The 113,640-nt window shown below is 68.8% G+C and carries 107 protein-coding genes, 2 tRNA genes and 1 pseudogene (2 of these 110 only partly in view); 56 read left to right on the top strand and 54 right to left on the bottom strand.

Annotated elements, in window-relative coordinates:
- Positions 1-652, top strand: the 3' portion of a protein-coding gene (locus G361_RS0122920; protein WP_020647646.1) for a hypothetical protein. It extends 722 nt beyond the left edge of the window; 652 of the gene's 1,374 nt are visible here — the last part of the coding sequence; the start codon falls outside the window, past its left edge; the stop codon is at positions 650-652.
- A 740-nt stretch (positions 653-1,392) separates the two neighbouring features.
- Here the strand turns inward: G361_RS0122920 and G361_RS0122910 are convergent.
- Positions 1,393-2,277 carry a chlorophyllase/cutinase-like alpha/beta fold protein gene (locus G361_RS0122910; RefSeq protein ID WP_026343389.1) on the bottom strand — a complete coding sequence of 295 codons (885 nt, stop codon included), beginning with the start codon at positions 2,275-2,277 and terminating at the stop codon, positions 1,393-1,395.
- Between the two features lie 84 nt (positions 2,278-2,361).
- Here G361_RS0122910 and glmS point away from each other — a divergent pair, with 84 nt between their 5' ends.
- The 3 genes from glmS (at position 2,362) to pth (ending at position 5,855) form a co-directional block, all read left to right on the top strand.
- Complete coding sequence (gene glmS / locus G361_RS0122905; RefSeq protein WP_019929454.1) at positions 2,362-4,224, top strand: glutamine--fructose-6-phosphate transaminase (isomerizing); 1,863 nt, start codon at positions 2,362-2,364, stop codon at positions 4,222-4,224.
- 409 nt (positions 4,225-4,633) lie between these two features.
- Positions 4,634-5,248: a 50S ribosomal protein L25/general stress protein Ctc gene (locus tag G361_RS0122895; protein ID WP_019929452.1), complete on the top strand. Its 615-nt coding sequence runs from the start codon at positions 4,634-4,636 to the stop codon at positions 5,246-5,248.
- A gap of 22 nt (positions 5,249-5,270) precedes the next feature.
- Positions 5,271-5,855: an aminoacyl-tRNA hydrolase gene (gene pth / locus G361_RS0122890; protein ID WP_019929451.1), complete on the top strand. Its 585-nt coding sequence runs from the start codon at positions 5,271-5,273 to the stop codon at positions 5,853-5,855.
- A gap of 5 nt (positions 5,856-5,860) precedes the next feature.
- On the opposite strand, the gene G361_RS0122885 is transcribed toward pth, so the two are convergent.
- From G361_RS0122885 to G361_RS0122870, 3 genes are all read right to left on the bottom strand, one after another.
- Positions 5,861-6,388, bottom strand: coding sequence for a pyridoxamine 5'-phosphate oxidase family protein (locus G361_RS0122885; RefSeq protein WP_019929450.1), 528 nt, complete (start codon positions 6,386-6,388; stop codon positions 5,861-5,863).
- 170 nt (positions 6,389-6,558) lie between these two features.
- Positions 6,559-7,755, bottom strand: coding sequence for an aminotransferase class V-fold PLP-dependent enzyme (locus tag G361_RS0122875; RefSeq protein ID WP_019929449.1), 1,197 nt, complete (start codon positions 7,753-7,755; stop codon positions 6,559-6,561).
- Positions 7,756-7,799: 44 nt separating this feature from the next.
- A complete protein-coding gene (locus G361_RS0122870; RefSeq protein WP_019929448.1) occupies positions 7,800-8,351 on the bottom strand; it encodes a TetR/AcrR family transcriptional regulator in 552 nt (183 codons plus the stop codon).
- A 146-nt stretch (positions 8,352-8,497) separates the two neighbouring features.
- Here G361_RS0122870 and G361_RS0122865 point away from each other — a divergent pair, with 146 nt between their 5' ends.
- From G361_RS0122865 to egtD, 6 genes and pseudogenes are all read left to right on the top strand, one after another.
- A complete protein-coding gene (locus tag G361_RS0122865) occupies positions 8,498-9,469 on the top strand; it encodes a zinc-binding dehydrogenase (protein ID WP_019929447.1) in 972 nt (323 codons plus the stop codon).
- A gap of 227 nt (positions 9,470-9,696) precedes the next feature.
- Entirely contained in the window at positions 9,697-10,971 is a 1,275-nt protein-coding gene (egtA, locus tag G361_RS0122860) for an ergothioneine biosynthesis glutamate--cysteine ligase EgtA (RefSeq protein ID WP_026343388.1), read from the top strand.
- 91 nt (positions 10,972-11,062) lie between these two features.
- Positions 11,063-12,403 (top strand): ergothioneine biosynthesis protein EgtB, encoded by a 1,341-nt coding sequence (egtB, locus tag G361_RS0122855; protein WP_019929445.1) that lies wholly within the window; start codon positions 11,063-11,065, stop codon positions 12,401-12,403.
- Positions 12,403-12,555 (top strand): annotated as a pseudogene (locus G361_RS51870) (ergothioneine biosynthesis protein EgtC); the annotation flags it as partial. The gene egtB and the pseudogene G361_RS51870, both read left to right, overlap by 1 nt.
- 75 nt (positions 12,556-12,630) lie before the next feature.
- Positions 12,631-13,488, top strand: a complete 858-nt coding sequence (locus G361_RS0122850; RefSeq protein WP_369797918.1) for an ergothioneine biosynthesis protein EgtC — start codon at positions 12,631-12,633, stop codon at positions 13,486-13,488.
- A gap of 59 nt (positions 13,489-13,547) precedes the next feature.
- Positions 13,548-14,519, top strand: coding sequence for an L-histidine N(alpha)-methyltransferase (gene egtD, locus G361_RS0122845; RefSeq protein WP_019929443.1), 972 nt, complete (start codon positions 13,548-13,550; stop codon positions 14,517-14,519).
- 21 nt (positions 14,520-14,540) lie between these two features.
- On the opposite strand, the gene G361_RS0122840 is transcribed toward egtD, so the two are convergent.
- From G361_RS0122840 to G361_RS0122820, 5 genes are all read right to left on the bottom strand, one after another.
- Positions 14,541-15,182, bottom strand: a complete 642-nt coding sequence (locus G361_RS0122840; protein ID WP_019929442.1) for a DUF2461 domain-containing protein — start codon at positions 15,180-15,182, stop codon at positions 14,541-14,543.
- A gap of 6 nt (positions 15,183-15,188) precedes the next feature.
- Positions 15,189-15,518: a hypothetical protein gene (locus G361_RS0122835; RefSeq protein ID WP_019929441.1), complete on the bottom strand. Its 330-nt coding sequence runs from the start codon at positions 15,516-15,518 to the stop codon at positions 15,189-15,191.
- Between the two features lie 127 nt (positions 15,519-15,645).
- Positions 15,646-16,626 carry a ribose-phosphate diphosphokinase gene (locus tag G361_RS0122830; protein WP_019929440.1) on the bottom strand — a complete coding sequence of 327 codons (981 nt, stop codon included), beginning with the start codon at positions 16,624-16,626 and terminating at the stop codon, positions 15,646-15,648.
- Positions 16,623-18,113 (bottom strand): bifunctional UDP-N-acetylglucosamine diphosphorylase/glucosamine-1-phosphate N-acetyltransferase GlmU, encoded by a 1,491-nt coding sequence (gene glmU, locus G361_RS0122825; protein WP_019929439.1) that lies wholly within the window; start codon positions 18,111-18,113, stop codon positions 16,623-16,625. The genes G361_RS0122830 and glmU overlap by 4 nt, the downstream gene beginning before the upstream one ends.
- 52 nt (positions 18,114-18,165) lie before the next feature.
- A tRNA-Gln gene (locus G361_RS0122820) sits at positions 18,166-18,236 on the bottom strand.
- 314 nt (positions 18,237-18,550) lie between these two features.
- On the opposite strand from G361_RS0122820, the gene G361_RS0122815 reads away from it, so the two are divergent.
- The 4 genes from G361_RS0122815 (at position 18,551) to G361_RS0122800 (ending at position 24,983) form a co-directional block, all read left to right on the top strand.
- Positions 18,551-19,165, top strand: coding sequence for a TetR/AcrR family transcriptional regulator (locus G361_RS0122815; RefSeq protein WP_019929438.1), 615 nt, complete (start codon positions 18,551-18,553; stop codon positions 19,163-19,165).
- Positions 19,166-19,410: 245 nt separating this feature from the next.
- On the top strand, positions 19,411-20,058 hold the full coding sequence (locus G361_RS0122810; RefSeq protein ID WP_026343387.1) for a TetR/AcrR family transcriptional regulator: 648 nt from the start codon (positions 19,411-19,413) through the stop codon (positions 20,056-20,058).
- Positions 20,059-20,517: 459 nt separating this feature from the next.
- The gene (gene mfd, locus G361_RS0122805; protein ID WP_026343386.1) at positions 20,518-24,177 is read left to right on the top strand and encodes a transcription-repair coupling factor; all 3,660 of its coding nucleotides are present in this window, start codon (positions 20,518-20,520) and stop codon (positions 24,175-24,177) included.
- 119 nt (positions 24,178-24,296) lie between these two features.
- Positions 24,297-24,983: a MazG nucleotide pyrophosphohydrolase domain-containing protein gene (locus G361_RS0122800; protein WP_036495384.1), complete on the top strand. Its 687-nt coding sequence runs from the start codon at positions 24,297-24,299 to the stop codon at positions 24,981-24,983.
- 31 nt (positions 24,984-25,014) lie between these two features.
- Here the strand turns inward: G361_RS0122800 and G361_RS0122795 are convergent, their stop codons facing one another.
- A complete protein-coding gene (locus G361_RS0122795) occupies positions 25,015-27,366 on the bottom strand; it encodes a hypothetical protein (RefSeq protein ID WP_155981556.1) in 2,352 nt (783 codons plus the stop codon).
- Positions 27,367-27,835: 469 nt separating this feature from the next.
- On the bottom strand, positions 27,836-29,233 hold the full coding sequence (locus G361_RS0122790; RefSeq protein WP_019929434.1) for an MFS transporter: 1,398 nt from the start codon (positions 29,231-29,233) through the stop codon (positions 27,836-27,838).
- A gap of 119 nt (positions 29,234-29,352) precedes the next feature.
- On the opposite strand from G361_RS0122790, the gene G361_RS0122785 reads away from it, so the two are divergent.
- Complete coding sequence (locus G361_RS0122785) at positions 29,353-30,402, top strand: RNA polymerase subunit sigma-70 (protein ID WP_036495382.1); 1,050 nt, start codon at positions 29,353-29,355, stop codon at positions 30,400-30,402.
- Between the two features lie 18 nt (positions 30,403-30,420).
- Here G361_RS0122785 and G361_RS0122780 read toward each other — a convergent pair whose 3' ends face one another.
- Both G361_RS0122780 and G361_RS0122775 read right to left on the bottom strand, forming a co-directional pair.
- Positions 30,421-30,717 (bottom strand): MTH1187 family thiamine-binding protein, encoded by a 297-nt coding sequence (locus G361_RS0122780; protein WP_019929432.1) that lies wholly within the window; start codon positions 30,715-30,717, stop codon positions 30,421-30,423.
- 4 nt (positions 30,718-30,721) lie between these two features.
- Positions 30,722-31,198, bottom strand: a complete 477-nt coding sequence (locus G361_RS0122775) for a hypothetical protein (protein WP_026343383.1) — start codon at positions 31,196-31,198, stop codon at positions 30,722-30,724.
- A gap of 639 nt (positions 31,199-31,837) precedes the next feature.
- Here G361_RS0122775 and G361_RS0122770 point away from each other — a divergent pair.
- The gene (locus G361_RS0122770) at positions 31,838-33,277 is read left to right on the top strand and encodes a stealth conserved region 3 domain-containing protein (RefSeq protein ID WP_019929430.1); all 1,440 of its coding nucleotides are present in this window, start codon (positions 31,838-31,840) and stop codon (positions 33,275-33,277) included.
- Between the two features lie 10 nt (positions 33,278-33,287).
- Here G361_RS0122770 and G361_RS0122765 read toward each other — a convergent pair whose 3' ends face one another.
- From G361_RS0122765 to G361_RS0122740, 6 genes are all read right to left on the bottom strand, one after another.
- The gene (locus G361_RS0122765) at positions 33,288-34,235 is read right to left on the bottom strand and encodes a metallophosphoesterase (protein ID WP_026343382.1); all 948 of its coding nucleotides are present in this window, start codon (positions 34,233-34,235) and stop codon (positions 33,288-33,290) included.
- A gap of 134 nt (positions 34,236-34,369) precedes the next feature.
- On the bottom strand, positions 34,370-35,830 hold the full coding sequence (locus tag G361_RS0122760; RefSeq protein ID WP_019929428.1) for an MATE family efflux transporter: 1,461 nt from the start codon (positions 35,828-35,830) through the stop codon (positions 34,370-34,372).
- A 28-nt stretch (positions 35,831-35,858) separates the two neighbouring features.
- Positions 35,859-36,887 (bottom strand): PLP-dependent cysteine synthase family protein, encoded by a 1,029-nt coding sequence (locus tag G361_RS0122755; RefSeq protein WP_019929427.1) that lies wholly within the window; start codon positions 36,885-36,887, stop codon positions 35,859-35,861.
- 67 nt (positions 36,888-36,954) lie between these two features.
- Entirely contained in the window at positions 36,955-38,820 is a 1,866-nt protein-coding gene (locus tag G361_RS44520) for an alanine racemase (protein ID WP_019929426.1), read from the bottom strand.
- Positions 38,811-39,773, bottom strand: a complete 963-nt coding sequence (locus tag G361_RS0122745; protein WP_019929425.1) for an ornithine cyclodeaminase — start codon at positions 39,771-39,773, stop codon at positions 38,811-38,813. The genes G361_RS44520 and G361_RS0122745 overlap by 10 nt, the downstream gene beginning before the upstream one ends.
- 40 nt (positions 39,774-39,813) lie before the next feature.
- Positions 39,814-40,779, bottom strand: coding sequence for a TauD/TfdA family dioxygenase (locus tag G361_RS0122740; RefSeq protein WP_231386968.1), 966 nt, complete (start codon positions 40,777-40,779; stop codon positions 39,814-39,816).
- 295 nt (positions 40,780-41,074) lie between these two features.
- Here G361_RS0122740 and G361_RS0122735 point away from each other — a divergent pair, with 295 nt between their 5' ends.
- The 9 genes from G361_RS0122735 (at position 41,075) to G361_RS0122695 (ending at position 49,014) form a co-directional block, all read left to right on the top strand.
- On the top strand, positions 41,075-41,875 hold the full coding sequence (locus G361_RS0122735) for a lytic murein transglycosylase (RefSeq protein ID WP_019929423.1): 801 nt from the start codon (positions 41,075-41,077) through the stop codon (positions 41,873-41,875).
- A 194-nt stretch (positions 41,876-42,069) separates the two neighbouring features.
- Positions 42,070-43,359: a phosphopyruvate hydratase gene (gene eno / locus G361_RS0122730; protein ID WP_019929422.1), complete on the top strand. Its 1,290-nt coding sequence runs from the start codon at positions 42,070-42,072 to the stop codon at positions 43,357-43,359.
- 65 nt (positions 43,360-43,424) lie between these two features.
- Positions 43,425-44,063 carry a septum formation initiator family protein gene (locus G361_RS0122725; RefSeq protein ID WP_019929421.1) on the top strand — a complete coding sequence of 213 codons (639 nt, stop codon included), beginning with the start codon at positions 43,425-43,427 and terminating at the stop codon, positions 44,061-44,063.
- Positions 44,060-44,623, top strand: coding sequence for a DUF501 domain-containing protein (locus G361_RS0122720; RefSeq protein WP_019929420.1), 564 nt, complete (start codon positions 44,060-44,062; stop codon positions 44,621-44,623). The genes G361_RS0122725 and G361_RS0122720 overlap by 4 nt, the downstream gene beginning before the upstream one ends.
- The gene (locus tag G361_RS0122715) at positions 44,616-45,566 is read left to right on the top strand and encodes a Ppx/GppA phosphatase family protein (protein WP_019929419.1); all 951 of its coding nucleotides are present in this window, start codon (positions 44,616-44,618) and stop codon (positions 45,564-45,566) included. Before G361_RS0122720 ends, G361_RS0122715 begins: the two co-directional genes overlap by 8 nt.
- An 81-nt stretch (positions 45,567-45,647) precedes the next feature.
- On the top strand, positions 45,648-47,111 hold the full coding sequence (locus G361_RS0122710) for a peptide MFS transporter (protein WP_052172698.1): 1,464 nt from the start codon (positions 45,648-45,650) through the stop codon (positions 47,109-47,111).
- A gap of 56 nt (positions 47,112-47,167) precedes the next feature.
- Positions 47,168-47,244: transfer RNA gene (locus tag G361_RS0122705), tRNA-Leu, on the top strand.
- A gap of 141 nt (positions 47,245-47,385) precedes the next feature.
- Positions 47,386-48,063: an MspA family porin gene (locus G361_RS0122700; protein WP_081635453.1), complete on the top strand. Its 678-nt coding sequence runs from the start codon at positions 47,386-47,388 to the stop codon at positions 48,061-48,063.
- 234 nt (positions 48,064-48,297) lie between these two features.
- On the top strand, positions 48,298-49,014 hold the full coding sequence (locus G361_RS0122695; RefSeq protein ID WP_019929416.1) for an LGFP repeat-containing protein: 717 nt from the start codon (positions 48,298-48,300) through the stop codon (positions 49,012-49,014).
- 7 nt (positions 49,015-49,021) lie between these two features.
- Here G361_RS0122695 and G361_RS44510 read toward each other — a convergent pair whose 3' ends face one another.
- Positions 49,022-50,290, bottom strand: a complete 1,269-nt coding sequence (locus G361_RS44510) for a glycosyltransferase 87 family protein (protein ID WP_081635542.1) — start codon at positions 50,288-50,290, stop codon at positions 49,022-49,024.
- 53 nt (positions 50,291-50,343) lie between these two features.
- Between G361_RS44510 and G361_RS0122685 the strand changes: the two genes are divergently transcribed.
- Together G361_RS0122685 and G361_RS0122680 are read left to right on the top strand one after the other, a co-directional pair.
- Positions 50,344-51,720 (top strand): cytosine permease, encoded by a 1,377-nt coding sequence (locus G361_RS0122685; protein ID WP_196814531.1) that lies wholly within the window; start codon positions 50,344-50,346, stop codon positions 51,718-51,720.
- A 210-nt stretch (positions 51,721-51,930) separates the two neighbouring features.
- Complete coding sequence (locus G361_RS0122680) at positions 51,931-53,406, top strand: amino acid permease (RefSeq protein WP_052172862.1); 1,476 nt, start codon at positions 51,931-51,933, stop codon at positions 53,404-53,406.
- On the opposite strand, the gene G361_RS0122675 is transcribed toward G361_RS0122680, so the two are convergent.
- On the bottom strand, positions 53,378-53,938 hold the full coding sequence (locus G361_RS0122675) for a hypothetical protein (RefSeq protein WP_155981554.1): 561 nt from the start codon (positions 53,936-53,938) through the stop codon (positions 53,378-53,380). The genes G361_RS0122680 and G361_RS0122675 overlap by 29 nt on opposite strands.
- 108 nt (positions 53,939-54,046) lie before the next feature.
- Positions 54,047-54,691, bottom strand: a complete 645-nt coding sequence (locus tag G361_RS0122670) for a TMEM175 family protein (RefSeq protein ID WP_019929411.1) — start codon at positions 54,689-54,691, stop codon at positions 54,047-54,049.
- Between the two features lie 88 nt (positions 54,692-54,779).
- Between G361_RS0122670 and G361_RS0122665 the strand changes: the two genes are divergently transcribed.
- Entirely contained in the window at positions 54,780-55,436 is a 657-nt protein-coding gene (locus tag G361_RS0122665) for a TetR/AcrR family transcriptional regulator (protein WP_019929410.1), read from the top strand.
- 6 nt (positions 55,437-55,442) lie between these two features.
- Here the strand turns inward: G361_RS0122665 and G361_RS44505 are convergent, their stop codons facing one another.
- Both G361_RS44505 and G361_RS0122655 read right to left on the bottom strand, forming a co-directional pair.
- Complete coding sequence (locus tag G361_RS44505) at positions 55,443-56,681, bottom strand: CdaR family transcriptional regulator (RefSeq protein ID WP_019929409.1); 1,239 nt, start codon at positions 56,679-56,681, stop codon at positions 55,443-55,445.
- A 150-nt stretch (positions 56,682-56,831) separates the two neighbouring features.
- A complete protein-coding gene (locus G361_RS0122655) occupies positions 56,832-57,293 on the bottom strand; it encodes a helix-turn-helix domain-containing protein (RefSeq protein ID WP_019929408.1) in 462 nt (153 codons plus the stop codon).
- A 65-nt stretch (positions 57,294-57,358) separates the two neighbouring features.
- Between G361_RS0122655 and G361_RS0122650 the strand changes: the two genes are divergently transcribed.
- Positions 57,359-58,261: an NADP-dependent oxidoreductase gene (locus G361_RS0122650; RefSeq protein WP_019929407.1), complete on the top strand. Its 903-nt coding sequence runs from the start codon at positions 57,359-57,361 to the stop codon at positions 58,259-58,261.
- A 3-nt stretch (positions 58,262-58,264) separates the two neighbouring features.
- Here G361_RS0122650 and G361_RS0122645 read toward each other — a convergent pair whose 3' ends face one another.
- Together G361_RS0122645 and G361_RS0122640 are read right to left on the bottom strand one after the other, a co-directional pair.
- A complete protein-coding gene (locus tag G361_RS0122645; protein ID WP_155981553.1) occupies positions 58,265-59,701 on the bottom strand; it encodes a hypothetical protein in 1,437 nt (478 codons plus the stop codon).
- Between the two features lie 20 nt (positions 59,702-59,721).
- Complete coding sequence (locus tag G361_RS0122640; RefSeq protein WP_081635452.1) at positions 59,722-62,001, bottom strand: serine/threonine-protein kinase; 2,280 nt, start codon at positions 61,999-62,001, stop codon at positions 59,722-59,724.
- A 311-nt stretch (positions 62,002-62,312) separates the two neighbouring features.
- Between G361_RS0122640 and G361_RS0122630 the strand changes: the two genes are divergently transcribed.
- The 3 genes from G361_RS0122630 (at position 62,313) to G361_RS0122620 (ending at position 64,928) form a co-directional block, all read left to right on the top strand.
- Positions 62,313-62,603, top strand: a complete 291-nt coding sequence (locus tag G361_RS0122630) for a hypothetical protein (protein WP_019929403.1) — start codon at positions 62,313-62,315, stop codon at positions 62,601-62,603.
- 135 nt (positions 62,604-62,738) lie between these two features.
- Entirely contained in the window at positions 62,739-63,596 is an 858-nt protein-coding gene (locus G361_RS0122625) for an SGNH/GDSL hydrolase family protein (protein ID WP_019929402.1), read from the top strand.
- Positions 63,597-63,707: 111 nt separating this feature from the next.
- Positions 63,708-64,928: an acetyl-CoA C-acetyltransferase gene (locus tag G361_RS0122620; RefSeq protein WP_019929401.1), complete on the top strand. Its 1,221-nt coding sequence runs from the start codon at positions 63,708-63,710 to the stop codon at positions 64,926-64,928.
- Positions 64,929-65,001: 73 nt separating this feature from the next.
- Here G361_RS0122620 and G361_RS0122615 read toward each other — a convergent pair whose 3' ends face one another.
- Both G361_RS0122615 and G361_RS44500 read right to left on the bottom strand, forming a co-directional pair.
- Positions 65,002-65,850, bottom strand: coding sequence for a Bax inhibitor-1/YccA family protein (locus G361_RS0122615; protein WP_019929400.1), 849 nt, complete (start codon positions 65,848-65,850; stop codon positions 65,002-65,004).
- A gap of 113 nt (positions 65,851-65,963) precedes the next feature.
- Complete coding sequence (locus G361_RS44500) at positions 65,964-67,133, bottom strand: class I SAM-dependent methyltransferase (protein ID WP_019929399.1); 1,170 nt, start codon at positions 67,131-67,133, stop codon at positions 65,964-65,966.
- A 71-nt stretch (positions 67,134-67,204) separates the two neighbouring features.
- Between G361_RS44500 and G361_RS0122605 the strand changes: the two genes are divergently transcribed.
- A complete protein-coding gene (locus tag G361_RS0122605) occupies positions 67,205-67,768 on the top strand; it encodes a hypothetical protein (RefSeq protein WP_019929398.1) in 564 nt (187 codons plus the stop codon).
- Positions 67,769-67,890: 122 nt separating this feature from the next.
- Here G361_RS0122605 and G361_RS44495 read toward each other — a convergent pair whose 3' ends face one another.
- Complete coding sequence (locus tag G361_RS44495; protein ID WP_019929397.1) at positions 67,891-68,505, bottom strand: hypothetical protein; 615 nt, start codon at positions 68,503-68,505, stop codon at positions 67,891-67,893.
- Positions 68,506-68,644: 139 nt separating this feature from the next.
- Here G361_RS44495 and G361_RS0122595 point away from each other — a divergent pair, with 139 nt between their 5' ends.
- The 3 genes from G361_RS0122595 (at position 68,645) to G361_RS0122585 (ending at position 72,495) form a co-directional block, all read left to right on the top strand.
- Entirely contained in the window at positions 68,645-70,024 is a 1,380-nt protein-coding gene (locus G361_RS0122595; RefSeq protein ID WP_026343378.1) for a cystathionine beta-synthase, read from the top strand.
- An 809-nt stretch (positions 70,025-70,833) separates the two neighbouring features.
- The gene (locus G361_RS0122590; protein ID WP_019929395.1) at positions 70,834-71,466 is read left to right on the top strand and encodes a transglycosylase SLT domain-containing protein; all 633 of its coding nucleotides are present in this window, start codon (positions 70,834-70,836) and stop codon (positions 71,464-71,466) included.
- A gap of 210 nt (positions 71,467-71,676) precedes the next feature.
- The gene (locus tag G361_RS0122585; RefSeq protein ID WP_231386964.1) at positions 71,677-72,495 is read left to right on the top strand and encodes a mechanosensitive ion channel family protein; all 819 of its coding nucleotides are present in this window, start codon (positions 71,677-71,679) and stop codon (positions 72,493-72,495) included.
- A 57-nt stretch (positions 72,496-72,552) separates the two neighbouring features.
- Here G361_RS0122585 and G361_RS0122580 read toward each other — a convergent pair whose 3' ends face one another.
- Positions 72,553-72,900: a DUF6401 family natural product biosynthesis protein gene (locus G361_RS0122580; RefSeq protein WP_036494221.1), complete on the bottom strand. Its 348-nt coding sequence runs from the start codon at positions 72,898-72,900 to the stop codon at positions 72,553-72,555.
- A 173-nt stretch (positions 72,901-73,073) separates the two neighbouring features.
- On the opposite strand from G361_RS0122580, the gene G361_RS0122575 reads away from it, so the two are divergent.
- Complete coding sequence (locus G361_RS0122575; RefSeq protein ID WP_019929392.1) at positions 73,074-74,222, top strand: cystathionine gamma-synthase; 1,149 nt, start codon at positions 73,074-73,076, stop codon at positions 74,220-74,222.
- 84 nt (positions 74,223-74,306) lie between these two features.
- Here the strand turns inward: G361_RS0122575 and greA are convergent, their stop codons facing one another.
- Complete coding sequence (greA, locus tag G361_RS0122570) at positions 74,307-74,801, bottom strand: transcription elongation factor GreA (RefSeq protein ID WP_019929391.1); 495 nt, start codon at positions 74,799-74,801, stop codon at positions 74,307-74,309.
- 356 nt (positions 74,802-75,157) lie between these two features.
- On the bottom strand, positions 75,158-75,637 hold the full coding sequence (locus tag G361_RS0122565) for a DUF4307 domain-containing protein (RefSeq protein ID WP_019929390.1): 480 nt from the start codon (positions 75,635-75,637) through the stop codon (positions 75,158-75,160).
- A 195-nt stretch (positions 75,638-75,832) separates the two neighbouring features.
- On the opposite strand from G361_RS0122565, the gene mca reads away from it, so the two are divergent.
- Positions 75,833-76,747, top strand: a complete 915-nt coding sequence (gene mca, locus G361_RS0122560) for a mycothiol conjugate amidase Mca (RefSeq protein ID WP_036494220.1) — start codon at positions 75,833-75,835, stop codon at positions 76,745-76,747.
- Positions 76,747-77,004, top strand: coding sequence for a hypothetical protein (locus G361_RS0122555; RefSeq protein ID WP_019929388.1), 258 nt, complete (start codon positions 76,747-76,749; stop codon positions 77,002-77,004). The genes mca and G361_RS0122555 overlap by 1 nt, the downstream gene beginning before the upstream one ends.
- A 22-nt stretch (positions 77,005-77,026) precedes the next feature.
- Here G361_RS0122555 and G361_RS49660 read toward each other — a convergent pair whose 3' ends face one another.
- Complete coding sequence (locus G361_RS49660; RefSeq protein WP_155981552.1) at positions 77,027-77,191, bottom strand: hypothetical protein; 165 nt, start codon at positions 77,189-77,191, stop codon at positions 77,027-77,029.
- Between the two features lie 261 nt (positions 77,192-77,452).
- Between G361_RS49660 and G361_RS0122545 the strand changes: the two genes are divergently transcribed.
- A complete protein-coding gene (locus tag G361_RS0122545; protein ID WP_196814530.1) occupies positions 77,453-78,706 on the top strand; it encodes an MFS transporter in 1,254 nt (417 codons plus the stop codon).
- An 83-nt stretch (positions 78,707-78,789) separates the two neighbouring features.
- On the opposite strand, the gene G361_RS44490 is transcribed toward G361_RS0122545, so the two are convergent.
- A complete protein-coding gene (locus tag G361_RS44490) occupies positions 78,790-79,176 on the bottom strand; it encodes an effector-associated constant component EACC1 (RefSeq protein ID WP_063711873.1) in 387 nt (128 codons plus the stop codon).
- Between the two features lie 357 nt (positions 79,177-79,533).
- Here G361_RS44490 and G361_RS49650 point away from each other — a divergent pair, with 357 nt between their 5' ends.
- From G361_RS49650 to infA, 6 genes are all read left to right on the top strand, one after another.
- The gene (locus tag G361_RS49650) at positions 79,534-79,704 is read left to right on the top strand and encodes a hypothetical protein (RefSeq protein ID WP_019929384.1); all 171 of its coding nucleotides are present in this window, start codon (positions 79,534-79,536) and stop codon (positions 79,702-79,704) included.
- Between the two features lie 134 nt (positions 79,705-79,838).
- Positions 79,839-80,150, top strand: coding sequence for a hypothetical protein (locus G361_RS0122530; RefSeq protein ID WP_019929383.1), 312 nt, complete (start codon positions 79,839-79,841; stop codon positions 80,148-80,150).
- Positions 80,126-80,542 carry a DNA-binding protein gene (locus G361_RS0122525; protein ID WP_036494219.1) on the top strand — a complete coding sequence of 139 codons (417 nt, stop codon included), beginning with the start codon at positions 80,126-80,128 and terminating at the stop codon, positions 80,540-80,542. Before G361_RS0122530 ends, G361_RS0122525 begins: the two co-directional genes overlap by 25 nt.
- A gap of 371 nt (positions 80,543-80,913) precedes the next feature.
- Positions 80,914-82,968, top strand: a complete 2,055-nt coding sequence (locus tag G361_RS0122520; protein ID WP_019929381.1) for a thioredoxin domain-containing protein — start codon at positions 80,914-80,916, stop codon at positions 82,966-82,968.
- A gap of 373 nt (positions 82,969-83,341) precedes the next feature.
- Positions 83,342-84,043 carry an N-acetyltransferase gene (locus G361_RS0122515; protein WP_019929380.1) on the top strand — a complete coding sequence of 234 codons (702 nt, stop codon included), beginning with the start codon at positions 83,342-83,344 and terminating at the stop codon, positions 84,041-84,043.
- Positions 84,044-84,051: 8 nt separating this feature from the next.
- Positions 84,052-84,273, top strand: a complete 222-nt coding sequence (infA, locus tag G361_RS0122510) for a translation initiation factor IF-1 (RefSeq protein WP_026343373.1) — start codon at positions 84,052-84,054, stop codon at positions 84,271-84,273.
- A gap of 19 nt (positions 84,274-84,292) precedes the next feature.
- Here the strand turns inward: infA and G361_RS44485 are convergent, their stop codons facing one another.
- The gene (locus tag G361_RS44485; protein ID WP_019929378.1) at positions 84,293-85,942 is read right to left on the bottom strand and encodes an adenylate/guanylate cyclase domain-containing protein; all 1,650 of its coding nucleotides are present in this window, start codon (positions 85,940-85,942) and stop codon (positions 84,293-84,295) included.
- 6 nt (positions 85,943-85,948) lie between these two features.
- Positions 85,949-86,569 carry a hemolysin III family protein gene (locus tag G361_RS0122500; protein ID WP_052172861.1) on the bottom strand — a complete coding sequence of 207 codons (621 nt, stop codon included), beginning with the start codon at positions 86,567-86,569 and terminating at the stop codon, positions 85,949-85,951.
- A 426-nt stretch (positions 86,570-86,995) separates the two neighbouring features.
- Between G361_RS0122500 and G361_RS0122495 the strand changes: the two genes are divergently transcribed.
- On the top strand, positions 86,996-87,769 hold the full coding sequence (locus G361_RS0122495; protein ID WP_019929376.1) for an isoprenyl transferase: 774 nt from the start codon (positions 86,996-86,998) through the stop codon (positions 87,767-87,769).
- A gap of 8 nt (positions 87,770-87,777) precedes the next feature.
- Here G361_RS0122495 and coaA read toward each other — a convergent pair whose 3' ends face one another.
- Positions 87,778-88,710, bottom strand: a complete 933-nt coding sequence (gene coaA / locus G361_RS0122490) for a type I pantothenate kinase (RefSeq protein WP_019929375.1) — start codon at positions 88,708-88,710, stop codon at positions 87,778-87,780.
- 242 nt (positions 88,711-88,952) lie between these two features.
- On the opposite strand from coaA, the gene G361_RS0122485 reads away from it, so the two are divergent.
- Positions 88,953-90,152, top strand: a complete 1,200-nt coding sequence (locus G361_RS0122485) for a hypothetical protein (RefSeq protein WP_019929374.1) — start codon at positions 88,953-88,955, stop codon at positions 90,150-90,152.
- Position 90,153: 1 nt separating this feature from the next.
- On the opposite strand, the gene G361_RS51480 is transcribed toward G361_RS0122485, so the two are convergent.
- Positions 90,154-90,282 carry a hypothetical protein gene (locus tag G361_RS51480; protein ID WP_255359829.1) on the bottom strand — a complete coding sequence of 43 codons (129 nt, stop codon included), beginning with the start codon at positions 90,280-90,282 and terminating at the stop codon, positions 90,154-90,156.
- 158 nt (positions 90,283-90,440) lie between these two features.
- Here G361_RS51480 and glyA point away from each other — a divergent pair, with 158 nt between their 5' ends.
- On the top strand, positions 90,441-91,736 hold the full coding sequence (glyA, locus tag G361_RS0122475; protein WP_019929372.1) for a serine hydroxymethyltransferase: 1,296 nt from the start codon (positions 90,441-90,443) through the stop codon (positions 91,734-91,736).
- Positions 91,737-91,842: 106 nt separating this feature from the next.
- Here glyA and G361_RS0122470 read toward each other — a convergent pair whose 3' ends face one another.
- Entirely contained in the window at positions 91,843-92,808 is a 966-nt protein-coding gene (locus G361_RS0122470; RefSeq protein ID WP_019929371.1) for an LLM class F420-dependent oxidoreductase, read from the bottom strand.
- Positions 92,809-92,970: 162 nt separating this feature from the next.
- On the opposite strand from G361_RS0122470, the gene G361_RS0122465 reads away from it, so the two are divergent.
- Positions 92,971-94,377 carry a class II fumarate hydratase gene (locus G361_RS0122465; protein WP_026343371.1) on the top strand — a complete coding sequence of 469 codons (1,407 nt, stop codon included), beginning with the start codon at positions 92,971-92,973 and terminating at the stop codon, positions 94,375-94,377.
- Between the two features lie 30 nt (positions 94,378-94,407).
- Here G361_RS0122465 and G361_RS0122460 read toward each other — a convergent pair whose 3' ends face one another.
- From G361_RS0122460 to G361_RS0122440, 5 genes are all read right to left on the bottom strand, one after another.
- Positions 94,408-95,289 (bottom strand): immunity 49 family protein, encoded by an 882-nt coding sequence (locus tag G361_RS0122460; protein WP_019929369.1) that lies wholly within the window; start codon positions 95,287-95,289, stop codon positions 94,408-94,410.
- Positions 95,290-95,294: 5 nt separating this feature from the next.
- A complete protein-coding gene (locus G361_RS0122455; protein ID WP_019929368.1) occupies positions 95,295-96,557 on the bottom strand; it encodes a hypothetical protein in 1,263 nt (420 codons plus the stop codon).
- Positions 96,539-96,958: a hypothetical protein gene (locus G361_RS0122450; RefSeq protein ID WP_155981549.1), complete on the bottom strand. Its 420-nt coding sequence runs from the start codon at positions 96,956-96,958 to the stop codon at positions 96,539-96,541. Before G361_RS0122450 ends, G361_RS0122455 begins: the two co-directional genes overlap by 19 nt.
- Positions 96,959-96,991: 33 nt before the next feature.
- Positions 96,992-97,441 (bottom strand): hypothetical protein, encoded by a 450-nt coding sequence (locus G361_RS0122445; protein ID WP_196814529.1) that lies wholly within the window; start codon positions 97,439-97,441, stop codon positions 96,992-96,994.
- A 131-nt stretch (positions 97,442-97,572) separates the two neighbouring features.
- Positions 97,573-98,754, bottom strand: a complete 1,182-nt coding sequence (locus G361_RS0122440; protein ID WP_026343370.1) for an FAD-dependent monooxygenase — start codon at positions 98,752-98,754, stop codon at positions 97,573-97,575.
- Positions 98,755-98,847: 93 nt separating this feature from the next.
- On the opposite strand from G361_RS0122440, the gene G361_RS0122435 reads away from it, so the two are divergent.
- Positions 98,848-99,591 (top strand): TetR/AcrR family transcriptional regulator C-terminal domain-containing protein, encoded by a 744-nt coding sequence (locus G361_RS0122435; RefSeq protein ID WP_019929364.1) that lies wholly within the window; start codon positions 98,848-98,850, stop codon positions 99,589-99,591.
- On the opposite strand, the gene G361_RS0122430 is transcribed toward G361_RS0122435, so the two are convergent.
- The 3 genes from G361_RS0122430 to G361_RS0122420 form a co-directional block, all read right to left on the bottom strand.
- Complete coding sequence (locus G361_RS0122430) at positions 99,588-100,445, bottom strand: acyl-ACP desaturase (protein WP_036494217.1); 858 nt, start codon at positions 100,443-100,445, stop codon at positions 99,588-99,590. The two genes, G361_RS0122435 and G361_RS0122430, sit on opposite strands and share 4 nt — an antisense overlap.
- Positions 100,446-100,656: 211 nt before the next feature.
- Entirely contained in the window at positions 100,657-101,967 is a 1,311-nt protein-coding gene (locus G361_RS0122425; RefSeq protein ID WP_019929362.1) for a PhoH family protein, read from the bottom strand.
- A gap of 267 nt (positions 101,968-102,234) precedes the next feature.
- Positions 102,235-102,624 carry a DUF488 domain-containing protein gene (locus G361_RS0122420; protein ID WP_019929361.1) on the bottom strand — a complete coding sequence of 130 codons (390 nt, stop codon included), beginning with the start codon at positions 102,622-102,624 and terminating at the stop codon, positions 102,235-102,237.
- Between the two features lie 69 nt (positions 102,625-102,693).
- Between G361_RS0122420 and G361_RS0122415 the strand changes: the two genes are divergently transcribed.
- On the top strand, positions 102,694-102,966 hold the full coding sequence (locus G361_RS0122415) for a hypothetical protein (RefSeq protein WP_019929360.1): 273 nt from the start codon (positions 102,694-102,696) through the stop codon (positions 102,964-102,966).
- A 14-nt stretch (positions 102,967-102,980) separates the two neighbouring features.
- Here G361_RS0122415 and glpX read toward each other — a convergent pair whose 3' ends face one another.
- Positions 102,981-104,024 (bottom strand): class II fructose-bisphosphatase, encoded by a 1,044-nt coding sequence (glpX, locus tag G361_RS0122410; RefSeq protein ID WP_019929359.1) that lies wholly within the window; start codon positions 104,022-104,024, stop codon positions 102,981-102,983.
- 155 nt (positions 104,025-104,179) lie between these two features.
- On the opposite strand from glpX, the gene G361_RS0122405 reads away from it, so the two are divergent.
- A complete protein-coding gene (locus G361_RS0122405) occupies positions 104,180-104,749 on the top strand; it encodes a DUF4245 domain-containing protein (protein ID WP_019929358.1) in 570 nt (189 codons plus the stop codon).
- 5 nt (positions 104,750-104,754) lie between these two features.
- Here G361_RS0122405 and G361_RS44480 read toward each other — a convergent pair whose 3' ends face one another.
- Positions 104,755-106,146, bottom strand: coding sequence for an MFS transporter (locus tag G361_RS44480; protein ID WP_196814528.1), 1,392 nt, complete (start codon positions 106,144-106,146; stop codon positions 104,755-104,757).
- A gap of 77 nt (positions 106,147-106,223) precedes the next feature.
- Between G361_RS44480 and G361_RS0122395 the strand changes: the two genes are divergently transcribed.
- Together G361_RS0122395 and G361_RS0122390 are read left to right on the top strand one after the other, a co-directional pair.
- Positions 106,224-107,126 carry a LysR family transcriptional regulator gene (locus G361_RS0122395; protein WP_019929356.1) on the top strand — a complete coding sequence of 301 codons (903 nt, stop codon included), beginning with the start codon at positions 106,224-106,226 and terminating at the stop codon, positions 107,124-107,126.
- Between the two features lie 131 nt (positions 107,127-107,257).
- A complete protein-coding gene (locus tag G361_RS0122390) occupies positions 107,258-108,145 on the top strand; it encodes a phosphotransferase enzyme family protein (protein WP_196814527.1) in 888 nt (295 codons plus the stop codon).
- 14 nt (positions 108,146-108,159) lie between these two features.
- Here G361_RS0122390 and G361_RS0122385 read toward each other — a convergent pair whose 3' ends face one another.
- The 3 genes from G361_RS0122385 to G361_RS0122375 are packed head-to-tail and all read right to left on the bottom strand — an operon-like array spanning position 108,160 to position 110,349.
- The gene (locus tag G361_RS0122385) at positions 108,160-108,387 is read right to left on the bottom strand and encodes an exodeoxyribonuclease VII small subunit (protein WP_019929354.1); all 228 of its coding nucleotides are present in this window, start codon (positions 108,385-108,387) and stop codon (positions 108,160-108,162) included.
- Positions 108,374-109,699 (bottom strand): exodeoxyribonuclease VII large subunit, encoded by a 1,326-nt coding sequence (gene xseA / locus G361_RS0122380; protein ID WP_019929353.1) that lies wholly within the window; start codon positions 109,697-109,699, stop codon positions 108,374-108,376. Before xseA ends, G361_RS0122385 begins: the two co-directional genes overlap by 14 nt.
- Positions 109,696-110,349 (bottom strand): lipid droplet-associated protein, encoded by a 654-nt coding sequence (locus G361_RS0122375; protein WP_019929352.1) that lies wholly within the window; start codon positions 110,347-110,349, stop codon positions 109,696-109,698. Before G361_RS0122375 ends, xseA begins: the two co-directional genes overlap by 4 nt.
- 138 nt (positions 110,350-110,487) lie before the next feature.
- Between G361_RS0122375 and G361_RS0122370 the strand changes: the two genes are divergently transcribed.
- On the top strand, positions 110,488-111,492 hold the full coding sequence (locus G361_RS0122370) for a 4-hydroxy-3-methylbut-2-enyl diphosphate reductase (RefSeq protein ID WP_026343366.1): 1,005 nt from the start codon (positions 110,488-110,490) through the stop codon (positions 111,490-111,492).
- A gap of 135 nt (positions 111,493-111,627) precedes the next feature.
- Here G361_RS0122370 and G361_RS0122365 read toward each other — a convergent pair whose 3' ends face one another.
- Together G361_RS0122365 and G361_RS0122360 are read right to left on the bottom strand one after the other, a co-directional pair.
- Positions 111,628-112,470, bottom strand: coding sequence for a DUF6542 domain-containing protein (locus tag G361_RS0122365; protein WP_026343365.1), 843 nt, complete (start codon positions 112,468-112,470; stop codon positions 111,628-111,630).
- Between the two features lie 16 nt (positions 112,471-112,486).
- Positions 112,487-113,640 carry the 3' portion of a DNA recombination protein RmuC gene (locus tag G361_RS0122360; RefSeq protein WP_019929349.1) on the bottom strand. Its footprint extends 25 nt past the window's final position, so 1,154 of the gene's 1,179 nt are visible here — the last part of the coding sequence; its start codon lies off the right edge, out of view — the gene reads right to left on this strand; the stop codon is at positions 112,487-112,489.

Below are 113,640 nucleotides of genomic sequence, written 5' to 3'. Positions count from 1 at the left end.
TCCGACTCACCCGCCGAGCGCGGACCGCCGGGAGTACTCCCGTCCCGGTACTCCGCATATCCCGGACATCGTGAACGGCCTCGCCGCACTGAGCCCGCTCGCGAATGCCGCAGAGTCCCTGCTCTCGGGCCTGGGCACGGCGATCGGCCAAGGCGCCGGTGAACTGCCGGACCTGCTCCGGCACGGAGCCGATCAATTCACGACGGTCCTGGACCAGTTCCTCGGCGCGCACCCGATACCCGCCGATCCGGGCGCGCCCGCAACAGAATTCGACATCGCGGGCCGCCACCTGAAGCTCGCCGTCGCCGACGGCACACTGCACGTGGATCTCACCGACGGTGACGATCACAAGATCTACACCGTCACGCTGGACGACCACGGCAACCCGGTGATCACCACAGAAAACCACGCCACCGCCGCACCGGAACCACCGCCCGACACCCCCGGCCCGCAGGACCGACAGTCTCCCACCGACCGGAAACCGCAGGCGAACAACGATTCCCCGAACCCAGCCGATCCCCGACAACCTCCTCCACAGCGACAGCCACAGCCACAGCCACAGCCGGATTCACCTCCGGCCGACGGTCATTCGCCGACGAGCGCGAGCCCCTTCGACAGTGGCGCAGATCTGTCCGAGGCCGGACCCCTCTGACCGCTCGACCGCGAGAGAATCACTCGTATGGACTACGCGGCCGAAATAGAACGCCACGCGGCCGAACACGCTCACCGAATGAGCCTGCTGCACGACGAACTGGACGAGATCAAGCACCGGACAGCCGCGAACGACCGAGCTGCCGCGCGGCGAGCAGGATCCGCCCGGCCGGACAGCGCCGACCCCGCCGAGACGCCAACAGATCCGGCGCAAGGGCACCGAGCGTCAGATCCGGAGCAAGAGCACCGGGTGTCTGATCCGGCGCGAGAGCACGCCGAACACACTCGCGATTCCACAGCGCCGCAGAGCGAACCGCGCTCATGGCCGGAGACCGGGTCGACTGTAGGCGCGACCGTCACCGGGAACCCGAATCCGCTTGCGGCCGTGGACCGACCGATCACGGACGGACGGCCCGAGCACCGGGAACAGTCCGCCGAACCATCGCCGATCTCCGACCGCAGTACCGGCCCGGATCTGCTCGCGAACCCACCCGCGTTCGAGGATGCACCGCGCGAACAATCGCAGCCACCCGCGGAACCCATCGATACCACGGCCCAGGAAAGCGAACAATCAAGGCGCCGAGCCGAATTGCGCGCCGCGGTCGCCCGATCAGCTGCTGCCCGCCGGGCCAACGACGTGGTGGGACCGTCCGATCCGGAGGAACCATACTACCGCCCGCGCTGGACCTGACCGGCGCTGTTCCGGAGCTGGCCGAGCGCTGTAGCTGGAGCCGACCGCCGTTATTTGCGCAGCAACTGCACCAGTTCCACGACCTGCCGCCCGGACAGCCGCCGGCTCTCCTCCTCGATCTCCTCGAGTTCGGCATCGGCCGGTTCCGGGTCCACCACCGACGTGTGCGACAGCTTCGCCTCGGGATCGGCGAAGGCCGCATAAGCCTTGTCGCCGAGCAATTGATACGTCAGATAACCCACCAGCAGGGCCCGGGTATAGCGCTCGGTCCGCGGCTCGTGCTTGCCCGCGCCGAGGGTGGCGAGGAGGCGGCGGCCCGCGACCATGCCGTTGTGCGAGGCGTTGTCGACCGTGCGCAGCACCACCGGTCCGGCCCAGGCCCGGGCCAGCGGGATCGCATTGCCGTCGACCGAGGCGATATCGCTCTCCCCGGCCAGGATCAGCGCGGGCGCCTCGATGCCGGCGGCGAGCGACTCGGCCGCCGGGGCAGTGGGCGCCGGATACAGGGCCGCGACCGCGCCGACCGGCCGTTGCGCCGCGGCGATCACCGCCGCACCCGCACCCATGCCGTGCCCGGCCAGCGCCACCCGCTCCGGATGTACGGTCACATTGCCGTCGCCGAGGCGCACTCCGGTCACGATATCCAGCGTGGTGAGCAGATCGCCGGCCAGGTTCAGATGCGAGGGCACCGGCCCGCGCTCGGAGTCCGGGGCGGCGGCCACGAAGCCCCACGACGCCAGATGCTGCAACAGCCGCACGTAATTACCCGCGCCGGCCAGCCAGCCGTGCCCGAAGGCCACGGCCGGGAGGTTGGTGCCCTGCTCGGGCGTGAACACCACACCGGGTTGCCCCGCGACGGCCAGATTGCCGCCGAGCACCCGGTGCGGCCCGGGGCTCGTGAGGAGTTTCAGGAGCGATTTCACAGACGCCGACACATCCGAAACCTTACCGGCCGGTCAGAGTGAAGCGATGCCGTCGGACACGGCAATCGAACGCCGCTCCCAGTAGGGTGGTCAACCATGTGCGGAATCGTTGGATACGTCGGGTATCGGGACGCTCTCGGCGTCGTCGTTGACGCGCTGCGCCGCATGGAGTACCGCGGATACGACTCCGCCGGTGTCGCGATTCTGGACGGTGCGGGAACCGTCAACGTCGAGCGCCGGGCCGGTCGCCTGGCGAATCTGGAGGCCGCACTCGCCGAGGCGGGTGCGGCCTTCGCGGGCACCACGGGTATGGGCCACACCCGCTGGGCCACCCACGGCGCACCCACCGATCGCAACGCGCACCCGCACCGCGACGTCACCGGGAAGGTGGCCGTGGTGCACAACGGCATCATCGAGAATTTCGTCCCGCTGCGCCGGGAGCTCGAGGACGCGGGCGTGGAACTGCTCAGCGACACCGATACCGAGGTCGCGGTCCACCTGGTCGCGAACGCCTACGAATCGGGCCCGACCGCGGGCGATTTCGTCGGCAGCACGCTGACCGTCCTGCGCCGCCTGGAGGGCGCGTTCACGCTGGTCTTCACCCACGCCGACCATCCGGGCACGATCGTGGCGGCCCGGCGATCCACCCCGCTGGTGGTGGGTGTCGGCCACAACGAGATGTTCATCGCCTCGGATGTCACCGCGTTCATCGAGCACACCCGCGAGGCGGTGGAACTCGGCCAGGACCAGGCGGTGGTGATCACCGCCGACGGCTACACGGTCACCGATTTCTCCGGTGCCACCGGCGTGCCGATCCGGCCGTTCACCATCGACTGGGATCTCGCCGCCGCCGAGAAGGGCGGCCACGACTACTTCATGCTGAAGGAGATCGAGGAGCAGCCGGCCGGCGTCGCCGACACTCTGATCGGGCATTTCGCCGGCGGGCGGATCGTGCTGGACGAGCAGCGGCTCGCCGATCAGGAGTTGCGCGAGTTCGACAAGGTCTTCGTGGTCGCCTGCGGCAGTTCGTATCACGCGGGCCTGCTGGCCAAGTACGCGATCGAGCACTGGACCCGGCTGCCGGTCGAGGTGGAGCTGGCCAGCGAGTTCCGTTATCGCGATCCGGTGCTGGACCGATCCACGCTGGTGGTGGCGATCTCGCAGTCGGGGGAGACCGCCGACACGCTGGAGGCGGTGCGGCACGCCAAGGAGCAGAAGGCCCGCGTGCTGGCGATCTGCAACACCAACGGCGCTCAGATTCCCCGCGAGTCCGATGCGGTCCTCTATACCCGTACGGGTCCCGAGATCGGCGTGGCGTCGACGAAGGCGTTCCTGGCCCAGATCACTGCCAACTATCTGGTCGGGCTGGCGCTGGCCCAGGCCCGCGGTACCAAATATCCGGACGAGGTGGCCCGCGAGTTCGGCGAGCTGGAGGCGATGCCGAGGCTGGTCGAGCGGGTGCTGGATTCGGCGGAGGATGTGCGGGCCATCGCCCGGCAGTTCGCGCACGAGCGGACGGTGCTGTTCCTCGGCCGGCACGTCGGCTATCCGGTGGCGCTGGAGGGTGCGCTCAAGCTCAAGGAGCTGGCGTACATGCACGCCGAGGGTTTCGCCGCCGGTGAACTGAAGCACGGCCCGATCGCGCTGATCGAGGACGGCCTGCCGGTGATCGTGGTGATGCCGTCGCCGAAGGGTCGCGCGGTACTGCATTCGAAGCTGCTGTCCAACATCCGGGAGATCCAGGCGCGCGGCGCGCGCACGATCGTGATCGCGGAGGAGGGCGACGACACCGTGCGCCCGTTCGCCGATCATCTGATCGAGATCCCGGTGGCGCCGACCCTGTACCAGCCGTTGCTGTCGACGGTGCCGTTGCAGATCTTCGCCGCCGAGGTGGCCCAGGCCCGCGGCTACGACATCGACAAGCCGCGCAACCTGGCCAAATCCGTCACGGTCGAATAGGCAGGCGCCGGTCGGGGTGCGCACCGCCGCCGATCGGCTGATGCGCGATCTCGCCGCCCGTTCGGGACGGCACCAGGTCGACCGGTACGCTGCCACCTTCCGTACGGCTGTGTGAGATGTCTCGCAGTGACCGGCCGCCCATCCCACTGCGCGAACCGGACAGCGGGGGGTAGGTTGAAAAAAGCACACGCCATCGGGCGGGGGCCGTTCATAGGCGTCCCGGTTGGCGTGTTATTGTTCCCAGGTTGTCTCGGCGAGGGTGAGGCACACTCAGTGTCCTCACCGTGATCGACGTGGCTCGGCTTACCGGTCGTCCCATCGGTCCTTTCGTCGGACGAGTAGACCCTTTGCCAGGGCAGACCCTGGCCAGCAGCAGACCGCCCGGATAGCCGTAGGAGTAGATCTAGCCATGTCCGACGCCAGCCTTCTCGAAGCCACCGTACGCACCGAGTTCGGCAAGGGTGCTGCCCGCCGCACTCGTCGTGACGGCAACGTCCCCGCCGTGCTGTACGGCCACGGCGAGGCCCCCAAGCATCTGTCGCTGAACGCGCAGGCGTTCGCCGCGATCCTGCGTGAGCACGGCACCAACGCCGTGCTGAACCTGGAGATCGACGGCACCAAGCAGCTCGCCCTCACCAAGTCGGTGGTGGTACACCCCATCCGCCGCTACATCGAGCACGCCGACCTGCTGATCGTCCGCCGGGGCGAGAAGGTCGCCGCCGACGTGAACATCACCCTGACCGGTGAGGCCGCCTCGGGCACCCTGGTCACCCAGGAGACCACCACCGTCAGTATCGAGGCCGACGCGCTGAACATCCCGACCTCGCTGGAGGTCTCGATCGAGGGCATCGCCGCCGGCACCCAGATCACCGCCGGTGAGATCGTGCTGCCGCGGGGCGTCCAGCTCGCGGTCGCCGCGGAGACGCTGGTCGTCAACATCATCGCCGCGCCGACCGCCGAGGCGATGGAGGCCGAGGGTGGCGAGGCTCCGGCCGCCGAGTCGGCCGAGGGCGAAGCCGAGTAATTCCGGCACACAACGGTTTTCGATGACCGAATCCACGGCGTCCGGGCCGGCGCTCGTGGTCGGCCTGGGTAATCCCGGGTCCGAATACGAGCGCACCCGGCACAATGTCGGTTTCATGGTCGCCGACGTGCTCGCCGAGCGCGTCGGCGGTCGTTTCACCGTGCACAAGAAGTCGGGCGCCGATCTGATCGAGGCCCGGCTGGACGGGCGCAGAGTGCTGCTGGCCAAGCCGCGCTCGTTCATGAACGTATCCGGGCGCCCGGTGGCGGCGCTGGCCAAATTCTTCTCGGTGCCGCCGACCGAGGTGATCGTCGTGCACGACGAACTCGACCTCCCGTTCGGCACCATCCGGCTCAAGCGCGGTGGCGGCGAGGGCGGCCACAACGGATTGCGCTCGCTGTCCAGCGCACTCGCCACCAAGGACTATCTGCGGGTGCGCTTCGGCATCGGCCGGCCGCCGGGCCGCCAGGATCCGGCCGATTTCGTGCTGAAGCCGTTCGCCACCGTGGAACGCAAGGATCTGCCGGTATTCGTCGAACAGGCCGCCGACGCCGTCGAGCTGCTGTTGCGGGCGGGCCTAGAACCCGCCCAGAACCAGCTGCACTGAACGCGTCAGTCCGGGAACGTGAACCGGGTCTGGGTGTAGGGATTCTTCCCGAACGCCAGCACCTTCCGCGGCGCGACCGCGAACACCAGGCCGGTACGGTCCCCGGCATCGCGGAAGGCGTCGTCGCCCACCTCGAAATCCCAGTCCAGCTTCGTTTTCCACAGCCGGGCCAGCTGCGCGAGGACCTCCCGGTCGGTGACCCGGATCGCCTCGCCCTCCACGATCACGTCCAGACCCGCGCGCAGCGTGTTGGTGCCGGTGGTCAGCACACAGCGCGGGTCCGCCGCCAGATTGCGCGCCTTCTGCTCCTGATCGCCGGTGCAGATGTGCAGTCGGCCGCCGTGCCAGATCGCCGGGATCGGCGTCACGTGCGGGCGGCCGTCGGCGCGCACGGTGGACAGCCAGAACATCTCCGATCCGGCCAGTACGTCCCGCACTGCGGACCACGGCGGCGGAGTGGAATCGGGTTCGCTGAAGCGGGCGTCGAAATTCGCTACGGGCTCGGCTGCGAGCGCGGGTTCGGCTGCGGGCATGATGCCGCCTTCCTGTCCGGGATCGGCTGTCGCAGTTAGGACGGCGCCGGGGGCTCCGACTCATCGGTGCCGGGTAGGTCACCCGAGAGGTCTTCGGACAGGAGTGCGGTGTGGATCATCGGCAATTGATCGATCGGGCGGTGGTGATCAGCGACCCGTCGCCGTGGTGATCAGCGACCCGTTGCTGTCGCCGCGAGTTCGTCCGTGAAGCGGTCCAGATCCTCGAAGGTCACGAAGCAGTGCGGGGAGGCGCGGAGCACCGAGTCCAGTCCGCGCGCCGTCATATCCAGCAGGGTCGAGCCGCGGTGGCTGACGGTGACGGTGATGTTCCGTTCGAGCAGACGGTCGCGGACGTCGACCGGGGCGATACCGTCGACGGTGAACGAGACTATGCCGGAACGCTTCTCACCCAGATCGCGCACGGTGACGCCGGGAATCTCCGGAAGGGCCGCGCGCAGGTGGGCGGCGCGGTCCGCGATCGCCGCGTAGACCCGGTCGGGGCCCAGCTCGAGCAGGTAGCGGACGGCGGCGCCGAGGCCGAGCCGGGCGGCCACATCGTGTTCCCAGAACTCGAAACGGCTGGCGTCGGGGGCGAGCACGTACTTGTCCCGCTCCACCCACTCCGCACTGTGCAGATCCAGCCGGCCGGGCTCCATGGTCGCGGCCAATTCCGGCCGCACATAGAGGAATCCGGTGCCGCGCGGTCCGCGCAGCCATTTCCGGCCGGTGGCCGACAGCGCGTCGACCCCGAGCGCGGCGACATCGATCGGCAGTTGGCCGGTGGACTGGCAGGCGTCCAGCAGCACCAGCGCACCCACGCCGTGTGCGAGCCGGGACACCTCGGTGACCGGGTTGATCAGTCCGCCGTTGGTCGGGACATGCACCAGCGACACCAGTTTCACGCGCTCGTCCAGCATGGCGGCGAACGCCTCGACGTCGAGCCGGCCGTCGGCGGCGGCGGGCACCGCCTCCACCACCGCGCCGGTGGCCCGGACGCGTTGCAGGGTGGCGATGGCGTTGCTGGCATAGTCGGCCTGCGACACCAGGATTCGGTCACCCGCCGCGAGCGGCACCGAATAGAAGAAATCGGACCAGGCCCGGGATGCGCTGTCGCTCAGCGCGATACTCGCCGCGTCGGCGTTGATCAGCGTCGCGACGGCGGTTTTCACCGCGGCCAGATCGTCGAGCCGTTCGTTCGCCGCGCGATAGCCACCGATCTCGGCCTCCCGCCGCAGATGCCCGATCACGGTGTCCAGCACCACCCGCGGCGGCAGTGACGAGCCGGCGCTGTCGAGGAATACCGGTGCGGGCCGCGCGGTGTCGGCGTAGGCGGGGATGTCGGCGCGCAGCCGCTGCGGATCGAGCACCTCATCGACAATAGAAGACCGCGGACCGGCCGTGCGGTCGCAGCTCAGGTGTCGCTCTCGATCACGGCGCGGATCAGGCGGGCCGAGCGCGCCGCGATCTCCTCCGGCGGGCAGGGGCGTTCCTGTTCCAGCCACCACACGATCGATTGCACGAACATCCCGGCCAGCACCGTCGGCACCAGGCCGTCGGCGGAGTCGCCGGGAAAGTGCCCGGTCGTCATGTCGGCCAGGGCGACGCGCATCCGGTCGGCGAACCACGGACTGCCCTTGCGGCCCAGCAGCGCTCGATACATCCGGTGATACGAGTCGATGTGGCGGAAGAATCCGGCCCAGCGTTCACCCGGCGTCCGATCGTCGGTGTGGTCGCCGATCATCTCCGCCATCGCCTCGTCGAAGATCTGCTCGACCAGTGCGTATTTGTCGCGGTAGTTGCGGTAGAACGCGGCCCGGCTCACCATCGCCCGGGTCGTCAGGTCGCCGACGGTGACACGGTCGAGGCCGCGTTCCTCGATCAGGTCCACCAGCGCCTCGCGCAGCAGGGCCCGGGTGCGGCGGATCCGGACGTTCGATGCCGGAACCGATTGCGGCCGAGACATTTCCGCCTCCTCGTCTCGTTCGGGACAGTCCGGTCGATTCGGCCCTTGTCCACCCCGGAGCCGCCGATCGACACTGGACGTGCCGTTCTCGATGAGACAACTTGTCTCGATTCGGCCGATCTGTCAAATTCTCGGAGGAGTGTGCAATGCGTGCTGTGCTGGTACGGCAATTCGGGGCCCCGGAGGTGCTGACCGTGGCCGAGGCCCCCGATCCGGAACCAGGTCCGGACCAGGTGCTGGTGGAGGTGCGACTCGCCGGGGTCGGCTTCGGGGACACCATCGTCCGGTCGGGCCGGTACCCGTTCCCGCTGCCGTGGATTCCGGGCGTCGAGGTGGCGGGGCGGGTGGTGGCGGTCGGCGCCGGCGTCGGCGCCGCGCTGCTGGGGCGGACCGTGGTCGCGACGACGGCCGGGCAGTCCGGTGGGTACGCCGAGCGGGCCGTGGCGCCCGCCGCCTACACCTTCCCGGTGCCGGACGGACTGGATCTCGCGGTGGCGCTCACCGTGTTCCAGGCCGGCGCGGTGGCCCGCGGACTGCTGGCCACGATGCGACTCGACCCGTCCGACACCGTGCTGATCACGGCGGCGGCCGGGCGGATCGGGTCGCTGCTGGTGCAGTCGGCGAAGGCCGCGGGTGCGACCGTCCTGGGCGCGGCGAGCGGCGCGAAGCTCACGGCCGCCGCCGAATTCGGCGCGGACGCGGTGGTCGACTACACCACCGGTGACTGGACCGAGCGGGCCCGCGCGCTGACCGGCGGACGCGGAGTGGATCTGGTCCTCGACTCCGTCGGCGGCGCGGTGGCGGAGGCGGCGTTCACGCTCGTCGCCGACACGGGGCGGATCGGGCTGTACGGATTCGCTTCCGGGCGATGGCCGGTGGTGGATCTCGCGACGCTGCAACTTGGGCAGCGCGGCCTCACGTTGACCGGTCCATTGGGCGTGGTGTTCCGCACATCGCAAGCCCGGCAACGCGACGACGCCGAGCAGGCGCTGGCCGCGGCCGCCGGATCCCGCCTGACGCCGCGCATCCACGCGACCCTGCCGCTGAACAGGGCGGACGAGGCCCATCGAGCGCTGGCGGACCGCCGGAACATCGGCGCGATCGTGCTCTCCGTGTGACCGCCGCGTATCCGGACGGTAACCGCGGCGAAAGGTCAAGGTCACGGATCGATCAGATTTTTTGTCGGTGGGCGCGGTTAGCCTGGTTGGACACGTATGACGGATAGTCCGGGTGGAAGAAGCTCACCTTCCGGTCCGTTACACGCGACACAGCTCGACCAAGCAGGGCAGTACCAGGAAGGCGGGCTGTTGCCGCCGGTTCGGCGGCCACAGAGCGGAGGTTGGCGATGGCAGTCACAGCAATACGGTCGGTGGCCGAGACCGGTACGGACATCTCGTCTCGGGCCGCGGCCGAGGCGTACGTGGGCGGGGTGTGTTTCAAACAGGGTCCACCGCAACTGGTCGGCGCCGAACTCGAGTGGCTCACCGCGGTCGGTGATCCGTCGGCGCCGAGGCCACAGCCCGCACTGCTGGCCACAGCGCTGGGGCAGTACGCCCCCACCTCCATCGCTCCACAATCACCCGCTCTTCCCTTGCCCGGGGGTAGTCGCGTCACCGTCGAGCCCGGCGGGCAGGTCGAACTGTCCAGTGCTCCGTACGCCGACCCGGTCGAACTCTGCGACCGGCTCCGCGCCGATACCCGGATGCTGCAGGAACTTCTCGAACCCCATTCCGTCCGCATGTACGCCGTCGCCGCCGACGCGGTGCGGCAACCGCAGCGGGTGCTGCGACTGCCGCGCTATGCCGCGATGGAGAGCACTTTCGGCCGGTTGGGTCCGTTCGGCGCACTGATGATGTGCAATACCGCGGCCGCGCAGGTCAGCATCGACGCCGGCACCGACGCGGCCGAGATCGCCGCCCGCTGGAACGCGCTGTACGCGATCGGCCCCGCGCTGGCGGCCGCATTCGCCTGTTCCCCGTCCCTGAGCGGCGCGCCGGAGGGCACCTGGGCCTCGCAACGGATGCGGGCCTGGCTGCGGCTGGACACCACGCGGGTGCGCCCGCCCGGCCCGCACTGGGCCGAACCCGCCGCCGAATACGCCCGCTGGGCCCTGGACGTACCGCTGCTGTGTGTGCGGGGCGCCGAGAGCGCCGAATGCGATTGGGCCGCACCGCCCGGCGCCACCTTCGCCGACTGGCTGTGCGGCGCGCTCGACGACGAGATCGGCCGCCGGCCGGGCCGGGAGGATCTCGACTACCACCTCACCACGCTGTTCCCCCTGGTCCGGGCATCCGGCCACCTCGAGGTGCGCTACCTCGATGCCCAGCCCGGCGACGACTGGGTGGTGCCGGTGTACGCGGTCACCGCGCTGATGACCGATCCCGCGACCGTGGCCGAGGCCATCCGCCTCGCCGCCGCCACCGCCGACCGCTGGGTGGAGTCGGCCCGGGTGGGCCTGGCCGATCCGGAGATCCGCACGGCCGCGGTCGAATTGCTGACCCTGGCCGCCGATACCGCCACCGCACCCGTTGCCCGCGCCGGACTGCACGCGGCCGCGCGCCGCTGTTCCCACCGCCGCACCCCCACCGGCGACCGGGTGCCGTCCGGAAGTTGGGCATGAGCGTTGCCGGACCGGCGGCGAGTCATCGTCACCACACCGGTCCGATTCGGGTGCGCGCGTGCTCACTTCATCACGGATACGGAGTTCGTTCATGACTGTTGGATTCACGGGGAGCGACCGGGCCGGGACCGAGCGGCTGCGGAGTGAGATCGCCGAAGTACTGACCCGGGCGCGGGCACGCACCGCGGGCCTGACCGACTGTGTCGACGAGGCCGATCTCGTGGCACAGCATTCGCGGTTGATGAGCCCGCTGGTGTGGGATCTCGCCCATATCGGCAACCAGGAAGAGCTGTGGCTGGTGCGGGATGTGGGCTCCCGGCAGCCGGTGCGCGCCGATATCGACCAGCTGTACGACGCCTTCCGGCACCCGCGGGCCGATCGGCCGGCGCTACCGCTGCTGGATCCCGCCGAGGCCCGCGGCTACGTCGCGACCGTGCGGGACAAGGTGTGGGATGTGCTGTCCGACAGCCCGTTACGGGGTTCGCGGCTGATCAGCGACGGGTTCGCGTTCGGGATGATCGCGCAGCACGAACAGCAGCACGACGAGACCATGCTCGCGACCCATCAACTGCGGACGGGCGAGCCGGTGCTGTCCGCGCCGCCCCCGCCGGTGGCCCTGACCCCGCTCACCGGCGAAGTGGTCGTTCCCGCGGGCGAATTCGAGATGGGCACCTCGACCGAGCCCTGGGCACTGGACAACGAGCGTCCCGCACACCCGGTATCGGTGCCCGGCTTCGCGATCGACGTCGCGCCGATCACCAACGCGCAGTACGAGGACTTCATCGCCGACGGCGGCTACCGGCGCCGGGAGTTGTGGTCCGAGCGGGGCTGGGCGCATCGCAGCGAGGCCGGGCTCGAGGCGCCGCAGTTCTGGCGGCTCGACAGTGACAACCGGTGGTGGCGGCGGGTTTTCGGCGCCATGACCCCGATCCGGCCGAATCAGCCGGTGGTGCACGTGTGCTGGTTCGAGGCCGAGGCGTACGCCACCTGGGCGGGTAAGCGGCTGCCCACCGAGGCCGAATGGGAGAAGGCAGCCCGCTTCGATCCCGCGACCGGCCGTTCGCGCCGCTACCCTTGGGGCGACGAGGCGCCCGACGAGACCCGCGCCAATCTCGGCCAGCGCCACCTGGAACCGGCCGATGTCGGCGCCTATCCGGCCGGGGTGTCCGCACTCGGGGTGCATCAGCTGATCGGCGACGTCTGGGAGTGGACATCCTCCGGTTTCCACGATTACCCGGGCTTCGCGGCCTTCCCGTACCGCGAGTACTCCGAGGTGTTCTTCGGCGGCGACTACCGGATCCTGCGCGGCGGCTCGTTCGGCGCCGACCCCGTCGCGGTCCGCAGCACCTTCCGTAACTGGGACCATCCCATCCGCCGCCAGATCTTCGCCGGGTTCCGCCTGGCCCGGGACCTGCGAGCGGACGAACGCTGATGTGCCGTCACCTCGGCTACCTCGGCCCCCGGGTCGCGGTCGGCTCCCTGCTGACCCGTGGCCCGCACTCCCTCTACACCCAGTCCTGGCAACCTCGCGACATGCGCGGCGGCGGCACCATCAACGCCGACGGCTTCGGCGTCGCCTGGTGGGTACCGGCGGAGATCACATACTCCGGCGACATCGGGGATTCCGCGACATCGACCGGCAGCCGGCCCGACCGAGCCGTGCGGTCGCCGCATCTCGGCGCGGTGGTGTCCGGTTATTCCGGGCCGGGCACCACGTCCGGCGACACCGCCACCGATGCGGGAGGTCCAGAGCCACCGGCCGATGCTTCAACGCCCGGTCGGCCGATGGCGAGCCGCTACCGCAACGCCGCACCGATCTGGACCGATCCGGCCGTGAGCGAGGTACTGCCGCAACTGCATTCGACGGCGGTGCTGGCCGCGGTGCGGTCGGCGACGGTCGGCATGCCGGTCGAGCGCGCCGCCTGCGCACCCTTCACCGCCGGTCGCTGGGCCTTCAGCCACAACGGGAAGATCGCGGACTGGCAGCGGGTGCTCACCGAGGTGGCCGCCGAATTCGGTTCTCCCCCACTGCTGGCGGCCGAGGCCCGCACGGATTCCGCCGCACTGTGGGTGATCCTGCACGGACTGCTCGAAAACAGCCTAATGCCGGTCGAATCCGCGTCGGCGACTGCCGGGCTGTCGCAACCGACTGAGTCCGAGGACACCACCACCGCGTGGCGCCGGAGCGAATCATCCACTCGGCCGGACGCTCTCGCGGCGGGTTCCGGCGGCACCGAGGGCCCAGATCCGGCGGAGGCCCTGCGGCGGCTGCTGCTCGCGGTCCTGGACCGGGATCCGGCGGCCCGGTTGAATCTGCTGCTCGGCGACGGCGAGACGCTCTGGGCCACCACCCGGCACCACTCGTTGTCGGTGCTGGTCACCGACGAGTTCGCGGTGGCGTCCTCCGAACCCTACGACGACGATCCACGCTGGCGGGCGGTGCCGGACCGGCAGTTGGTCACGCTGCGGCCCGGCCTCCTGTCCGTCGTCCCGCTGGATCCGGATGCCACCGGATGACCGGGCCGATACTTCGCGACCACATCAGTCACGACCCCGAACGAAAGGCGTGTCCCTCCATGACCGCACCCACGCTGGATATCCACCTGACCGACGACGACCTCACCGCCGCCCTGCGGTCGGATGCCCGGCGCGGGCTCTCCTCGGATCCGAAATGGTTGCCGCCCAAGTGGTTCTACGACGCGCGCGGCAGCGAACTGTTCGAGGCGATCACCGCACTGCCCGAGTACTACCCGACCCGCACCGAGCGGGCCCTGCTCGAGCGGGTGGTCGGCGATATCGCCCGCATCTCGCGCGCGGAGGTGCTGGTGGAACTCGGCGCCGGTTCCGCCGCCAAGACCCGGCTGCTGCTCCGGGCGCTCGGTGCCGAAGGGCCGTTGAAAACCTATGTTCCGCAGGATGTTTCGGTGGCCGCCCTGCGCGGTGCGACCGACGAGATCAGCGCCGAGTTCCCCGAGCTGGCGGTGCACGGCGTGGTCAGCGATTTCACCGATACGCTGCGCAACCTGCCGCGCGGCGGCCGCCGGCTGATCGCCTTCCTCGGCGGCACGATCGGCAATCTGGTTCCGGCGGAACGGGCGGCGTTCCTCGCCGGGGTGCACGAGGTGCTGGAGCCGGGGGAGCAGTTGCTGCTCGGCGCCGGTCTGGTGATCGATCCGTCGATCCTGGTGCCCGCCTACGACGATGCCGCGGGGGTCACCGCCGAATTCAACCGCAACGTCCTGTACGTGCTGAATTCCCGGCTGCGGGCCGATTTCGATCCGGAGGCGTTCGAACACGTCGCGCTGTGGGACGCGGAGAACGAATGGATCGAGATGCGCCTGGAGGCGACCCGTGATCTGACCGTCACGGTCACCGATCTGGAGCTGGTGCTGGAATTCACCCGCGGTGAGCAGCTGCGCACCGAGATCTCGGCGAAGTTCCGCGTGGACGGCATGTCGGCCGAACTCGCGGCCGCGGGCTTCGCCACCGAGCAGGTGTGGACCGATCCGGATCGGCGCTTCGCGCTGTTCCTGGCCGAACGCCGCTGAGCCGGGGACCGGCCGCGCCGCTCAGTCGTGCATGCCCACGACCGCGGTGAGCCATTCGACCAGTGGCCGCATCGCCTGCCAGGACTTGCGAACCTCGGTGGCGGCGCGGGCGGTCTCCAGCCAGTCGGGTGCGCCGAACTCCTTGCCGACCGTGATCGCCTTGCGGCGCAACAGATCGATGCGGGGATGGTCGGCCTCGTAACCCTTCGGCCGGGTCTTCAACTGCTCGCCGCCGACCGTGTACCCGGACTTCACGGCCTTCGCCAGGATCTTCTCCAGTTCCGGACCGCGCACCTCGTCATCGATGGTGGTGCGCAACCGGGCCAGCTGGGCGGGGGTGGTCGCGTACACGCCGCCGGCGACGAACAGTCCGGGTGCACCGAGCTGCACATACCAGCCGACGCTCGGCCCGGTGCTGACGAAGGCGCCCTGATGATTCTTGTAGGGCACCTTGTCCTTGGCGAACCGCACATCGCGATAGGGCCGGAAGATCTTGGCGGTACCGAAATCCGGTTCCAGATCCGCGATCAGCGCGGCCATGGGCTCGCGCACCGCGGTGTCGTAGACATGCTTGTGGGCCGTCCAGAACGACTTCGAGTTGTCCGCTTCCAGATCCTCGTAGAAATCGAGGCCGGCCAGCGGGAATCCGGTGAAACGGCTCACGGGCGCTCAGTCCCGGGGCTCGTCGACGACCTCCATCGCGGCCAGTTCGGCCGGGCGATCGTCGCCGGCACGCTCCTCGGCCCGATGGCGGCGCGCGGTCCACTCCTCGGCGAGTTCGCGATCGATGCCGAGCCGGCCCTCGTCGTCGTTCTCGTGATAACGGATGACCAGATCCTCCGGCGGATCGACGATGTACCGCTCGTAGGCACGTACCTCGTCGGCCTGATCGTCGTCACCCAGATCGTCGTCGAGATCCTGCTCGTCGTCCTCGTCGTCCATGTCGAGCACCTCATCGATCAAGGACTCGTCGTCCTCGCGCTGGTCCGTCACCGCCACTCACCACCTCTCGGGCGTACCAAGCTGACCTGCAGAAACCGCTGCGAATACGTTTCACGCTACGCCTGCACCGCGCCGGAACGCCAAAAAACAACGCCCCCGCAACGATGTCGCGGGGGCGGGACCGTCAAGCGTTGCCGTTGAAGAGGCCGGTGACCGAGCCGTTCTCGAAGACCTCGCGAATCGTGCGGGCCAGCAGTGGCGCGATCGACAGCACCGTCAGCGACGGGAACTTCTTGTCCTCGGTGATCGGCAACGTATTGGTCACGATCACCTCGCGGGCGCCGCACGCCGACAGCCGCTCGGCGGCCGGAGAGGACAGCACGCCGTGGGTGGCGGCGATGACCACGTCACCGGCGCCCGCCTCGCGCAGCACGCGGACGGCCTCGGCGATGGTGCCGCCGGTGTCGATCATGTCGTCGATCAGGATGCAGGTGCGGCCGTCGACGTCGCCGACCGGGCGGTGCGACTTCACCTGGTTCGGCACCAGCGGATCGCGGGTCTTGTGGATGAAGGCCACCGGGGCGCCGCCGAGCGAATCGGCCCACTTCTCCGCCACCTTCACGCGGCCCGCGTCCGGCGAGACGACCGTGATGTGGTCGAGGGTGTAGTGGTTGCGGACGTATTCGGAGAGCTGGATCAGCGCGTGCATGTGATCGACCGGGCCGTCGAAGAAGCCCTGGATCTGGTCGGTGTGCAGATCGACCGTGATGATGCGGTCGGCGCCGGCCGTCTTGAGCAGATCGGCCACCAGGCGAGCGGAGATGGGCTCCCGGCCGCGGTGCTTCTTGTCCTGGCGAGCGTAGGGGTAGAACGGCAGCACCGCGGTGATGCGCTTGGCCGAACCGCGCTTGAGCGCGTCGATCATGATCAGATGTTCCATCAGCCACTGGTTCAGCGGCGCCGGGAAGCTCTGCATGACGAACGCGTCACTGCCGCGGACCGACTCCTCGAAGCGAACGAAGATCTCGCCGTTGGCGAAGTCACGAGCGGTTTGCGGCGTGATGTGGACGTCGAGTTCCTTCGCGACCTGTTCCGCCAGCTCCGGGTGAGCGCGACCCGAGAACAGCATCAGGTTCTTCTGGTTATCGGTCGAGAACGCGGTCACTCTGTGTTGCCATCCTTCTGCTCGGTTGCCTGACTCGCCGTGTCGTTCGCCGCGAGCGCCTTTGCTGCGGCCATTGCTGCCGCGGTTCCGGGACGGCTCCGCTGCACCCAGCCCTCGAGGTTGCGCTGTGCCCCGCCCGACACGGCCAGCGCGCCCGGGGGAACATCTCTGCGCAGCACAGTACCCGCCGCCGAATAGGCCCCGTCGCCCACGGTCACCGGAGCCACGAACATGGTGTCGCTGCCCGTTCGGACGTGCGAGCCCACGGTCGTGTGATGTTTGCGTACCCCGTCGTAGTTGACGAACACGCTCGAAGCGCCGATGTTGCTGTGCTCACCGATGGTGGCGTCGCCGACGTAGGTCAGGTGCGGCACCTTGGAATGCGCGCCGATCGTGGCGTTCTTGGTCTCGACGAATGCCCCGAGCTTGCCGGCCTGCCCGAGGACGGTGCCAGGACGTAGATAGGAGAACGGGCCGACGGTGGCGCCGGGCCCGACGGCCGCGCCGGTCCCGTGGGTGCGCACCACGCTGGCGCCGTCGCCGACGATCACATCGGTGAGGGTGGAATCGGGACCGATCTCCGCGTCCTCGCCGATCACGGTGTTGCCCAGCAACTGGACGCCCGGTCGCAGCACGGCGTCGCGGCCGATGCGGACCTCGGCGTCCACCCAGGTGGTGGCCGGATCGACGACCGTGACCCCGGCGCGCATGTGCCGCTCCAGGATGTACCGGTTCAGGGTGCGAGCGGCCTCGGCCATCTGCACCCGGTCGTTGACCCCGGTGACCTTCGCCGCGTCCAGCAGTCGCGCGCCGTGCACGGGATGCCCGGCCTCACGGGCCAGCTTCAGCACATCGGTCAGATACAGCTCGTGCTGCGCGTTGGCGGTGGTCAGGCGGCCGACCATGGTGCGCAGCACGGTGACGTCGAAGACGTACACGCCCGAGTTGACCTCGCCGATGGCCGCCTGTTCCGGGGTGGCGTCGGCGTGCTCGACGATCTCCTGCACCTGGCCGTCGGCGTCGCGGACGATCCGGCCGTAGCCGTTGGCGTCCTCGGGCACGAAGGTGAGCACGGTGACCGCCGAACGCTCCTGATAACTGCGGTGCTCGGTGAGCAGTGCGGCGAGCGTGTCCCCGTCCAGCAGTGGCACATCCGCGGAGGTCACGATCAGATCGCCGGTGAAATCCGCGGGTAACGAGGTGAACGCGCACTGCACCGCGTGGCCGGTGCCCAGTTGCTGTTCCTGGACCGCCTGGGTGATGCCGCGGCCGAGTTCGGTGCCGACGGCCCGGACGGCGGCGCCGACCTGTTCCCGGTCGTGGCCGACCACGGTGATCAGATGGGCGGGGTCGATCTCGCTCGCGGCATGCAACGCGTGCGCGAGCATGCTGCGGCCGGCCAGGGAATGCAACACCTTGGGAGTTTTGGACCGCATTCGTGTGCCGGCACCGGCGGCGAGAACGACGACGGCGGTCTGCTGTGGCATGGATCTCCCTCGGCTGCCTGTCATCGTTGCGGGTGGGCTGTGTCGGGTGTTGCTCCGCCGCCAGGACTCGAACCTGGACTAACTGAACCAAAATCAGTGGTGCTGCCATTACACTACGGCGGATCACCGCACCGGCGGACCTCGATCTGCCGGTGCGTCACGGCATGCGGGAATGATCCTCGCACGAAGTTGTCCGTACGTCGAACCGCTGTCGACGTGTCGATGACCCGCCGGTCTGCTCGGCGTGGCGCCACGGTCCGGCGTGCCCGTCGTGACCAGCGTGTGGCGGGTCGGCACCGGAGTGGACGAGACCCCCGCCCCGGGGGGCCGGGGTACCTGCCGGAGATGTCTGGAAGAGTTGTCGGTGCAGTCGGACGATTTCGCGGGAGGCGCAAGCGGTGACTTCGGGCGAGGTGAGCCGGACCCCGCGTCCGCGCATGACCGGAACACAACGGCGGCAACAGTTGATCGAGATCGGCCGGGCGCTGTTCGCCGAGCGCGGATACGACGCCACCTCCATCGAGGAGATCGCCCAGCGGGCCCAGGTGTCCAAACCCGTTGTGTACGAACACTTCGGCGGCAAGGAGGGACTGTACGCGGTCGTCGTCGACCGCGAGATGTCCACGCTGCTCAACATGATCACCTCCTCACTCACGCGCAATCGTTCCCGAGTGCGTCTGGAGCAGGTGGCACTGGCGTTGCTGACCTATATCGAGGAACGCTCCGACGGATTCCGTATTCTCATGCGCGATCAGCCGACTTCCGCTGCGGACGGCACCTATTCGAGTCTGCTGAACGAAGCGGTGAACCAGGTCGCGCACATCCTGGCCGGCGACTTCGACCGCCGCGACTTCGATACCGGGCTCGCCACGTTGTACGCACAGGCACTGGTCGGAATGGTCGCGACGGCGGCCGCATGGTGGCTGGACGAGCGGCAGCCCCCCAAGGAAGTGGTGGCGGCGCACCTGGTGAATTTGTGCTGGAACGGCCTCACCCACCTCGAGGCGGACCCCCAGCTCGCCTCCGAATGGCCCAGCGGCACAACGCACTGAGCCGCGCGGGACACGCCCTCCGAGATGGCGTGTCGAGCGTCGATGGAGGGCGTTAGGGGGGTGGAACTGGACAGTTAACCCATAATTAGCGATAAAGGCTGGTCCGAATGCTCGATTCCGTTGGTGCGGCCCGGTCGGGTGGTACGGTTCACCCATCCTTCGAGTGCTGTTCGAGCTGTGATGTCGGTCTACTTCGGGATGTCGGTCTACTTCAGGATGGCTGGTTGTGATGACAGGCGGATCTGATGGCTAGGCAAGCGCGTGCGGAGATCACTCGCGATTCCGTCCTCGCGGGTGCAGCCGATGTCTTTCTGCGACTGGGTTATGCCAACGCGAGTCTCAGCGAGATCATCGCGCAGTCGAATGTGACCAAGGGCGCCTTGTACTTTCACTTCGGCTCCAAGGAGGAGCTGGCGCGCGCCGTGGTCGACCAGGGCAACGAACGGCTGATCAGCGCCTGCCAGGGCTTCTTCGATCCGCGGGTGCCCGCGCTCGAGGCCTGCATCGGAATCACCTATGTCGTAGCCGATCTCACCATGAACGACCCCATGGTCGGCGCGATGCTGAAATTGACCCACCAGATCGGCGACTACCGGGGCGCGCAGGGGGAGAACATCGCGAAGACCTGGGGCGAAACGCATCGGGTGCTGGCGGAGCGAGCGATTCAGCAGGGGGATCTCAAATCGGATCTGGATCCGGAGACCATCGGCCTGATCCTCCAGGAGATGACCGCGGGCGTGCACATCACCGCCGTCGGTACCGAGTCGATCGACCAGATGGCCCTGCGGATGGAACGGGTCTGGTACTTCCTGCTGCCGTCCATCGTCCCCGACGAGAAGGTCGCGTACTTCCGCGAGTTCGCAGCCCGCCGCCTCCGCCGCTACGTGCCGTAATTTTGGCTGTGTCTTTTGGCCTCGCTTCGCTCGGCGTGTTCGCGGCCCTGAAGGCTCGTCGTTCAGCGGCCGATCGCTTGCTCCTTCGTCGCATTGCGATCGGCCGCTGAACGACGAGCCGGCCGCGAACGGTGCTCGTAAGACTCGCACCCTGGGGGTCCGGAACGCCGGTACGGTCGGGACTGCCGGTTCGGCCTAGGGGGAGTTGCTTGCTTGGGGGACGTGGTGGTTGTGGGGGTGCCGTCGACTCGGGCGGTGTGGGGGTTCGATCTGGGATTTCGTGGCCGTGGCCGGGGCCGGGGCCGGGCGGTTGTGGTTTCGGCTGTTCGGGTGGGGTTCGGTGGGAGACGTCTTGCCTGTTCGGGGGGTCGTCAGTGGCGCGGTGACGGGGCTGTCCTGGGTGCGCACTAGACTCGTTCTGCCGTCCGAATCGCTCATCGCGCGTCCAGGAGTCTGCTGATGCCCACCCCTCGTCCATCGTTGGCGGGACTGGCTGTGGTGGCCGGTGCCGATACCTCGCTGCAACAGGTCAAGGGTCTGATCGGGCGGTCGCATGTGCAGTTGGTGGCGCCTTCGGCCATTCGGCCGTTCGTGGCCACGGCCATCGCGGGGGTTTCGGGCGAGGAGGACGGCTCGCCGCGGCGGCCGGTGGTGGTGGTCACCGCTACCGGGCGGGAGGCCGACGATCTGACCGTCGAACTGTCGGAGATCCTCGGGGACGGGGTGGCGTTGTTCCCGTCCTGGGAGACGCTGCCGCACGAGCGGCTGTCGCCGGGGGCCGATACGGTCGGGCGGCGGATGCAGGTGTTGCGGCGGCTGGCGCATCCGGAGGATCCGGTCTTCCCGGAGCCGCTGCGGGTGGTGGTGACCACGGTGCGGTCGCTGATGCAGCCGATGGCCGCGGGGCTCGGTGACATCGAGCCGATCGTGTTGCGGCGCGGCGCCGAATTCGACTTCGACGAATTGCTGGAGCGGCTGGTCGAATTCGCGTACGAGCGGGTCGACATGGTCGGTAAGCGTGGCGAATTCGCCGTGCGCGGCGGCATTCTCGATCTGTTCCCGCCCACCGCGGATCATCCGGTGCGCGTGGAGTTCCTGGGGGACGAGGTCGGTGAGCTGCGGGCGTTCTCGGTGGCCGATCAGCGGTCGCTGATCGAGGTCCCGGTGGAAAGTGTTGTCGCGCAACCCTGCCGGGAGTTGCTGCTGACCGCCGAGCTGCGGGAGCGGGCCGCGGCGGTGGCCGCGGACAATCCGGCGGACGCGGCACTGGTCGAGATGCTGGAGAAGTTGGCGCAGGGCATCCCGGTCGAGGGGATGGAGGCCTTGCTGCCGGTGCTGCGGCCGGGCCGGCTGCCGCTGCTGACCGATGTGCTGCCCGCGGAAACCCATGTGCTGCTGTGTGATCCGGAGAAGGTGCGGACCCGTGCCGCGGATCTGGTGCGGACCGGGCAGGAATTCCTGGAGGCGTCGTGGACCGCGGCCTCGTTCGGCGCGGCCGCGCCGCTGGGGGCGCACGGGCTCGATCTGGCGGCCTCCGCCTACCAGGGTCTGGACATCGTGCACGCCGATGCCGAGTCGCGGGGACTGCCGTGGTGGACGCTGAGTCCGCTGGCCGCCGACGACCCGGCCGAGGTGGTGCTGCCGGTGCTGCCCGCGCCCGCCGCGCGCGGCTCGCAGGAGCTGGTGGCGACCGTGTTCGCGTCGTTGCGGGCCCATGTGGCCGCGGATGCGCCCGGTGGCAGTGGCCGTGCGGTCATCGTGGTGGCCGGGCACGGCACCGCGCAGCGCATCCTGGAGCGGCTCGGGGACGCGGAGGTGCCCGCCGCGCCGCTGGCGCCCGGTGCGGAACCCGAACCCGGGCGGGTCGGGGTGCTGTGCGGTTCGCTGCACGACGGCATCGTCTTCGACGACGCGCGCCTGGTCGTCATCGCCGAATCCGATCTCACCGGCAACCGGGTCACCGCACCCGCCGAGGGTAAGAAGCTGCCGGCCCGCCGCCGCAACCAGGTCGATCCGCTCGCGCTGTCCGCGGGCGATATGGTCGTGCACGATCAGCACGGCATCGGGCGGTTCGTCGAGATGATCGAGCGCACCGTCGGCGGCGCGCGCCGGGAGTATCTGGTCATCGAGTACGCGCCGAGCAAGCGCGGTCAGCCGGGCGACCGGTTGTTCGTGCCGATGGATTCGCTGGATCAGCTGTCCCGTTATGTCGGCGGCGAGATGCCCAGCCTGTCCAAACTCGGCGGCTCCGACTGGGCGAATACGAAACGCAAGGCGCGCAAGGCGGTTCGTGAGATCGCGACCGAACTCGTGCAGTTGTACGCGGCCCGGCAGGCCGCGCCCGGGCACGCGTTCGGCCCGGACACCCCGTGGCAGCGGGAGATGGAGGACGCCTTCGCGTTCACCGAGACCGTCGACCAGCTCACCGCCATCGCCGAGGTCAAGTCCGATATGGAACGGGCCGTCCCGATGGACCGGGTGATCTGCGGTGACGTCGGCTACGGCAAGACCGAGATCGCGGTGCGGGCGGCGTTCAAGGCGGTTCAGGACGGTAAGCAGGTCGCGGTGCTGGTGCCGACCACCCTGCTCGCGCAGCAGCATCTGCAGACCTTCGCCGAACGGACCGCGGGCTTCCCGGTCAACGTGAAGGGCCTGTCCCGCTTCACCGATCCGGCCGATTCGCGGGTGGTGCTGGACGGCATGACGACCGGCGAGGTCGACATCGTCGTCGGCACCCACCGCCTGTTGCAGACCGGGATCCGGTGGAAGGATCTGGGCCTGGTGATCATCGACGAGGAGCAGCGCTTCGGTGTCGAGCACAAGGAGCACATCAAGGCGCTGCGCACCCACGTCGACGTGCTCACCATGTCCGCCACGCCGATTCCGCGCACCCTGGAGATGAGCCTGGCCGGCATCCGCGAGATGTCGACCATCCTCACCCCGCCGGAGGAACGGCATCCGGTGCTCACCTATGTCGGCTCCTTCAACGACAAACAGGTCGCCGCCGCCGTCCGCCGCGAGCTGCTGCGCGACGGCCAGGTGTTCTACGTGCACAACCGGGTGAACTCGATCGACAAGGCCGCCAAGGGGATTCGCGATCTGGTGCCGGAGGCGCGGGTCGCCGTCGCGCACGGCCAGATGCACGAGGACATGCTGGAGAAGACCGTCCAGGGCTTCTGGGAGCGCGAATACGACGTGCTGGTCTGCACCACCATCATCGAAACCGGTCTGGACATCTCGAATGCCAACACCCTGATCGTGGAACGCGCCGACGCCCTCGGCCTTTCGCAGCTGCACCAGCTGCGCGGGCGCGTCGGGCGCAGTCGCGAGCGCGGGTACGCGTACTTCCTGTACCCGCCGGACAAGCCGCTCACCGAGACCGCCTACGACCGGCTGGCCACGATCTCGCAGAATTCGGATCTGGGCGCGGGTATGGCAGTCGCGATGAAGGATCTGGAGATCCGCGGCGCCGGTAACGTGCTCGGCGCGGAACAGTCCGGACATGTGGCCGGGGTCGGCTTCGACCTGTACGTGCGGCTGGTCGGCGAGGCGGTGGAGGCGTACCGCGCCGCCGCCGACGGCCGGCCGATCACCACCGACGAGGAGGTGAAGGAGGTGCGCATCGATCTGCCGGTGGACGCGCACATCCCGCCGGACTACATCGCCAGCGACCGGCTGCGCCTGGAGGCCTACCGCAAACTCGCTGCGGCCGTGGACGATTCGGCCCTCGCCGCCGTGGTGGAGGAACTCGTCGACCGGTACGGGCCGCTGCCGGTGGAGGTCGGCCGGTTGGTCTCGGTGGCCCGGCTGCGGCTGCTGTGCCGCGAGTACGGTCTCGCCGAGGTCGGCGTCACCGGCACCGCCCTGAAGATCTCGCCGATGCAGTTGCCGGACTCGAAACAGTTGCGGCTCAAGCGAATCTATCCGTCGGCGAGCTACCGGCCGACCACCGGCATCGTGCAGGTGCCGCTGCCGCGGGTGGAGGACAGCGTCGGCGCCGCCCGGGTGCGCGATGTCCAGGTCCTGCAGTTCGTCGCCGACCTGCTGCTGGCCTTGGACGGAAAGGCCCAGGGCTCGGTGGATCTCGCCGTCGCGACCGACATCTCGGCCGCGCGATGACCGGAGCCGAGCACGGACCGGGCGCCGGTCCGCGCTGCCGCGCGCCGGGTGATGTGGCCCGGCCGGCGCCGAGCCCCGTCCCGTTGCCGATGGCGGCGGCCGAGGACTACCGGGTCGCGATGGATTCGGCGTCGATGGCCCGCAGCCTCGCCGAGGCGGTCGACGTGATGGACCGGCTGTGGCAGTTCGGCGGCTGGGAGGTCACCCAGACCCACGACTCGCTGCGGCCGTATCTGCTCGAGGAGACCTACGAACTGCTCGACGCCATCCAGGACGGCGACGCCGACGCCATCCGCGAGGAACTCGGCGACCTGTTGCTACAGGTACTGTTCCACTCCCGGATCGCCGAGGCCGCAGGCGAATTCACCGTCGACGACGTGGCCACGACCCTGGTCGCGAAGCTGGTGCACCGCAGCCCGCACCTGGACGGCGGACCGGTGGATCCCGAGGCCGACGTCGAGACGAAGATCGCCGCCCAGGAACGTGCCTGGGAGGAGCGCAAATCCGCCGAGAAGGCCCGGCGTTCCTGCCTGGACGGTATCGCGATGGCCCAGCCGGCCCTGGCGCTCGCGGAGAAGATCCGCTCCCGCGCCACCGCCGCCGGGCTGCCCGAGGATCTGATCCCCGACGATCTGCGGGTGATCCGGCTCGGTGGTCCCGGCAGCGCGGAGGAACGGCTGCGCAAGGCCACCCTCGATGTCGCCGCGCGGATCCGGGTTGCGGAGGACGCCGCGGAGGCGGCGCGGGGTGAGCGTGCGGCGCTGACCGCTGCCGACTGGCGAGCCCATTGGCCCGCCGCCCGGTGAGTGATCCGCCGGGAGCCGACCGTCCGGGCCGCTAACCGCCGTTCAGGGCGGCGGTCACCGGTACGTGCGCGGCGGCCCACGCACCCATCACGGCCGGATCGCCCGACCAATGTTCGCCCGGCGGCACCAGCGCGTTCCACGGCGTCCGCTTGGTGCCGGTCGCCCACAGATCGGTGTTGGTGGCCGCGGAGATGGACCGTCTGGCTTCTCGCAACAGCTGCGGGTCCTCCGGATTCGCGACGTACTTGTTCACGGATGCCAGGATCTCGTCCGCGTGCCGGGTGCCGATCGCGTCCATCATGCGGGTGGCGTTGACCTGACTGATACCGGCCAGGGAGGGGTCCGAACTGGTTTTGCCGCTGGCGACCAGCCCGAGTTCGGTGATCTTCGCCTCGGTCGGGGTGGCGAAGTAGTCGTTCACCCACGCGCTCTGCGGGCCGTGCGGGTTCCCGTGGTCGAGTGTGACGCCGCCGCGATACGTCCGATGGAAACGGAAGGCCGTGGCCTGCAGGGTGCCGATCGCCGCCGCGGCGTCGGGCGCCTCTCCGACACCGGCGACCATGTCCAGCGCGGTGGCATTGACGCGGTGCACCGCGGAGACCACATGCCCGAGGTTCTTGTTGGACAGTGTCCAGCCGCTGGCGTCGGATTCGACGATCTGCCATGCGCGGATCGCCCGGTGGATGGTCTCGTCGTCGTAACCGGCCTTCATCAGCGCGGCTCGGGCATCCGAGGTCTTGCCGCCGACGTCCATCAGACCCTGCAACGACACGGCCGCGCCGAGCAACGACTTGCGGTCGGCGCCGCCCCCGAGAACCGCCCGGCCGCCACGCCCCTCGACCGCGGCGAGCGCGGCCTTCCAGTACAGCGGGCGATGCATGTACGACTGGGCGTAATCGCCGTCGGGCCCACCGACCCCGTCGGCGCCCCAGAATCCCCACTGCCCGATCTGGGCCCGCTTCTCCATCCGGGCGTTCGGCCGCAACGGGTTTCGGGTCCGGCCCCACATGAATTCGGTGATGGGTGAATTGCCGAAGGTGGAGGCCGCGGCGAAGATCGGCAGCATACTCGCGGCGAGCGAATGGTTCGCGCCGATCGTACCCATGCCGATCGCTCGCGCGCTGCCGCTGCCGCCCGCGCCACCCTTGCTGTTCGCGCCCTGGACGGCCAGCGCGAACCGGTTCGCGATCCACTCGTTACCGCTGTGCAGACTCTTGTTGAGTCGTTTCAACTGGAAGATCGCGATGATCTCCAGGATCGCGCCGATGACGAATACGACCATCACCTGGTCGCCGGCCGCGTCGAACAGGTCGCGCAGGATCAGGACGTAGACGCCGAGGAAGATGGTGAAGGCCGTCATCCGGGCGGCGGCCACGAAGCCGTCGACCACGTTGCGGATGAGGAACGTCTGCGTCGGCCCGTAGACGAAACCGCCTGCGGCGAAACCGAATATCGACATCAGGCCGTGATAGATGGTGTCCAGCGCGGCCCAGATCACCTTGATCGCCAGCGTCGCCCCGAACAGCAGCAGAATCGTTCCGGAGAGTAGTAGCAGAACTCCCGTGGCGATCTGCTCGAAACCGGGATTGTCCATGGTGTCGCGGGCAGAGGTGTCCCCGCAACTGCCGATACCCTGTTTCACCCGGTTCTCGCTGGCGGCCGCCACGGCCGCCGACCACGCTGCGCGGCAACCGCTTTCGTTGTCGATCACATGGCCGAAGTTCCACACCTGCAACGGCCTGCGGGCGAAGTTGTCGGTCAGGGTGGCCTGCATGGTCGCGACCATATGGGTCGGATCGACACTGTTGTTGCCGTTCAGCCCGGCCGCCACCTCGATGCCGAGATCGCGGCCCTGGGCCACCAAACCGTGGGAGGACAGCACATCCGCGAGCGGCTCGGACAGGAACAGCGGCCCCAGGATGCCCACGATCACCATCGTGGCGGCCTGGATGGTGGCCTTGGCGACATAGCCGCGGATGACGAACCAGGCCACGAAGAAGGCGCCGATCGTGGCCGCCGTGATGAGCATCGCGGGTGTGGCGATCTGCCCGGTGAGGCTGTGGCCCACCTCCAGCAGCGCTTTCGAGATCAGGTTCAGCCACGCGAAACTCAGCGCGTATCCGATCAGCCAGATCGCGGTGATGACGATGATCTTCCAGCCCGCGAACTCCAGGCCCAGCACGATCGACAGCGCCGTATTACCCGGATGCAGAATGCTGCCGTGATCGGTGGCGAAGAGGTAATTCGCGGCCGGTACGCCGGCGGAATCGGCGACCTGGGTCCAGGACAGGGCGCTGCCGACCGAGGAACCCGGGGTCCGATCGCTGGTATCGGCGGCGGCCGCCGTCCCCAGCAGACCGGGGAATACGAACAATACGAACAAGCCGGCCGACAATCCGGCCGTCCACCGCCGTCGCCGCGTTGCCAGTATCCAGGCGCGGACGCGCCGTAGCATTCCGGGCAATCGCAGGCACGCCGGATCCCAGGGATCCGATTTCCTGTTGTTCACCGCTGCAACCTGATTCGTTTCCGCCCGTACCGGACCAGGACATGACACCGGCAAGTACGCGCTCGAAGCGGGTATTCCTCAGGGCTGCTCAACAGTCCCCGGAATGACGCTTCAACGCTACGGGCGCGGTATGAACGGGCGGGCTCCGGTCAGTGAACTCCATACAGCGAAAAATACGGAACCAGTTGGTATTTCGGCCCCGATGCGCCCGTTCGTGTTCACCTGCGGTTCGTTGTCGTCTGCGTGCCGGACGTCTGCGGCGAATGCCGGTGCGGGGCAGCGGAAACGGACGGCCGCCGGATCGTCGCTGGTCGATCCGGCGGCCGCCGTCATCGGGGCCGGTTCACACCGGCGTAACCTCTGCCACCGGCTCCGCGGGCACGACGGCCGCCGCCCGGCGCCGCACCGCCAGTCCCGCCACCGCGCCGGCCGCGGACAGGGCGGCCGAGACGGCGATCGCGGCGCGGAACCCGTCGGTCACCGTCGCCGGTGTCGCGTAACCGCCGTAGGCGGTGAAAACGACGGATACGACGGCGATTCCGAGGGCGCCACCGAGTTGCCGGCCCGTGTTGTACAGGCCGGAGGCCGTGCCGATGGCCTGCGGGTCGACCGCGCCGAGTATCGCGCTCTGCGCGGCCGGCATCGCGGCCGAGACGCCGACCCCGGCCAGCACCATCGGTGCGATCAGGGCCGGATAGCCCGACCCGGCGGCGAGCGCGATCCAGCCGAATCCGATTGCCTGGGCGAGCAATCCGGCGACGATCAGCGGACGTTCCCCGATCCGGTTGATCCGGGCGCCCGCGATCGGAGCGACGACGAACAGCGTGGCCGTCCAGGGCAGCAGCCGCAGACCGGAGGCCAGCGGCCCCTCGTGCAGACCCGCCTGCAGGTACTGCGCGAAGAAGAAGGCGGTGCCGAAGATCGACGCCGTCTGCAACAGGCTCGCCAGATTGGCCGCGCTGAACACCCGATTCGTGAAGATGTGGATCGGGACCATCGGTGCCGGTGCGCGCCGTTCCCAGCCCGCGAACAGCGCCAGCAGCAGTCCGCCACCGACCAGGGTGGACACGGTTTCGACCGTGGCCCAGCCGATTTCGCCGCCGCGGACCAGACCCCAGACCACCGCGAGCACGCCGCCGCCGGACAGCAGCAGGCCGGGTAGGTCGGGCCGGGTCACCGGGCCGTGACTCTCGGTGACCCGGCTCAGTACCGCGGGGATCAGCAGCACCCCGATCGGGACATTGAGCCAGAAGATCCACTGCCAGGTGGCGGCCTGGACGACGGCGCCGCCGAGGACCGGCCCGCCGAGGATGGCCAGTCCGGTGATGCCGCCGAAGATACCCATCGCCGCGCCGCGTTGCCGGGCATCGAAGGCCGCGCCGATCAGCGCCATCGCGGCGGGCATCACCATCGCCGCGCCGACACCCTGGGCCGCGCGGGCGGTGATCAGGGTAGCGACGTCCGGCGCCAGCGCGCAGGCCGCCGAGGCCGCGGTGAAAACGAGGAGTCCGGCGGCGAGCATCCGTCGCCGGCCGACGCGATCGCTGATCACCGCGGCCGTGAGCAGCAGCATCGCGAAGGCGAGGGTGTAGGCGTTCACGGTCCATTCCAGTTCGGCGATGCCCGCGTGCAAGCCGGTGCGAATGGTGTTGAGCGCGGTGGCGACCACCAGCGCGTCCAGCCCCACCATCAGGGAGGCCAGTGAGGTCAGCGCGAGGGTCCAGCGCTGTCGGGGAGTCATCGGGAAGGAGCCCTTCCGGTCGGGAGCAACTATCACCGGTACGTACTCACCCCGCCCCGGAAATTCATCGCGTGCGGTGGATTTCCCCGGTCGCGGACGCGCCGTGGCACCATGGCTGCATGACCGTGACGGTCGAGGAGGTGGTGTCCGCCACCGACTCCCATCGAGCCGAACTGCTCGCCTACTGCTACCGGATGACCGGATCGCTGCACGATGCCGAGGATCTCGTGCAGGAGATCTCGCTGCGGGCGTGGCGTGCCGCGAGCAGTTACGATCCGCGGCGCGCGTCGGTGCGCACCTGGCTGTACCGGATCGCGACCAACGTGTGCCTGACCGAACTGAAACACGCGCACAGGCGGGCCCTGCCGGAGGATCTGTCCGAGTCGAGCCCGGCCGTCGACGTGAGCCGGCTCTCCCCGCAACCGGAACTGCCCTGGCTGGAACCGTTTCCGGACGCGCTGCTCGGCGACGGCGATCCGGCCGCGGTCGTGGCGGCGCGGGACGGCATCCGGCTGGCCTTCGTCGCGGCGTTGCAACATCTGCCGCCGCTGCAGCGCGCGGTGCTGATCCTGCGCGACGTACTCGTGCTGCGCGCCGACGAGGTCGCGGCGCTGCTGGAGACCAGTCCCGCCGCGGTGAACAGCGCGCTGCAGCGGGCGCGGGTGCGGGTGGCGGCGATCGAAGGGCCCGATGTCGCGCCGGTGGGTACCGTGCCGGCGGCGCTTGCGGGTACCGTGCCGGGGGCGCGTTCGGGTACCGCGCCGGGGGCGCGCTCGGGTGCCACGTCGGCGGTGCTCTCGGATCCCGAACAGCGCGAACTGCTCGAGCGGTACGTGCGCGCGTTCGAGCGGCTGGACATCGGCGCTCTCGAGCAGGTGCTGCGCGACGATGTGCACCTGCAGATGCCGCCCTACGCCGCCTGGTTCCGCGGACGGACCGCCGTGCTGGAGTTCCTGGCCTCGGTATTCGCCCTGGAGGGCGATTTCCGGTTGCTGCCCACCCGCGCGAACGGCCGTCCGGCCCTGGCAACCTACCGGCGGCGCGGCACGCCGGAACTGCGGGCCGCCAACCTGCACGTACTGACCCTGGACCGGGGCGGCATCGCGCGCATGGACCTGTTCCACGCGCCGCAGCTGTTCCCGGCCTTCGGGCTGCCGTCCGTGCTGTGAGCCGGCGGAGGCGGTGGCCTAGCCCTCGGCCAGGTACCGTTCCACGCTCTCCACCTTGCTGACCAGTCCGTCGGTGACGCCGGGGCGGATATCGGCCTTGATCACCAGGCTGCACCGCGGTGCGACGGCCATCACCGCGTCGGTGGCCCGCTTGATCACCGCCATGACCTCGTCCCATTCGCCCTCGACGGAGGTGAACATGGCGTTGGTCTCGTTGGGCAGGCCACTGGCCCGGACGACCCGGACCGCCTCGGCGACGGCCCGGCCGACATCCTCGCCCGCGCCGAGCGGGGTCACGGAGAAAGCTGCGATCATTCGGTCAATTATCGTCGTCGGCGATCCGGTGCAGGGTGTCGACGCGCGCCTGCAGGTAACGCAATTCCGCATCGTCGAGCACCGTGCGCTGGATGCCGCCGACGACCTGGAAGGCCGACTGCCGGTGGTCGTCGATGACATCCACATCGATGGCGACGGCCACGTAGTCGTCCGCGCCGGGCATCGGATCGGCCACGATGTGGGCCGGGCCACGGGCGCACAGCGCCACGTTACCGTCCGCGAGCAGCAGCAGTGCCACGTCCGGGCGCTTGCGCAATCGGGCCAGCGATCCGCGATCGTACTTGAGGCTCAACAGAATTCGCCGATCCCCGGCGCGCACGGGCCAGGACACGGGGATCGCGTGCGGGCCGGGATCGGTGGTGATCAGCACTCCGATCGTGTCCAGCGGCCAGTGCGGTAGGGCATCCAGCTCGGGGTGCGCTGTCGAGGGCTGTTGACGTTCCTGGGCTTGGGCTACCATGCGTCACCTCACGGTCGGCTCACGCGGCGGGCTGGGCCACGTGTAAGTGCAGTGTAAGCCGTTGTGTCACATGCCCGCTCGAGGTATGGGGTGCGAGACGGAGAATCGCCGATGAATCGCGTATGCGCGAGAGTGGCCGAGATGATATCAGCATTGGTGAGCCTAACCTCGGTCGGGGGTCGCCGACCGGGAGTTCGCGACGGTTCGGCACGCAATTGTCACCGTCATGAAAAAGACGTGTGACCTGCGTTGGTTCGGGTTGACGAACCGGTATGGATGGTTGCATCATTCGTAACAGTTCCCCGACCGATCGTGGTCGGGCAGGTAGCCGGCCGATGGCCGTCCGGTGAACTGAGTCGTCCATACTGTCGTGTGCGTATCCGCACCGAACGCTGGTGGTGCGGCAGCGCAGCAGCTTGATCCGTCGACGCATGCGCGCGTCCGGCCGTGGGTGAGGTGAGAACTGATGGAGCCCCGATTCGATCGGCGACCGTCCGGCGTGCAGCCGCTCGGCGAGCAACGCCTGTGGGCGGCGTTTCCGAACAGTCGCACCACGCGGCCACACCGGTCGCACTGAACCCGGTATTCCCGGCCCGCCGTCACCCCGGCGGCGGGTGCCCCCACGCGTATGCAGGAGAGATGGTGATGATGGATTTCGATGCGATGAGCGCGATCGGACCGGCGGCGACGGTGACCGCCTCGGCGGCGGTACTCGACGACCTGCACTGGCTGCGGGCCGAGCTGGTCGCCGCGGAGGTGCCGTTCCTGCTGGTCCGGGACGCCGATGCGCGGCCGGTGCTGGCCGTCGACGCCGCACAGCGACCGGCGCTGCGCCGGGTGCTGGGAGCGGCCATCACCTCCGGATTCAGCTGTAACGAGCTGCGCCACAACGTTTTCCGGTTGGGTCGCGATGCCGATCCGGCGCACCACGTGGAACTCGAGCTCTGGCGGTACCACGGCGACACGGTCGAGTGCCCGCGCCCGAATGCCTTGACCCGCAGCGTCTTCGACCTCGCCGACGTCGAGTACACGACGGTGCTGGCGTTCGACGCGGGCTGGCCGACCCTGGTCGGCATGTTCGATCCGCATCCCGCCGATGTCGGATTCGACATCGACATCGTCTACTCGTGGGTGGACGGCTCCGACCCCGAATTCCGTGCTCGCCGTGCGGGAATGATGGCACAGGTGGTGGTCGGCGAGGGCGACGCGGCCGAGGCCCGCATCCGCCAGATCGACGAGCTGAGGTACGCGCTGCGTTCGGTGCACAAGAACGCGCCGTGGATCCGGCGCATCTTCATCGCCACCGATTCGCGGGTGCCGCACTGGCTGGCCGACGACCCGAAGGTCACCATCGTCCGTGCGGCGGAACACTTCTCGGATATCGGCGTGCTGCCGGTCTTCAATTCGCATGCCGTCGAGAGCCAGCTGCACCACATCGAGGGACTGTCGGAGCACTTCCTGTACTCCAACGACGACATGTTCTTCGCCCGTCCGGTGCGGCCGTCGATGTTCTTCACCCCGGCCGGCATCAGCCGGTTCGTCGAGGCGGGCACCCGCATCGGCCCGGGCCCGAATCACGAGCGGCGCAGCGGTTTCGAGAACGCGGCCCGGGTGAATCGGGAGCTGCTGGCGCGGCGGTTCGGGCAGGTGCTCACCCGGCATCTGGAACATACGCCGGTGCCGTTGCGGCGCAGCGTACTGCTCGAGATGGAGCAGGCGTTCCCGGAGGATTTCGCCCGCACCCGGGCCAGCCGTTTCCGGTCCGCCACCGATATCTCGGTCACGAACAGCCTGTACCACTACTACGCACTGTTCACCGGTCGCGCGGTCCCGCAGGAGGCCGCGAAGATGCGCTACGTCGACACCACCGGTCATGCCGGACTGGCGCTGCTCGACCATCTGGGCCGCCGCCGCAACGTCGACTTCTTCTGCCTCAACGACGGCAGTTTCCCGGAGGTCGCGGAGGCAGACCGGGTGCGCATCGTGTCCGAATTCCTCGAGGGCTACTTCCCGGATCCGGCGCCGTGGGAGCGCGGCGCCGACCGGCGGCAGCCGGCCGTGGAACAGGGCGCCGCGTGACCTCGGCGGGCTAGGAGACGGTCTCGCCGTCGGCCTCGCGCGTGCGTCGCCGCACCACGTGCGGGATACCGGCGGCGGGCGGGATCACGATGCCCGCCTCGGTGAGGCGTTCGGCCGTCTGGGCCGCGGTGGCCGGGCGGCCGACCGTCGGACCCTCCTCGACCGGCACCACCGAATGCACCACGGTGTCCGGATAGATGTGCACGTAGTTGAAGCCCTGGGCGCCGTCGCGGCCGCGCTGGCCACCGGATTCGACCGCCAGATCCTGGCTGTAGCAGGCCGAGGAGGCCACCGACACCGGGATACCGGCGAAGGTCGCCGTGGTGGAGAAGTGCAGGTGCCCGGAAAGGATGCTGCGCACGTCGGAGCCGTCCAGCACATCGGCCAGCGACCGTTGCTCGCGCAGCTCCACCGTCACCGCCAGATCCTGGATGTACGGGATCGGCGGATGGTGCATGGCCAGGATCGTCCCGAACGGCGCCGGTTCGGCCAGCACCGAACGCAGCCACTCCAGCTGGTCCGCGGAGATCTCGCCGTGGTGCTCACCCGGGACCGTGGTGTCCAGCGTGACGATCCGCAGTCCGTCGAACTGGTACACCCGGTCCAGGGGTTCGGCCGAGCGCCGCTCGTCGAGCAGCTGCTCGCGGAAGGTGGCGCGGTCGTCGTGGTTGCCGTTCTGCCAGACCACGGGCGCGTCCACGGCCGTCGCGAACGGCTCCACGAGCGCGCGCAGCTTCTCGTACGCACCGGCCTCGCCGCGATCGGTGAGATCGCCGGTGAAGACGATCGCCGTCGGAGTGATCCGGCTGGCGAGGGCTCGCTCGAGCAGTCGGCGCAGCCGCTGCTCCGAGTCGACGGCGCCGTACAGTTCGCCGTCTCCGGCGATGAAGTGGGTATCGCTGAAATGGAACAGCACGTGATTCGGTCGCGGGTATTCTGCGACTCTGTTGATGTGCACCGGACTCCTCCCGGAGCGGGTATTCGTCGTGGCGTCGGGCTCCGGGCCAGGATAGCGAAGCCGATTTTCGCGCAGTGCCGACGGCCGGTGACGGGTTGCTTACACGCCGATGAGAGTTTCGTGCCGGTCGGTGTTCACGTCCCCGCGCTCGAGCTACCGGCCAGCACCCGCGGTGTCTCCCGCTCCCGGTGCTGGAGCAGGGCGAAGTAGCGGCGCAGCATCAGCGCGGCGGTCGCCGCGAGGCCCGCGGTGAGGCCCCACCAGACACCCGCGGCGCCCAGCCCGACCGGCAGCGCGAGTATCAACGCTGTGGGCAAGCCCACAACCCAGTACCCGACCAGTGACAGCCGGAATCCGGCGCGGGTGTCCTGCATCCCGCGCAGCAGGCCGTTGCCGATGTTCTGGGCCGCGTCGAAGAACTGCAACACGATCGCGATCAGCAGCAGCCGGTGCGCGAGTGCCACCGTCTCGTGGTCGTCACCGGTCAGGAACGGGCGCAGCACCACATCGGGCACCGTCGCGTACAGCACGCCGACCAGGGCCGCGACCACCGCGGCCTGCCGCAGCGCCAGCCGGGCCAGCCCGTGCGCGCGCTGATGTTCCGCGCGGGCCACCGCCCGGCTGACCAGGATCGACACTCCGTGCGACAACCCGATCGCCACCTGGAAGACGATGTACACGAGCTGATAGACCACGTTGTGGGCGGCCAGGGCCGCCGGGCCCAGCGAACCCATCACCAGCGCCAGCACGGAGAACATGCCCGCCTCGGAGCCGTAGGTGAGCGCGATCGGCAGGCCCAGCCGCACCTCGGCGCCGACGGTCCCGAGGTGCACGGGCCACATCCGCAGCGGCAGGGTGGCGCTGAGGATCGGGTCGCGGCGGACCATCACCCAGAACACCAGGCAGGTGATCAGGAAGACCAGCGAGCTCGCGACCCCGATCCCGGTCAGGCCGAGTTCCGGCAGGCCGCCCCAGCCGTGCATGAGTCCCAGCGCGAGCGCGGCGTTCAGCGCGACCGAACCCAGCGTCACCAGCAGCAGCGCCTGCGGGCGTTGCATGCCGACGGTGTACTGCCGGATCACCTGGAACCACAGGCACGGCAGCAGGCCGGGCGCCAGCGCCATCAGCATCGGCCGGGCCGTGGCGAGTACGGCCGCGTCCTGGCCGAGCCATTGCAGTGCCCAGCCGAGCCCGGCCAGGATCAGCGCGCCGAGCACCCCCGCGACGGTGGCGATCAGGAATCCGGCGCGCACCACATCGCGGATCTCGTCACCGGCCGGGTCGGCCACGGTGCCGCCGGGCGCGTGCGGTGCCCGGCCGGCCGTGGTGTGCTGTCCCGACTCCTGCTCGGCCCGGCTCGCGGCGGTCGCGACCTGGTTGCCGGTGGCGGTGACGAGTCCGACGCACATCGTCCGGATCTGGTTGAACAGCGTCAGCGCCAGGCCGCCCGCGGCGACCTGGGTGATGCCGAGCGAACCCATCAGCGCGATATTCGTGGTGGACACCGCCACCTGGGCCAGCTGGGTCAGCGCGATCGGGGTGGCCAGCGCGGTCAGGCGCCGCCCGTCCGGCCGGTCGTCCCGGTCGGCGGTCATCGGAGTTGCCTCCTGTCGTGGGTCGAATTCACAGTGCGCACACCAGGTTTCGGGTGGCCGGTGCGTAACGGTCCAGCAGTGCGGTCACCTCGCGTTCGGTGGCCTCGTCCAGCAGGTCGCGGTCGTTCATCCAGTCGTCGTCGAAGACGGTGTCGAGGTACTTCTCGCCGCCGTCGCAGACGATGGTGACCACCGTGGACCCGGGTGGGAAGTCCGCCAGCCGGGTGAGCGCGGCATACACCGAGCCGCCGGCCGAGCCGCCGATCAGCAACCCCAGTTTCCGTGCCACCGCGCGGGTGGTCGCGAAGGCCGCCACATCGGTCACCGTCAGCCCCTCGTCGAGCAGCGTGTAGTCGACAGCGGTGCCGACGGTCGCGCCCGGCGGCGTGCCGGTGCCGGACTGCCAGTACGGGCCACCCGGGCCGCCGAAGGCGATCGAGCCGACCGGTTCGACGCCGATCACGCGCGGCTGACAGCCCATTTCGCGCAACCGCCGGGCCGTCCCGAACAGCGAACCGCCGGTGCCGACGGCCGACAGCAGGATGTCCACCCGACCGAGATCCTTCAGCAACTCTTCGGCGACCGCGTAGTAACCGACTGCGTTGGCATCGTTGTTGTGCTGTTCGGTGAAGTAGCCGTCGGTCTCGGCGGCGGCCATGTCCGCGGCCAGATCCTCGCGGGCCGAGGTGGCCAGCGTATCGTCGCCGTCGTCGGCGACAAAGACGAGTTCGGTGCCCATGGCTCGCATCGCGCGCAGTTTGTCCTTGCAGGCGTGGTGGTCGACTACGGCGGTGAACCGGTAGCCGCGCTCGGCCGCGACGACCGCCAGTCCCAGCCCGGTGTTGCCGGACGTGGATTCGATGATATGCCCGCCAACCCCGAGCAAACCACGGCGCTCGGCATCGAGCACCATTTCTCGGGCCATTCGGATCTTGGCCGTCCCGGTCGGGTTGAACTGTTCGAGCTTGAGCAACAGCCGGGTTCCGGTGTCGGTCGTCGCGAGTTCGAACAGGGGGGTCTCGCCGATCAGGTCCGTCACGCGCGTGACGAGCGGCATTGCGGGTCTCCTCGGTTTTCGGATCGTGTGTCGGAAGGTTCGGGGGAAATACCCCCGGGCCGGTGGGTTACCCGGCGTCGAGCGTCCAGCGCAGCCGCCCGCCGGGTGCGTCGGACAGCACCACCTTGGGCGGGAGCGGTAACTCGTGGAATGCCGATTCGTTCGAATCCATCTGGTAGCCCGCGGTATTCGGATACACCAGCAGATCGCCGGCCGTGGCGGGCCGGGGCAGCGGGATACGCCGCCAACTGAGCATGTCGGACTCCAGGCAGGTCGCCGCGCCGACACTGGCCCCGGTCACGGTGCCCGGCCGGGTCGGCCACAGCACCGGATCGGGCAGATATTCACTGTCGAACCACTGCTCCGACAGGCTCAGACTGGTGCCGTCGACGGTGAGCAGTTGATACGAGACATCCTGCACGGAACGCGCTTTTGCGCCCTGCACCCGGAAGACGGTACTGCCCGCTCGATCCAGCAGCGCGCGGCCGGGTTCGATCGCGGGGCGAATATCGTTGTCGCGCATCCGCTTCGCCAGATCGTCGTGTGCCAGTACGGCGGCGAGCATCGCCGCGCCCGGGGTCGCGCAGTGGTACGGATAGTAGGAATCGAACCGCTTGCCGCCGTGGAACCAGTGCGGTCCGGTTCCGGCGGTGAACCGGGCCCATTCCTCGGCCGGCACATAGTCGACGCCGAAGCCGCCACCGAGGGAGATCGTCGACGCTCGATGCCCGTGGTCGCGGGCCCGCAGGCAGCGTTCGATCAGGGCCGCGGCGAGTTCGGAGCGCGGTAGCGGTTCGTAGCCGGACAGGTGAAAACTGAACCCCTCCAGCCGGATCGGTCCCAGGTCGGTCCCGGTCACCGCGTGGTCCAGTTCGGTATCGGTCATGCCGAACCGGCTCTGCGAATTCGGTGGCCGCACCCGCAGCAGCACTCGGGCCGCGATCCCGTTGGCCGCCAGCCGATTCAGCTCGTCCGGGGCGTCCACCGCGATCAGCGCGTCGTGGCGGGCCGCGAGCCACAGCAGGCGGTCGGACTTCGCGGGTCCGGTCACCATCAGGTCCTCGCCCCGAATGCCCTGTGCCAGGGCCGAAGTCAGCTCCCCGATGCTGGCCACGTCGACTCCGGCCCCGTGCTCCGCGCAGGCCCGCACCACACAGCCGGCCTTGTTCGCCTTCTTGCCGTAGTAGATCGACCCCTCGACCCCCGCCGCCGCGAATGCCGCCCGGAACGCCTCGATATTGCTGCCCACTCGCGCGGGATACATCACGTGGAAGGGTCCGCCGATCGCGAAGGCGATATCGCTCAGCAGATCCGGATCGGCCAGCAGCCGCCGCTCCCATTCGTCGGCATGCGCGGGCAGTGGCGTGGCGATCCGGCCGGGCGGGGTCGCCGGTTCGACGATCGCCGGCGCATCGGAGTTCGCTGCGGCAGTGTGGCTTTCGAGCTCGTCGCGCGTGACGTCTGCGGCGCTTCCGGTTTCGGTGGTTCCGCCCGCGATCGGTGGTGCGCCGGGCTCGGCCGATGACGTGTCCATGATCTCCGGTGCGAGAGCGGCGGTCGGCGCTTCCGGGGATTGCTGGGTGCCCACCGCGGCGGCCGCGGTGACGTCCGAGGTGACCGCGTCCTCGTCGGCGGCCGAATCGGTCCGAGCCGCGGCAGTATCCGACTCGTCGGTGCGCGTCTCGGCCACGGCGCCTTCGCCGCTCGCGTCCGTCGGCGCGGGGTCTGCGCTGGTGCCGGGTGCGGTCGAATCGACCTGCGGGGCAGCGACTTCCGTCGGCACCCGCGCATCCGGCGCGGAGGTGGACCGGCGGCGGGACCGGGGGCGGTGGGGTGCGGGCACTTTCGGGGACGGGGTGGTTTCGGGGAGGGGTGCGGGATCCGTGTCCTCGGTTTCCCACAGGGAGAACTGGGCGGTGGCGCTCAGTCCCACAGGGGTACCTCCGTTCCCCGTCCCTCGGCGATGGCGCGCTCGGCCAGGGCGTGGGCGACCGCGATATCGGTGAGGACCAGGCCGCTGTTGTAGACGAAGATCCGGTCCTCGTCGGAGTTGCGGCCGATGGCCCGGCGGCCCAGGATCTGCGGCAACTCGGCGTCGACCGGACGCAACCGGCCGTCCGCGTCCACCAGGTCGGTGCCGGTCAGGGCCATCTGCTCGGCGCTGGTGGCGACGACCCGGTCCGCCCCGGACAGCGCCGAGGGCGCCAGCCCGTAGCCGACCAGTACGGCCACGGAACCCGGTGCGAGATCATCGGTTTCGACTGCGACCTTGGTGCCGGGGCCGGCGGTGGCCAGTACCACGTCGGCGGAGCGGGCGGCCTCGTACGGGTCGGTGACGGTCTCGAGCTCGAGGTGCGGATGGTGGACGGCGAGGTGCTCGTACACCGCCTTCAGGCCGTCGGGATGGGTTCCGTACACCATCAGCCGGTTCAGCTGGGGGTTGGCGGCCAGCAGATGCGGCAGCGCGTTGCGGCCCTGGGTGCCCGTGCCGATCAGCAGGACGCTGCGCGCGCCGGAGCGAATCGTCTCGCGCACCAGCAGCGCCGACACCGCGGGGGTGCGCAGCGCGCCGACACGGGCACAGTCCATCATCGCGATCGGCATACCGGTGGTGTCGTCGTAGAGCGTGATGGTGGTGTAGTAGCGCTTGGTGCTGCGATCGTGCGCCGGATCGAATTTGTACGAGGTCTTCATCGCGACCACCCGGCGGCGTCCGTCGCGGCCGAGCATGGCGTACGCGACCGACCAGCCGTCCGGATGGGCCACGCTGAGTTTGCGCGGATTATCCGAATCTCCGGACGCCAGTGCGAGATACGCGTCCTCGACGGCCCGGTTCACATCGCCGGGGGTGATGGGGACGTCGGCGAGATCGCTGCGGGACAGCACGCGTAACGGGGTCGGTCGAGTGCTCACTGGATTCCTCGGTTCACTGGTGCGGGACGGCTTGCGGTACAGCGGCTTCGGTGCGGAACGGTGCGACTGTGCGCTGTCCGTAACCGCTTTCGCCGGATTCGGCCCGGCTTCGTTGCGGCAGGCGGATGTTCACCCGCTTCAGCCAGCGATCCGTGCCGTCGTAACGCGGCGCGAACGGCACCCGGCCGTGTACCACCACGTCGTTGTCGACCAGGAGCAGCTGACCCGGCTCCAGCACCGCCGCATGGGCCACCCGCTCCAGTTCCGCGCTCAATTGTGCATAGGCGCCGCGGAATTCGGCATCGGCGCGGTCCAGCGGGGTGTAGGCCGGGTCGTAGCGCAGGGTGGGACCGGCGGCGAGCGTCGCGATCGGGGTCGCGGGGTGATCGTCGAAACCCTCGCCGTAGGACACGTCCGGGAGGATGGGCAGCGCCGTCTCGGCCAGCCGGCGGCGGTGTGCGGAGCTCAGTCGCGCCTCGCACACCGAGGACACCGTGGTACCCACCGCATCCGGATTGCGCAGGCAGCCCAGCAGCAGCAGGTGCGCGCGATCGGGATGGAAGGCGTCCTCGGTGTGCGGGGACAGCAGCGTCACGCTGCTCGCGCCGGACTGTTCGTGCTCGTGACCGGGAGAGGGGACGATGTTGTTCACCAGCCGCCCGCTCTGCTGTCCCTGCCACCCGAACGGCTCACCGGCGCAACGGGCCAGCAGCAGCATCGTGACATCCAGCCGGAACGACACCGTGCGCCGATCCGGATCGGCGCTCCAGGCGGCGGCCTCCCGCCAGTCCCGGGGCGTGGGGCCCAGTTCCGTATCCTGCAGCGGCAATCGGTCGATGATCGCCACGCCGGTCGCGGTGGCCGGCGGGCGCAACGCCGCGCGGACACGCTCGGGCACCGCGCACACGTGCGCGTCGATGAGGCCGAGCAGGTGCGGGTCGGCGAGTGTCGCGGCGGTCCGCTCGCGCGTTCCTGCCATATCGTCGATTGTGACGGCGATCTCGTCGGCGATGTCGCGAACGGCGATGGCGTCCGCGGTTGATAATATTCGACGTTCCAGTTCGGCCGGTGCTTCTCGGTGGTGGTTCTCACGTTCGCGGAGAACGTTTTTCACCCATCGATCCCTTCTTCGCGAGAGTGGTGAAGCAGGCGGTGGAGCTCGGTGGGGGAGGAGATCCCCTCCGGATAGCTTAAGCAAGCCTAACCTAATACATGGGCCGGCAAATAGCCACATGGTATCGACGACGGACGGTGCGTCGCGTGGCTCGCCACCCGTGCGTGCCGCCGACGCGCCGACCACGCAAGATGAAGGGGTGCGTTCCGTCCTGGCCCGGCGCCGGGCTCCGCTGTCCTTCCCGCGCAGTGCCGGGTGCGCCGCCGTGCTCGTGGCGCTGAGTCTTGCGGTGTTCGGTTGCGGCACTTCGAATCTGCCACCGATCCCGGACGGCATCCCACCCGGGCCCGGCGTCGCCGTCCCCTCGATCGATCTCGACGCGCCGGGCCGCAGCGCTGTGCAGTTGGTCCACTGGGCCGAAACGCAGTCCGGCCCACTGGGAATCCCGGTGGTGGCGATGGAGTCCTACGGCTACGCGGCCGCGGTGCTGGCCCGCTCCCGGCCGGAGTGCGGGATCGGCTGGACCACCCTCGCCGGTATCGCCGCGGTGGAGAGCAAACACGGCAGCCACGGCGGTTCGCACCTGGATGCCGACGGCACCGTGCGGCCGCCGATTCGTGGTGTGCCACTGGACGGTTCACCCGGCGTGGCGCGGATCGTGGACGAGGACGCCACGGCCCGGGCGGGCAGTCCGGTGTACGTACGGGCGATGGGCCCGTTCCAGTTCCTCCCGGAGACGTGGCAGCACTGGGGTGTGGACGCCAACGGCGACGGCATCGCCGACCCGGACAACATCGACGACGCCGCGCTGACCGCCGCGCGCTATCTGTGCGCCAGCGGTGGCGATCTCACCACCGCCGACGGCTGGCAGCGGGCGCTGCTCACCTACAACCAGTCCGGCGCCTACATGGCCAAGGTCCGTACTCGCGCGGCCGCTTACAGCGTCGGCCGCCGGGCATGACGGCGAGCGGACCCGTTCGCACCCCGTTCGGGTGGTGAGCGGGGTGCGGTTTCCGGCACGGGGTGCGACAACCAAGTGCCAGGCGTACGGGCGGTCCGGCCTGCGTTAGGCTCGACGCGCACGGAGACCCGTGCTACCTGCTCATGAACGGCGGTGGGCGGGGACCGGTCTGCAGCCGAAGGAGTGTCGTTTTCGTGGCCATCATCGAACAGGTCGGAGCGCGCGAGATCCTGGATTCGCGCGGAAACCCCACCGTCGAGGTCGAGATCGCTCTCGACGACGGCACGCTGACCCGCGCGGCGGTGCCGTCGGGCGCCTCCACCGGCGAACACGAGGCCGTGGAACTGCGCGACGGCGGTGACCGCTACGGCGGCAAGGGAGTTCAGAAGGCCGTGGAGGGCGTGCTCGACGAGATCGCCCCGGCCGTGATCGGGCTCGACGCGGTGGAACAGCGCACCGTCGACCAGGTGCTGCTGGATCTCGACGGCACCCCCGACAAGTCCCGGCTGGGCGCCAACGCCCTGCTCGGCGTATCGCTGGCGGTGGCCCGGGCGGCCGCCGAATCCTCGGGCCTGGAGCTGTTCCGCTACCTCGGCGGCCCGAACGCGCATGTGCTGCCGGTGCCGATGATGAACATCCTCAACGGTGGCGCCCACGCCGACACCAGTGTCGACGTACAGGAATTCATGATCGCCCCGATCGGCGCGCCGACCTTCAAGGAGGCGCTGCGCTGGGGTGCGGAGGTCTACCACGCGCTGAAGAGCGAGCTGAAGAGCAAGGGCCTGGCCACCGGCCTCGGCGACGAGGGCGGTTTCGCCCCCGATCTGGCCGGCGGCACCCGCGAGGCGCTGGATCTGATCGCCGCCGCCGTCGCCAAGACGGGCTACCGGCTCGGCACCGATGTGGCGCTGGCGCTCGATGTGGCGGCCACCGAGTTCTACACCGCGGGCCAGGGTTACAAGTTCGAGGGCTCGGTCCGCAGCGCCGACGAGATGGCCAAGTTCTATGCCGAACTGCTGACCGGCTACCCGCTGGTCTCCATCGAGGATCCACTGGCGGAAGACGATTGGGACGGCTGGGTCTCGCTCACCGACCAGATCGGCGAGAAGGTCCAGCTGGTCGGCGACGATCTGTTCGTCACCAACCCGGAGCGGCTCGAGGACGGTATCGCCAAGGGCGCCGCCAACGCGCTGCTGGTGAAGGTGAACCAGATCGGCACGCTCACCGAGACACTCGACGCGGTCGAGCTGGCCCATCGCAACGGTTACAAAACCATGATGAGCCACCGTTCCGGCGAGACCGAGGACACCACCATCGCCGATCTCGCGGTGGCGGTGGGCAGCGGCCAGATCAAGACCGGCGCCCCGGCGCGCAGCGAGCGGGTCGCCAAGTACAACCAGCTGCTCCGCATCGAGGACGCACTGGGTGATTCCGCCCGGTACGCCGGGGACGTCGCGTTCCCCCGGTTCAGCTTCGGGGAGTAGTACCGTCGGAACCTGTTGTGTCGGGCTGACTTCGGCGTGTCACGAACGATGGAGCGGTGGGTGAGATGACAGAGCGACGGGCACGCGGTACCAGTCCGGCCGGACGCGGTGACCGCGGCTCGTCGCGGTCGGCCCGGCCACGGCAGGAGCGCACGGGTGCGGCGGCGGCGCGGACCGCGGCGGGTAATCGTGCGGCACAGCGCCGCACGGCCGCGGGTAAGGCCGCCGGCGCGGCCCGGGCGGGCGGCCGCGGCAGAACGGCGAGACAACGCGGCGACCGAACCATTCTCGGCCTGTCCACGGGCCGCGCGGTGATCCTGGCCGCGGTGTTCTGCGCGCTGGCGCTCACGCTGGCGGTGCCGATGCGCACCTATTTCAGCCAGCGCGCCGAGGCCACCCAGCTGAAACAGCAGCGCGTCGACCTCGAGCAGGATGTCGCCCGCTTGCGGGATCGCCGTGCGCAGCAACAGGATCCGGCCTACATCCGCTCCGAGGCGCGCGATCGGCTGCGGCTGGTCCTGCCGGGCGATACCGCCTATGTGGTGCAGGTACCCGGTATCGAGCAGCCGGCCGTGCCCACCCCGACGGCCCCGCCCCGCCCACCCGACCCCTGGTACACCCAGCTGTGGCGCAGTATGTCCACGCCACAACCCGTTTCGGCGGCGCCCGCGCCTGCCCCGACCCCCGAAGGAGCGCCCCGGTGACCGGCGGTACGAGCGCGGTTCAGCCCAGCGAAGCCGATCTGGAGGTCGTCGCGCGGCAACTGGGCCGCCCGCCGCGGGGAGTGCTCGCCATCGCCTACCGCACACCGGACGGCAACCCCGCCGTGGTGAAGACCGCGCCGCGGTTGCCCGACGGCACTCCCTTCCCCACCCTCTACTACCTGACCGACCCACGGCTGACCGCCGAGGCGAGCCGGCAGGAGGCCGCCGGCCTGATGCGCGGTATGACCGAACGACTACAGCGCGATCCGGCGCTGGCCGCCGCGTATCGTGCGGCGCACGAGAGTTATCTGGCCGAGCGCGATGCGGTCGAGGTGCTGGGCACCGACTTCAGCGGCGGCGGTATGCCCGAGCGGGTGAAATGCCTGCACGTGCTCATCGCGCACGCACTGGCCAAGGGGCCGGGGGTCAATCCGCTCGGCGACGAGGCGGTCGCCCTGGCCGCCGACAGCGGCCTGCGCGGCACCGCGGTGCCCGCCGACTGGCCGTCCTACGCGCAGTACCACCCGGATTCGGGGGAGAGAGGTTCCACTGATGAGTGACCGGGTGGCCGCGGTCGACTGCGGCACGAATTCGATCAGGCTGCTCGTCGCGGATATCGGCCGCGACGGACGGCTCACCGATCTGCATCGCGAGATGCGTATCGTCCGGCTCGGCAAGGGGGTCGACGCCACCGGCGAACTGAATCCGGAGGCGATCGAACGCACCCGGGTCGCCCTGCACGACTACGTCGAGTTGATGCGCGACGCCGGCGTCGCCCGGGTCCGCATGGCCGCCACCTCGGCCACCCGCGACGCGCGCAACCGCGAGGACTTCTTCACCATGGCCGCGGCCGAATTGGGCCGGGTGGTACCGGGTGCGCAGGCGGAGGTGATCACCGGCGACGAAGAGGCGCGGCTGTCCTTCGCCGGCGCGGTCGGCGAGCTGAATCCCGACGAGGGCCCGTTCGTGGTGGTCGACCTCGGCGGCGGTTCCACCGAGGTGGTCCTCGGCGACGAGAGCGGCGGCGTACAGGCCGCGTATTCCGCCGACATCGGCTGCGTACGCATCACCGAGCGGTATCTGCACGCGGATCCGCCCACCGGTGAGGAGGTGGCCTCGGCGCGGTTCTTCGCGGCCGAGCGCCTGGCGCAGGCCTTCGGCGTGGTGCCGGTCGAACGCGCGCACACCTGGGTCGGGGTGGCCGGCACGATGACCACCCTGGCGGCGGTCGCTCTCGATTTGCCCGAATACGATTCGGAGCGCGTCCATCTCACCAGGCTGGGCCTGGACCAGGTGCGCGATGTCTGCCGGCGATTGGTCGGCATGACCCACGACGAGCGCGCGGCGCTGGGCCCGATGCATCCCGGCCGGGTCGACGTGATCGGCGGTGGCGCGGTGATCACGCAGGTCCTCGCCGACGAATTGGCCCGCCGCGCAGGGGTTTCCGAGTTGATCGTCAGCGAGCACGACATCCTCGACGGAATTGCGCTGTCCATTGCCTGATCCCGGATAGTCTGCGATATCGGCATCTACTAGGGGTAACTGCCGAATTGCCTGAAATGCCTGACGGGAGGGGTCTCGGTCATGACAGGAGCAGTGACACAGGGCTTCCGGCCCGCTCGGACGTTCTTCGGGCATCCGATCGGGCTGGTGAACCTGTTCGGTGTGGAGCTGTGGGAACGGTTCTCGTTCTACGGCATGCTCACGATTCTGGGCTACTACCTGTACTACTCGGTCGCCGACGGCGGCCTGGGCCTGTCCCGGTCGACCGCGACCGGTGTGGTCGGGGCCTACGGCGGCCTGGTGTACCTGTCGACCGTGCTGGGCGGCTGGGTCTCCGACCGGCTGCTCGGCACCGAACAGACGCTGTTCTACGGTGGCGTCGTCGTGATGCTCGGCCACCTCGCACTGGCCCTGATCGCCGGCCTGACCGGCGTCGGCATCGGCCTGACCTTGATCGCACTCGGTAGCGGCGGCGTGAAGGCCAACGCCTCCACCCTGCTGGGCACGCTCTACCCGCCGGGCGACACCCGTGCCGACGGCGGTTTCACACTCTTCTACCTCGGTATCAACCTGGGCGCCTTCGTGGGCCCGCTGGTCACCGGCCTGCTGCAATCGAAGGCCGGCTTCCACTACGGTTTCGGCGCGGCGGCAGTCGGCATGGCCTGCGGCCTGGTGCAATACGCGCTGCTGCGCTCGAATCTCGCCGGGCACGGTCGCGAGATACCGAACCCACTGCCACACCGCGCGATCGGCCGGGTACTGGCCGTCACCGTCGCCGCGATCCTCCTGGTCGCCCTCGCCGCGAAGGCGGGCGCGGTACGCCTGGAGAACCTCTCCCCGGTCACCACCGCCGTCATCACCGTCGTCTCGATCGCCTATTTCACGATCCTGCTGACCAGCCCCCGGGTGACCCCGATCGAACGCACCCGGGTCCGCGCCTTCATCCCGCTGTTCGTCGCCAACGCTCTGTTCTGGTCGTTGTTCCAGCAGATCTTCACCGTCCTGACCGTGTACTCCGATCAGCGGATGAACTGGAATCTGTTCGGCTGGACCGCCCCCGCGAACTGGATCGGCTCCGCCGAGCCGATCTGGGTCATCGCCCTGTCCCCACTGTTCGCCGTCCTGTGGACCAGGCTGGCCGACCGAGCCCCGAGCACTCCCCGCAAATTCGCCTACGGCGTCATCGGTATGGGCACGGCCTTCCTGCTTTTCGTCCCGCTCGCCGCCTTCACGGGCAGGACCGTCCCGGCCTGGCTGGTCTTCCCGATCCTCGGCGGCTTCGCGATCTCGGAACTCCTGCTGTCCCCGATCGGCCTGGCGGTGACCACCCACCTCGCCCCCGAAGCCTTCCGCGCCCAGATGATGGCCCTCTACTTCTTCTCGGTGGGCATCGGCACCTCGATGTCAGGGGTCCTGGCAAACTACTACTCCCGCGAGCACGAGATCGCCTACTTCGGCCTGACCGGAACGCTCACGATCGCAGTAGGTATCGTCGTCTACTTCCTCGCCCCGCGAGTGACCAGCCTGATGAAGGGGGTTCATTGAGCAAACAATCGGACAATTCCGAGACGGACGTACGACTTAGGTAGGCTGACCGGCACGCCCCCGTAGCCCAATTGGCAGAGGCAGCGGACTTAAAATCCGTCAAGTCTGGGTTCGAGTCCCAGCGGGGGCACCACGAAATGGTGATCGGTCGACACGCCTTGTCGGCGTGGCACCGGCCGGGTGGGTCCCCGGCTATCGTTGCCAGTCGACAGTTGTATGGGTCTGTGCGTGCCGGGTCGAGTGATGAACCTCTGCTTCGTGAACGGGATTCAGTATGCGACGTCCACTCGTGTCCGTCGCGGCGGGTATGGCCGCGGTGTGTTCGGTTGTCCTGGGGTTGTGGGCCGGTACCGAAACCGGTCGTGCCCAGCCGCTCAGTGCGGATATCTCCGCATGGGGGATTCATCTGACGGCGTCGATCGGCAACATCGGAGTGAATCCGCCCGGTGACCGGACTCCGAACATGATGGCGTTCTCGCATGCCGTGCAGATGTCCGGGGATTACTCGGTCAACGTGGAGGGCGAGCCGATCACGTCGGGGCAGGCCGTTGCGGGGTACATCCTCGGGTGCGGGATCAATCTGGTCAACGGCTTTCCCGTCGGCATCCAGCCCAACGAGGGTTTGAGCGTCGGTATCGCGCCGTCGTTCACCCCGCCGAGCGGGACGAACCCGCCGAGTGCCAGCCTCGGGCCCGCTGTCGCCGGGTTGCTGGGCGTGACGGAGATCCTCGCCGCGACCCTGGCTCCGGGCCAGGTCACCGTGGCGACGACGGCGACGGCGAATCTGGACGACCAGACCAGGTTTCCGTACCACATCACGTTCAACAACGCCGCGGTGAACGTCTCCCAGTGTCTTTCGCCGGTTTCGGCCGTGCCGTTCGTCACCACCACGGTGGGTAATGCCCAGGGGACCGTGCAGACCACGGCCTATGGGGACCAGTTCGTCTTCTGAGAGCGGGCAGGGCGATCGGGTTCCGGTCCCGCGGCGGCACCGGATAGGGTGTGGCGCGGTGGGTCAGGGGACCGGAGTCGCCGGTGATCGGGGTGGGGCGGTGGTTGCGGACTGTGAGCAAACTTACGGACAATTCCGGGCGGTTGACCAGATGGGTAGTCTGGCGCGCAGGTTCGCCTTGTCGCACCGCAGTTCAGTAGACCTCATATTGCAGTAGTCGATAGGAAGTGCCCTATGCATCGTCACCGTCTGGCCGTCGTCGCAGGCCTCGTCAGCACCGTCCTGATTGCCGGCACCGCCGCCACCGCCTCGGCTCGGCAGATCGGCGGATTCGACGTCGGTGGCGCGATCGAGACCGAATACGACCAGTCCGGCGGATTCGATCTATTGGGGAATCCGACCGGGGCGGACAGCCTGGGGGCCAACGGCGGTCACTTCCAGGTGTTCGAGCACGGGTCGATCTACTGGTCGCAGGATACGGGCGCGCACGAGATCGGCGGGCTGATCCGGGATCGGTGGGGTGCGCTGGGCTGGGAGAAGGGCGTGCTCGGGTATCCGACCACGCGGGAGTCCGATGCCACCGACGGGAAGTACAACAACTTCCAGAACGGGTCGATCTACTGGTCGCAGGACACGGGTGCGCATCAGATCGGCGGGGCCATCTACGTGAAGTGGGCGGCGCACGATTACGAGCGTGGGCCGCTGGGCTTCCCGACCAGTGACGAATTCGCGACCAAGGGTGGCGGACGGGCCAATCTGTTCTCCGGTGGCGCGATCTACTGGACCAAGGCGACCACCGCGCACATTCTCGGCAACGGCCCGATCCTGGATCAGTGGACCGTGGCCGGTGGCGATTCCGGCCGTTACGGATTCCCGACCAGTGACGAGTACGACGTGCCGGGCGGGAAGGCGCAGAACTTCCAGCACGGCACCATCACCGTGCGGACCTGACCGAGAATCAGGCGGGAACCGCGGCCGGCTTGCGGGTGCCGGTGGTGACCAGATACAGCACCACCAGCACCACGCTCAGCCAGACGTAGGTGTCGCCGACGACGTGTTGCCACGGCGTCCAGGACAACTCGCGGTTCTCCTCGCCGGGCTCCCAGTTCTGCGGGCCGATCACGAACACCACGGCGGTGGCCAGCAGGATCGCGTACCAGGCCAGGGCCTGCCGCAGTGGCACCCGGCTCGCGGCGCCCACCCCGGCCAGCAGCGCGGGCGCGACCCACACCCAGTGGTGCGACCACGAGATCGGGGAGGCCAGCAGGGTGAACACCGCGTTGAAGGCCAGCGCCAGCGGCGGATTGTCCGCGGCCCGCCGCATCGCCGGCACCACCAGCGCCAGCAGGACCACGCTGAGCAGCAGCCAGAGTGCGGTGAATTCCGGGCGCGGCACCTGCAGCCGCGACAGCACGCCCTGGATGGATTGATTGGTGCGGAAGGCGGACCCGCTCAGGCCGGACACGTTGCCCATGCCGCCGAACCAGTATCGGGTGGATTCGCGTGGCAGCACGGCGTAGGCCAGTGCGGTGGCGACCGCGCCGGTGATCGCGGCCGTGGCCGCGGCCCGATAGTCGCGGCGCACCAGGAAATACAGCACGAACGCGGCCGGGGTCAGCTTGATCGCGGCGGCCAGTCCGACCAGTACGCCGCGCGGCCACTTCGAGCGCGCGGCCGGATCCTCGCCGGTGGTCCGCCCGGCCAGGCAGTCGATCGCGACCAGCACCATGAGCAGCAGATTCACCTGACCGAAGTCCAGCGTCGAATGAATCGGCTCGAGCAGCAGGCCCAGGGGCAGCGCGCACGCGGTGACCAGGAGGGCGAGTTCGACTCCGCCGGACCAGATCCGGCGGGCGCACAGGTAGAGGGTCACGGCCAGCGCCAGCACGGTCACCACGAAGAACGCGGTCGCCGCGGCATGCCAGGGCAGCATCGCGAACGGACTCAGCGCCAGCGCGGCGAACGGCGGGTAGATGAACGGCAGGCTGATGCCCATCGTCGTCTTCGGCAGGCTGCCGTACATGTCGGCGCCGTGCCACATGGCCTGAACACCGAGGCGATAGACCTGAAGGTCGATGTATTCGCGCTTGATCGGCGTCAACGGCCCGCTGGGGTGCAGCAGCCACCAGACGCAGAACGCGACCAGCAACGCCGGTAGCGCCCACACAATCCGCGGGAAGCGGCGGGTCGCGGCCGTCGGTCGACTGGAGGTAGTGACGCTAACCATCCAGGACGAGGTTACCGGCAGCGACATTCGGACAACCGGACGGGTGTGACACCATGACACCCGCTATGACGATGACCAGCGGCGAGCGCTCGGCCGCCGAAGCGCCGCTCACCTTGACCACCGAACCGCCCCGCAGCCTGACGTTCGGCGACCAGACCGCGTTCTGGGCCAACCTCGGGGTGACCCTGATCGGTTTCACCGCGGCGCTCTATGTCCTGCACCCCACCGGGCATCCGCAGTTGCCGCTGGCCGGCGCGCTGCTGGCCACCGCGGTCGGCACCGTGATCGGTGCCGCGATGGTGGCCGCGGCCGGCGCGGTGGGCGAGCGCACCGGAGCGCCCGCGATGGCGAACTTCCGTGGCCTGTTCGGTACCCGGCTGTCCTATCTGCCGACGATCGCCAACATCGTGCAGTGCGTCGGCTGGGGTGTGTACGAACTGACGGTGATCGCCGGTGGCGTGCAGGCGCTGACCCATCACCGGCTGCCGCACGTGCCCGTGATCATCGCCGCCGGCGGATTGTGCACGGTGATGGCGATCTGGCCGCTGCGGGTGCTGCGCCTGCTGCGCAAGTACGTGACGGTCGCGGTGGCCGTGGCGATGCTGTATTTCACCGTGCAGTTGCTGCACCGGCCGTTGCCCGTGGTGCCGGACACCTCGTGGAGCGGATTCTTCCCCGCGGTGGACACCGCGCTGGCGGTGGCGGTGTCGTTCGTCCCGCTGGCGGCCGACTACACCCGGCACGCGCGGTCCGTGGGCGCCGCCTCGGGGGCCACGCTGCTCGGCTTCTCGGTCGCACAGACCTGGTGTTATCTGCTGGGCATCATCGCGCTGATCCAGGTCGGTGGCGACGGGGACCGCATCTTCGACACCTTCCTCGGGGTGAGCGCGGGCTGGTTGTTCTTCGCGGTGCTGGTGCTGCGCGAATCCGATCAGTCGTTCGCGAACGTGTACTCCACGGCGATGTCGATCCAGAACCTGTTGCCGCGGGTGGATCGCCGCATCCTCGCCGCCGCGGTCGGCGTGCTGGCCACGGTGCTCGCGCTGGGAGTGCACGATTTCACCGGCTTCGCCAACTTCCTGCTGCTGATCGGCTCGGTGTTCGTGCCGCTGGCCGCCGTGCTGGTGGTCGACTTCTTCCTGGGCCGGGGACGGGCCGCGGGCGGCGGGCACGGCTGGGATCTGTCCGAACGCGCTCCGGCGCGGCCGATGATGCTGGTGCCGTGGGTGCTGGGATTCGTGGTCTACCAACTCTGCAATCCCGGTTCGGTGGACGGCTGGGCCCGCTGGTGGGGGCACGCGCAGGACGCGCTCGGCATGCATCCCGGCTGGTGGTCCTCGGCCTCGCTGCTGTCGTTCCTGACCGCGGCGCTGGTCACCGCGATCATCGTGCTGGTCGAACGCCGCCGGGCCCGGCCGGCCGCCGCCTGATCGGATCAGCCGGCCCGAATTCCCGCACATGATCGGCCCGGGGCCGGGGTACTGCCGACTCGGGATCCGCGGCGGGCCCGTTCGCGGTGTGATGGCTGTTACATTCGCCTGACCGTGCGGGTTCGCACGCGGTGCTTTCCGTTCAGGGAGGAGACCGAGGTGACCGATCCGGGGCAGGCGCGGCGGCAGGCCGGTACGACGCGGCGGGGGATGTTCCGTGTCAAATCCGTCGAACAGTCCATCCGGGACACCGACGATCCCGAGGCGAAACTGCGCCGGGAGCTGTCCGCCTGGGATCTGACCATCTTCGGTGTGGCCGTGGTGGTCGGCGCCGGCATCTTCACCCTCACCGCGCGCACCGCCGGGACCGTGGCCGGGCCGTCGGTCTCGCTGGCGTTCGTGCTCGCGGCGATCGCCTGTGCGCTGGCTGCCCTGTGCTACGCCGAATTCGCCTCGACGCTACCGGTGGCCGGCAGCGCCTACACCTTCTCCTACGCCACCTTCGGCGAGATCGTCGCGTGGATCATCGGCTGGGATCTGTTGCTCGAATTCGCCCTGGGCACTTCGGTTGTCGCCAAGGGCTGGTCGCAGTACCTGGGTGAGCTGAGCGGAAGTCGCAGTCCGATCGTGCATCTGGGTTCGGTCAGCTTCGATTGGGGTGCGGTGCTGCTGGTTTCGGTGCTGGGGGTGTTGCTGGCGCTGGGGACCAAACTGTCGTCGCGGGTTTCGGCGGTGGCGGTCGCGATCAAACTGGCGATCATCGCGATGGTGGTGGTCGTCGGGCTGCGGTACTTCTCGGGATCGAATCTGTCGCCGTACGTTCCGCCGTCGCAGCCGGGCAATGCCGGTGGCGGCCTGCGGCAGTCGCTGTTCTCCTGGCTGACCGGCGCGGGCAACAGCAGTTTCGGCTGGTACGGACTGCTCGCGGCGGCGAGCATGGTGTTCTTCGCGTTCATCGGATTCGACGTGGTCGCCACCACCGCGGAGGAGACCCGCAACCCGCAACGCGACGTGCCGCGCGGCATCCTCGGCTCGCTGGCGATCGTGACGGTGCTGTACGTGGCGGTCTCGCTGGTGCTGACCGGTATGGTCCCCTACACCGCGCTGTCGGGTGAGAACGCCACCCTCGCCACCGCATTCGCGTTGCACGGGGCCGACTGGGCGAAGAACGTCATCTCCGTCGGCGCGCTCGCCGGGCTGACCACGGTGGTGATGGTGCTGTTCCTGGGGCAGACCCGGGTGATGTTCGCGATGGCCCGCGACGGATTGATCCCACGTACGTTGGCGCACACCGGAACTCGCGGCACCCCGGTGCGGATCACGGTGCTCGTCGGGGTGGTGTGCGCGGTACTGGCCGGATTCGTCGACTTCGGCACGCTCGCGGAGATGGTGAACATCGGCACGCTGTTCGCCTTCGCCCTGGTGTCGATCGGTGTGGTGGTGCTGCGGCGGACCCGGCCCGATCTGCCGCGCGGATTCCGGGTGCCGTGGGTGCCGGTGGTCCCGGCCCTCGCGGTGCTGGCCTGCCTGTGGCTGATGCTGAACCTGTCGGTGGAGACCTGGCTGCGGTTCGTGGTCTGGATGGCGGTGGGCCTGGTGCTGTATTTCGGCTACGGCATCCGGCATGCCAGGCTCGGGGCGGCCGGCGACGCCGAGGTCAGAGATCCGCGCTCGCCACAGCCGTGACGATGCGCACCTGCGGGGTGGTCTCGGCGGCGGCGTGCGCGGCGCGGGCCAGGGCGCGGGCGCGGTCGAGCTGGGTCAGGACGGCCTCCCAGCCCGGATGCCCGATGGCCGGACCACTACCCAGGGCGAGATCGCGCTGGATGCGGAGCAGGGCCCGGGTGGCCTCGGCGGTGCAGGCGGCGGCGGCCAGCGGCGGCGTCCGGTCGGCATCGGAATACAGTTCGGCGATCCGGTCGGTGAGCCAGTACGCCTCGAAATGTGCCTGATCGTAGAGGTCTTCGTCGCCGAGGACGACCGCGCTCGGGGTGGCGGCACGCGCGCGATGCTCGAAGCTGGCGAGGTCGGGAGCGGCGGTCAGGGTGCGCCGGAGATCCGCGCCGATCAACCGGTACAGCAGCCCGGCCAGCATGGCGTGCTGTACGCCCGCGTGGTCGGATCCGGGCGCCTCCCGATCCCGGACCTGCTGTGCGACATCGTCGATCTCGGCGCGCAGGACCGCCAGCGCCGCTCTCAACTGCCCAATAGTGGCCATCGGTGCTCGCTTCGGTGCCGTCCGGACGCCCCGCAGGAAACGGGACGGACGAGGGCAGCCGACCGCCCCCTTCGGTCCGCAAGGCTACCTTGTGGCAAACGGTTTTGGTCAGGATCCGGCCGGGAAATTCGAGGGTGTGTCGCCTGCGGACCGCTCGTCGGCGCGGGGTTCCGGCAGATGTTCGAAGGCGTAGTAGAGCGACAGCAGGCCGAACAGGATCAGCGACAGCAGTGGTTCCCGCAGCGAGAGCGCGGCGCCGATCAGATAGCCCACGGCGCCGACGCTGAAACGGAAGTTGGCCCGCCGCAACCACTTCCGGCTCAACGTGGCATCGATCACGCCCGGCCGCAACACCGCGTACCACCAGACCAGGCTGAAACCCGCCGCCATCGCGATCATGACCAGGCTGTAGACGAAGGTCACCGTCGCGGTGTCGCCGCCGTGCAACTCGTGGGCCAGCTGCCGACCGAGCAAATCGGTGGGGAACGGCACCGCGACGATGACCAGGAGCAGCACCAGATTGGCCAGTTGCAGTGCCCGATCGACCCGGACGACGTGGCGGAACACGGCGTGGTGATTCATCCACATGATGCCGATGTTGAGGAAGCTCACCACGTAGGCCAGGTAGGACGGCCACATGTGCAGCAGCCCCTCGCGCAGATCGCCTTCGGGCGCATGCAGATTCAACACGAGCAGCGTGATGGCGACGGCGAACACGCCGTCGCTGAACGCTTCGGTGCGGCTACGATCCATGCGTCGAGTCTGTGCGACATATCGTCTTTCGGCCAGCTGGGTATCGGCTGGGAGGCCGAACCCGAGCCGGGCTCATATTCTGTGCGGCATGAGTTCTACGACCGACGAGCCGACCGGTCCGCTACCGCGGGGCCGGCATCGACTCAGCCGGGACGAGGTCCGGTCCTCGCAATATCACCGGTTGTGCACCGCGGCGCTGATCGCCGTGGGGGAACTCGGATACGCCGCCACCACCGTGGCCGATATCGTCAGCCGCGCCCAGGTGGCCCGGCGCACCTTCTACGCCCTGTTCAGCGGTAAGGACGAATGCTTCGCCGCGGCATACGATTTCGGCGTGGAGACCGGGTTGCGGACCTTGCAGGCGACCATCGCGGCCGCGGGTGAGATGAGTTTCCCGGCCCGCGTGCGGTTGTCGTTCGAGGTCTGGCTGGCGGCGCTGGCCGCACAACCGGCCGCCGCCCGCGCGCTGTACGTGGAGACCCTGGTTGCCGGCGGTCCGCTGGTGGAGCACCGCGCGCGGGTGCACCGGATGTTCGCCACCTACATGATCGATATCGCCCGCTGCGGGGTGGACAGCGGCGATCTGACCTCCGAACCGGATCCGCAGCTGATCGATATGCTGCTCGGCGGCATCGACGATCGGGTCCGCGCCTGCCTGCACGAGCAGGGCGCCGAACAACTGCCCGAGCTGAGTTCGCTGTTCACCAGGACCGCGCTGGCGCTGTGCGCCGGCGCGCACGGCTGAGATCCCTCAGGAGGCGGTGAATCCGCCGGAGCGCAGGGCGGGCAGACCACCCGCGCAGTCGCGGTAGGTGCGGGCGATCAGGGCCGCGCGCAGATACCAGAGACCGGTGTCGCGGCTGGGATCCAGGCCCGTCAGCTCGTTGATGCGCTTGAGCCGGTAGTCGACGGTGTTGGCGTGTACGTGCAACTGCCGGGCGGTCCGCTGCCGGGACAGGCCGTTGTCGAGATGGCAGCGCAGCGTCTCCATCAGATCCGGATAGTCGTCGAGCGGATCCAGGAGTGTGCCCAGCCGGTCCAGGCCGGGACCGGGCCGGGTCACCTGATATTCCAGCACCAGATCGGCGAGCCGGTAGATGCCCGGCGACCGGCCCAGCCGCAACACGGTGTCGAGCAGTTCGTGCGCCTGGTCGGCCGCCTCCGGAATCCGTTCGGCGGCAGCGGGTATCACGGTGGCGGTGACGGAAACGCCTGAGGCGTGTGACAACCGGTCGATCAGCGGGTCGAGTTCGCCCGGGGCGACCTCCGGTTCGTCGGTGGTGGTCTCGCCCGGCTCGCGCGGAATCAGCACGGTGCCACCGTCGACGGACAACAGCGACAGCGCGCGTCCGCCGCACCGGTCCGCCAGTTCCGACTGCAAGCGCCGGAGCTTGCGCCGGGCCACGACCTTGCCGTCGACCCGCGGATGCGATTCGTCGCGATGCGCCGGAATGCTCATCGCCACCACGAGATAGGCCGGGGCGATCTCGATGCCGGCGACCCGGGCCATGGTCGAGGTGGGATGGCCGGCCAGCAGTGCCGATACCAGGGTGTGCACGGCGGTGTGGTGCTCGGCCGCCGCGGCCTGGTGTTCGCGCACGTAGGCCAGTGCGACGGCGGGCGTGATGGTGTCGATGATCCGGAGCATCAGCCGGGCCGTGTCGCGCGGGCGTTCGTGCGGATCCGTCTGTGCCAGCAGCAGATCGAAGGCCAGCGTGAAGCCCTCGTGCACGGCGTGGTGCACGGTGTCGATCGGGATGCCCTCGCGGGCCCATTCGGCGGCGGCGCGCTGCAGTCGCTCCACCTTGCCGTCGGGCTCCGCGCCGGACATCATGTCGACGGTCAGTTCCAGGCAGATCCGGGTGACCGCGGTGATGTCACCGTGGGTCGCGTCGCCGGGCAGGGTGGCGCACGGCGCCAGGTGGGTGGCGAAATGGCCGACGAGTTGCCTGGACAGGGCGTGGATATCGTGGCGTGTGCGTCCGGTCATGCAGGGCCCCGCTATCACTGCTTCTGGGAACTCTGGCGTTCCTATTGTTATCGAACTGTAGCTTTCGCACCGGTGCCAAAGCAATAGGTGAGCCCGAATGTGACCGGCTCGCACCCGTTTGCGCGACGGTCGTCCGGAACTCGTTGCGGCTCAGAGAGGTTGCGGTGCGGCCGCCCGGCGCTCGTCGAACTCCGCTCGGGCACTGTGGATCTCGTCCATGTGCCGCAGCGACCAGGCGCCGAGGGCGTGGGTGAGCCGGCCGAGATCGGCGCCGAGTGCGGTGAGCGTGTACTCCACCCGCGGCGGCACGGTCGGATAGACCGACCGCCGGATCAGGCCGTCGCGTTCCAGCGTGCGCAGGGTCTGGGTGAGCATCTTCTGGGTGATGCCGTCGAGCCGGCGGCGCAATTCGTTGAACCGCACCGGCCCGCCCTCGACCCGCAGCACCCCCAGCACGAGCAGCACCCATTTGTCGGCCAGTACGGCCAGGATGTCGCGGGCGGGACAGCGGCGCAGGTAGCTGTCGACCAGGTCGGCGGAGTCTGCCCAGCCGTCCAGGGCGGCGTGCACCACCGCGTCGTCGGTGTCGGGCCGGAAACTGACAGTATCCATCGGGTACCTCGGTATGGAAATAGTGCCTACTTCCCAAGAGGTACCACGAAAACCAGAATCGATACATGCGAGCGATCACCCAGAACACCTACGGCGGCCCGGACGTACTGCGCACCGCCGACCTGCCGATGCCCGTGCCGGCGGCCGACGAGGTCCTGCTGCGGGTCGCCGCGACCGCGGTGAATCCGGCCGACTGGAAGGTGCGCGCCGGGAGCGTGCGCCGGCTCGGCGCGCCGCCGTTCACCCTCGGCCTGGACGTGGCGGGCACCGTCGTCGAGATCGGTTCGGCGGTCACCGGATTCGCGGCGGGCGACGAGGTCTTCGCGCTGATGCTGAGCCGCCGCGGCGCCTATGCCGAATACGTGACGGTACCCGCCGCGAACCTCGCCGTCGTCCCGGCGGGCCTGGACCTCCGACAGGCCGCGGCGCTGCCGGCCGCCGCGCTGACCGCCTGGCAGGCCCCGACGGAACTGCGTGCGGGACAACGGGTCCTGATCCACGCCGCGGCCGGCGGGGTCGGGCATCTCGCGGTACAGATCGCGAAACTGCGAGGCGCGTACGTGATCGGCACCGCGCGGGCCGGCAATCACGATTTCCTGCGCGAACTCGGCGCCGACGAGCTGATCGACTACCGCGCGGTCGATTTCACCACCGCGGTGCGCGATGTCGATGTGGTGCTGGATCTGATCGGCGGCGACTACGGCACGCGATCGCTCGCGGTACTGCGCCCGGACGGCCGGTACATCGACGCGCAGGGCTCCGACGCCGAGGACGACCCGCGGTACCGGCGCTTCTACGTCACCCCCTCCGGCGCGGACCTGGCCGAGATCGGAGCGCTGGCGGCCGCGGGCCGGTTGCGGGTACGGATCGAACGGGTGATGTCGCTGGCCGACGTGGCCGAGGCGCACACGCTCAGCGAGTCCGGGCGGGTCCGCGGCAAGATCGTGCTGATTCCCTGGACCGATTGACGCTCAACGGTATTCGGCCAGGCGCGGCCGCACCCCCAGGAACACCAGCAGTGCGATCAGCGCGAAGGCGGTGTACGGCACCCAGGTGTTCCAGCCCGCCAGCGTATTGATGCCGCGGGTCACGGCGGTGTCGAAGGCCCGCTGGTCGATCCCGATGACGGCTTGGAGCTTGTTGTCGTAATCGCGGAAGTCGCCGTCGGACTGGCCGGGGTCGTCGCTGGTGTCGAACGAGATCGCCTCGGTCAGATCGGCGGCGGCCGTCGCGCGCATGGTCCGGTCGTCGCGCTGATAGGACTGGAAGGCCAGCAGCATGGTCTCCAGCGCGGCGCGTTCACCCGGGAAGTTCGGATGGGTCAGTTCGTCGGCGAAGAAGCCGGTGAAGCGGATGTCGGACGGGTCGCGGCGGTAGGCCGTCAGCGCGGTGCGGGCCGCGGCGTCGTAGTCGCCCACCGATTTCACATGCACGTTCAGCAGCCACTGGCTCTGGTCCAGGAAGCCCTGTTCGTAGGTGGCGGCCCGCTGCGGGTCCAGCAGCCAGCGGCTCTCGTCCGCGTTCATGTCGTAGCCGTAGGCGCGGGCCCGTTGCAGCGTCAGCAGCGATTCGAAGGCGTCCTCCTTGGCCACCTTCAGCTGGTGCGCGGCGTCCGCGCCGGCGGTCAGGCTGCCGCCGACCAGTACGGCGGCGATCAGTGTCGCGATCAGCAACGCCGGGTTGAACCGCCGCCGGGTGGCCACCCGCAGCAGCACCTGCAGCCCGATCAGCGCGCCGATCAGAATCACGCCCAGGACGGTCAGCTGGACCCGAGCGTCCGTGGTGTCCCGGCGGGTCGCGGTGTACGCGCTGTCCAGGGCGGTCTTGTTGTCGTTGGCGAGCCGCTGGGTGTCCAGTTCGATCCGGGACATCAGATCGGTGGCCTGCCGTTGCAGCCGCAGGATCCGATCCGAGGGCCGGCCCGCCGGATTCTGCTCGGTGTCGTTGAGCAGCATGATCTGGGCGGCCAGCGCCTCGTACTGGCCGAGTTCGTTCAGCAGGGTGCCGGAGATGTCCGAACCCGTCGCCGCGATCGCGCGCTGCAGATCGTCGCCGGCCTGGGCGCGGCGCTGCTCGTAGGTCTTGTGGGCGTCGGCCACCGCGGCCCGATTGTCGCTGCCGGCCAGCAGCATATTGGCCAGCTCCGCGTCCATGTCGGCGAAGGCCACCGAAAGATCCTCCGTCGCCGCCACATTCGGCGCGGTCCGGTTCCCGAGCAGATCGATGCTGTTCCGGATCCCGGAGGCGTCCATCGCCTCCACGACGGCGGTGGCCAGGGCCGCGAGCACGATCACGGTGGCCAGCAGGCGGATCCAGGCCGGACGGTCCGAACGCTGCGGTATCCGCGACCACGCGGCCTCGGCCGCCGTGCGCACCGGGCCGGGCCGAGTTGTCCCGGCAGTCGGCATATTTCCTCTTTCCGGGGCCATCACACCCAGCTCAGCGGGCGAACATCGTTGGCGCGGTTGACCAGTGCGCGCCGGGCGAGCCGATCGGACGCCAGCCGGGCCAGGGTCCGATAACGCTGTTCGAGCGCCGCGCGCAGGGCGCGATCGTCGAGCGGGCAGCCCAGTACCGGGCCCCCGGCCGCGCCGCCGGTCGCCAGCTCCCGGGCCGCGTGGAGAACCTGGATATCCAAGTGCGCCTTGCGTTCCGGATCGAGGTCGAGTTCGGTGAGCAACTGCCCGGCGGCCACGAGATGTGGTTCGGTGGCGGCCCGCACCCGGATGCGCACGGCGGTCAGCCGGGCGGCGAGGTACTGGCTGGAACTCTCCGGCACCGATTCGACCGCGGCGATCGCGCCGTCGAAGTCGTCGCCCGCGAGCCGGGTCCGGGCCAGACCGAACGCGGCGCTCGGATAGCCGTGGTCGGTGCGCCACACCAGCTCGTACAGGGCGCCCGCGGCATCCGCGTCACCGGCGCATTCGGTGGCGGCGGCCAGCGCCAGCTTCGGCGCGGCCTCGCCGGGCAGCAGATCGTAGACCGCGTCGAAAGCCGTTCGGGCCGAATCGATATCGCCGCCGGCCAGCGCCGACAGGCCGCGATACCAGCCGATCCGCCAGTCCGCTTGCTCGTGGTCCTCCAGATCGTCGAGACCGACGGCGGCGGCCGCGAAGTCACCGGCGGCGACGCGGGCCCGGGCCAGCGCCAGTTCGACCTCGTAGGACGGGATCGGGGCCGCCTCCAGCAGGGTCACCAGCCGATCCGGATCGCCGCCGAGGCTGGACAGCCAGCGGGCGGCCGGATCCGCCGGATCGACGAGCGGGATCGGCAGGGCCTGCGCGACCGCGGCCGGATCCAGCGCTGCGGGCCAGTCCGCCGGATCCGCGCCGAAGACCGCGCGTTCGGGGCCGAACATCGCCGACAGCGCCGGCCGCGGTGTGCCCTCCTCGGCCGCCACCACCTCCCGCAGCACGCCGGTGAGCTGTTCGGCCATCTCCGCCGCGGTGCCGAACCGCTCGTCCGGATCGGCCGCCGTGGCCCGGCGCAGCAGCCGGTCCAGCGACGGATGTTGTTGCAGCACCGGGACATCCGCGGCCGGCGGCAGATCGTACCGATGGGTCTTGCGGTAGTCGAAGGCGAAGGTCAGCACCGCGAGCGTGCGGCCGACGGTGAACAGATCCGATTCGACCGAGGCGCCCTCGAGCTCCAGCTCCGGCGCGCAGTAACCGTCGGTCTTGAAGCCGACGCTGTCGAGATCCGCCCGGTGCCGCACCGCGCCGAGGTCGATCAGCTTGAGCTGCTCCTCGGACTGGATCACGTTGTCCGGCTTGAAGTCACAGTAGAGCAGGTCCCGCGAGTGCAGATAGCCCAGGGCGGGCAGGATCTCCAGCGTGTACGCCAGGCCCTGCGCCGCGGGCAGCGGCTCGAGCCGGCCCTCGGCATTGCGCGCGGAGCGCAACTCCTTCAGCGACGCGCCGCCGATGTACTCCATCACGATGTACCCGACCTGTTCGCCGCTGCGCGGGTCGGGATGCTGGACGAAGTTGTAGATCTTGACGATGTTGGGATGTTCGACGGTGGCCAGGAACTGCCGCTCGGCCACCGCCGCCGCCATGGCGTCGGCGTCGCCGGAATCGAGCAGGCCCTTGAGGACCACCCAGCGGTCGTTGACGTTCCGGTCCCGCGCGAGGTAGATCCAGCCCAGGCCGCCGTGCGCGAGGCAGCCCAGCACCTCGTACTGGCCCGCGACCAGTTCGCCCGGATCGAGTTTCGGGGTGAAGGAGAATCCGGTCCCGCAGTGCGGGCAGAAGCCCTCGGGCCGGCCTGGCCGGTCCTCGCGGCTGCGGCCCACCGGCTTGCCGCACTGACTGCAGAACCGATCCTGCTCGGGCACTTGCGGATCGGTCATGATCGCCGTCGACGGATCGCGATAGGGCACCGGGGCGATGGTCACCAGCCCCGCCCCGAGCCGGCCACGTCCGGACCGCTCGCTGCGATTGGACCGGGATCGGCTGGAGCCGCGGCGCACCCGGCCGGTCACGGTGCCGGAGGCGCCACTGCGTACGGTGCCGGAGGCGCCACTTCGCACGGTGCCGGAGGGGTCACTGCGGACCGCGCCGGAACCCGGCGCCGAACTCCCCACCGCGCCCGGCAGTCCCGTGGCGCCGGGCCCCGCGCTCGCCGCGGGATCGGGCGCCAGCCCGCAGACGTTGCAGTAACCATCCTCGACGATGCCGGTGCACCCCGGCTGCTCACAACGTGTCATTCCCTGTCCCCACCGACGGACTCTTCCGGACCGACGGATTCCGGTATGGGAACCGACCCCACCCGTACCGGAGATACTGCCAGAACCCCGCGTAAACAAACCATGAGTCTTCGATCGAACGGTTGGCTACCCGATTGCGACGCGGGGAGGGCTCGATTTGGTGTGTCCGGCTGCGGCAACCGCCCCGCTTACGGTTCAATGATGCTCGAACGTAGCGATCTACCAGCATGCTCTCACCGCCCCGCGACGCGCGTGGGCGGTTCGCTTCATCGCAGCAGCACATCGGCATCCGAGAGGACACGACTGTGAGTATGGTTCTCGCCGCAGCACACGACATGTACACCACCGTGCTGGCCCAGGTCGGCAACCCGACCCCGGAGACCCCGCCGGCGGCCGAGAAGCTAATGAAGCTCGTCCGCTACTTCACCTGGTTCGTCCTGCTGTCCGGCGTCAGCGCCATCACCTACGGCGGCGGCAAGTTCGCGTGGGAGAAGTGGAGCGGCGGCGGCCTCGAATCACCGAAGATGGTGGCGGGCGCCATGATCGGCGGCGGCGTCGCCACCAGCGCGGGCACCATCATGAACGCCGTCATCGGCAGCTGAGCCGGGCTTCCGCCGCCTCGCGTTTCGCCGGCGCCGAATCGGGTAGTGCTCTCGGCCCGAAGTTCCGGCACCATGTATCCAGAAGAATGCGAGGTAGCGGGGGACGGTCCGGTCCCCGGGTCCGGGAGGTTGTCCATGACGCGAACCTGGCGCACCGTCACGATGGCGAGTGCCGCGACACTGGCCGCGGGGTCCGGTGCGGGCACCGCGTGGTGGGCCACCACGCGGTTGTTGGCGTCGCAGGCCGCGGTGGCCCGCGACCTGATCGGGCACGGGATCATCCGCCCGCCCGAGGCCGACGGCGTGTACACCGGTGGCTGCCTCGTGCCCGAACCGTGGCGCGCGAGTACCGGTTTCGACCTCCATCTGATGGTCTTCGGCGATTCCACCGCGGCCGGGGTCGGCTGTGTGACGGCCGAGGAGGTGCCCGGGGTGCGCCTGGCCCGCGGGCTGGCCGAGGTGACCGGGCAGCGGATCCGGTTGAGTACCAAGGCGATCTCGGGGGCCACCTCGAAGGGGCTCGCCGGTCAGGTGGACGCGATGTTCGTGGCCGGGCGGCCGCCGCACGTCGCGGTGATCCTGGTCGGCGCCAACGACATCACGAAGAAGCATTCGGTGCTGCAGTCGGCGCGGCGGTTGCGGCTCGCGGTGGCCCGGTTGCGGGCGGCGGGCAGCGTGGTGGTGGTCGGCACCTGTCCGGATCTCGGCTCGGTCGGGGCGTTCCCGCAGCCGCTGCGGACCGTGGTGCACGGCTGGAGTGTGCGGCTGGCCCGCGCCCAGGCCGCGGCCACCCAGGCCGGCGGCGGCCGCGCGGTCGCGCTGGGCGGACTGCTCGGCCGGGATTTCCGCAGTCAGCCCGCCGTACTGTTCTCGGCCGACGGTTTCCACCCCTCCGCCGCGGGCTACGAATTGGCCGCGGCACATCTCCTACCTGCGGTATTGGTCGAGTTGGCGGCGGGGGAGCCGCTCGCCGCGGCGCCGGTTGTCCACTGAGCGAGATCCGGGCGATCCGGTGGTGCGGGCGGAATCCGGGCGACGTACATTCGGTAGGGAACCGTTTTACCGAACAACGTTCGGTTAGTCGTCACTGACAAAGGAGACCTCATGCCCGAGGCCGTCATCGTTTCCTATGCCCGTTCACCGATCGGCCGGGCCGCCAAGGGCTCCCTGGTGAGCATCCGCCCCGACGATCTGGTCACCCAGATGGTGCGCGCGGCGCTGGACAAGGTGCCGAGCCTGGCCGCCGCCGACATCGACGATCTGCATCTGGGCTCCGGCCAGCCGGCCGGCACCGCCGGATTCAACATGGCGAAGGTGGTCGCCACCAAGCTCGGCTACGACTACCTGCCGGGCACGACCGTCAACCGTTACTGCGCCTCCTCGCTGCAGACCACCCGGATGGCCTTCCACGCGATCAAGGCCGGCGAGGGCAACGTGTTCGTCTCCGCGGGTGTGGAGACGGTGTCGCAGTTCCCGAAGGGCACCTCCGACGGCTGGCCCGACACCCACAACATCGACTTCGCCGAGGCCGAGGCGCGCACCGTGAAGCGGTCGCAGGCCGGTTCCGCCGACTGGACCGATCCGCGCGAGAACGACGAGATCCCCGACATCTACATCGCGATGGGCCAGACCGCCGAGAACGTCGCGCAGCTGACCGGGATCTCCCGCCAGGAGCAGGACGAGTGGGGCGTGCGCTCGCAGCAGCGGGCCGAGGAGGCCATCAAGTCCGGCTTCTTCGAGCGCGAGATCACCCCCGTGACCCTGCCCGACGGCAGCGTCGTCTCGACCGACGACGGCCCGCGGCCGGGCACCACCTACGAGAAGATCTCGCAGCTCAAGCCCGTGTTCCGGCCCGATGGCACGGTCACCGCCGGTAACGCCTGCCCGCTCAACGACGGCGCCGCCGCCCTGGTGATCATGAGCGACACCAAGGCGAAGGAACTGGGCCTGACCCCGCTGGCACGGATCGTGTCCACCGGCGTGTCGGGCCTGTCGCCGGAGATCATGGGCCTCGGCCCGATCCAGGCCGTGCGCAACGCGCTCGCGATCGCCGGCAAGACCATCGGTGATATCGACCTGTACGAGATCAACGAGGCGTTCGCGGTGCAGGTCCTCGGCTCGGCCCGCGAGCTGGACATGGACCTGGACAAGCTGAACGTGTCCGGCGGCGCGATCGCGCTGGGCCACCCGTTCGGCATGACCGGCGCCCGCATCAGCGCCACCCTGATCAACAACCTGCAGACCCACGACCAGCAGTTCGGTCTCGAGACCATGTGCGTCGGCGGCGGCCAGGGCATGGCGATGATCATCGAACGGCTCAGCTGATACACCGGAACGGCCGGTCCCCGAAGGGACCGGCCGTTCCTCTCTCACGCGGTCGGGGCCATGGCCCCGGACGCTAGTCGTTCTGGAGATAGCTCAGCAGGCGCAGGATCTCCAGGTACAGCCAGACCAGGGTGACGGTCAGGCCGAAGGCCACCTGCCAGGCCGCCTTCTCCGGGGCGCCGGCGCGGATGAGCCCGTCGGCGGCGTCGAAGTCCAGCAGGAAGCTGAAGGCGGCGATGGCGATCACCACGAGGCTGAACACGATCGCGATCGGGCCACCGTCGCGCAGGCCGAAGCCGCCGGGGGTGAAGATCGCGGCGACCGCGTTGCCCAGCGCCAGCACCAGCACGCCGATCAGCGCGCCGACCATGATGCGGGTGAACCGCGGCGTGACCCGGATCGCACCCGTCTTGTAGACGACGAGCATGCCGAAGAACACGCCGAAGGTGCCGAGTACGGCCTGGGCGATCATGCCGGAGCCGCCGACCCCGCCGTGCCCGCCGAAGCGGACGTTGGCCAGCAGGAACGACACCGCGCCCAGGAACAGGCCCTCGAACGCCGCGAACGTCAGCACGAACGCGGGGCTGGTCTGCAGCCGCGGCGAGAACATGGTGACGAAGGTCATGCCGAACGCGATCAGCCCGGCCAGCGCGAACAGGCCCGCGAGCCCGTGGTTCGCGGAGGTCAGCGCGTAGGAGACGATCGCGCCCACGGTGACCACACCGAGGCTGATACCGGTTTTGGTGACGACGTCGTCGATGGTCATCGGCCGCGTCGCCGGCGCCGTCCGGTACGGCTGTTGCGTGCCGTACGGCGCCTGTTGTCCGCCGAATTGGCCGGCATCGGCCGGACCGAACCCGGCGGATCCACCACCCTGCCGCTGCGGCAGGTTTCTGAAGATCGGGTTGCTAGTCGTGCGCACCGTCTCGTGCCCTTCCGGAAGTCGCGAGCCACGGTTGTCGTGGTCGTTCTGAGTATCCAACGTCCGGCGCCCGGGGCAAGTTCCGGAAACCGGCAAAAATCCGACAAATCGGGCTAAGCGTCGAAGTTGCCGGGGTCCGGCGGCAGTTCGTGCAGGCCGCGCACCGATCGGGTCACGGTGAACTTGGCGTTGCGGCCGACCACCTCGGTCCGGCCGACCATCCGCTGCATGACGCCGCGGTAGTTGAGGTGTGTGTTGTACACGGTCCACAGTTCGCCGCCGGGACGCAGCACCCGCCCGGCCTGGCCGAACATCTTGATCGCCGCGCCGGTGTGCACGGCCGCGCCGACGTGGAAAGGGGGATTGCACAGCACCAGATCCGCGCTGCGATCGGCGAGTCCGGTCATGGCGTCGTCGCGCAGCACGCAGACGCGGTCCGCCACGTCGTTGGCGGCGGCGGTGGCCCGGGCCGAGGCGACCGCCGCCGCGGACTGGTCGGTGCCGACCACGGTCACGTGCGGGCGGGCCTTCGCCAGCGCGACCGCGAGAATGCCGGTCCCGCAGCCGAGATCGACGGCCTCGCTCGCATCGGGCTTCATCCGCCGCAGATGCTCGAGCAGGAAGCGCGTGCCGATGTCGAGCTTCGGCCCGGAGAACGCCGCGCCGTGCGCGACGACCTCGAGATCGATCTCGTCGAGTCGCCGGCGCACCGGATACGGCGGCTCGCCGAGTGGCCGGGGCGCGCCGGCCAGCAGGATCCGGGATTTCTGCCGCCCGCGGCTGGCCTGCACGGACGCGAACGACTCGGCGAGTACCTCGTTCATCGCCGGGGTCAGATATTTGTCGCGGGCCCCCGCGAAGACCTGGACGCCCGGCGTGGCGTACCGGGCCACGGCATCGGCGATCTCGGCCAGGCCGGCCAGCATGCGCGGCAGCCGCAGCAGCACCACCTCGGCGTCGGCGAGCAGTTCCTGCCCCAGGGGCAGAGCGGAGTACCGGTCGGCCAGCCCGACCGCGCGGGCGTTGTTCGCCAGCGCCAGCTCGCCGGTCAGCAGGTCCTGATGGACGCGGACGTCGCGCAGATCGTGGGCGGCGATGGCGCCGAGGGTGAGGGCGCCGTACCCGTCGTCGACGATCACGACGCGGCCGGTGCCCGCGGCGGCCAGGGAGTCCGCGGCGACGTCCAGCAGCAGCCGGTCCGCCGCATCGACCGCGTAAAGATTCACTGCCTCCACATCGGGATAGCGCCGCAGGCGGCTCAGCACGTCGTCGACTTCCAGCACACCTACAGTGTGCTAGACCGTTGCCGTGTCGTCACCGCGACCCCAGGGGTCGCACATTTACCATCTGCCCCATGCGTAACAGCCTGGCGTTGACGGTCCTCGCGGGATTCGCGCTGCTGACGGGTTGCTCGGAGCAGCCCCCGGTCCCGGCACCCGGCCCGGTGCCGCCGGTTGTCACCTCGGCGGCGGTGCCGGCCCCCGCGGTGCCGAAATCGGCCGACGATGCCCTCGCCTCTCGGGATGCGCGGCTGACGGTGACCGGCGTCCATCTGGAACATCTGCCCGGTGTCGACCGGGTGATCTACGAACTCGGCGGCGCCGGGGTGCCCGGCTGGCAGGTGCAGTACACCGGGCAGGCGTTGCAGGACGGTAGCGGTACGCCGCTGCCGGTGGCCGGCCGGTCGGTCCTCGAGGTGCGGATCCTCGGTTCGGCGTATCCGTGGGACAGCGGGGTGGACGAGTACGACGGGCCGGATCCGGTGACCGATGCGGGCGTGCCCGGGATCGCCGGGGTCTACGGCACCCAGGTCTACGAGGGCGTCACCCAGTCGTTCATCGGTGTGCAGGCCGATCGACCGGCCTATACGGTCTCCGGCGACCCGGCCCGGCTCGTCGTCGAGATCGCCACCGCCTGAGGCGGTCTCGGCCTCGGTCGCCGTCGGCACCCGACGAGGCCCCGGCGCCGGACGGCGGCAGGTCTGCCGCCGGTCGCCGCGAGACCGCGCGACCGCGGGCCGGCATGGTCCGCGGCCCGGAATCAGGCGGGGGAGTCCTCGACGGACGTGTCCGTGTCGGCGGGCCGGACCGTGCCGGTCTTCTCGTCCAGTGGGGTGGACGGATCGGTGGACCCGACCCGCGCCGACCTGTCGGCGGTCTTCTCGTCGACCGGCGCGGGCTTCGGGGCCTCCGGCGGCGGTCCGAGCACGTCGAAGGAGCCGTGCACGGGGGTCGCGGCATTGTTGGTCGTCACCGTGACCTCGATGTGGCCCGGCCCGGTGTCCTGGAACAGCGAGTACAGGATGCTGCCGTAGATACCCGACACGACGGTGACGTGATAGTCGCCGGTGGCGCCGGTACCGACGTTGCGCCAGGCGACCGTGGTGTCGACCTCGCACAGCGGCGCGAGCGGGTAATCGCCGGGCCCGACGCCCTGGATGGGCAGGGACTGGATGTTGAGCACCGCCCGGCCCGGATAGTCGGGGCCGGTGTCGGCCCAGGTCCGGATGTTGCCCCAGCAGGCGCCGCCGTAGAACAGCGTCTGAATCTGCGGGAATTCGACGGTCTGGGCACTGGCGGAGCCGGGCAGCGCGAGCGTGGCGACGGCCCCGAGGGCCCCGAGCGCGGTGGCGGAAGCGGTCTTCGGAATCCTCACGGCGGCGATGATAAATGCAATCCGAATCCAGCGCGGCAGTATGGCCGGTGCGTCCGCGCTGTGATGTGGACGACAGCGTGCCGCGTCAGTGGCAGGTGCCACGACAGGGCGGTCGGTCGCTTCTGCAACGATGGGTGCCATGCGCATCGCGAACCATGTCGTCGATCTCATCGGCAACACCCCACTCGTTCGACTGAACTCCGTGGTGGGGCCGAATTCCGGCTTGGTGGCGGCGAAGATCGAATACCTGAATCCGGGCGGCAGCTCCAAGGACCGCATCGCGGTCAAGATGATCGATGCCGCCGAGCAGGACGGTCTGCTGCGGCCGGGCGGCACCATCGTCGAGCCCACGTCCGGGAACACCGGGGTGGGCCTGGCCCTGGTCGCGCAGCAACGCGGCTACAAATGCGTCTTCGTCTGCCCGGACAAGGTCAGTGAGGACAAGCGGAACGTGCTGCGGGCCTACGGCGCCGAGGTGGTGGTCTGCCCGACCGCCGTGGCGCCGGAACATCCGGACAGCTACTACAACGTCTCCGACCGCCTGGTCCGCGAGATCCCCGGCGCCTGGAAGCCGGATCAGTACTCCAACCCCGGCGGCCCGGCCAGCCACTACGAGACCACCGGTCCGGAGATCTGGCGCGACACCGAGGGCCGGGTCACCCACTTCGTGGCCGGCGTCGGCACCGGCGGCACCATCACCGGCACCGGCCGTTATCTCAAGGAGGTGTCCGGCGGGAAGGTGCAGATCATCGGCGCCGACCCGGAGGGTTCGGTGTACTCCGGCGGTACCGGCCGGCCGTATCTGGTGGAGGGCGTCGGTGAGGACTTCTGGCCCTCGGCCTACGACCCCGAGATCCCGGACGAGATCATCGCCGTCTCCGACGCCGACTCCTTCGAGATGACCCGGCGCCTGGCCCGCGAGGAGGGGCTGCTGGTCGGCGGTTCGTGCGGTATGGCGGTGGTGGCCGCGCTGCGGGTCGCCGAGCGCGATCCCGACGCCGTGGTGGTGGTGTTGCTGCCCGACGGCGGCCGCGGCTACCTGTCGAAGATCTTCAACGACCAGTGGATGAGCTCCTACGGCTTCCTGCGCACCCGCCTGGATCCGACGCTGCCGGAGCCGTTGGTCGGCGACGTACTGCGCGGCAAGTCGGGCGCGCTGCCCGATCTGGTGCACACGCATCCGCAGGAGACGCTGCGCGACGCGATCGAGATCCTGCGCGAATACGGCGTCTCGCAGATGCCGGTGGTCGGCGCGGAACCGCCGGTGATGGCGGGCGAGGTCGCGGGCAGCGTCACCGAGCGCGATCTGCTGTCGGCGGTGTTCGAGGGCCGCGCCCACCTCACCGATCCGGTGTCCAAGCACATGAGCCCGTCGTTCCCGCTGATCGGCTCGGGTGAGCCGGTCTCGTCGGCGACCAAGGAACTGGAGATGACAGACGCGCTGATGGTCGTGGAGGACGGTAAGCCGATCGGCGTCATCACGCGGCACGATCTGCTCGGTTTCCTGTCCGGCAACTAGTCGGCACACTCCCCGCGCGAAACCCCGGTGGCCACGGCCGCCGGGGTTTTCCCGTCTTCGGGGGCGTTCGGCGGTCGTGCGGGGGTGTAATCCGGGGCCGGGTGATCGCCGCGGCCCGATCCGGCCACCGCATTTCGGCCGATATGACCGTAATGTCGGCTTCCCGAATGTTGCGGGGTCGATACCTACGACCGATTTCAGGTCCGTACGGACCCGTTCCGTCGAGTCTCGAGCGTGACCTTCGAGGGTCCAGCGAACTTCTAATTCGGACAAATCACGCAGGTCGATATCGGCGGGGTAACTTTTTCTGTGACGCACGTCACTTTAAGGTTTTGGATAAAACGCCTGATGGGAGCGATATAGACGGTCCGAACGGACCTTCAACTCGAACCAGTTCACCTTTAGTTCAACTTCAGTTTCTATCGAATTAACTTTGCGAGATCAGGCTGTGATCTGTCGGTTAACAGACCGCAAGTCTGGAAAGCTCAAGGAGTTGTCAACGCTTATGTGGAACACGACGGCGACCGCAGTGCCCGTCCGGCACCGCAGCCGCAGCGTCTGCCGCAATCGCGCGCGCATCTCGCTTCGCCGCCGGGTCGCCAGCCCGTCAGCTGCTGAAGTCGCGTCAGTGTCGGTGGAGAGCCAGAGTCCTCTTCGCTGAGGGGAGCACAGCTCCCCGGTCCCCTTTCAACAGCAAAAGCCACGATCAGCCATTTGCGGGCGAACCTCTCCGAGGGTACCGCCCTGGTTCAGTGCTGCCTGTGGCAGGCCGGTGACGGCCGACGTCCCCAGATAGGAACCACGAACACATGTCTGCAAGCACCATCAAGTCCAGTCGCGTCAAGTCCGCCGCTCGTACCGCCGGTGCCGGCGCCCTGGCCCTGGCCGCCTTCGCGGCCATCACCTCCGCCGGAGGCCACCGCAGCACCGAGGTGCAGCCGGTAGCCCTGCAGTCGACCCTCGCCGCCGCCGCCGATGCGGTGACTGCCAAGGCCAAGCCGATCGACGATCCGGTGGAGGATGCCACCCCCGCATTCGATCCGGCGCAGATCGATGACCCGGCCCCGGCCGCGATGCAGGAGCCGGCGCCGCCGGCCCCCGCGCCCGCCCCGGCCGTCTACTCCAACGACCTGGACGGCTGGATCCACCAGGCCATGGACATCATGAACTCGCACGGCATCCCCGCCACCTACGACGGCATCTACCGCAACGTGCAGCGCGAGTCCTCGGGCGATCCGCGTGCGATCAACCTGTGGGATATCAACGCCATCAACGGAATTCCGTCGAAGGGCCTGCTGCAGGTGATCGATCCGACGTTCCAGACCTACCACGTCGACGGCACCTCCTGGGACATCTACGACCCGGTGGCCAACATCGCCGCGGCCTGCAACTACGCCGCCGCGCGCTACGGCTCGATGGACAACGTCAACTCGGCGTACTGATCCGCGTTCCGTTCCTCACACCGTTTCCGGCCGTGGCCTCCTCGAGAGGCCACGGCCGGCGGCATTTCGGACAAGTTCACGATCTCGGCAATACTCGTGCAAATGGGATGACCGGGTGATCTACTGAGACCAGTTCCATCCTCTCCAGCAGCCGCGGCAGACGGCCGGGCGCGCCTGATTTCGAAGGGAATGGTCGTGTACACCTCCACTGTGGCTATCGATTTCCAGAGGGGATTCACGGACGCGTGGAGTTCGGTCGCGACGTTCGTGCCGAAACTGATCGGATTCATTGTCATCCTGGTGATCGGCTGGATCATCGCGAAGGTCATCTCGCGAATATGCGACCGGGTGCTGCGCCGGGTCGGATTCGATCGCCTGGCCGAACACGGCGGGGTCAACCGGATGCTCGCCAACAGCCGGTACGACGCCACCTCGATGTTCAGCAAGCTGATCTACTACGCGATCATGTTGATCACCCTGCAGCTCGGCTTCGGCACCTTCGGCCCGAACCCGATCAGCCGGATGCTCGACGGCATCGTGTCCTGGCTGCCGAAGGCGGCCGTGGCGATCATCATCGTCTGCGTCGCGGCCGCGGTCGCGCGGGTGGTGATGGATCTGGTCTCGAACATGCTGAGCGGCCTGTCCTACGGCCGGATGCTGGGCCGGATCGCCGCGGTGTTCATCTGGGGTATCGGCATCATCGCCGCGCTCAACCAGATCGGCGTCGCGACCTCGGTCACCACCCCGGTGCTGGTCACCGTGCTCGCCACGATCGGCGGCGTGCTGATCGTCGGCCTCGGTGGCGGCCTGATCCGGCCGATGCAGCAGCGCTGGGAGCACTGGCTGGACACCGTCGAGGGCGAGATGCCGGAGCTGCGTGGCCACGCCGAGGCCTTCCAGCGCGGGCGGGAGGACGCGGCCCGGCAGCGGCAGTGGTCCGCGGCGCCGCAGGGCAGCGGATATCCGCAGGCCACCGCGACGACCTCCGGGTACCAGTACGGCGACCAGACCGGTTACGGCCGGTCGTAGCCGGGGGCGAAGGCTCCGTTCACGGGAGAGGCCCGAGCATCCGCTGCCGGCGGGTGCTCAGGCCTCTCTCTTCGTGTGCGCGCGGGACGCGGGAGCGAGCAGGCAGACGGCGGCCAGCCGCATCGGCAGCCAGCCGGCCTCGGCCCAGCCCGCCACGTCGAGCGGCGCGCGGACGGCCTCGGGGCCGGAGTGTTCCACCAGACCCCGGGCATATCCGGCCAGCAGCACGGAAACCGGTACCGCCGTGGAATTCTCGATTCCGAAGTCGAGAATGTCACGAATTGCGGCCGCATGCTGATCGAGAGTCGCCGACACCGCGGGAACCACCTTCGCGGCATCGGCCGCCGGAACGCCGTGCGACAGTTGCAGGCGGCTCAGCGTCCTTCGCGCCGCCACTTCAGCCATCACAGGTCCGATCGAGAACACGTTGCCACTCTATCGGTTATCCGATATTTATCGCACTGTGATGAATATCTAGCCCATCCGGACAGGGTTATTTGCCGGTTATTTCTCGGTCCCGGGTTCCGGCCGGTACCGTGGCCGCCGGTCCGGGCCGACCGTTCCGTAGGCTCTGGGGTATGACCGACGATTTGCTGGGGTTCTCCACCCGCGCCGTACACGCGGGCTACGACCCGGATCCGCGCACCGGCGCGGTGAACGTGCCGATCTACGCCAGCTCGACCTTCGCTCAGGACGGGGTGGGCAGCCTGCGCGGCGGCTTCGAGTACGCGCGCACCGGCAACCCCACCCGTTCCGCGCTCGAGGCCAATCTGGCCGCGCTGGAGTCGGGCCGATACGGCCGGGCCTTCGCCTCCGGGATGGCGGCCACGGACTGTACGTTACGAGCCGCGCTGCGGCCCGGCGATCATCTGGTCATCCCGAACGACGCCTACGGCGGCACCTTCCGCCTGATCGACAAGGTCTTCACCAACTGGGGTATCGAGTACTCGGTGGCCGCGGTCTCGGATCCGGACGCGGTGCGCGCGGCCATGCGGCCGAACACCAAGCTGGTGTGGGTCGAGACGCCGACCAATCCGCTGCTCAACATCGGTGACATCGCCGCGCTGGCCGATATCGCGCACGCCGGTCGGGCCCGGCTGGTGGTCGACAACACCTTCGCCTCGCCGTATCTGCAGCAGCCGCTGAATCTCGGCGCGGATATCGTGCTGCACTCCACCACCAAATACCTCGGCGGACATTCCGACGTGATCGGCGGCGCGCTGATCACCGACGACGCCGAACTCGACGCGGCCTTCGGATTCCTGCAGAACGGCGCGGGCGCGGTGCCCGGCCCCACCGACGCCTTCCTGACCCTGCGCGGCATCAAGACCCTGGCGGTCCGGATGGACCGGCATTGCGACAACGCCGAGACGCTGGCCGAATTCCTGGTCGATCACCCGGCGGTCGAGCAGGTGATCTACCCCGGCCTGCCGCAGCATCCCGGCTTCGCGGTCGCGCAGAAGCAGATGCGTCGGTTCGGCGGCATGATCTCGGTACGGCTGCGCGGCGGCCGGCAGGCGGCGCTGGACTTCTGCGCGCGCACGCGGATCTTCACCCTCGCCGAATCGCTGGGCGGGGTGGAATCGTTGATCGAACATCCGGGCGCGATGACGCATGCGTCGACGGCCGGTTCCGCGCTGGAGGTGCCGGAGGATCTGGTGCGGTTGTCGGTCGGCATCGAGGACGCCGCCGATCTGCTGGCGGATGTGCAGCAGGCCCTGAGCTGATTTCGGGATACCAACGGCCGCACCGGATCCGGTGCGGCCGTTCGGTTCCCGCGCGCCGATCGGGGACGGGATCGGCCGGATGTCTCAGCTGTGGTACGGCTCCGCGCTGAGCAGCGTCACCTTCATGGTGTTGCCGTTGGGGAGCGTGTATTCGCGGGTCTCGCCGACCTTGGCCTTCAGCAGTGCGGCGCCCAGCGGCGAACTCGGCGAGTAGGTCTCCAGATCGGACTGACCCAGGCCCTCCTCGCGGGTGCCGATCAGGAAGGTCTCGGTATCGCTCTCGTCGCCGTCGTAGTAGACCTTGACGACCGAACCGGGCAGCGCGACACCCGACTGCGACGGCGGCACGCCGACCTTGGCATTGTTCAGCAGCTCCTGCAGTTGGCGGATGCGGGCCTCCTGCTGGCCCTGCTCCTCGCGGGCCGCGTGATAGCCGCCGTTCTCCTTGAGATCGCCTTCTTCGCGGCGTTCGTTGATCTCGGCCGCGATGACCGGACGGTTGGCAATGAGCGCGTCGAGCTCGCCCTTGAGCCTGTCATGCGACTCCGGTGTGAGCCAGGTCACGTTCGTCTCAGTCATCTCGATCAACTCCCTAGTAGTTGTTCCCGGCGGGCCCGGGATTCCCTGATACCCGCTGCCCGTACCCGCTCTGGGTCGAGCGCACACGGCAGCAGTGGACGGCTGGAGCGATCCTGGGGGATGTCCCTCGAGCCCCGGCAGGTTCTGTCCCGAGGGCGTCGTGTGCCCCGGAACCGACAACGCTGGCCGCCAATGCAGCAAACACGGCTCCGATGTTCGGAACCGTGTATCGGCCCATTCTACCACGATTCATAAATTCGCAGGTCGGAGTGGGTGTTCGTGGGCGTTTCGCGGCTGAAACGTGGTGTGAACCGGGCGGTCACGGGGGTGGCCCCCCGCGAGCGACGAGTACCCGATCAGCTCGCTTTCAGATATGCCGGAACGTTGCCACCACATCCGTACACGTTGCCGTTGGCCGGCCGGGCGGTCCCGCGCACCGGCACGTTCACCTCGACGGTACCGCTGCTGGACGGCGGGATCAGAACCTCGCGACGTCCGAGTTCGTTGCCGTCGGCATCCATCGCCCGCACGAAACAGACGGCCGGCCGGTCCGGGTGGGTCCGGGTGACCTTGAAGTGGACGTCGACGGTGGAGTCGTTCACCACCGAATAGCCGAGTTCGTCCGGTTGGATGTCCTTGGGTCCGAATTGGCGATATCCCACATACGCCACGAGCAGTCCGAGCAGCACCACCACCGCGCCGAGCACGAACGGAATTCGCCGCCGCCGCCGGGGTCCGGTGTCCAGTCCGGCCCGCGGCCCGGCATTCCCGTAGCGATCGGCCACCCGCCGGCCGGCGTCGGCGGCGGGATCAATTTCCGGTGTGGCGTCGTTCATCGTGGTGGACCCTCCCGGGGGGTAGATCGGATTGCGCGTGGGTCGGATGGAACTATAGGGAACAGGGAGCTGCGCCCCTTCCGCCCGGCGGGTCTGCCGCCGGTATCCCAGCGCCGGGACGACGCAGCGGCTACCCCAGAGACGACACGGCGAAAGCGACGAGATGACGACGGTGAGCGACGAGGTGAACAAGAGGTGAGCGGCCTTCGTCTCATGGCGGTGCACGCCCATCCCGACGACGAGTCCAGCAAGGGCGCCGCGACCACCGCGAAATACGCCGCGGAGGGCGACGACGTGCTGGTGGTGACGCTCACCGGCGGCGAACGCGGCTCGATCCTGAATCCGGCGATGGACATCCCGGGTGTCCTCGACCGCATCGAGGAGGTGCGCCGGGAGGAGATGGCCGAGGCCGCCAAGGCGCTCGGCGTGCGGCAGCACTGGCTCGGCTTCCGGGACTCCGGCCTGCCCGAGGGCGATCCGCCGCCCCCGCTGGCGGCGGGCAGTTTCGCGCTGGTGCCCCTCGAGGAGGCCACCGAGGCGCTGGTCCGGCAGGTGCGCGAATTCAAGCCGCACGTGATGACCACGTACGACGAGAACGGCGGCTATCCGCACCCGGACCACATCATGTGCCACAAGGTGTCGGTCGCCGCCTTCGAGGCCGCGGGCGATCCGGAGCGCTTCCCCGACGCGGGCGCGCCCTGGACCCCGCTGAAGCTGTACTACGACCACGGCTTCAGCCTGCAACGCCTGCTGATCTTCGCCGACGAGTACGAGCGGATCGGCGATCCGTTCCCGATGCAGGAGTTCCTGGATCGGATCCGGAAAGCGGCCGCCGAGCGCGGCGACATCATGACCCGGGTGACCACCCAGATCGAATGCGCGAAGTATTTCCCGCAGCGTGACGACGCGCTGCGCGCGCACGCGACCCAGATCGATCCCAACGGCGCGTTCTTCGCGGTCCCGCTGGAGATGCAGCAACGCCTGTGGCCCACCGAGGAATTCGAGCTCGCCCGGACCCGGGTGCGCACGGAGATTCCCGAGCACGACCTGTTCGCCGGGATCCGGGAGGCCGACGAGACCGCGGATATCGCGGTGGAGGACGAGTCCTGATGTTCACCCTGCTCGCGCAGTCGACCAATCCGACCGGTCCCGAATTCGGCAAGGCCTCACCGCTGGGCCTGGTCATCGTGCTCATCCTGCTGGCCGGTACGGCACTGCTGATCCGCTCGATGAACAAGCACATCAAGGGCCTGCCCGCCGAATTCTCCCCGGAGCACCCGGAACCGGATCAGGAGGCGGACGAGGGCACCGAACACGGTGCGGCGCATCCGGATTCGGAGAAGCCGGCCGATTCCGGCACTCCCTGAGGGCTTTTCGGCCGGTACTCGATCAGTACCGCAGCCCGGGACGGCGACACAGGTCGCAGTCGCAATCGAAGTACCCGATCCCGGCGCTGCCGCGCGCGCCGCGGCGCTCGGCATCCTCGAGATCGACGAACCAGGGACGGCGGGTGGTCGCCGTCCCTGGCGAGGGAGAGGACAGCGTGTTCTTCATACCGGGTAAATACCCATTCCGGACCGGTACTCGATCACGTTTCGGTATGCGACCCGGGAAATCGCTGACAGGCGCCGACGCCGGATCGATGCCCGCGGCCACCCTCACCGAGCTGTACGGGGTGCCGTCCCGCACGAAGATGACATCGGTGTGCACGTCGACAGCCGGGTAACGGTGGGTACGAACGCGCCGCTGCACACACACCGAGGCGAGCCCGCGCGGCAGAATCGACCCCGAGCCCGAACGAAGGAAGTGCCGCCGATGGATCCGCACATATCGGCGATGCGCCCCGAACCTGTCGCCACATCCGGCCGCGCGAATGCCGTCCGAGCCCTGCGATCCCGCCCGTTCCGCTGGTATTTCGCAGGCCAGATAGCCTCTGCCAGTGGTTCTTTCGTGCAATCGACCGCGATCGGCTGGCTGGTCCTGCAACTGACCGGCTCCCCGGCCTCCCTGGGTGTGGTCCTGGCCGCGGGTGGCGTACCGCCGCTGCTGCTCGGCCCGTGGGGCGGAGTGATCGCCGACCGAGTCGACCTGCGTCGCCTGCTGATCGGCACCCAGATCGCCTTCGGCCTGCTGGCCGCCCTGCTGTGGCTGGCCGCGGCAACGGGCCACGCCGGCGTCGCACTGGTCGTGGCGATCACGGTCGTGAGCGGCATCGTGCAGATCGTCGACGCACCCGCCCGCCAATCCTTCGTCGCCCAACTGGTCCCACCCGCGGACCTGGCGAGCGCCGCCGCCGTGAACGGCATAGTCCAGAACAGCGCCCGCGTGGTCGGCCCCGCCCTGGCCGGCGTCCTGATCGCGACGATCGGCACCACCCCCTGCTTCGCGGTGAACGCGATCTCCTACCTGGCCGTGATCGCCGCATTGGTCCTGATCCGCCCCCTGCCCACAACCGCCCCGGTGACCGCGCATCCCGGCGGCGTCGCGGCGGCCCTGCGCTACGCCCGCACCCGGCAACAACTCTGGCTCCCCCTGACCATGATGGCCCTGGTCGGCGTGCTGGCCTTCAACTTCCCCGTCATCCTGCCGGTCTTCGCCGAACACACCTTCCACGGCACCGGCGGCACCTACGGCCTACTGTCCGCGATGCTCAGCATCGGATCCGTGGCCGGATCCTTCGCGGTCGGCCTGATCCGCCACCCGCGCCGCCTCTACCTGGTAGCCGCGGCCGCCGCCTTCGCCGCCGGACTCACCCTGACCGCAGTGGTCCCGAATCTGATCACGGCCTGCATAGCCCTGGCCGTAACCGGCTGCGCCGCTTTCGGTTTCGTAACCCTGGCCTCCACGGCCCTGCAACTGCACGCCGACCCCGCCTACCGAGGCCGGATCATGGCCCTCTGGGTCTTCGTCTTCCTCGGCACCACCCCGATCGGCAGCATCCTCACCGGCTGGATCATCGATACCTCCGGCCCCCGCGCCGCGCTCCTCACCGGCGCCGCCGCCTGCCTGATCGCCGCCGCAGTCGCCGCCCGAGTCCACACCCCACCCCATCCGGACGACGTGCCCTGAGCGTCACATGCCGAAAGACCCGGTGCGGCAAGCAATTCCGGCAGCGATCCGCCACTGCGGCGCCGGTGACCGCGAGGTACCCGTCAGTCCTGCCCGGTACGGGTCTGCGTCTCGCGCACCGAATCCGCCGAGAGATCCGCGATCAGGCTCCGCGAGTCCTCATCATCCGGACCCACATCCTCGGCGCTGAATTCCACCGCCACACCATCGGCCCGCGCCACTGTCAGCGTGAGGTCGCCACGCTGCCCACGGATCCAGGTGATGAGTGCGCTGTTCAGCGCCGTCGCGGCGCCGTCGGTCCCCAGCGCGACGGTCAACGTCTCGATCGCCGGACCGAGCGCACCCACCGGCGGCATCCTGCGGGTCAGCCGCACCCGCCCGCGCAGAGCATCGTCGGCCGACAGTCGAGATCGCAACGCACGCAGGTCGTCACTGTTCCCCGACGTCGTAACGGAAACGGATTCTGGCACGCCCACCTACCCACCCCTCGGATCGTGTCGAGCGCCGCCAATTTATCACTGAACGGCTTGTGCGCTCGCATATTTCGCGATTCGCTTGTGCGCACCCTGCGCAGGGACATGGAGTGTTCCGATCCTGCCGATACCGCGGGCGTCGTATGCCTCGCCGCACTGCGGATTACCGGTAGTAGTGGCGGCGATGGCGATCCGTGGCCGCCGCGATCGATACTAGGGGGTCGCTGGCCGCAGCGGTGGAGCGGGATGTGCCGATTCTGCTGTCCGTGGGGTACGCCAGTTTTCACTGGAGATGTCACATGAGTTGTTGAGCAACATAGTCTTCCGAAAGGTGTTTCGACCTGCGAAGATTCCATGCAGACCGATGAAGACGCTCGAGTTGTCGATGGTGCCATCTTCGCCGAGCTGGACGTGGAGATGCGGGTGTCCCGCGAACCTTCCGAGTCGGGCGCGGCCTACACCCCGGATCTCGGACGTGTCCAGCAATCGGGAACATCCAGTAAGACCGAGGGCGTAACCGAATGACATACCACGAACCGACATCGGATCCGCCACAGTTCCGAGAGTCTCGCTTGTTGTGGGTAGGTGCGTTCCACGGGCCATGAGCGCCCTGACACACGGTGGATGCCGTTTCCTACTTCGAGTAGTAAACTGACGGCATGACTGCGTTGCGCGATGAGTATCCGCCTGGCGATGGGCCGGCCGCGAAGGTGAGTGTTTCGCTCAGAGCCGGCAACATCCGGGCGGTCAAGGAGCGAGTAGGTTCGCGGGGGTTTTCGGCCTACGTCGACGCAGCCGTGGAGCGCCAGATTGAACGCGATCTTCTCGAAGAGGCGCTGCTCGTGAATGAAGAAGAGGCAGGCGTGATTTCGCAGGAAATCAAGGATGAAGCGGCTTCTCTGTTCCGTGAGGTGAAGTCCGCGCCCGAATTGCAGGGAGGCAGTGCGTGGCACGCCCGCAAAGCCGACTGACCGCCGGAACTCTTGTGCTCGACAGCGAAGGACTGTCGAAGTGGTGTGCAGCGGATCAGAAGGTCACCGCGTATGTCCGTGAGGCTCAAGACAACGACTTCCGTGTGATTGTCACTGCCCTCACTCCCATCGAGGCATACGACATGAAGGTCAAGAATGAGCGTTTTCGCTGGCACCTGTCTCGTTTGCGGATCGAACCTGTGACAGACGAGATCGCATTCGATGCGATCGGCCTTCTCCGCGAAGCCGGCCTGCACGGGCACAAGTATGCGATAGATGCCGTGGTGGCCGCGACGGCCCTGCATGCGACCAAGCCTGTGGTGATCTTGACCTCGGATGTGGACGATATGACCAAGCTGTGCGGCAAAGGTGTACGTGTCGTGGCGGTGTAAACAGTCATCAATTGCTTCGATGCGGCGTGTTATGTCGCATCCGGTGTATGCTCGGCTGCCGGAGTTTTTCGGCTGATCTGAGTAGAATTTCTTTTATACATCGTCGGCCATTAACCGGCTCGATGGCGGCTATTTCCAAGGAATCGGACACATCGTCGATTACTGCATGTGACTTCAATAGTTCGGCTCCGGTCGGCAGGGGTCGTGTGCGATATCCTCCGGACCACAAGTTGAGGTCATTTCTGAAACACGAGGCCGGTGATGAACACCGGTTGGCACGACCTGTCGGCATCTGCTTCGGGCTGCGCCGCTCGGACAAGTCTCGCTCGGCCTCAGCGGTGCATCTCTCATGAGTATGGGAGGCTGGCAGGGTGAACCATTTGACCAGTGCGACCTCGCCTTATCTGCGCCAGCACGCCGAAAACCCGGTCGACTGGCGGCAGTGGGATGCCGAGGCGCTGGCGGAGGCGGTGGAGCGGGATGTGCCGATTCTGCTGTCCGTGGGGTATGCGAGTTGTCACTGGTGTCATGTGATGGCGCACGAGTCGTTCGAGGATGAGGCGACTGCGGCGGTGATGAACGCGAACTTCGTGTGCGTGAAGGTGGATCGCGAGGAGCGGCCCGATCTGGATGCGGTGTACATGGCGGCGACCGTTGCCATGACCGGGCAGGGTGGGTGGCCGATGACGTGTTTCCTCACGCCGGCGGGGGAGCCGTTCTACTGCGGTACCTATTATCCGAAGGTGGCGCGTGGGGGGATGCCCTCGTTCACGCAGTTGCTCGACGCCGTGACGGAGACCTGGCGGGATCGGCGGGGTGAGGTGGACCAGGCGGCGGCGCAGGTGGTCGATGCGTTGCGGGCGCAGGCCGACGGGTTGCCGGAGACCGATGCGACCGTGACATCCGAACTGCTGGATCAGGCTGTGGCCCTGGTGGTTCGGGATGTCGATTCGCACAACGGGGGATTCGGTGGGGCGCCGAAGTTTCCGCCGTCCGCGTTGCTGGAGGGGTTGTTGCGGCATGTCGAGCGGACCGGTGACGAGCAGGCGCTCGCGGTGACGGCGCTGACTGCCGAGGCGATGGCCCGGGGTGGTATCTACGATCAGTTGCGCGGTGGGTTCGCGCGGTATTCGGTCGATGCTTCGTGGGTGGTACCGCATTTCGAGAAGATGTTGTACGACAATGCGCAATTGCTGCGTGTGTACGGGCATCTCGCTCGGCGGTTCTCGAATGTAACAGTGGGGCAGATGGTTTCGTCGTCCGCGCGGGTCGCGGCCGAGACGGCTCGATTCCTGATCGATGATCTTGGTACCGCCGAGGGTGGGTTTGCCTCCGCTTTCGATGCCGATACGCATGTCGAGGCGGGTGCGGCCGGTGTCGAGGGGGCCACCTATGTGTGGACTCCGGAGCAGTTGCGGGAAACGCTCGGTGTAGACGACGGTGATTGGGCTGCGGCATTTTTCAATGTGACCGCCTCGGGCACCTTCGAACACGGGACCTCGGTGCTCACCCGGTACCGGGATCCGGAGGATCCGGCGCATTTGGAACGGATTCGGTTGCGGCTGCGGGATGTTCGCGATCGGCGCCCACAGCCGGAGCGGGACGACAAGGTGGTGACCGCCTGGAACGGGATCGCGATCACCGCGCTCGCCGAAGCCGGTGCGGCACTGGGACATTCGGAGTGGGTCGAGGCGGCTGTGCGCTGTGCCCGGTACCTGCTGGCCGAACATGTCACGGACGATCGGGTGGTGCGGGCCTCGTTGGGCGGTGTGGCCGGTGCGGCCCCGGGTGTGCTGGAGGATTACGCGTGGCTGACCACGGGGCTGCTCGCGCTGTACCAGGCCACCGGTGATCCGCAATGGCTCGGTCCTGCCGAGCGCCTGCTCGACGCCGCGATCGATCTGTTCGCCGATTCGGCGCAGTCGGGCAGTTGGTTCGATACCGCCGCCGATGCCGAATCGCTGGTCACCCGGCCGCGTGACCCGTTCGACGGTGCCACGCCGGCCGGTGCCTCCGCACTCGCCGAGGCGCTGTTGACCGCCTCGGTGCTCACCGGGCCGGAGCGGGCCGGACGGTACCGGGTGCTGGCCGACGCCACCCTCGCCCGGGGCGCGATCGTGCTGGCCCGGGCCCCGCGTTCCGGTGGTCACTGGCTGGCCGTCGCCGAGGCGGCGCTGGCCGGGCCGATCCAGGTGGCGGTTGCCCTGCCCGCCGACGCGGATGCGAGCGAACTACTCACCGCGGCAAGGCAATTCGCTCCCGGCGGCTCGGCAGTGCTTGCCGGATCGGAGAATTCGAGCCCGCTGTTGGTCGATCGGCCGCCGGTCACGGGGCGCCCCGCCGCCTACGTCTGCCACGGCACGGTGTGCGATCTTCCGACCACCGATCCGGAGGCGTTGATCGCCGCACTCGATTCGGTTCGCTGATCGGAACTCACGGGTCCGCCCGTCACTGTGGAGTGCGATGGGCGGAAGGTCTCGTCGGCGGTCGGCGGTCGGCGGTCGGCGGTCGGGGGGCGGGGGGCGGTCATCGAAAAAGGGTTGGCGGGAACGGCGGGCCGACTGATACTGTCCGGGAACCGTGACATTCGGCAAGGAGGTGAGACCCGTGAACACTATGAGCATGTGGGGCCTCCCTCTCGTCATCACGGTCGGGCGAACGATCTAGCCGTCGCCGGGAGCGCCTGCACAGCAAGGCAATCCCGAAAGGCGACGACCGATGACTTTCACACCATTCACACCCGGTACGGGTGAACCCACCGCAACGATCACCCGAGTTGCGGAAACACAATGGCACGCGGTGGCCGACGACCGAGTGGTCGGCCGAGGCGAGGCCACACAGCGGCCCGACGGCCGGATCTTCCTCAGCATCGACGCATGGCACGAGCCGGTTTTCGACGAACTGGCCGCGGCGATGCTGCCGAATCTGCCCGCGCCGCTGTACACGGTGGTCGACGAGGTCGACACCGCACTGCGAATCGCCTGGGAGCGAGCGGGTTTCGCTATCGGCCGCCGGGAGTGGGAATACTTCCTGTCCACCGGCGGTCTCGACAAGGCGCCGATTCCTGAGGAGGTGACGATCCTGCCGCTCGGCGCGGCGCGAGCAGAACCACTCCGGCTGGCGGACGACACGATTCGCGCCGAGATCGAGGCCGGGGCCGGTGGTTTCGTGCCGGTCGAGATCGTCGCCTGCCCGGACGGGCGGGTGCCGGTCGATCCGGCACGGTATGCGGTCGCGGTCGGATCGGGCGGCTACGTCGGCCTGCTCCGGATCGGGATGCGCCGCCGGCATGCCCGGATCGAGTTCGTCGGCGTGCGCGTCGATCATCGCCGCCGCGGCATCGCCCGAGCCCTGCTCACCGAGGTGCTCGGCGCACTGCACCGGTCCGGGATCGCGACGGTGTCGGCATATGTGAACGCCGCCGACACCGCCACTCTCGGGCTGTTCGACGGCATCGGCGGCGGTCGTGCGGGCAGCAACCTGGAGTTGGTGCTGCGATGAGCGATCGGATGAACAACGGCAAAGGTATCGAGATCGAGGGCACCGTCGTCGAGTGCCTGCGCAACGCCACCTTCCGGGTGGAACTCCCCAACGGGCACACGGTACTCGCGCACATCAGCGGGAAGATCCGGAAGAACTACATCAAGATCCTGCCGCAGGACCGGGTGCTCGTGGAGCTGAGCCCCTACGACCTCGCCCGCGGCCGAATCCTGTTCCGGTACCGCACGTAACGGTGAGCCGGGCCGGGTACTACGGTGCCCGGCCCGGCTGCGGCGCCGACCCGTCGCCGGTCTCCAGGATCGGCCGGATGTCGACAGCGGCCCGGTCGGCGATGTCGATTTCGGCCGACGCGGTGACGAAATCGGTTGTGGCGGCGACGGGAACACCCGCAGCACCGGCGGAATCGGTCCCGACATCGGGCAACTCCACCGGCACATCGGTCCAGCAGTAGGTCGGCGCGGGCCGCCCGCGGAGCTGGATGGTCTCGTACCGTTGCCAATTCGTGCCCTCGGCAGCGGTGGCGGCCTCGATCACGTCCTGGCTCACCAGGATTCGGCGCGGCACCCGTTTCGCCTCGGTGGTGAGCCGGGCCGCCTCGTTGACCGCGTCGCCGATCACGGTGAACTCCAGGCGGGTGTCGGTGCCGACGTCCCCGGCGAACACCAGACCCCGCGCCACGCCGATCCCGATGTCGAGTTCGGCCGCCGCGATCACCTCGTCGCGGATCCGGCGGGCGGCGCGCAGCGCGGGAGTCGCGTTGTCCGCCATGGGAATCGGTGCGCCGAAGATGCACAGTGCGGCGTCGCCCTCGAATTTGTTGACCAGGCCGCCGTTCTCCTCGGTGGCGGCGACCACCGTCGACAGGAGCCGGTTCAGCGTGGCGACGAATTCGCGGGGCGGCAGGCCGGTGGACATCTGCACCGATCCGGTCACGTCGACGAACAGGGTGGTCACCTCGCGCAGGTCGCCGGTGAGGTCGGCGCCGCCGGCGAGGGCTCGGGCGGCCACCTGCGGGCCGACGTGGCGGCCGAACACGTCCCGCATGCGTTCGCGCTCACGGAGATTCGCCACCAGTTCGTTCACCGAGTGTTCCAGGCGGCCGATCTCGCTGGTGCTGCCGATCGGGACCTCGACGTCGAGGTCGCCGTGCGCCACCCGGTCCACTGCGCGGCGCAGCAGCCGCAGCGGTTCGGCGACGGCCAGCGCGAGGGCCGACGTCGCCAGCGCGCCGACCGCGATACTGATGCACGCCAGATAGATGCCGGTGCGGACCCGTTCCGCGGTACCGGATTCGGCATCGGACAGCACCGTGATCAGGCCCAGCATCGGCACGGCCGCCGATACGATCCACGACACCACCACGCGGTTCAGCACGGTGGCGCTCCAGTGCATGGCGGGGCCGAGTACCGCGGCCACCGCGGGAATGGTCGGCCGGATCATCCGGTCGACGATCAGGAAGGTCAGCCCGGCCGATTCGAACGCGCCGAGGGTGAACATACCGAGCACGGTGGGCAGCGCCCGGCGGTCGATCTCGTGGGCGAACAGGATGCCCGCGATGATCACGCCCGGCAGCCAGATCGCCAGTGCCCGTGCGGTGATCGCGATCGGCAGTTGCAGCAGCCGCCGGGCCTCCACCGGGCCCGGCCCGCGGTGGGCGTCGAGCCAGCCGAAGTAGTGGTCCCGGTCCCGGACGGCCAGCACGATCCCGGCCAGCGCGCCCAGCGTCGGATAGATCGCGATCCGCGACACCGCCGACATCCAGTCCGCGCCCATCCGGCCGAGGAAACCGCTGAGCCACAATTCGCTGACGATCACGCCGAGGCCGCTGAGGTTGCAGGCCATCACCACCGCCGACAGGCCCCAGCGTGCCCGCAGCGCCCACAGAATCAGCCGGCCCATGAGCGTCTACGGTAGTACCAGCCACACCGCCACGTAGTGACATATGGCCGCGAGAACCGTTGCCGCATGGAAGAACTCGTGATGACCGAAGACCCGGGGCCAGGGATCGGGCCATTTGGCCGCGTACAGGATCGCGCCGACGCTGTAGGCGATCCCGCCGACGAGCAGCAACACCATCGGCGTCACCCCGACCCGGTGCGTGAGCGTGGCCGCCACCGGCACGATCGCCCAGCCGAGCAGCAGATACAGCGGCACCCCCACCCAGCGTGGCGCGGTCGGCCACAGCAGTTTCAGGCCCACCCCGGCCACCGCGCCGATCCACACCACGGTCAGCAGGGTCACGCCGGACTGCCGGGGCAGGCCCAGCAGCGCGAACGGGGTGTAGCTGCCCGCGATGAACAGGAAGATCATCGAATGGTCGGCGCGTTTCATCCGCATCCGGGTGCGGTCGCTGCGCCAGGTGACCCGGTGATAGGTGGCGCTCACCCCGAACACGCCGCACACCGTCAGCGCGTACACCAGTGTCGACCAACCGGCCAGCGTCGATCGCGTGGCCGCGACGGAGACCAGCACGATCCCCGCGACCGCCGCGAATCCGACGGCATAGGTGTGGATCCATCCCCGCATCAGCGGTCTGACCACGGCTTCGACGGCCGCCGGCACCCCGGTCACCGGCCCCTCGTCCACGGACACGTACTTACCTCCCGAGTAACCTACGGTTCCGTAGGTTTGCTTCGTCACTGTACCGCCCGCGCGCCCCGGCGAGGCGCCGATGTCGCTGTGCCCCGCCCGACTTGCACCCGGCGGGCCACGGCTGATTTGGTGGGAGTACACGGGTGCCTTCCCTGGAACCTGCCGGTCCGGCCGCACTAGGGTATGACCTGTGCCAGCCACCGCGGCTCCGACTCGTGCGGCCGAACTCGCGGAGAGGTGAACCAGCATCGCGCAGAGGCGGACGAGTATGGACAATGCGGAGAGGCGGTCGAGCATCTGTGACGGACAGCCGAGGCGCCCGAAGCCGAACCCGGAGCGGTCGATGAGCGGGGGCGCGGCGTGAAGGCCAGGCTGCGGCTGCTGCCCTATCGCGTCTACGAGACGCGGCTGTCGAAACAACTCGCCGGCCGGCAGCACCCCCGGCACGTCGCGGTGGTCTGCGACGGCAACCGGCGCTGGGCCCGCGAGAACGGCTTCACCGATGTCGCGCACGGCCATCGGGTCGGCGCGCTGAAGATCGCCGAACTGGTGGACTGGTGTCATGCCGAGGGCATCGAACTGGTCACCGTCTACCTGCTGTCCACCGAGAATCTGCGCCGCGCGCCGGACGAGCTGGAAACCCTGTTCGAGGTGATCCCCGACGTGGTCGAGGAGTTGTCCGCGCCGGAGAAGAACTGGAGCGTGCGCATCGTGGGCTCGCTCGACGGCCTGCCGGGCGAGATCGCGCGCCGGATGGAGAAGGCCGCGGCCGAGACACACGGCCGCAGCGGCGTGCACGTCAACGTCGCGATCGGATACGGCGGACGGCAGGAGATCGCCGACGCGGTGCGGTCCCTGGTGCGGCAGGAGATGGCCGCGGGGGAGACCGGTGAGGATCTGGTGCAGTCGATCACCGTCGACGCCATCGGCCAGCACCTGTACACCTCGGGTCAGCCGGATCCGGATCTGGTCATCCGCACCTCCGGCGAGCAGCGGCTGTCCGGATTCCTGTTGTGGCAGAGCGCATATTCGGAGATCTGGTTCACGGAGGCGTACTGGCCGGCGTTCCGGCGGGTGGACTTCCTGCGCGCACTGCGCGATTACGCCGCCCGCCACCGCCGGTACGGCATCTGAGCCCCGATTCAGAGCTTGCGCAACCGGATTCGATTGATGGCGTGATCGCCGTCCTTGCGCAGCACCAGGGTCGCGCGCGGCCGGGTGGGCAGAATGTTCTCCACCAGATTCGGCCGGTTGGTGGAGTTCCAGATCTCCTGTGCGGTGGCGGTCGCCTCGTCGTCGGTCAGCTTCGCATAGTGATGGAAGTGCGAATTGGGATCCGAGAATGCCGTTTTGCGCAGTGTGAGAAAACGATTGATATACCACTGCTCGATATCCTCGATGCGCGCGTCGACATAGATCGAGAAATCGAACAGATCCGACACCATGAGCCGCGGTCCGGTTTGCAGTACGTTCAGCCCCTCGACGACGAGGATGTCCGGTTGCCGCACGCAGTGGAAATCATTCGGCACGATGTCGTACAGGATGTGTGAATACACCGGTGCGCACACCTCGGCCGCACCGGATTTCACCTCGGTGACGAAGCGCAGCAACTTGCGCCGGTCGTAACTCTCCGGGAAACCCTTGCGGTGCATGATTCCGCGACGGTTCAATTCCGCTGTGGGGTAGAGGAATCCGTCGGTGGTGATGAGGTCCACCCGGGGATGGTGCTCCCACCTGGCCAGCAGCGCCTGGAGCACGCGCGCGGTGGTGGATTTGCCGACGGCCACGCTGCCCGCGATACCGATCACGAACGGTACCTGGTGGTCGGGATGGGTTTCGCCGAGGAAGGTCGCGGTCGCCGCGAACAATCGTTGCCGGGCCGCGACCTGCAGATGGATGAGCCGGGCCAGTGGCAGATAGACCTCGGCCACCTCTTCCATGTCGATCTGCTCGCCGAGTCCGCGCAGACCGGTCAGTTCTTCCTCGGTGAGTACCAGAGGAGTGGATTTCCGCAGCGTGCGCCACTGTTTACGGTCGAATTCCACATAGGGACTCGGCTCGCTCATCCGTGCCATTTACCCACGACCCCGTCCCGCCAAACTTCGTTGTTCGGGCGAGCGGCATCGCCATGGCGTGATCCGTACGACGCTGCTCGCATAACCGAATTGTCCTCCGGGCCAACAGTGTGCCGCACCCGGGGTCGTACTACCGCTGGGTAACTTGGAGTGATATTTCTCTCCGCCGCCGCTGCGCGCGCACTCCCGGGCGTCCTCGCGGCGCTGCGCGGGTCCGGGTCGGCGGACTATCGTCTCCGGACATGGACGCGCACTCGCTGGTGCCGGAATACCTCCGGCTGGGGCTGGCATTCGACCGTCTCGAACCCGGTTTCGTCGATGCCTACACCGGCGATCCGGCACTGCGCCGGGAGGTGACCGACGGTCCCGCCCCACAGCCGCGCGCGCTGGCCCGCCGGGCCGCCGAGTTGCGCCGGGAGGTGCCCGCGGCCGGGCTGCCGGCCGCCCGCGCGGAATTCCTCGAGGTGCATCTGCGCGCGCTGGAATGTTCGGCGCGCAAGTTCGCGGGCGACGCGATCCCGTTCGTCGAGGAGGTCCGCGAGTATTTCGACGTCGACATCGCGCCCGGCGAGGTCGAGGACTATCGGGAGGCGCACCGGCACCTGGACGAGGTGCTGGCCGGCGACGGACCTCTGCTGGACCGGATGACCGCGCACCGCAAGGCCGACGAGATCCCGTCCGAGCGGCTGCGCGACTGCGTGGACGCCTTCTCCGGCGCGCTGCGGGAGAAGGTGCGGGCCCGGTATCCGCTGCCCGATCACGAACAGATCGACTACGAGGTGGTCGGCGACAAGCCGTGGTCCGGGTTCAACTACTACCTGGGCGACTACCGCTCCAAGGTCGCGATCAACTCCGATCTGAAACAGCACATGGCACATCTGCCCGCGCTGATCGCGCACGAGGCCTACCCGGGCCATCACACCGAACACTGCCGCAAGGAGGCGGGCCTGGTGTCGGCCGGACAGGCCGAGCAGACCCTGTTCCTGGTGAACACGCCGCAATGCCTGATGGCCGAGGGCCTGGCGGATCTGGCGCTGAAGTCGATCGTCGGCCCCGGCTGGGGCCGCTGGGCCGAGGAGATCTACGCCGACCTGGGCCTGCGCTTCGACGGTGAGCGCGCCGAGCGGGTCTCCCTCGCCGCCGCGAAACTGCTCGGCGTGCGACAGGACGCGGCCCTGCTGCTGCACGACCGCGGCCGCGACGCCGACGAGGTGGCCGAATTCCTCCAGCGCTGGAGCCTGACCACGCCGGAACGGGCCAGGCAGTCGCTGCGATTCCTGTCGTCACCGCTGTGGCGGGCCTACATCAGCACCTATGTGGAGGGGTACCGGCTGCTCGGCGACTGGCTGGACCGGGCCGCCGACGCGGACGACCGCGCCGACCGCTTCGGCCGGCTGCTGGACGAACCGCTCACACCCGGTGCGCTCCGCCGGATGTCCTAGGTCAGAACGTGGTCCAGGTGTTGCAGGACGGGCTGCCGCTGGCGGAGATGCTGCAGGCCGAGGCCAGCAGGGCCAGGATGGTGTCGAGGAAGGTCCCGGTGGTTGCGATGGGCGCCGCGGAGAAGAGCATTGGTACCTCTGTGAACTCATGATGTGAAGCCCACCCGGCCGCTGCCGGATGCGACATGCGCGCGCGGCGTACGTTACGGCATTCCGGGCGGCTCGGCAGCCCTGGAAGCTGGGGTATCCCGCACCGGAAGGCTCCGGTCGGACACCTAGACTGTCCTGGTGACCCAGACGACCGCTTCTGTCAATACCCAGTCGCTCGCCGACCTGGACCCCGAGCTCGCGACCGCGATGGCCGGCGAATTGGCCCGCGAACGCGACACGCTCGAGATGATCGCCTCGGAGAATTTCGTACCGCGCGCGGTGTTGCAGGCGCAGGGCAGCGTACTGACCAACAAGTACGCCGAGGGATATCCGGGTCGCCGCTACTACGGTGGGTGTGAGCACGTCGACGTCGTCGAGGATCTGGCCCGCAACCGGGTCAAGGAGCTGTTCGGGGCCGAATTCGCCAATGTGCAGCCGCATTCCGGCGCGCAGGCCAACGCGGCCGTGCTGATGGCGCTGATGAATCCGGGCGACCGGCTGCTCGGCCTGGACCTCGCGCACGGCGGTCACCTCACCCACGGTATGCGGCTGAACTTCTCCGGCAAGTTGTACGAGGTGCACGCGTACGGGGTCAGCAAGGAAGACCACCGCATCGATATGGACGAGGTGCGCAAGCAGGCCAAGGACGCGCGGCCCACGGTGATCGTGGCCGGCTGGTCGGCCTATCCGCGGCATCTGGATTTCGCGGCGTTCCGGGAGATCGCCGACGAGGTCGGCGCCTACCTCTGGGTCGATATGGCGCATTTCGCGGGCCTGGTCGCCGCCGGTCTGCACCCGTCGCCGGTCGCGCACGCGGATGTGGTGTCGTCCACTGTGCACAAGACCCTCGGCGGCCCGCGTTCGGGGCTGATCCTGGCCAAGCAGGAGTTCGCGAAGAAGCTGAACAGCGCGGTGTTCCCGGGTCAGCAGGGCGGGCCGCTGATGCATGTGATCGCCGCCAAGGCCGCGGCGTTCAAGATCGCCGGTACCGACGAGTTCAAGCAGCGCCAGGAGCGCACGCTGTCCGGTGCGAAGCTGCTGGCCGAGCGGCTGACCGCCGCCGATGTGCAGACCAAGGGCATCGCCGTGCTCACCGGCGGCACCGACGTGCACCTGGTGCTGGTGGATCTGCGGAATTCGGCGCTGGACGGCCAGCAGGGCGAGGATCTGCTGCACGAGATCGGCATCACCGTGAACCGCAACGCCGTGCCGTTCGACCCGCGGCCGCCGATGGTCACCTCCGGCCTGCGGATCGGCACTGCGGCGCTGGCCACCCGAGGCTTCGGTGACACCGAATTCGCCGAGGTCGCCGACATCATCGCCACCGCGCTCACCGGCGCGGCCGATGCCGAGTCGCTGCGCGCGCGGGTGTCGAAACTGGCCCGCGACTTCCCGCTGTACGAGGGCCTGGAGGAGTGGCGCCTGCTCGGCTGAGCGCATCCGAACGGATCGAGCCCCTCGCGCCGGTGCGGCGCGAGGGGCTCTGTCGTTTCGCGGACCACTTGTGGACCAGCGGTGCAGGCTGGACCAGCGGTGCAGATTACTTGTGGACCAGCGGTCCGAGCGCCTTGCCGGCCAGTTCGAGGATGCCCTCCTCGTGCCCGTTGGCGATCATGTTGCAGATGACGCCGTCGACGCCCTGATCGAGGATCCGGCGCTGGATCTGCTCGGCGACGTCGTCCGGATCGCCGACGAAGATCCGATCGGCCGGGACGGGTGCGCCGACCAGCGCAGTCTGCCGATCCAGCATGTCCTGCTTCAGTTTGTGCGCCCGGTCACCGTCGGCGTCGATGATCGTGAAGGCCAGGTAGCTGGTCTCCAGGGTCTTCGGATCGCGGCCGATCTCCGCGCAGCGCTGGTGCAGCGCGTCGATCTTCTGCGGCAGTTCGCCGGCGTTGCAGATGATGTTGAGATGGTCGGCGTAGCGCGCGGCCAGGGCGAAGGTCTTCTTCTCGCCGCTGCCGCCGAGCATGATCGGCAGATCGTCGCGGATGCGCGGCTCGTTGATGGCCTCCACGGTGTGGTACCACTTGCCGTTCACCGTGGGCCGCTGCCCGTGCAACATCGGCGCGATGATCTGCAGCGCCTCGTCGAGTCGCTGGAACCGATCCGTGAAGGTGCCGAATTCGTAGCCGAACGAGTTGTGCTCCAACTCGAACCAGCCCGCGCCGATACCCAGCACCGCGCGACCGCCGCTGACCATGTCCAGGGTGGTGACGGTCTTGGCCAGCATGGCCGGATTGCGGTAGGTGTTGCCGGTGACCAGCGTCGACAGCTGGATGCGCGAGGTGGCGGTGGCCAGCGCGCCGAGCGCGGTGTACGCCTCGAGCATCGGCTCGTCGGGCGTGCCCATCGTCGGCAGCTGGTAGAAGTGGTCCATCACCAGGGCGGCGTCGAAACCGGCCGCCTCCGCGGCCTGCGCCTGGGCGATGACCTGAGGGAACAGCTCGCGTGGCGAGGCAGCGTGGCTGAAATAGGGCATCTGATACCCGAGACGAATGCTCATGGCCGCCAAACTACCGCTCGGCGGTCACGGTCCGGCAGTGACAAACCGGCCCTGGTAAAGGCCCGGTCAGGCGCGTATAACCCGATATTCCCGGCGCTGCTGTGCGAATCCACTCACGCGTGGCAGCCCATTTTCCCCGATGCCGCGCATAGTGTCGGAATCATGAGCGAAGACCAGACTCAGTACCGAATCGAGCGGGACACGATGGGAGAAGTGCGGGTCCCGGCGGCCGCGTTGTGGCGCGCGCAGACTCAGCGTGCGGTGGAGAATTTCCCGATCAGCGGCCGCGGTCTGGAACGCGCGCAGATCCGCGCGCTGGGCCTGCTGAAAGCCGCGTGCGCCACGGTGAATCGGGATCTGGGCCTGCTGGACGCCACGAAGGCCGATGCCATCGCCGCCGCGGCGGGCGAGATCGCGGCGGGCCGGCACGACGACCAGTTCCCGATCGACGTGTTCCAGACCGGTTCCGGTACCAGCTCGAATATGAACGCCAACGAGGTGATCGCGTCCCTGGCCGCCCGCGCCGGCGTGACCGTGCACCCCAACGACGACGTCAACATGTCGCAGTCGTCCAACGACACCTTCCCGACCGCGACCCACCTCGCCGCGACCGAGGCGGTGGTGAAGGACCTCATCCCGTCCCTGGACCATCTGCGACTTCGATTGCTGGACAAGGCAACCGAGTGGCGCACGGTCGTGAAGTCCGGCCGCACCCACCTGATGGACGCGGTCCCGGTGACCCTCGGCCAGGAGTTCGGCGGCTACACCCACCAGATCGAGGCCGGCATCGAGCGCCTGGCCGCGACCCTGCCCCGGGTCGGCGAACTCGCGATCGGCGGCACCGCGGTCGGCACCGGCCTGAACGCCCCCGACGGCTTCGGCGGACAGGTCGCCGCGGAACTGCGCCGCGTCACCGGCCTGGACCAATTGTCCGAGGCCCGAAACCATTTCGAGGCCCAGGCGGCCCGCGACGGCCTGGTGGAATTGTCCGGCGCCCTGCGCACGGTCGCGATCAGCCTCACCAAGATCGCCAACGACATCCGCTGGATGGGCTCCGGCCCCCTCACCGGCCTCGGCGAACTCCACCTGCCCGACCTCCAGCCCGGCTCCTCGATCATGCCCGGCAAGGTGAATCCCGTTCTCCCGGAAGCGGTTACCCAGGTAGCGGCCCAGGTGATCGGCAACGACGCGGCCATCGCCTGGGGCGGCGGCAACGGCGCCTTCGAACTCAACGTCTACATCCCGATGATGGCCCGCAACATCCTGGAGTCGATCCGCCTGCTGGCCAACGTCTCCCGCCTGTTCGCCGACCGCTGCATCACGGGCCTCACCGCGGACATCGACCACCTCCGCCACCTCGCCGAATCCTCACCCTCCATCGTCACCCCCCTGAACTCGGCCATCGGCTACGAGGAGGCCGCGGCGGTCGCGAAGGAAGCACTGAAGGAGCACAAGACGATCCGTCGGACCGTGATCGACCGCGGACTGATCGGGGACAAGCTGTCGGAAGCGGAACTGGACCGGCGGCTGGATGTGCTGTCGATGGCGAAAGTTCAGGACGGGCAATAGTTTTCGATCGCGGTCCCGCCACCTCCGGATCTAGGTGGAGGTGGCGGTGAGTTCGGCCACCCAGTCGGGGTTCTCGATGAAATGTTTAGGTATGTAGTCGGATTCGACGGTGACGGGCAGGCCGAGGTCATGGGCCCAGCAGGCGAGGGCCAGCAGTGGTACCGAAACGAATCCACTGGGATCGGTCCGTGCTCGAGCGGTGTCGTAGAACGTCCGGTATTCGATCAAGGCATCCGCGAGAGCCTGATCGAATCGCTCACCGTCGCCTGCTGCGAGGGCGTCGAAGACGTCCATCGGAGGCCGCAGTAGGTGGTCGGTCCTGTATTGGCCCTCGGGTCCGCTGACGTCTTCGTTCGTAGCGAGGCTGTTCACCCGCCCTGTTTGTTCGCGCAGACCGGCCAGCCAGGCATCCTGCAGAATCGATACCCACTGATAGGTGAATTCACTGCTCCAACTGCCGTCGCCGGTGTTGCGCAAGCGGTCGACCGGGAACCGGGAGAGAAGCGTCGAGGCGTCGTCGTCGCGGGCGATGCGGGACCACCAGAACGCCTCTCGCCAGCTCCCTTGGGTAGCAGCGTGATTCCGCTTCGCGGGAATGGTCAGTTCCGTATCGAGCACTCGCAGTGACACTGTCGCGGCCTGTCCGGCGAACCCGACGTCGGTGACCTGGAACATGCCGACGGCGAGCTGCTCGTTCCGCAGCGCGGCCTCTTGCGTCGACCGGCTCAGCCCCTGCGGATCGGCCAGCGACTGCACCGACAACAACGAGTTCGCTGTCCCGCAGGCGAATACGAACTTGTCCGGCATCGTTTCCAGCAACGGCAGCAACCTGGCGAGATGTTCACTGTATTCGGCGGCGCGGCCTTCGAAGAGCGAGAGATCGATCGAGTGGCGGGGCACATCCACGGTCATGATGCCTATCTTGTCAGGTCGAACTGCTCGCTCCGATACCCGTCGTATCGTTGATCGGTGACCCCGTCCCTCTGCTCTTCGGCGACCATGGCACGTACCAGGATGTATTCGATATCCGAATCGGGGGTGGTCGAGAGCCGGAATCCGAGGTCTCTTTCGATTGCGGACGTACTATTGGTGAGTGCGAGCACGATGCTGTCATAATAGCAGCGCGAACCTTGTTTGCAATTCTCGTTCTGTGCACCCTTGCGGGACCCCAACGCGGAATTCGGACTCTTCGCCTCGAGGATGAGTATCTTCTTCGCCCCGGTTGCCTTGTCGGTTATCTCGTAGACCCCGTCGAATGTCCCGGACTTGTCGTTCGCCGGATCGGTGAGCGAAGGACTCCGGTCGTACCGGGCTACCGGGTAGGCGGTGTCCAGGAACTGCTGACCGGCGTACAGCCCGACCTGCTCGCCCGCCTTCGTCTGTGCGGTGTAGACCGCGTCGAGCGCGGCGGCGGTCTGCGGGCTGACCGCACCGGTGGCCGCGATTTCCCGGTGCTCCTGTGCTTCCCATGTGTTCACCATCATGGTGGCCATCGAACGGGCCGACATCTGCTCGGCGACACCCACCCATTGCGGAAGGGAGGCGTTCTGCCGATCGCGGCTACCGGACACGAATTGCGGCGGAATTGCTGTATCGGGGACCGGGAAATACTGAGTCGGGTCGGCAGCGTCCTGGCGGAGGACCGGAACGGGTTTGCCGTTGAGGTCGACCTCGTTGGGATTGCGCCGGCGCTTTTCGCCGTTGGGACCGGCGTTGTCGTAGTACCGGTAGACGTAGGTCGGATCCTTCGCCTTGTCGGCGAGCGAGGCATTGACCGTCTCACTCTTGCTCGGTGGGCCGCGCGGGCCTTTCGAAACGGGGACCGGTTTACCGGGAGCGGTCGCACGAGTGGCCGCCTGTGCCTGCTGAATCGCGGTGACACAGCTCGCGCGTTCCTGCTCGAGCGTTGCCTTCTCGTCGTTGAGCTGCTTGCTGACGTTGTTGAACGACGTCACCACACCGGCATCGGTGTGGTCGATACCCGCTTCCTGACTGTTGTGCGCCTCGGCCGCGTCATTGTGCGCGAGGGCCCGCTGCGGCAAGGTCGCGCACGCCGGGTCGATCGGCGGTGGTGCGGGCGCCTGCGCCTGGACGGCGGTACCGGCACCCAGCACCGCCGCGACCACGAGTGCGACCAGAAAAGCCGAGAAGCGGACGAGATTCAGCCTGCCAGAAGCCATTTCCCGCCCTCCCTGACGAGAACGAAAGTACTGGTGATCTCGGTGAGGTCCGGATAGAGCCGGGTCACATCAGCATTGGCCAGATCGCCGTCGATCAAATAGTTGCTGACATAGAGGATCTCGCCTTGATCGCTGCGATCGTTCTTCTCCGGCAACAGCCCGTTCGCCTGAGCGAGATGAAAGCGCGCCCGCATCTCCGCGCTGTGCAGATCGATCACCGCGGCGGGCCGCTCCGCATCCAGCACCGTGCGCAGCACATGCTCGATCTCCGCCTCGCTCCGCGCCTCCCGCTCAGCGGGCGACATGCGGTGCCCGCCCAGCACCAAGGCGATGCCGATACCCGCGACGACCACCACCACGAGCGCCGCCGCGATCAGCACCAGCGCGCGGCGGGACCGCAACCAGCCAGGAATTCTCATGCCCGCTCACCCGCATCACTTCGTCGGTGGCGGGGTCACGGCCGGCATGCCCAGGTCGGGGCAGTACTTCCAGGTGCCGTTCTCTTTCCGGAAGGTGACCGGACCGCTGGCGTCGCCGCCGGTGTCGGACTTGCCGACCGCCTCGGCGGTCGCCTTGTCGCCGGTGATCTGGACCTTCTGCAGCTTGGTCAGCGTCCCGCGCGGCTTGGCGGCGGAGAAACCGGTGCTCAGTTCGGCGGGAATGCTGCTGAAGATCTCCGCGAACTGCGCGCAGTACTGCCCGGACGCGTCGCGCGGGGTCTTCGCGTTCATCACCGCGCGCAGGTTCGATTCCATCTGACTCTGGTCCGGACTCGCGCTGACCACATCATCGCTGCCACCGCAGCCGGCGATCACGGTGACCGCGGCCAGCATCGTGAGCGCCCCGGCCGTACGTGAGCATGACTGTCCAGTAAACGATTTCATCGCACTTCTCCCCGTGGACATCCCCAGTCCCTCCCGTCCGTCACTGTAGAACATCCCCGCCCCGGACGCGAGTGAAAATCGAACAGCGCACGGCCGCAGCACATCTCGCTGTCAGGGGTGTGGACAGTCGCTCAGGCGGTCACGAGCGCCGGGTAGTCCCGGAGTTCGATGTCGTTCTTGGCGCGGTCGGTGTACTTCGACATGAGGTCCATGCCGCGGGAGCCGAGGAACCAGTTCCGGAAGCGCAGGCCGAGTGCGGTTTCGGGGGCCAGGAACGGGCCGGGGTTCGAGCCGCCGGCGAGTTTCGTGTAGCGCTTCATGATTTCCTGGTAGCGCGGAAAGGCGATCGTGTGATCGCCTGCGGCGGTGCGGAGTTCGCCGGCCAGGACGTAGGCGCCGACCACCGCGAGACCGGTGCCGAAGCCGCCGAGGGTGATGCCGTAGGCCGCGTCGCCGAGCAGGGCGATGCGGCCGCTGGTGTAGTCGCGCATCGTCACCTTGCTCAGCGAGTCGAGGTAGAAACCGTCCAGGTGGGGCAGTTCGGCGAGCATGCGGGGGACCTCGCCGCCCATGTCGGCGAATCGGTCCGCGATCAGGCGGCGCTGGGCGTCGATGTCGTCGCGGGCGTAGTCGAGTTCGGGGGACGTGAACATGTACATCTGGGCGGCTTTCGAACCGCCGGAGGTGGCCAGGCGGCCGGGGGTGTTCCAGCCGTGCGCCACCGCGCGCTCGCGGGGGCCGTCGGCCGGCGTCTCCCACGGTGTGGCGCCGGCGATCGCGTAGTAGTAGCCCTTGTGGGCGACGAAGTCCGATTCGGGGCCGAAGGCCAGCCGCCGCACCCGGGAGTGGATGCCGTCGCAGCCGATCACCAGGTCGAAGCGGCGCGCCTCGGCGTGTGCGAATTCGACGTGCACACCGCCGGCGGTCTCGGTGAGGGCGGTGACGGTGTCGCCGAAGAGGTATTCGCAACCACCGGCCGTGCGCCGGTACAGGATGCCGGACAGGTCGCCGCGCAGGATCTCGATATCGCCGCCGGTGAAATCGCCTGAGATCAACGCCTTTCGGCGGCCGGCCTCGTCGAACAGGATCGTGTCGGTCTTACCGGTCTGCCGACGCCGGATGTCGTCGAGGATGCCCATCCGCGCCAGCACGATGCGGTGCGTCTCACCGGTGAAGTCGACGGCCTGGCCGCCGCGGCGCAGCTCCGGCGCCTTCTCGACGACGGTGACCGTATAGCCGTACCGCGCCAGACAGAGGGCCAGCGACGGACCGGCGATGCTGGCGCCGGAGATCAGGACGGTGGTGTTGCGCATGACGGTTCCTCCCATTACTGCGTCCACGGGACGCTGTTCGATGAGATAAGCGTACGATGGACGCAGTTTCCTCGTCAAGCATCGTTCGGAAGGATGGAGGGTATGCCGTCACCCACCGCCCTGGACCTGTTGTGGGGCACCCGCGACCGCCCCCGCCGGGGGCCGAAACCGTCGCTGACCCTGGAACGTATCGTCGGCGAGGCCATCGCCCTCGCCGATGCGGAGGGCCTGGCCAATCTGTCCATGCAGCGGCTGGCCGAACGGCTGGGTTGCGCGAAGATGGCCCTCTACCGGTACCTACCCGGCAAGTCCGAACTGACCGCGCTGATGCTGGATTTCGGCATGGGTGCGGCTCCCGGCCTCGTGGATTCGGAAGTCGTTGTGGCCGAAGATGTTCCGGCAGAGCCGCCGTGGCGGCGGCAGTTGCGCGACTGGACCGTCGCGGTCCACCGCGGCATGCTGACGCATCCCTGGATGCACGAGCTGGTGGTCGGCGTACGACCGTTGGGGCCCAACGAGATCGGCTGGTTCGAGGCGGGACTGACCCCGCTGGCCGAGACCGGTCTCAGCGGTCCGGAGCGCCTGGATGCCATCGCGTTGCTGGCGGGCCATGCGCGTGCGCTCGCACAGCAGGCGGCGGGCGGGCCCGGGTTGGAGAGCGAGATGGCCCGGCAGCTGGCGGCGACGTTGTCCGCGCGCGCGGACCGCTATCCGCACACCCTCGCCGCCTTCGCCGAGCCGGGAGGCCCGGGTGCCCGCGACAATGCCCTGAATTTCGGCATCGATCGCATCCTCGACGGCCTCGCCGCGCTGATGGCAACCCGGGCCGGCGACTAACGCGCCAGGACCGCGATCTCGGCCCGGGCCTTCTCGCCCTCCTCGCCGAAATCGTTGCGGGACAGTATGTTCCAACGTTCCAGCAGCGGTGCGAAGACCAGTTCCGCGGCGCGGGCCGGATCGTAGATGCCCGCCTCGGCGAGCACCTCGGTGCTGTTGCGGCCGTCGGGCAGGGTGAGTTCGGGCACCCGGTAGCCCGCGATCCGGTCGGCGACGGCGCGCATGGTCTGATCCGGGACCAGGTCGAAGGCGGCGGCGACCAGGTCGGCGAAGAAGACGGCCTGCAACTCGTCGTCGGCGGCCAGTCGTTCGGCGATCGCGGTGACCAGCGGGTTCTCCCCGAGCGCGGCGATGTTGCGATGCCGCACCGCGGCGGCCGCCTCCTCCAGGGCGGCCTCGGCCAGCACGTCGATCAGATGCAGTGGCGGGCGCCGGAAGCCGTTGGTCATGTGCTCCATGCGCGACCGTTCCAGCTGCACCGGGTCGACCGCGCGGGTCACCATCAGGTAGTTGCGCAGCAGGATCTCGTGCCGGTTCTCCTCGGCGGTCCAGCGGCCGACCCAGCGCCACCACGGCCCGGTCCGCAGATATTTCCCGATTTCGCGGTGGTAGGAGGGCAGGTTGTCGGCGATCAGGACGCTCACCGTCAGGGCCAGCTTCGCGGTCTCGCCGAGCTGCGACTGCGCCGGATCCCAGTCGACGCCACCGAGGAATTCGAAGTTGCGCCCGTCGTCCCACGGCACGAAATCGTGGGGCTGCCACTCGTCGGCGGCCGCGATGTGCCGCTGGAGGTTCGCTTCCACCTCCGGCGCCAGCGATTCCAGCAGCTCACGGTCGGTCAAAAAACTTTGCACGCGGCAAATTTACCCATCGGACGCCGATTTCGGGCGTCCTGGTCGATTGTCCACGGCAAGGACACAGCGATCCCACAGAAATGCGCACCACCAGCGGGATCTCGTCCCACCGGGAACGGCCGGGAGGCGGCGGCGCCGGAGCCGAGAGGCACCGGCGCCGCCACTTCACCAGCGACAGCCGTGGGTCCGCGCGGAGATCACCTGCGCGGGATCAGGCGTGCGGGCCGTACTCCTCCAGCATCTCGGTGACCAGCGCCGCGATCGGCGACCGCTCGCTGCGGGTCAGGGTGATGTGCGCGAACAGCGGGTGGCCCTTGAGTTTCTCGATCACCGCCGCCACGCCGTCGTGCCGGCCGACCCGCAGGTTGTCCCGCTGGGCGACGTCGTGGGTGAGCACCACCCGCGAACCGCTGCCCAGCCGGCTCAGCACCGTGAGCAGCACGTTCCGCTCCAGCGACTGCGCCTCGTCGACGATCACGAAGGAATCGTGCAGCGACCGGCCGCGAATGTGGGTCAGCGGCAGCACCTCCAGCATCCCGCGGGAGAGCACCTCCTCCATCACCTCCGGGCTGGCCAGCCCGTCGAGGGTGTCGAAGACCGCCTGCGCCCAGGGGCCCATCTTCTCGCTCTCGCTACCCGGCAGATAGCCCAGCTCCTGGCCGCCGACCGCGTACAGCGGGCGGAAGACGACCACCTTGCGCTGGGTGCGGCGTTCCAGCACCGCTTCCAGGCCGGCGGTCAGCGCGAGCGCCGATTTGCCGGTGCCCGCCTTACCGCCGAGTGAGACGATGCCCACACTCTCGTCGAGCAGCAGATCCAGGGCGATGCGCTGTTCGGCGGACCGGCCGTGCAGCCCGAACGCCTCCCGATCGCCGCGGACCAACTGCACCCGCTTGTCCGGGGTGATCCGGGCCAGCGCACTGCCGTTCGCGGACAGCAGCCGAATTCCCGTGTGGCAGGGCAGATCCCGGGCCTCGTCCAGATCGACGACGGACTCCGCGTAGAGCCGGTCCACACATTCGGAGCTGACATCGACCTCGGTCATACCGGTCCAGCCCGAGACGATCACATCCTGCGCGTGGTACTCGTCGGCGTCCAGCCCGACCGCGCCCGCCTTCACCCGCAACGGAATGTCCTTGGACACCAGGACCACCCGATTACCCTCGGCTTTCAGATTCAGCGCGCAGGCCAGAATCCGGGAATCGTTGGTATCGGTGCGGAATCCCACCGGCAACACCTCGGGATCGGTGTGGTTCAGCTCCACTCGCAGCGTGCCGCGCTCCGTGCCGACCGGCACGTCCTGATCCAGCCGGCCGTGTTCCAGCCGTAGATCGTCCAGCATGCGCAGGGCTTCGCGAGCGAACCAACCGAGTTCGTGGTGATGGCGTTTTGCCTCCAATTCGCTGATCACTACCAGCGGAAGGACCACCTGGTTCTCGCCGAAACGAGTTACTGCCCAGGGATCCGACAGCAATACGGAAGTGTCGATCACGAAGGTTTTGACGGAGCGTGCATCAGTCACGGTGGGCTCCTTCGTTGCCCGTGCTTCACTTGCACGGACTACTCTCGCTGGACCGGTCGGCCTGCGGGTCGATCGAGAAGATCAATCGCCCCAGGGGCCGGGTGCCGGCCCCCTCGCGCTGAGTTGCTCAGTCACGATCAGGACCTCCCGTACGAGCCACACCGCCGCGGCCCGCACAAACGACGTTACTGCGATTTCGCCGCCAAGGTGAGAGTGATCTCGTTCGGCACGGTGAACATCCCGTAAATGTCCAGCTCGCGGCGACCCTCAGCGGTCGAGTTGCTCCAGCAGAACCGGGATGTGACTGTGCGCGGTGTCCTTCACCGCGGTCACCAATGTCACCGCACCCTCGTTCGCGAGCTCGCGCAACCGCGTCAGAGCCCGCTGCTGCTGTTCACCGCCGAGTTCGTCGCGGTATCGGCGCTCGAACTCCCGCTGCCGATGTTCCGGATCGCCGTGCAGCCAGCGGCGCAGTTCGGTGGAGGGTGTGACGTCCCTGGCCCATTCGTCCACGTGCGCCTGCTGTTTGCTGACTCCCCGCGGCCACAGCCGGTCCACCAGGATCCGGGTGCCGTCGGCCGGATCGGGCGCCTCGTAGATCCGGGTCACCCGGAACCCGTGCTGCCCTGCCCCGTGGCCGGGCGGCTGCTGTGCCATCTCCCCATGGCAGCACGAACGGACGGGTGACGCGAGCCTCGAATCGGTCACAGCGGATAGAGTGCCCTCATGGCGGATGTTCGGGAACTGGATCAACTGTCGTCGAAGGAACTCCACGACCGGGCGGTGAAATACGCCGTCACGCACGGTGACGTGAAATTCCTGTGGGGTTTGCTGGAGCAGATTCCGGCGGCCGAGGCGGCGGCCGGGAATCTCGCCGAGAGCGAATCCGACATCAAGTACATCCTGCCGATGCTCGACGATTACGTCCACGCCGGCGAGGGCTCGGTGGCCGATGCGCTGCGGCCGTTGTACATCGAGTACCTGGCCGAGCGCACCTAGCCACCGCAAACCCGTCAGGGCATCGGCGGCGCCGCGTGGTCGTCGCCGGTGAAGTCGACCGAGGCGTATTCGCGCAGCTTGGTCAGCCGGTGGTAGGCGTCGATCATGCGGACCGTGCCGGACTTCGAGCGCATCACGATCGACTGTGTCGACGCGCCGCCGGAGAAGTACCGCACGCCGCGCAGCAGATCACCGTCGGTGACGCCGGTCGCGCAGAAGAACACGTTCTCACCGGAGACCAGATCCTGGGTGTCGAGGACGCGATCCAGGTCGTAGCCGGCGTCGATGGCCCGCTGCCGTTCCGCCTCGTCCTTCGGGGCGAGTTTGGCCTGCAGCGCGCCGCCCATACAGCGCATCGCGGCGGCGGCGATGATGCCCTCCGGGGTGCCGCCGATGCCGATCAGCACATCGGTGCCGGAATCCGGGCGGGCGGCGGCGATCGCACCGGCCACATCGCCGTCGGAGATCAGGCGGATGCGGGCGCCCGCGTCGCGCACCTCCTGGATCAGCCCGGCGTGCCGGGGTCGGTCCAGGATGCACACCGTGAGCGCGGAGATCCGGGTGCTCTTGGCCTTCGCCACCCGGCGCAGGTTCTCCGCGACCGGCGCCGCGATATCGATCACGTCCGCGGCCTCCGGGCCGACGGCGATCTTCTCCATGTAGAACACGGCCGACGGATCGAACATGGCGCCGCGCTCGGCCACGGCCAGCACGGAGATCGCGCCCGGGGAACCCTTCGACATCAGGGTCGTGCCGTCGATCGGGTCGACCGCGAAATCGACCTCGGGCCCGGTGCCGTCGCCGACCGCCTCGCCGTTGTACAGCATGGGCGCCTCGTCCTTCTCGCCCTCACCGATCACGACGATGCCCTGCATGGAGACGGTGGCCACGAGCTGGCGCATCGCGTCCACGGCGGCGCCGTCGCCCCCCTCCTTGTCGCCCCGGCCGACCCACCGGCCCGCGGCCATGGCGCCTGCCTCGGTCACCCGGACCAGCTCGAGGGCGAGGTTGCGGTCCGGGGCCTCGCGGCGGCTGGATGCGGGGGTGGATGCCGTCATGGCGTTCCTCCTAGGTTGTCCTTCGCTGACCGAATTGTCGCAGAGTGCCTTCGGCGGTTGATCACCTGCTCAGGTCCCGGGACCCGGCGGAAGGGTTGTGCGCGCGTGCGGGAGGGGTGTGCGGCCGCCGCGGCGACAGCGTGGATACTGGGGCTGTGTCCTACCAGAAACCCCGCACTCAGCACGACTACCGGGACCTGGTCTGGTCGCTGATCCCGCTGGTGCTGATCTGCGTGGTGTTCGCGGCCGTGGCCAGTCAGTGCAGCTTCTCGACGCACGGCCCGACCGCCGGCAACGTCCCGTCCTTCGACGTGAACGATGCTCTGAAGTCGGATGCGCACACCCTGTCGTTCCCGGTGCGCAATCCGGCGCTGCCCGCGGGCTGGAAGTCGAATTCCGGCAGTCGCGACACCGTCGCGGGGGCCGGCGGGGGCGAGGTGAGCACGGTGGGATTCATCACACCGCAGGGCACCTACATGCAGCTCACCCAGTCGAACGCGACATCGGATGTGCTGGCCGGCCATGTCGAGGGCGCCCGGCGGCCCAGCGGTACCCAGCAATTGGGCGACCGCACCTGGGCGGTCTACCACCAGCAGGGCAGCGAGCCGGCCTGGGTCACCGACTTCGGCACGGTCCGGGTGCTGATCAAGGGCGCCGGGGACAGCGCCGCGTTCACCACGCTGGCCAACGCCGTCGATGCGGCGCAACCACTTCCGGCGAAGTAGCGCGGTTATTCGCGCCGCGGCGTGCCGCGCACGGCCGCGGCGGCCAGCGCCGCGGTGAGCAGCATGGAGACCCCCGCCACCGCGAAGGCGTGATGTAGTCCGGCGATGCTCAGGCCGGAACCCCCATAGGCGAGCGCGCCGAGGACCGCGACCCCCAGCACCTGCCCGACCTGCCGCAGCGCGTTGTGCACCGCGGACGCCATCCCGGTGCGATGTTGCTGCACCGCCGCGACCGCCGTCGCGGTCATCGGGGTCAGCGACAGCCCGATGCCGAAGCCGCCGAGGGCCAGTATCCACCAGATCGAGCCGAGGCCCGTATCCCGTTGCAGCCGTAGCAGTCCCAGCACCGCGCCGCCGCCGAGCAGCAGGCCCGCCACCATCGGCGGCCGGGGACCGAACCGGCCGACCAGTCGTCCCGAGATCGGCGCCGCCAGGGCGAAGGCCACCCCGATCGCGCAAACGTCGAAACCGGCCCGGATCGCCGAATGTCCTTGCAGCTGTTGAAAATACGCGCTCAGATAGACCACCAGGCCGATGAAGGCGAAGAACACCACCAGACCCGCCAGATTCGCCGCGGCGAAGGCCGGATTGCGGAACAACCCGATGTCGACCAGCGGTTCGGCCCGTCCTCGTTCCCAGGCCAGGAATGCCACCGCGGTGACCACCGTGACGGCGAACGCCCCCAGCGCCGGCGCGGAACCCCAGCCGTACTGCTGACCCTCGATCAGCCCGAAGGCCAGCGAGCCGATCGCCACCGTCGTCAACGGCGCTGCGGCCCAGTCGAAGCCGTGTTCCGCCGCGGCGTGCGGCAGGCGCGGCACCGCCAGCGCGGCGGCCGCGACCACCACCGCGGCCAGCGGCACATTGAGCAGCAACACCCAGCGCCAGCCGAATTCGGCGACCACCACACCGCCGACCACCGGGCCGACCGCCATCCCCAGACCCGAACTGGTCGACCACAATCCGATCGCCACCGCGCGCTCTCGCTCGTCGTGGAAGGTGGCCCGCACGATCGCGAGGCTGCTCGGTACCAGCAGCGCCGGGCCGAGACCCTGGATCACCCTGCCCGCCAACAGGATCGGGACGGTGGGCGCCAGTCCGGCGAGCAGTGCGCCGGCCCCGAACAGGGTCACGCCGAGCAGGAACGCACCCTTGCGGCCGTAGCGGTCGCCGAGGCCGCCGCCGGCGACCATGAGGCTGGCGTACACCAGCACGTAGGCGTTGACGATCCACTCCGAGGTGGTCGGGCCGCTGTGCAGTTCGTGCCCGATGGTCGGCAGCGCGACGCCGACCGCCGTACTGGACAGCACGGCCAGGAACTGCCCGCCGGTCACCGCCGCCAGCGTGAGCCGGTCGGCGGCGTGCGCGCGGGTGTCCGCGATAGCTACAGATGTCACAACGGGACGGTAGGGCCGGTGAGTCATGTCGTCCATGACCAAAAGTGCTATGAACCGATGCCTCTAGAGTTATGAATATGGATCTGCTGCAATTGCGCTACTTCCGCACCGTCGCCCGCACCGAACACCTCGGCCGGGCCGCGGAGCAGTTGCGGGTCGCACAGCCCTCGCTGAGCCGGACCATCGCCCGGCTGGAGGCCGATCTCGGCGTGCCGCTGTTCGACCGGCAGGGCCGCGGGATCCGGCTCAACCGCTTCGGCGCCGCTTTCCTGGCGCGGGTCGACCGGGCGCTCGGCGAACTCGACGACGCCCGCACCGAATTGGCCGATCTGGCCGGCAGCGGCTGCGGCTCGGTGGTGGTCGCCGCCGAGAATCTGGCCGTGCTGCGGACCGTGCTCGGCAGCTATCTGACCGCGTATCCCGGTGTGGCCGTGCGATTGTCGCAGTGTTCACCGGAGGAGACGGCGACCCGGTTGCAGGCGGGCACGGTGGATCTCGCGGTGTTGTCCCAGCATCTGGATCGGCCCGGGGTGGCGGGCCGGGATCTGATCACCGAGGAGGTGCTGCTCGCGGTGCCGCCCGGACATCGGCTCGCGCGGCGGCGGCGAGTCCCGGTGTCGGAGTTGATCTCCGAGCCGTTCGTCACCACCGGACCGGACTACTGGCCGCGCGCGCTGCTGGACCGGCTGTTCGCTCCGACCGGTCACCGGCCCGTGATCGCTTGTGAGGGAGACGATCCGGCGTCCCTGCGCGGGCTGGTCGCGCTCGGACTCGGAGTCGGGCTGCTGCCCGCGATGGCCCGGCCGTCCCTCGGACCGCGGGTGGTCTGGCTGCACGTCGACGCGCCGGACTGTAGCCGCACGTTATCGCTGTACTGGCGGGAGGGCGCCTATCTTCCGTTGTCGGCCCAGCGTTTCCGGGATCTGGCGACCGAGCGCTTCGCCGCGATCGAGGACGGTCGCGCTGCCGCTGGGTTGTGAGGCCGCCGGGTCGCGGCGCCGGCCGGGATCCTTCCCGCCGGTGCCGATCGGTCCCGAAACGAGTAACAGCAATCTCGAGGCAATCTGACCGAGTGGCTGTGGGGTGGTCGGGCGAAAGATACTCTCTGCGAGTGAATCGTGGGGAGTTCGGTTGGTTGGAGGTGCTGCTCGGGCGCCGGATCGTCGGTGCGGCGCCGACGGAATCCGGGTTTCGCAGTCGCACCGATCTGCTGGCGCTCGCGGACGGGCGCCGGGTCGTATTGCGTCGGCACTATCGGCGAGCGGATGTCCGGCGACACGAATGGCTCGCCGCCGCGCTGCGGGCGCGGGCCGCCGGCGAGGGCATCGCGATGCCCCGTATCACCAGGTCGAGCCCCGAAGCGGATCCGACCTGGGCCGTGTTCGAGGCGCTGCCCGGAGTACCCGTCACCGACGAACTGGACAGTCCGCGATTCCCGGTGCTCGCGTGGGAAATGGGCGCGATGCTGTCCGATTTCGCCGAATTGCCGTGCGATGACCTGAATCTCGACGAAACGTGGACCCGGCCGCGATTCCTCGCGGCCCGCGCCGACGCCTGGGCGGAATGCCTGCTGCCCACCCTGGGTCCCGCCGAGTACGGCGAATTACAGGCGGTCCTGGGCGATCTGCCGGACCTGTTCGAGGGCCGCCCGACCGTGCTGGCGCACGGGGATTTCGTGCCCGGCAACATCCTGGCCGACGGCGAACGAGTCGGCGGCGTACTGGATTTCGACGAGGTGCGGCGAGCCGACCCGCTGTACGACATCGCCTGGTGGGCCTGGTCGGTGAGTTTCGCGCAGGCCGACTCCTTCGCCGCCGCCTGGCCCGCCTTCCTCGACGGCGCGGGTATCGACCCGTCGGAACCCGCTCTGCTGCCGCGTATTCGGGCATTGCAGGTCGTGCGGATGGTGGAGATGCTCGCGGAACACGACCTCGGCCCGGACCCGTGGCGGATCGTCCACAGCCGGTTGTTGCGAACCCTGAGCTGGGTCGCGGCCTGACGAGTGCCGCAACCTCATTCGTTGTCGGTGTCGCGGCGGGTGAGCGCATCCTCCACGCGGCGGCGGGCCCCGGCGAGGTGTTCCTCGCAGCGGTTGGCCAGGGCCTCGCCGCGTTCCCACAGCGCCAGCGCGTCGTCGAGGTCCATGCCGCCCTGTTCCAGCATCTTCACCACGCTGACCAGTTCGTCGCGGGCGCGTTCGTAGCCGAAGCCGGCGATTTCGGCGAGATCACTGTCGGTCATCGGACGGCTCCTTCGATCGGTCGGTGGGGGCGAGCAGTTGCCCGCCGAGGGTGGCGGCGGTCACCGCGCCGTCGGCGACCCGGATGCGCAGCTGGCTGCCGGGGGGAGCGTCGGCGACGACGTGGATCACGTGCCGTTCCTGGCCCGAAACTCGTTGTACCACAGCGTATCCGCGAGCGAGAGTAGCGGCGGGGCCGACCGCCGTGAGCTTCTCGCGCAGATGGCGGGTGGTCGTCGACTCGGCGGCGAGGGCATGGTCGATCGCCCGGCGGGTCGCCGCGCGCAGCCGTTCGGCCTCGTCGTAGCGCTGATCCAGCATCCGCAGCGGATCGGCGAGCACCGGCCGCGACCGCAGTTGCTGCAGGGCCCGCGACTCGCGCGACACCCAGCCGCGCAGCGCCGCCGCCGAACGGTCCCGCAGATCCTGGACCAGTGCCAGCTCGGCCGCCGCATCGGGGACGATGCGCTTGGCCGCGTCGGTGGGGGTCGCCGCGCGCAGATCGGCCACGTAGTCGGACAACGGGTTGTCCGGTTCGTGCCCGATCGCGCTGACGATCGGGGTGGTCGCGGAAACGATGGCGCGGCACAGGGTTTCGTCGGAGAACGGCAGCAGATCCTCGACGCTGCCGCCGCCGCGGGCCAGCACGATCACGTCCACGTGCGGGTCGCGATCCAGCTCCGCCAGCGCGTCCAGGATCTGCTGCACCGCGGTCGGGCCCTGGACGGCGGTGTTGCGCACCTCGAATCGCACCGCGGGCCAGCGCTGCCGGGCCACGGTCAGCACATCTCGTTCCGCGGCGCTCGCGCGGCCGGTGATCAGCCCGATCGTCCCCGGCAGGAACGGGATCGGCCGCTTCAGACGGGGATCGAACAGTCCCTCGGCCGCCAGCAGCGCCTTCAGCCGCTCGATGCGCGCGAGCAGTTCCCCGATACCGACGGGCCGAATCTCGGTGACGCGCAACGAGATCGTGCCGCGGCCGGTGAAATAGCCGAATTTCCCGTACACCACGACCCGGGTGCCCTCCTGCAGCGGCACCGCCGACCGCCGCAGCAGATCCGCCTCGCAGCTGACCGACAGGGACATGTCCGCCGCCGGATCGCGCAACACCAGGAACGCGGTGCGCGCGCCGGGCCGCAGCGAGATCTGGGTGATCTGTCCCTCGACCCAGACGCTGCCGAGCCGGTCGATCCACTGGGCGACCTTGATCGCGAGGGAACGTACCGGCCACGGATTGTCCGCCGAATTGGGCGGCCGACCGGTATCGGCGGGCCGCTGTCCCGCGCCGCCCGCCGGGGCATCGGTATCGGTCACTGCGCCGTCACGGTGGCGATCCGGTTGGTCAGCATGGTCACGAACGGCGCGCGATCCAGCGTGCGCTGCTCGTAGTCCAGCAGTGCCGCCAGCTCCTCGACGTCCAGCATGCGCAACCGGGCCCGCAACTGGGCCAGCGTCATGATGTCGTAGTCGTAGCGCGCGACGACCTCGGGTGCGTCCGCTCGCGGCCCGGCCGCGGTGACCGACGCGCTGCCGTCGGCGCCGCGGGGTTCCGGATCGAGGGATGCGCCGGGAGTGTCGTCGGCCGCGTCACCATTCGTGTCGGCGGCGCTCCGGCCGGTCTCGAAGTCCGGGTCGGCCTCGGACTCGGGATCTGCCGAATAGAGGTCGAAACGACTGCGACGGACAGGTTCGGCCGTGGTGACGGCGCTGTCGTCTCCGGCATCCTCGTCGAAGGTGGCCCATTCCGGCTGCTCGGCGCCGTTGACGCTGAGACGCTCGAAAACGGTGTCACCCTTGAGGGCCAGGGTGGTGACGAACTGCTGCGCGCGCATCGTCGTCTGCAACACCCGGCTGACGGCGGTGATCGGCAAACTCAGTGCCACGCTTGGTAATCGGCGGGTTTCCTCGAGGGCGTAGACAGCGGCCCCCGCAGCGACCCGGGCGATGAACGGCGGTCGGAACATGCCCTAAGGCTAACCGCGCCGCGGTCGGCCGACGACATCGCAGCGGGCCGCGACACTGTACCTTGCCACGCCCGACCACGGGGAATGCGTTCGCGACCGGGCCGAGTGTGTTCCGTGGTGCGCACGTAAGCTGTGGGCATGTCCTCGGCAATCCCCTTGAACGTCGGAATCACCCGCTCGGCGGGTTCGACCTCGGTCGGCTCCGCGAAGCGGGTCCTGCTCGCCGAGCCGCGCGGATACTGCGCGGGCGTCGACCGCGCGGTGGAGACGGTGGAGCGCGCGCTCGAGAAGCACGGCGCACCCATCTACGTGCGCAAGGAGATCGTGCACAACCGCCACGTCGTGGAGACGCTGCGCGACCGCGGCGTCGTCTTCGTCGACGACACCGGCGAGGTGCCGGAGGGCGCGGTCGTGGTGTTCTCCGCGCACGGTGTCTCGCCGGCGGTGCACGAGGCGGCGGCGGTCCGCAATCTGCACACCATCGACGCCACCTGTCCGCTGGTCACCAAGGTGCACCAGGAGGCGAAGCGGTTCGCCCGCGACGATTTCGACATCCTGCTCATCGGCCACGAGGGTCACGAGGAGGTGGAGGGCACCGCGGGTGAGGCGCCCGATCACGTCCAGCTGGTCGACGGTCCGGATGCCGTGGCGAATGTCACCGTCCGCGACGAGAACAAGGTGATCTGGCTGTCGCAGACCACACTCTCGGTCGACGAGACCATGGAGACCGTGCAGCGGTTGCGCGAGCGCTTCCCGAAGCTGCAGGACCCGCCCAGCGACGACATCTGCTACGCCACCCAGAACCGGCAGATCGCGGTGAAGGCGATGGCTCCCGAATGCGATCTGGTGATCGTGGTCGGCTCGCGCAACTCCTCCAACTCCAAGCGCCTGGTCGAGGTCGCGCTCGGCGCCGGCGCCGGGGCCGCTCATCTGGTCGACTTCGCTCGCGAGGTGGATCCGGCCTGGTTCGAGGGAGTGCGCTCGGTCGGCGTCACCTCCGGCGCCTCGGTGCCGGAGATCCTGGTCCGCGGGGTTCTGGATCTGCTCGCCGAGCACGGTTACGCCGACGTGCAGCCGGTCACCACCGCCAACGAGACCCTGGTGTTCGCCCTGCCGCGGGAACTGCGCGCCGCACGCAACTGACGTTCCCCACGGCCCGTAACGCCCGGAGGTTGCCGGTCGATCAGTCGGGTGTGGGGATGGGGCAGGGAAAGTCGGTGAGCCGGCGCGGGCAGGCGTCGCAGCGGGTGGACGTTCGCGCGTCCGGAACCCGGTCCGTCAGCGGTCGACCCGACCGGCGTCGCGATAGCGGACGTTCGGACGCGGGTGCGGTGGGACATCGCCGCTGGGCTGGGCACGGCTGCGGCGTTGCGGCGGCTCACCGGCGGCCCCCCGCTCCGGGGCGTTGCGATCGGCCGCCGGTCGGTCGGTGGTCCGGGGGTAACCGGCACCGGGATTGACTCGTGTTGTCCGCTCCGAGCTCCGTTCGGCACTGCCGCGCCGGCTCGTTTTCGCCGCTCCCGCCTCCGTCGAGCCGGTACGCGCCCGGCGCCGACCGGTACTCGTACCGGCACCGGCACCGCCCGCCGCGGCCCGGGCACGCTCGGAGCGGCCGCCGCCCGCGCCGGCCCGGGGGCGGGTCGTGGTGCTCTTGCGAGCCCGTCCGGCACCGGCCCGCGGCGTGTCGCGCCGATACAGCAGCACCCGCACGCCGCCCACCGCCAGGGTCAGCACGGTGGCCAGCGCCATCAGCGGGAAGCGATTCACCAGTGGGATGGCCAGATTGAGGATGATGTCCTTCTTCGAGGTGGAACCGTGGCCGACCAGTTGCTGGTAGGCGAGCGGGACCGCCACGAACAGCAGCAGCGGGGGCGTCACCATGGCGGTGAACAGGCCGCGATAACGCACCACGAGCGCGGTCAGCAGGCAGCCGGCGATATAGCAGCCGGCGAACATTCCGCTCAGTTCCTTGCGGTGGCTTCCGGCATCGAGAAAGAAGCCCACGAGTGTGCAGAACACCGCGACCAGAACCGCCGCCCCGGCCGGCAGGCCGGGCACCGCCGGAATGATCGAGCGGTGCGATGCGGGCACCCCGGATCGCTCGCGTTGGATAGCTGCCACGTAAAGCACACTATCGTTAGCGGCCCGACCGTGCGTCGAGGCCGGGCGGATCTGCTGGTTGATCTCTGGTTTCGGCAACGGCCACCGCGCGCGGCCACGACTCGATATGCCGGATCGCCGTCACCTCGCGGTCGCCGATATCGAGGTCGTGCAACCGGCGGGCGGTGACCATGACGCGGGATTCCACCGTCGCCACCGTCTGATTGAACGCTTCCACTGCCTTTCCCAGCTGCGCACCCAGCCGATCCAGATGGCTGCCGGTGGTATTCAGCCGCGCATACAGCTCCCGGCCCAGTTGCTGAATTGTTGCCACATCGCGCGAAAGGGCCTCCTGCCGCCAGCCGTAGGCAACCGTGCGCAGTAATGCGATGAGGGTGGTCGGAGTAGCGAGGATCACATTCCGGCCGAAGGCGTACTCCAACAGGCCCGCATCGGCGGTGAGCGCCGCGTCCAGGAACGGGTCGCCCGGCACGAAAAGCACCACGAATTCCGGAGATTGTTCGAAGGCCGCCCAGTAGTTCTTGTCGGACAGCTGATCCACATGGCCGCGCAGATGTTTGGCGTGCCGGGCGAGATGGTCGGTGCGCGCCCGCGGATCCTCGCAGCCCGTGGCATCGAGGTAGGCGGTCAGCGGCACCTTGGCGTCGACCACGATCTGCCGCTCGCCGGCCAACCGCACCACCAGATCCGGCCGCACACCCGCATCGCGGCCCGCACGAGTGACCTGGGTGTCGAAATCGCAGTGCCGGGACATGCCCGCGAGTTCGACGACGCGCTCCAACTGGATCTCCCCCCAGCGGCCACGGACCTGCGGCGCCCGCAGCGCCGACACCAGCTGCCCGGTCTGCACTGACAGCTGATGGGAGATCTGCTGCATACCCGCGACCTGTTCGCGCAGGCCCGAATACGCGTCGATCCGGTTGTGCTCGACCCGCCGCAGCTGATGGTCCAGCGCCCCCAGCGCCTCGCGCAGCGGATCCACCAGCCCGCCGACCGCGAGCGCGTTGCGCCGCGCCGCATCCTCCCCGGCCGCACTCAGCGACTGCCGCAGCACCTGTTCGTTGTCCCGCAGCGCCGACAACCGGGCCTCGGCGACCGCCGCCCGTTGCCCCGCCCGCGCGGCATGGCCCAGCCACCCGAGCCCCAGCCCGGCAGCGAACACCAACAGCA

Source organism: Nocardia sp. BMG111209 (assembly GCF_000381925.1).
GTDB lineage: Bacteria > Actinomycetota > Actinomycetes > Mycobacteriales > Mycobacteriaceae > Nocardia.
Note: the sequence above shows the minus strand (reverse complement) of the source record. Positions and strands in the feature narration are given on the sequence as shown.

What these genes read in the sequence shown, in the direction of transcription:
- G361_RS44505 (WP_019929409.1), bottom strand. Translation starts at nt 56,681, where the DNA reads ATGACCGGACGCACACGCCACGATATCCACGCCCTGTCCAGGCAACTC.
- G361_RS0122675 (WP_155981554.1), bottom strand. Translation starts at nt 53,938, where the DNA reads ATGGCCACTATTGGGCAGTTGAGAGCGGCGCTGGCGGTCCTGCGCGCC.
- G361_RS0122580 (WP_036494221.1), bottom strand. Translation starts at nt 72,900, where the DNA reads ATGGCTGAAGTGGCGGCGCGAAGGACGCTGAGCCGCCTGCAACTGTCG.
- G361_RS49660 (WP_155981552.1), bottom strand. Translation starts at nt 77,191, where the DNA reads ATGAAGAACACGCTGTCCTCTCCCTCGCCAGGGACGGCGACCACCCGC.
- coaA (WP_019929375.1), bottom strand. Translation starts at nt 88,710, where the DNA reads ATGGCACGGATGAGCGAGCCGAGTCCCTATGTGGAATTCGACCGTAAA.
- G361_RS0122865 (WP_019929447.1), top strand. Translation starts at nt 8,498, where the DNA reads ATGCGTGCTGTGCTGGTACGGCAATTCGGGGCCCCGGAGGTGCTGACC.
- G361_RS0122655 (WP_019929408.1), bottom strand. Translation starts at nt 57,293, where the DNA reads ATGGATACTGTCAGTTTCCGGCCCGACACCGACGACGCGGTGGTGCAC.
- G361_RS0122715 (WP_019929419.1), top strand. Translation starts at nt 44,616, where the DNA reads ATGAGTGACCGGGTGGCCGCGGTCGACTGCGGCACGAATTCGATCAGG.
- G361_RS0122625 (WP_019929402.1), top strand. Translation starts at nt 62,739, where the DNA reads ATGACGCGAACCTGGCGCACCGTCACGATGGCGAGTGCCGCGACACTG.
- G361_RS0122760 (WP_019929428.1), bottom strand. Translation starts at nt 35,830, where the DNA reads ATGACCGCCGACCGGGACGACCGGCCGGACGGGCGGCGCCTGACCGCG.
- G361_RS0122375 (WP_019929352.1), bottom strand. Translation starts at nt 110,349, where the DNA reads ATGTTCCGACCGCCGTTCATCGCCCGGGTCGCTGCGGGGGCCGCTGTC.
- G361_RS0122695 (WP_019929416.1), top strand. Translation starts at nt 48,298, where the DNA reads ATGCATCGTCACCGTCTGGCCGTCGTCGCAGGCCTCGTCAGCACCGTC.
- G361_RS0122555 (WP_019929388.1), top strand. Translation starts at nt 76,747, where the DNA reads ATGTTCACCCTGCTCGCGCAGTCGACCAATCCGACCGGTCCCGAATTC.
- G361_RS51480 (WP_255359829.1), bottom strand. Translation starts at nt 90,282, where the DNA reads ATGCTCTTCTCCGCGGCGCCCATCGCAACCACCGGGACCTTCCTCGAC.
- G361_RS0122455 (WP_019929368.1), bottom strand. Translation starts at nt 96,557, where the DNA reads ATGGCTTCTGGCAGGCTGAATCTCGTCCGCTTCTCGGCTTTTCTGGTC.
- G361_RS0122770 (WP_019929430.1), top strand. Translation starts at nt 31,838, where the DNA reads ATGGTGATGATGGATTTCGATGCGATGAGCGCGATCGGACCGGCGGCG.
- glmU (WP_019929439.1), bottom strand. Translation starts at nt 18,113, where the DNA reads ATGCCACAGCAGACCGCCGTCGTCGTTCTCGCCGCCGGTGCCGGCACA.
- G361_RS0122590 (WP_019929395.1), top strand. Translation starts at nt 70,834, where the DNA reads ATGTCTGCAAGCACCATCAAGTCCAGTCGCGTCAAGTCCGCCGCTCGT.
- G361_RS0122605 (WP_019929398.1), top strand. Translation starts at nt 67,205, where the DNA reads ATGCGTAACAGCCTGGCGTTGACGGTCCTCGCGGGATTCGCGCTGCTG.
- G361_RS0122870 (WP_019929448.1), bottom strand. Translation starts at nt 8,351, where the DNA reads ATGTCTCGGCCGCAATCGGTTCCGGCATCGAACGTCCGGATCCGCCGC.
- G361_RS0122530 (WP_019929383.1), top strand. Translation starts at nt 79,839, where the DNA reads ATGACTGCGTTGCGCGATGAGTATCCGCCTGGCGATGGGCCGGCCGCG.
- G361_RS0122710 (WP_052172698.1), top strand. Translation starts at nt 45,648, where the DNA reads ATGACAGGAGCAGTGACACAGGGCTTCCGGCCCGCTCGGACGTTCTTC.
- G361_RS0122415 (WP_019929360.1), top strand. Translation starts at nt 102,694, where the DNA reads ATGGCGGATGTTCGGGAACTGGATCAACTGTCGTCGAAGGAACTCCAC.
- G361_RS44510 (WP_081635542.1), bottom strand. Translation starts at nt 50,290, where the DNA reads ATGGTTAGCGTCACTACCTCCAGTCGACCGACGGCCGCGACCCGCCGC.
- G361_RS0122620 (WP_019929401.1), top strand. Translation starts at nt 63,708, where the DNA reads ATGCCCGAGGCCGTCATCGTTTCCTATGCCCGTTCACCGATCGGCCGG.
- greA (WP_019929391.1), bottom strand. Translation starts at nt 74,801, where the DNA reads ATGACTGAGACGAACGTGACCTGGCTCACACCGGAGTCGCATGACAGG.
- G361_RS0122775 (WP_026343383.1), bottom strand. Translation starts at nt 31,198, where the DNA reads ATGGTAGCCCAAGCCCAGGAACGTCAACAGCCCTCGACAGCGCACCCC.
- G361_RS0122370 (WP_026343366.1), top strand. Translation starts at nt 110,488, where the DNA reads ATGTCCTCGGCAATCCCCTTGAACGTCGGAATCACCCGCTCGGCGGGT.
- G361_RS0122780 (WP_019929432.1), bottom strand. Translation starts at nt 30,717, where the DNA reads ATGATCGCAGCTTTCTCCGTGACCCCGCTCGGCGCGGGCGAGGATGTC.
- egtA (WP_026343388.1), top strand. Translation starts at nt 9,697, where the DNA reads ATGGCAGTCACAGCAATACGGTCGGTGGCCGAGACCGGTACGGACATC.
- G361_RS0122640 (WP_081635452.1), bottom strand. Translation starts at nt 62,001, where the DNA reads ATGACACGTTGTGAGCAGCCGGGGTGCACCGGCATCGTCGAGGATGGT.
- G361_RS0122565 (WP_019929390.1), bottom strand. Translation starts at nt 75,637, where the DNA reads ATGAACGACGCCACACCGGAAATTGATCCCGCCGCCGACGCCGGCCGG.
- glpX (WP_019929359.1), bottom strand. Translation starts at nt 104,024, where the DNA reads ATGACGGCATCCACCCCCGCATCCAGCCGCCGCGAGGCCCCGGACCGC.
- G361_RS0122470 (WP_019929371.1), bottom strand. Translation starts at nt 92,808, where the DNA reads ATGAGCATTCGTCTCGGGTATCAGATGCCCTATTTCAGCCACGCTGCC.
- G361_RS0122725 (WP_019929421.1), top strand. Translation starts at nt 43,425, where the DNA reads ATGACAGAGCGACGGGCACGCGGTACCAGTCCGGCCGGACGCGGTGAC.
- G361_RS0122665 (WP_019929410.1), top strand. Translation starts at nt 54,780, where the DNA reads ATGAGTTCTACGACCGACGAGCCGACCGGTCCGCTACCGCGGGGCCGG.
- G361_RS49650 (WP_019929384.1), top strand. Translation starts at nt 79,534, where the DNA reads ATGCAGACCGATGAAGACGCTCGAGTTGTCGATGGTGCCATCTTCGCC.
- G361_RS0122700 (WP_081635453.1), top strand. Translation starts at nt 47,386, where the DNA reads ATGCGACGTCCACTCGTGTCCGTCGCGGCGGGTATGGCCGCGGTGTGT.
- G361_RS0122885 (WP_019929450.1), bottom strand. Translation starts at nt 6,388, where the DNA reads ATGCCCGCAGCCGAACCCGCGCTCGCAGCCGAGCCCGTAGCGAATTTC.
- G361_RS0122680 (WP_052172862.1), top strand. Translation starts at nt 51,931, where the DNA reads ATGTTCCGTGTCAAATCCGTCGAACAGTCCATCCGGGACACCGACGAT.
- G361_RS0122790 (WP_019929434.1), bottom strand. Translation starts at nt 29,233, where the DNA reads ATGACTCCCCGACAGCGCTGGACCCTCGCGCTGACCTCACTGGCCTCC.
- G361_RS0122440 (WP_026343370.1), bottom strand. Translation starts at nt 98,754, where the DNA reads ATGCGCAACACCACCGTCCTGATCTCCGGCGCCAGCATCGCCGGTCCG.
- G361_RS0122395 (WP_019929356.1), top strand. Translation starts at nt 106,224, where the DNA reads ATGGATCTGCTGCAATTGCGCTACTTCCGCACCGTCGCCCGCACCGAA.
- G361_RS0122630 (WP_019929403.1), top strand. Translation starts at nt 62,313, where the DNA reads ATGGTTCTCGCCGCAGCACACGACATGTACACCACCGTGCTGGCCCAG.
- G361_RS0122595 (WP_026343378.1), top strand. Translation starts at nt 68,645, where the DNA reads ATGCGCATCGCGAACCATGTCGTCGATCTCATCGGCAACACCCCACTC.
- mfd (WP_026343386.1), top strand. Translation starts at nt 20,518, where the DNA reads ATGCCCACCCCTCGTCCATCGTTGGCGGGACTGGCTGTGGTGGCCGGT.
- G361_RS0122895 (WP_019929452.1), top strand. Translation starts at nt 4,634, where the DNA reads ATGTCCGACGCCAGCCTTCTCGAAGCCACCGTACGCACCGAGTTCGGC.
- G361_RS0122755 (WP_019929427.1), bottom strand. Translation starts at nt 36,887, where the DNA reads ATGCCGCTCGTCACGCGCGTGACGGACCTGATCGGCGAGACCCCCCTG.
- G361_RS0122785 (WP_036495382.1), top strand. Translation starts at nt 29,353, where the DNA reads ATGACCGTGACGGTCGAGGAGGTGGTGTCCGCCACCGACTCCCATCGA.
- G361_RS0122485 (WP_019929374.1), top strand. Translation starts at nt 88,953, where the DNA reads ATGGACGCGCACTCGCTGGTGCCGGAATACCTCCGGCTGGGGCTGGCA.
- G361_RS0122545 (WP_196814530.1), top strand. Translation starts at nt 77,453, where the DNA reads ATGGATCCGCACATATCGGCGATGCGCCCCGAACCTGTCGCCACATCC.
- G361_RS0122385 (WP_019929354.1), bottom strand. Translation starts at nt 108,387, where the DNA reads ATGACCGACAGTGATCTCGCCGAAATCGCCGGCTTCGGCTACGAACGC.
- G361_RS0122685 (WP_196814531.1), top strand. Translation starts at nt 50,344, where the DNA reads ATGACACCCGCTATGACGATGACCAGCGGCGAGCGCTCGGCCGCCGAA.
- G361_RS0122810 (WP_026343387.1), top strand. Translation starts at nt 19,411, where the DNA reads ATGGCTAGGCAAGCGCGTGCGGAGATCACTCGCGATTCCGTCCTCGCG.
- egtD (WP_019929443.1), top strand. Translation starts at nt 13,548, where the DNA reads ATGACCGCACCCACGCTGGATATCCACCTGACCGACGACGACCTCACC.
- G361_RS0122670 (WP_019929411.1), bottom strand. Translation starts at nt 54,691, where the DNA reads ATGGATCGTAGCCGCACCGAAGCGTTCAGCGACGGCGTGTTCGCCGTC.
- G361_RS0122800 (WP_036495384.1), top strand. Translation starts at nt 24,297, where the DNA reads ATGGATTCGGCGTCGATGGCCCGCAGCCTCGCCGAGGCGGTCGACGTG.
- egtB (WP_019929445.1), top strand. Translation starts at nt 11,063, where the DNA reads ATGACTGTTGGATTCACGGGGAGCGACCGGGCCGGGACCGAGCGGCTG.
- G361_RS44485 (WP_019929378.1), bottom strand. Translation starts at nt 85,942, where the DNA reads ATGGGCCGGCTGATTCTGTGGGCGCTGCGGGCACGCTGGGGCCTGTCG.
- G361_RS0122815 (WP_019929438.1), top strand. Translation starts at nt 18,551, where the DNA reads ATGACCGGAACACAACGGCGGCAACAGTTGATCGAGATCGGCCGGGCG.
- G361_RS0122650 (WP_019929407.1), top strand. Translation starts at nt 57,359, where the DNA reads ATGCGAGCGATCACCCAGAACACCTACGGCGGCCCGGACGTACTGCGC.
- infA (WP_026343373.1), top strand. Translation starts at nt 84,052, where the DNA reads ATGAACAACGGCAAAGGTATCGAGATCGAGGGCACCGTCGTCGAGTGC.
- G361_RS0122435 (WP_019929364.1), top strand. Translation starts at nt 98,848, where the DNA reads ATGGAGGGTATGCCGTCACCCACCGCCCTGGACCTGTTGTGGGGCACC.
- G361_RS0122740 (WP_231386968.1), bottom strand. Translation starts at nt 40,779, where the DNA reads ATGGCAGGAACGCGCGAGCGGACCGCCGCGACACTCGCCGACCCGCAC.
- pth (WP_019929451.1), top strand. Translation starts at nt 5,271, where the DNA reads ATGACCGAATCCACGGCGTCCGGGCCGGCGCTCGTGGTCGGCCTGGGT.
- G361_RS0122575 (WP_019929392.1), top strand. Translation starts at nt 73,074, where the DNA reads ATGACCGACGATTTGCTGGGGTTCTCCACCCGCGCCGTACACGCGGGC.
- G361_RS0122465 (WP_026343371.1), top strand. Translation starts at nt 92,971, where the DNA reads ATGAGCGAAGACCAGACTCAGTACCGAATCGAGCGGGACACGATGGGA.
- G361_RS0122500 (WP_052172861.1), bottom strand. Translation starts at nt 86,569, where the DNA reads ATGCGGGGATGGATCCACACCTATGCCGTCGGATTCGCGGCGGTCGCG.
- G361_RS0122460 (WP_019929369.1), bottom strand. Translation starts at nt 95,289, where the DNA reads ATGACCGTGGATGTGCCCCGCCACTCGATCGATCTCTCGCTCTTCGAA.
- G361_RS0122420 (WP_019929361.1), bottom strand. Translation starts at nt 102,624, where the DNA reads ATGGCACAGCAGCCGCCCGGCCACGGGGCAGGGCAGCACGGGTTCCGG.
- G361_RS0122445 (WP_196814529.1), bottom strand. Translation starts at nt 97,441, where the DNA reads ATGAAATCGTTTACTGGACAGTCATGCTCACGTACGGCCGGGGCGCTC.
- G361_RS0122645 (WP_155981553.1), bottom strand. Translation starts at nt 59,701, where the DNA reads ATGCCGACTGCCGGGACAACTCGGCCCGGCCCGGTGCGCACGGCGGCC.
- glmS (WP_019929454.1), top strand. Translation starts at nt 2,362, where the DNA reads ATGTGCGGAATCGTTGGATACGTCGGGTATCGGGACGCTCTCGGCGTC.